96 protein-coding genes and 2 tRNA genes (1 of these 98 running past the window's edge) are annotated in these 94,810 nt (G+C 70.1%); 49 read left to right on the forward strand and 49 right to left on the reverse strand.

Annotated features, from left to right (window positions below; genetic code table 11):
* A protein-coding gene (locus tag BMZ18_RS14890; protein WP_068365031.1) for a WS/DGAT/MGAT family O-acyltransferase crosses the window boundary here: on the reverse strand, positions 1-1,156 show its 5' portion. 221 nt of this gene lie to the left of the window's left edge; the window shows 1,156 of its 1,377 coding nt (coding positions 1-1,156); it begins with the start codon at positions 1,154-1,156; its stop codon lies beyond the left edge, outside the window.
* A gap of 281 nt (positions 1,157-1,437) precedes the next feature.
* Between BMZ18_RS14890 and BMZ18_RS14895 the strand changes: the two genes are divergently transcribed.
* The gene (locus BMZ18_RS14895) at positions 1,438-2,529 is read left to right on the forward strand and encodes an alpha/beta hydrolase (protein WP_068365129.1); all 1,092 of its coding nucleotides are present in this window, start codon (positions 1,438-1,440) and stop codon (positions 2,527-2,529) included.
* Positions 2,530-2,568: 39 nt separating this feature from the next.
* Positions 2,569-2,997, forward strand: a complete 429-nt coding sequence (locus BMZ18_RS14900) for an SRPBCC family protein (RefSeq protein ID WP_068102648.1) — start codon at positions 2,569-2,571, stop codon at positions 2,995-2,997.
* A gap of 10 nt (positions 2,998-3,007) precedes the next feature.
* Here BMZ18_RS14900 and rsmI read toward each other — a convergent pair whose 3' ends face one another.
* Positions 3,008-3,826, reverse strand: a complete 819-nt coding sequence (gene rsmI / locus BMZ18_RS14905; protein WP_068365126.1) for a 16S rRNA (cytidine(1402)-2'-O)-methyltransferase — start codon at positions 3,824-3,826, stop codon at positions 3,008-3,010.
* A gap of 98 nt (positions 3,827-3,924) precedes the next feature.
* Here rsmI and BMZ18_RS14910 point away from each other — a divergent pair, with 98 nt between their 5' ends.
* Positions 3,925-5,484 carry a dolichyl-phosphate-mannose--protein mannosyltransferase gene (locus BMZ18_RS14910; protein WP_068365027.1) on the forward strand — a complete coding sequence of 520 codons (1,560 nt, stop codon included), beginning with the start codon at positions 3,925-3,927 and terminating at the stop codon, positions 5,482-5,484.
* 16 nt (positions 5,485-5,500) lie between these two features.
* Here the strand turns inward: BMZ18_RS14910 and BMZ18_RS14915 are convergent, their stop codons facing one another.
* Together BMZ18_RS14915 and BMZ18_RS14920 are read right to left on the reverse strand one after the other, a co-directional pair.
* Positions 5,501-5,926, reverse strand: coding sequence for a DoxX family protein (locus tag BMZ18_RS14915; RefSeq protein WP_068365024.1), 426 nt, complete (start codon positions 5,924-5,926; stop codon positions 5,501-5,503).
* A 93-nt stretch (positions 5,927-6,019) separates the two neighbouring features.
* On the reverse strand, positions 6,020-6,409 hold the full coding sequence (locus tag BMZ18_RS14920) for a GntR family transcriptional regulator (protein WP_235606294.1): 390 nt from the start codon (positions 6,407-6,409) through the stop codon (positions 6,020-6,022).
* Positions 6,410-6,467: 58 nt separating this feature from the next.
* Between BMZ18_RS14920 and arsC the strand changes: the two genes are divergently transcribed.
* Positions 6,468-6,809, forward strand: a complete 342-nt coding sequence (arsC, locus tag BMZ18_RS14925) for an arsenate reductase (glutaredoxin) (protein WP_068102654.1) — start codon at positions 6,468-6,470, stop codon at positions 6,807-6,809.
* A gap of 21 nt (positions 6,810-6,830) precedes the next feature.
* Here the strand turns inward: arsC and arcA are convergent, their stop codons facing one another.
* Together arcA and BMZ18_RS14935 are read right to left on the reverse strand one after the other, a co-directional pair.
* Positions 6,831-8,063 (reverse strand): arginine deiminase, encoded by a 1,233-nt coding sequence (arcA, locus tag BMZ18_RS14930; protein WP_068102656.1) that lies wholly within the window; start codon positions 8,061-8,063, stop codon positions 6,831-6,833.
* Positions 8,064-8,106: 43 nt separating this feature from the next.
* Positions 8,107-8,970: an SDR family oxidoreductase gene (locus tag BMZ18_RS14935; protein ID WP_068106145.1), complete on the reverse strand. Its 864-nt coding sequence runs from the start codon at positions 8,968-8,970 to the stop codon at positions 8,107-8,109.
* Between the two features lie 139 nt (positions 8,971-9,109).
* On the opposite strand from BMZ18_RS14935, the gene BMZ18_RS14940 reads away from it, so the two are divergent.
* Both BMZ18_RS14940 and BMZ18_RS14945 read left to right on the forward strand, forming a co-directional pair.
* Positions 9,110-9,709: a sulfite oxidase-like oxidoreductase gene (locus BMZ18_RS14940; protein ID WP_068365021.1), complete on the forward strand. Its 600-nt coding sequence runs from the start codon at positions 9,110-9,112 to the stop codon at positions 9,707-9,709.
* A gap of 7 nt (positions 9,710-9,716) precedes the next feature.
* Entirely contained in the window at positions 9,717-10,460 is a 744-nt protein-coding gene (locus tag BMZ18_RS14945; RefSeq protein ID WP_068102660.1) for a ferredoxin reductase, read from the forward strand.
* Positions 10,461-10,476: 16 nt separating this feature from the next.
* Here BMZ18_RS14945 and BMZ18_RS14950 read toward each other — a convergent pair whose 3' ends face one another.
* The 5 genes from BMZ18_RS14950 to BMZ18_RS14970 form a co-directional block, all read right to left on the reverse strand.
* A complete protein-coding gene (locus tag BMZ18_RS14950) occupies positions 10,477-10,656 on the reverse strand; it encodes a hypothetical protein (protein WP_068102662.1) in 180 nt (59 codons plus the stop codon).
* 80 nt (positions 10,657-10,736) lie between these two features.
* Positions 10,737-11,420 carry a TetR family transcriptional regulator gene (locus tag BMZ18_RS14955; RefSeq protein WP_068365020.1) on the reverse strand — a complete coding sequence of 228 codons (684 nt, stop codon included), beginning with the start codon at positions 11,418-11,420 and terminating at the stop codon, positions 10,737-10,739.
* A gap of 273 nt (positions 11,421-11,693) precedes the next feature.
* Positions 11,694-12,131, reverse strand: coding sequence for an effector binding domain-containing protein (locus tag BMZ18_RS14960; protein ID WP_082895135.1), 438 nt, complete (start codon positions 12,129-12,131; stop codon positions 11,694-11,696).
* Positions 12,131-12,580: a GyrI-like domain-containing protein gene (locus BMZ18_RS14965; RefSeq protein ID WP_068365015.1), complete on the reverse strand. Its 450-nt coding sequence runs from the start codon at positions 12,578-12,580 to the stop codon at positions 12,131-12,133. The genes BMZ18_RS14960 and BMZ18_RS14965 overlap by 1 nt, the downstream gene beginning before the upstream one ends.
* A 165-nt stretch (positions 12,581-12,745) precedes the next feature.
* Complete coding sequence (locus BMZ18_RS14970) at positions 12,746-13,690, reverse strand: EamA family transporter (RefSeq protein WP_068365012.1); 945 nt, start codon at positions 13,688-13,690, stop codon at positions 12,746-12,748.
* Positions 13,691-13,777: 87 nt separating this feature from the next.
* Between BMZ18_RS14970 and BMZ18_RS14975 the strand changes: the two genes are divergently transcribed.
* Both BMZ18_RS14975 and BMZ18_RS14980 read left to right on the forward strand, forming a co-directional pair.
* On the forward strand, positions 13,778-14,320 hold the full coding sequence (locus tag BMZ18_RS14975; protein WP_068365011.1) for a CGNR zinc finger domain-containing protein: 543 nt from the start codon (positions 13,778-13,780) through the stop codon (positions 14,318-14,320).
* 32 nt (positions 14,321-14,352) lie between these two features.
* On the forward strand, positions 14,353-15,114 hold the full coding sequence (locus BMZ18_RS14980) for an 8-oxoguanine DNA glycosylase OGG fold protein (protein ID WP_068365009.1): 762 nt from the start codon (positions 14,353-14,355) through the stop codon (positions 15,112-15,114).
* Between the two features lie 296 nt (positions 15,115-15,410).
* Here BMZ18_RS14980 and BMZ18_RS14985 read toward each other — a convergent pair.
* The 5 genes from BMZ18_RS14985 to BMZ18_RS15005 form a co-directional block, all read right to left on the reverse strand.
* Positions 15,411-15,486: transfer RNA gene (locus BMZ18_RS14985), tRNA-Ala, on the reverse strand.
* 71 nt (positions 15,487-15,557) lie between these two features.
* On the reverse strand, positions 15,558-16,340 hold the full coding sequence (sepX, locus tag BMZ18_RS14990; protein ID WP_068365120.1) for a divisome protein SepX/GlpR: 783 nt from the start codon (positions 16,338-16,340) through the stop codon (positions 15,558-15,560).
* A 144-nt stretch (positions 16,341-16,484) separates the two neighbouring features.
* A complete protein-coding gene (locus BMZ18_RS14995; RefSeq protein WP_068102674.1) occupies positions 16,485-17,135 on the reverse strand; it encodes a GNAT family N-acetyltransferase in 651 nt (216 codons plus the stop codon).
* A 17-nt stretch (positions 17,136-17,152) separates the two neighbouring features.
* Positions 17,153-18,409 (reverse strand): molybdotransferase-like divisome protein Glp, encoded by a 1,257-nt coding sequence (gene glp, locus BMZ18_RS15000; RefSeq protein WP_068102676.1) that lies wholly within the window; start codon positions 18,407-18,409, stop codon positions 17,153-17,155.
* A gap of 28 nt (positions 18,410-18,437) precedes the next feature.
* Positions 18,438-19,394: a UTP--glucose-1-phosphate uridylyltransferase gene (locus BMZ18_RS15005; protein WP_068102678.1), complete on the reverse strand. Its 957-nt coding sequence runs from the start codon at positions 19,392-19,394 to the stop codon at positions 18,438-18,440.
* A 75-nt stretch (positions 19,395-19,469) separates the two neighbouring features.
* Here BMZ18_RS15005 and BMZ18_RS15010 point away from each other — a divergent pair, with 75 nt between their 5' ends.
* The 4 genes from BMZ18_RS15010 to mscL all read left to right on the forward strand — a co-directional run bounded on the left by BMZ18_RS15010 (position 19,470) and on the right by mscL (position 21,794).
* Complete coding sequence (locus BMZ18_RS15010) at positions 19,470-20,063, forward strand: 5-formyltetrahydrofolate cyclo-ligase (protein WP_068365008.1); 594 nt, start codon at positions 19,470-19,472, stop codon at positions 20,061-20,063.
* 93 nt (positions 20,064-20,156) lie between these two features.
* Complete coding sequence (locus BMZ18_RS15015; protein WP_074922275.1) at positions 20,157-20,504, forward strand: FmdB family zinc ribbon protein; 348 nt, start codon at positions 20,157-20,159, stop codon at positions 20,502-20,504.
* A 90-nt stretch (positions 20,505-20,594) separates the two neighbouring features.
* The gene (locus tag BMZ18_RS15020) at positions 20,595-21,260 is read left to right on the forward strand and encodes an SAF domain-containing protein (RefSeq protein ID WP_082895133.1); all 666 of its coding nucleotides are present in this window, start codon (positions 20,595-20,597) and stop codon (positions 21,258-21,260) included.
* Positions 21,261-21,332: 72 nt separating this feature from the next.
* Positions 21,333-21,794, forward strand: coding sequence for a large-conductance mechanosensitive channel protein MscL (gene mscL / locus BMZ18_RS15025; protein WP_068364999.1), 462 nt, complete (start codon positions 21,333-21,335; stop codon positions 21,792-21,794).
* Between the two features lie 73 nt (positions 21,795-21,867).
* Here the strand turns inward: mscL and BMZ18_RS15030 are convergent, their stop codons facing one another.
* The 7 genes from BMZ18_RS15030 to BMZ18_RS15065 all read right to left on the reverse strand — a co-directional run bounded on the left by BMZ18_RS15030 (position 21,868) and on the right by BMZ18_RS15065 (position 29,588).
* On the reverse strand, positions 21,868-22,311 hold the full coding sequence (locus BMZ18_RS15030) for a hypothetical protein (protein ID WP_068364996.1): 444 nt from the start codon (positions 22,309-22,311) through the stop codon (positions 21,868-21,870).
* A gap of 253 nt (positions 22,312-22,564) precedes the next feature.
* Positions 22,565-23,314, reverse strand: a complete 750-nt coding sequence (locus BMZ18_RS15035; protein WP_082895132.1) for an MspA family porin — start codon at positions 23,312-23,314, stop codon at positions 22,565-22,567.
* Positions 23,315-24,085: 771 nt separating this feature from the next.
* A complete protein-coding gene (locus tag BMZ18_RS15045) occupies positions 24,086-24,580 on the reverse strand; it encodes a MogA/MoaB family molybdenum cofactor biosynthesis protein (protein WP_068364993.1) in 495 nt (164 codons plus the stop codon).
* Positions 24,581-24,690: 110 nt separating this feature from the next.
* Entirely contained in the window at positions 24,691-26,091 is a 1,401-nt protein-coding gene (locus BMZ18_RS15050) for a S1C family serine protease (protein WP_074922277.1), read from the reverse strand.
* A gap of 47 nt (positions 26,092-26,138) precedes the next feature.
* The gene (locus BMZ18_RS15055; protein ID WP_068365715.1) at positions 26,139-27,611 is read right to left on the reverse strand and encodes a HAMP domain-containing sensor histidine kinase; all 1,473 of its coding nucleotides are present in this window, start codon (positions 27,609-27,611) and stop codon (positions 26,139-26,141) included.
* 62 nt (positions 27,612-27,673) lie between these two features.
* Complete coding sequence (locus BMZ18_RS15060) at positions 27,674-28,360, reverse strand: response regulator transcription factor (protein ID WP_068102687.1); 687 nt, start codon at positions 28,358-28,360, stop codon at positions 27,674-27,676.
* Between the two features lie 79 nt (positions 28,361-28,439).
* Complete coding sequence (locus tag BMZ18_RS15065) at positions 28,440-29,588, reverse strand: lipase family protein (protein ID WP_068365708.1); 1,149 nt, start codon at positions 29,586-29,588, stop codon at positions 28,440-28,442.
* Between the two features lie 81 nt (positions 29,589-29,669).
* Between BMZ18_RS15065 and BMZ18_RS15070 the strand changes: the two genes are divergently transcribed.
* Entirely contained in the window at positions 29,670-29,900 is a 231-nt protein-coding gene (locus BMZ18_RS15070) for a hypothetical protein (protein ID WP_068365707.1), read from the forward strand.
* A gap of 291 nt (positions 29,901-30,191) precedes the next feature.
* Here the strand turns inward: BMZ18_RS15070 and BMZ18_RS15075 are convergent, their stop codons facing one another.
* Positions 30,192-31,316: a glycoside hydrolase 5 family protein gene (locus BMZ18_RS15075; protein WP_068365706.1), complete on the reverse strand. Its 1,125-nt coding sequence runs from the start codon at positions 31,314-31,316 to the stop codon at positions 30,192-30,194.
* A gap of 76 nt (positions 31,317-31,392) precedes the next feature.
* Here BMZ18_RS15075 and BMZ18_RS15080 point away from each other — a divergent pair, with 76 nt between their 5' ends.
* From BMZ18_RS15080 to BMZ18_RS15125, 10 genes are all read left to right on the forward strand, one after another.
* On the forward strand, positions 31,393-32,121 hold the full coding sequence (locus tag BMZ18_RS15080) for a GAF domain-containing protein (protein ID WP_068365705.1): 729 nt from the start codon (positions 31,393-31,395) through the stop codon (positions 32,119-32,121).
* Between the two features lie 88 nt (positions 32,122-32,209).
* Complete coding sequence (locus BMZ18_RS15085) at positions 32,210-33,763, forward strand: sugar transferase (protein ID WP_082895208.1); 1,554 nt, start codon at positions 32,210-32,212, stop codon at positions 33,761-33,763.
* 10 nt (positions 33,764-33,773) lie between these two features.
* Complete coding sequence (locus BMZ18_RS15090) at positions 33,774-35,147, forward strand: O-antigen ligase family protein (protein WP_082895206.1); 1,374 nt, start codon at positions 33,774-33,776, stop codon at positions 35,145-35,147.
* Entirely contained in the window at positions 35,057-36,112 is a 1,056-nt protein-coding gene (locus tag BMZ18_RS15095; RefSeq protein ID WP_068365704.1) for a glycosyltransferase family 4 protein, read from the forward strand. The genes BMZ18_RS15090 and BMZ18_RS15095 overlap by 91 nt, the downstream gene beginning before the upstream one ends.
* A gap of 10 nt (positions 36,113-36,122) precedes the next feature.
* A complete protein-coding gene (locus tag BMZ18_RS15100) occupies positions 36,123-37,613 on the forward strand; it encodes a flippase (protein ID WP_244516556.1) in 1,491 nt (496 codons plus the stop codon).
* The gene (locus tag BMZ18_RS15105; protein ID WP_068365703.1) at positions 37,610-38,722 is read left to right on the forward strand and encodes a glycosyltransferase family 4 protein; all 1,113 of its coding nucleotides are present in this window, start codon (positions 37,610-37,612) and stop codon (positions 38,720-38,722) included. The genes BMZ18_RS15100 and BMZ18_RS15105 overlap by 4 nt, the downstream gene beginning before the upstream one ends.
* 259 nt (positions 38,723-38,981) lie before the next feature.
* Positions 38,982-40,220 carry a YveK family protein gene (locus BMZ18_RS15110; RefSeq protein WP_068365702.1) on the forward strand — a complete coding sequence of 413 codons (1,239 nt, stop codon included), beginning with the start codon at positions 38,982-38,984 and terminating at the stop codon, positions 40,218-40,220.
* Positions 40,204-41,316: a glycosyltransferase gene (locus BMZ18_RS15115; protein ID WP_068365701.1), complete on the forward strand. Its 1,113-nt coding sequence runs from the start codon at positions 40,204-40,206 to the stop codon at positions 41,314-41,316. Before BMZ18_RS15110 ends, BMZ18_RS15115 begins: the two co-directional genes overlap by 17 nt.
* Positions 41,303-42,580 carry a hypothetical protein gene (locus tag BMZ18_RS15120; protein ID WP_082895205.1) on the forward strand — a complete coding sequence of 426 codons (1,278 nt, stop codon included), beginning with the start codon at positions 41,303-41,305 and terminating at the stop codon, positions 42,578-42,580. Before BMZ18_RS15115 ends, BMZ18_RS15120 begins: the two co-directional genes overlap by 14 nt.
* A 3-nt stretch (positions 42,581-42,583) precedes the next feature.
* Positions 42,584-43,774 (forward strand): lipase family protein, encoded by a 1,191-nt coding sequence (locus tag BMZ18_RS15125; protein ID WP_068365700.1) that lies wholly within the window; start codon positions 42,584-42,586, stop codon positions 43,772-43,774.
* A gap of 42 nt (positions 43,775-43,816) precedes the next feature.
* Here BMZ18_RS15125 and zwf read toward each other — a convergent pair whose 3' ends face one another.
* Positions 43,817-45,298 carry a glucose-6-phosphate dehydrogenase gene (zwf, locus tag BMZ18_RS15130; RefSeq protein WP_139203989.1) on the reverse strand — a complete coding sequence of 494 codons (1,482 nt, stop codon included), beginning with the start codon at positions 45,296-45,298 and terminating at the stop codon, positions 43,817-43,819.
* 159 nt (positions 45,299-45,457) lie between these two features.
* On the opposite strand from zwf, the gene BMZ18_RS15135 reads away from it, so the two are divergent.
* Both BMZ18_RS15135 and BMZ18_RS15140 read left to right on the forward strand, forming a co-directional pair.
* Complete coding sequence (locus BMZ18_RS15135) at positions 45,458-47,836, forward strand: ATP-binding protein (protein WP_068365699.1); 2,379 nt, start codon at positions 45,458-45,460, stop codon at positions 47,834-47,836.
* 13 nt (positions 47,837-47,849) lie between these two features.
* Positions 47,850-48,347, forward strand: a complete 498-nt coding sequence (locus BMZ18_RS15140) for a DnaJ family domain-containing protein (RefSeq protein WP_068365698.1) — start codon at positions 47,850-47,852, stop codon at positions 48,345-48,347.
* On the opposite strand, the gene BMZ18_RS15145 is transcribed toward BMZ18_RS15140, so the two are convergent.
* The 4 genes from BMZ18_RS15145 to mrf are packed head-to-tail and all read right to left on the reverse strand — an operon-like array spanning position 48,259 to position 51,430.
* Positions 48,259-49,437: a cation:proton antiporter gene (locus BMZ18_RS15145; protein ID WP_068102711.1), complete on the reverse strand. Its 1,179-nt coding sequence runs from the start codon at positions 49,435-49,437 to the stop codon at positions 48,259-48,261. The two genes, BMZ18_RS15140 and BMZ18_RS15145, sit on opposite strands and share 89 nt — an antisense overlap.
* Positions 49,438-49,439: 2 nt before the next feature.
* The gene (locus BMZ18_RS15150) at positions 49,440-49,919 is read right to left on the reverse strand and encodes a cation:proton antiporter regulatory subunit (RefSeq protein WP_068365697.1); all 480 of its coding nucleotides are present in this window, start codon (positions 49,917-49,919) and stop codon (positions 49,440-49,442) included.
* 9 nt (positions 49,920-49,928) lie between these two features.
* Positions 49,929-50,177 (reverse strand): type B 50S ribosomal protein L31, encoded by a 249-nt coding sequence (locus BMZ18_RS15155; RefSeq protein ID WP_068147374.1) that lies wholly within the window; start codon positions 50,175-50,177, stop codon positions 49,929-49,931.
* Complete coding sequence (mrf, locus tag BMZ18_RS15160) at positions 50,174-51,430, reverse strand: ribosome hibernation factor-recruiting GTPase MRF (RefSeq protein WP_068102720.1); 1,257 nt, start codon at positions 51,428-51,430, stop codon at positions 50,174-50,176. Before mrf ends, BMZ18_RS15155 begins: the two co-directional genes overlap by 4 nt.
* Before the next feature lie 93 nt (positions 51,431-51,523).
* On the opposite strand from mrf, the gene rpmB reads away from it, so the two are divergent.
* Genes rpmB through BMZ18_RS15190 form a run of 6 tightly spaced genes read left to right on the forward strand, consistent with a single transcriptional unit; the run spans position 51,524 to position 53,980 of the window.
* Positions 51,524-51,760, forward strand: a complete 237-nt coding sequence (gene rpmB / locus BMZ18_RS15165) for a 50S ribosomal protein L28 (RefSeq protein WP_068102722.1) — start codon at positions 51,524-51,526, stop codon at positions 51,758-51,760.
* 1 nt (position 51,761) lies between these two features.
* On the forward strand, positions 51,762-51,929 hold the full coding sequence (gene rpmG, locus BMZ18_RS15170; protein ID WP_068102723.1) for a 50S ribosomal protein L33: 168 nt from the start codon (positions 51,762-51,764) through the stop codon (positions 51,927-51,929).
* Positions 51,929-52,234, forward strand: coding sequence for a 30S ribosomal protein S14 (gene rpsN / locus BMZ18_RS15175; RefSeq protein WP_068102725.1), 306 nt, complete (start codon positions 51,929-51,931; stop codon positions 52,232-52,234). Before rpmG ends, rpsN begins: the two co-directional genes overlap by 1 nt.
* Before the next feature lie 41 nt (positions 52,235-52,275).
* Positions 52,276-52,530 carry a 30S ribosomal protein S18 gene (gene rpsR / locus BMZ18_RS15180; protein WP_068102727.1) on the forward strand — a complete coding sequence of 85 codons (255 nt, stop codon included), beginning with the start codon at positions 52,276-52,278 and terminating at the stop codon, positions 52,528-52,530.
* Positions 52,531-52,562: 32 nt separating this feature from the next.
* On the forward strand, positions 52,563-53,489 hold the full coding sequence (locus BMZ18_RS15185) for an AEC family transporter (protein WP_068365710.1): 927 nt from the start codon (positions 52,563-52,565) through the stop codon (positions 53,487-53,489).
* A 32-nt stretch (positions 53,490-53,521) separates the two neighbouring features.
* Complete coding sequence (locus BMZ18_RS15190; protein WP_068365709.1) at positions 53,522-53,980, forward strand: hypothetical protein; 459 nt, start codon at positions 53,522-53,524, stop codon at positions 53,978-53,980.
* 1 nt (position 53,981) lies between these two features.
* Here BMZ18_RS15190 and BMZ18_RS15195 read toward each other — a convergent pair whose 3' ends face one another.
* The 3 genes from BMZ18_RS15195 to BMZ18_RS15205 are packed head-to-tail and all read right to left on the reverse strand — an operon-like array spanning position 53,982 to position 57,722.
* Positions 53,982-55,967: a vWA domain-containing protein gene (locus BMZ18_RS15195; RefSeq protein WP_068365696.1), complete on the reverse strand. Its 1,986-nt coding sequence runs from the start codon at positions 55,965-55,967 to the stop codon at positions 53,982-53,984.
* A complete protein-coding gene (locus BMZ18_RS15200; RefSeq protein ID WP_068365695.1) occupies positions 55,967-57,352 on the reverse strand; it encodes a sigma 54-interacting transcriptional regulator in 1,386 nt (461 codons plus the stop codon). The genes BMZ18_RS15195 and BMZ18_RS15200 overlap by 1 nt, the downstream gene beginning before the upstream one ends.
* Before the next feature lie 43 nt (positions 57,353-57,395).
* The gene (locus BMZ18_RS15205) at positions 57,396-57,722 is read right to left on the reverse strand and encodes a hypothetical protein (protein ID WP_068147359.1); all 327 of its coding nucleotides are present in this window, start codon (positions 57,720-57,722) and stop codon (positions 57,396-57,398) included.
* A gap of 69 nt (positions 57,723-57,791) precedes the next feature.
* On the opposite strand from BMZ18_RS15205, the gene BMZ18_RS15210 reads away from it, so the two are divergent.
* The 3 genes from BMZ18_RS15210 (at position 57,792) to BMZ18_RS15220 (ending at position 60,580) form a co-directional block, all read left to right on the forward strand.
* The gene (locus BMZ18_RS15210) at positions 57,792-58,286 is read left to right on the forward strand and encodes a glutathione peroxidase (RefSeq protein ID WP_068365694.1); all 495 of its coding nucleotides are present in this window, start codon (positions 57,792-57,794) and stop codon (positions 58,284-58,286) included.
* Complete coding sequence (locus tag BMZ18_RS15215; protein ID WP_068365693.1) at positions 58,283-58,639, forward strand: hypothetical protein; 357 nt, start codon at positions 58,283-58,285, stop codon at positions 58,637-58,639. The genes BMZ18_RS15210 and BMZ18_RS15215 overlap by 4 nt, the downstream gene beginning before the upstream one ends.
* Before the next feature lie 63 nt (positions 58,640-58,702).
* Entirely contained in the window at positions 58,703-60,580 is a 1,878-nt protein-coding gene (locus tag BMZ18_RS15220; RefSeq protein ID WP_074922278.1) for a DUF222 domain-containing protein, read from the forward strand.
* A gap of 35 nt (positions 60,581-60,615) precedes the next feature.
* On the opposite strand, the gene purH is transcribed toward BMZ18_RS15220, so the two are convergent.
* The 10 genes from purH to BMZ18_RS19450 all read right to left on the reverse strand — a co-directional run bounded on the left by purH (position 60,616) and on the right by BMZ18_RS19450 (position 72,043).
* Positions 60,616-62,202: a bifunctional phosphoribosylaminoimidazolecarboxamide formyltransferase/IMP cyclohydrolase gene (gene purH / locus BMZ18_RS15225; protein WP_068360567.1), complete on the reverse strand. Its 1,587-nt coding sequence runs from the start codon at positions 62,200-62,202 to the stop codon at positions 60,616-60,618.
* Positions 62,171-62,746 carry a phosphoribosylglycinamide formyltransferase gene (gene purN, locus BMZ18_RS15230; protein ID WP_371828509.1) on the reverse strand — a complete coding sequence of 192 codons (576 nt, stop codon included), beginning with the start codon at positions 62,744-62,746 and terminating at the stop codon, positions 62,171-62,173. The genes purH and purN overlap by 32 nt, the downstream gene beginning before the upstream one ends.
* Before the next feature lie 97 nt (positions 62,747-62,843).
* Positions 62,844-64,283: a cell division protein PerM gene (locus BMZ18_RS15235; protein WP_139203990.1), complete on the reverse strand. Its 1,440-nt coding sequence runs from the start codon at positions 64,281-64,283 to the stop codon at positions 62,844-62,846.
* Positions 64,284-64,346: 63 nt separating this feature from the next.
* Entirely contained in the window at positions 64,347-65,546 is a 1,200-nt protein-coding gene (locus BMZ18_RS15240) for a DUF5336 domain-containing protein (protein ID WP_211267459.1), read from the reverse strand.
* Positions 65,547-65,628: 82 nt separating this feature from the next.
* Positions 65,629-66,753, reverse strand: a complete 1,125-nt coding sequence (sfnG, locus tag BMZ18_RS15245; protein ID WP_068360558.1) for a dimethylsulfone monooxygenase SfnG — start codon at positions 66,751-66,753, stop codon at positions 65,629-65,631.
* 64 nt (positions 66,754-66,817) lie between these two features.
* Entirely contained in the window at positions 66,818-68,053 is a 1,236-nt protein-coding gene (locus BMZ18_RS15250; RefSeq protein WP_068360554.1) for an acyl-CoA dehydrogenase family protein, read from the reverse strand.
* Between the two features lie 135 nt (positions 68,054-68,188).
* Positions 68,189-69,091, reverse strand: coding sequence for a succinate--CoA ligase subunit alpha (gene sucD, locus BMZ18_RS15255; protein WP_068102750.1), 903 nt, complete (start codon positions 69,089-69,091; stop codon positions 68,189-68,191).
* Positions 69,092-69,106: 15 nt separating this feature from the next.
* Positions 69,107-70,270: an ADP-forming succinate--CoA ligase subunit beta gene (sucC, locus tag BMZ18_RS15260; RefSeq protein WP_068360551.1), complete on the reverse strand. Its 1,164-nt coding sequence runs from the start codon at positions 70,268-70,270 to the stop codon at positions 69,107-69,109.
* Between the two features lie 136 nt (positions 70,271-70,406).
* Positions 70,407-70,742: a hypothetical protein gene (locus BMZ18_RS19175; protein WP_068360546.1), complete on the reverse strand. Its 336-nt coding sequence runs from the start codon at positions 70,740-70,742 to the stop codon at positions 70,407-70,409.
* On the reverse strand, positions 70,718-72,043 hold the full coding sequence (locus BMZ18_RS19450) for a hypothetical protein (RefSeq protein ID WP_068360543.1): 1,326 nt from the start codon (positions 72,041-72,043) through the stop codon (positions 70,718-70,720). Before BMZ18_RS19450 ends, BMZ18_RS19175 begins: the two co-directional genes overlap by 25 nt.
* Positions 72,044-72,258: 215 nt before the next feature.
* Here BMZ18_RS19450 and BMZ18_RS15275 point away from each other — a divergent pair, with 215 nt between their 5' ends.
* The gene (locus BMZ18_RS15275; protein ID WP_068360540.1) at positions 72,259-73,344 is read left to right on the forward strand and encodes a M23 family metallopeptidase; all 1,086 of its coding nucleotides are present in this window, start codon (positions 72,259-72,261) and stop codon (positions 73,342-73,344) included.
* Between the two features lie 21 nt (positions 73,345-73,365).
* Here the strand turns inward: BMZ18_RS15275 and pcrA are convergent, their stop codons facing one another.
* Complete coding sequence (pcrA, locus tag BMZ18_RS15280) at positions 73,366-75,801, reverse strand: DNA helicase PcrA (protein ID WP_068360537.1); 2,436 nt, start codon at positions 75,799-75,801, stop codon at positions 73,366-73,368.
* Between the two features lie 124 nt (positions 75,802-75,925).
* Here pcrA and BMZ18_RS15285 point away from each other — a divergent pair, with 124 nt between their 5' ends.
* A complete protein-coding gene (locus BMZ18_RS15285; RefSeq protein WP_068102759.1) occupies positions 75,926-76,216 on the forward strand; it encodes a chorismate mutase in 291 nt (96 codons plus the stop codon).
* Between the two features lie 14 nt (positions 76,217-76,230).
* Here the strand turns inward: BMZ18_RS15285 and BMZ18_RS15290 are convergent, their stop codons facing one another.
* Entirely contained in the window at positions 76,231-77,718 is a 1,488-nt protein-coding gene (locus BMZ18_RS15290) for an NAD-dependent succinate-semialdehyde dehydrogenase (RefSeq protein ID WP_244516558.1), read from the reverse strand.
* A gap of 102 nt (positions 77,719-77,820) precedes the next feature.
* On the opposite strand from BMZ18_RS15290, the gene pgi reads away from it, so the two are divergent.
* From pgi to BMZ18_RS15310, 4 genes are all read left to right on the forward strand, one after another.
* Positions 77,821-79,464, forward strand: coding sequence for a glucose-6-phosphate isomerase (pgi, locus tag BMZ18_RS15295; protein WP_068360532.1), 1,644 nt, complete (start codon positions 77,821-77,823; stop codon positions 79,462-79,464).
* Between the two features lie 166 nt (positions 79,465-79,630).
* Positions 79,631-80,392, forward strand: a complete 762-nt coding sequence (locus BMZ18_RS15300; RefSeq protein ID WP_068360529.1) for a crotonase/enoyl-CoA hydratase family protein — start codon at positions 79,631-79,633, stop codon at positions 80,390-80,392.
* Positions 80,389-81,696 (forward strand): serine/threonine-protein kinase, encoded by a 1,308-nt coding sequence (locus BMZ18_RS15305; RefSeq protein ID WP_082894869.1) that lies wholly within the window; start codon positions 80,389-80,391, stop codon positions 81,694-81,696. The genes BMZ18_RS15300 and BMZ18_RS15305 overlap by 4 nt, the downstream gene beginning before the upstream one ends.
* 38 nt (positions 81,697-81,734) lie before the next feature.
* Complete coding sequence (locus BMZ18_RS15310; RefSeq protein WP_068102768.1) at positions 81,735-81,980, forward strand: DUF2630 family protein; 246 nt, start codon at positions 81,735-81,737, stop codon at positions 81,978-81,980.
* 8 nt (positions 81,981-81,988) lie between these two features.
* Here the strand turns inward: BMZ18_RS15310 and BMZ18_RS15315 are convergent, their stop codons facing one another.
* Entirely contained in the window at positions 81,989-82,750 is a 762-nt protein-coding gene (locus tag BMZ18_RS15315; protein ID WP_068360526.1) for an SDR family oxidoreductase, read from the reverse strand.
* A 62-nt stretch (positions 82,751-82,812) separates the two neighbouring features.
* On the opposite strand from BMZ18_RS15315, the gene BMZ18_RS15320 reads away from it, so the two are divergent.
* The gene (locus BMZ18_RS15320) at positions 82,813-84,246 is read left to right on the forward strand and encodes a dihydrolipoyl dehydrogenase family protein (RefSeq protein WP_068360523.1); all 1,434 of its coding nucleotides are present in this window, start codon (positions 82,813-82,815) and stop codon (positions 84,244-84,246) included.
* A gap of 5 nt (positions 84,247-84,251) precedes the next feature.
* On the opposite strand, the gene BMZ18_RS15325 is transcribed toward BMZ18_RS15320, so the two are convergent.
* A complete protein-coding gene (locus BMZ18_RS15325; protein ID WP_068360518.1) occupies positions 84,252-84,833 on the reverse strand; it encodes a molybdenum cofactor biosysynthesis protein in 582 nt (193 codons plus the stop codon).
* Between the two features lie 40 nt (positions 84,834-84,873).
* Between BMZ18_RS15325 and BMZ18_RS15330 the strand changes: the two genes are divergently transcribed.
* On the forward strand, positions 84,874-86,436 hold the full coding sequence (locus tag BMZ18_RS15330) for a carboxylesterase/lipase family protein (protein ID WP_068360516.1): 1,563 nt from the start codon (positions 84,874-84,876) through the stop codon (positions 86,434-86,436).
* Here BMZ18_RS15330 and BMZ18_RS15335 read toward each other — a convergent pair whose 3' ends face one another.
* Both BMZ18_RS15335 and cobF read right to left on the reverse strand, forming a co-directional pair.
* Entirely contained in the window at positions 86,437-87,303 is an 867-nt protein-coding gene (locus BMZ18_RS15335) for an Fpg/Nei family DNA glycosylase (RefSeq protein ID WP_068102776.1), read from the reverse strand.
* A gap of 10 nt (positions 87,304-87,313) precedes the next feature.
* A complete protein-coding gene (cobF, locus tag BMZ18_RS15340) occupies positions 87,314-88,069 on the reverse strand; it encodes a precorrin-6A synthase (deacetylating) (protein WP_068360514.1) in 756 nt (251 codons plus the stop codon).
* Positions 88,070-88,125: 56 nt separating this feature from the next.
* On the opposite strand from cobF, the gene BMZ18_RS15345 reads away from it, so the two are divergent.
* From BMZ18_RS15345 to BMZ18_RS15355, 3 genes are read left to right on the forward strand one after another with little or no spacing between them, the layout of a single operon-like run.
* Positions 88,126-88,923: a thymidylate synthase gene (locus BMZ18_RS15345; RefSeq protein WP_068360510.1), complete on the forward strand. Its 798-nt coding sequence runs from the start codon at positions 88,126-88,128 to the stop codon at positions 88,921-88,923.
* A complete protein-coding gene (locus tag BMZ18_RS15350; RefSeq protein WP_068360507.1) occupies positions 88,920-89,405 on the forward strand; it encodes a dihydrofolate reductase in 486 nt (161 codons plus the stop codon). Before BMZ18_RS15345 ends, BMZ18_RS15350 begins: the two co-directional genes overlap by 4 nt.
* Positions 89,406-89,437: 32 nt before the next feature.
* Positions 89,438-89,764 (forward strand): cupin domain-containing protein, encoded by a 327-nt coding sequence (locus BMZ18_RS15355; protein WP_068102784.1) that lies wholly within the window; start codon positions 89,438-89,440, stop codon positions 89,762-89,764.
* A 13-nt stretch (positions 89,765-89,777) separates the two neighbouring features.
* On the opposite strand, the gene BMZ18_RS15360 is transcribed toward BMZ18_RS15355, so the two are convergent.
* On the reverse strand, positions 89,778-90,728 hold the full coding sequence (locus tag BMZ18_RS15360) for an acyl-ACP desaturase (protein ID WP_068102785.1): 951 nt from the start codon (positions 90,726-90,728) through the stop codon (positions 89,778-89,780).
* A 283-nt stretch (positions 90,729-91,011) separates the two neighbouring features.
* Between BMZ18_RS15360 and BMZ18_RS15365 the strand changes: the two genes are divergently transcribed.
* The 4 genes from BMZ18_RS15365 (at position 91,012) to BMZ18_RS15380 (ending at position 94,684) form a co-directional block, all read left to right on the forward strand.
* Positions 91,012-92,181 carry a PucR family transcriptional regulator gene (locus BMZ18_RS15365; protein WP_068102787.1) on the forward strand — a complete coding sequence of 390 codons (1,170 nt, stop codon included), beginning with the start codon at positions 91,012-91,014 and terminating at the stop codon, positions 92,179-92,181.
* A gap of 46 nt (positions 92,182-92,227) precedes the next feature.
* Positions 92,228-92,303 (forward strand) — tRNA-Arg (locus tag BMZ18_RS15370).
* Positions 92,304-92,658: 355 nt separating this feature from the next.
* The gene (locus tag BMZ18_RS15375) at positions 92,659-93,456 is read left to right on the forward strand and encodes a DUF3800 domain-containing protein (RefSeq protein ID WP_068360504.1); all 798 of its coding nucleotides are present in this window, start codon (positions 92,659-92,661) and stop codon (positions 93,454-93,456) included.
* A 331-nt stretch (positions 93,457-93,787) separates the two neighbouring features.
* A complete protein-coding gene (locus tag BMZ18_RS15380) occupies positions 93,788-94,684 on the forward strand; it encodes a DUF3089 domain-containing protein (protein WP_169817699.1) in 897 nt (298 codons plus the stop codon).
* The last annotated feature ends 126 nt before the right edge of the window (positions 94,685-94,810 follow it).

Here is a 94,810-nt window from a genome sequence, read left to right on the forward strand (position 1 = left end):
CGTTGGAGATGATGACGTTGAAGGGCGGCGGGGTGTTGCGCACGAAGCCCGGCACCGGCGTGAGCAGGAGCGGAGCCATCACCGCGGCACCGTATCCCAGCGCCTGCAGGGGGCTGAGGTTCCGCATCATCGCCTTCGAGTCGTTCATCGACCGTACGACGGCCGCGAGCCTGCGCTCGGGATCGGGCTGATCGGTCCCGAGATTGCAGAGCACGGTGGTCACCGCGTTGCCGCCGGAGGCGTCCGCGCCGGCCTCGCGCATCGACACGGGCACCATGGCCACGAGTGGCTGGTCGGGCAGCGCGTTGCGGTCGATGAGGTAGGACCGGAGCGCGCCCGCGCACATGGTGAGCACGACGTCGTTCAGCGTGACGCCCAGTGCCGAGGCGACGTCCGTCATGCGCGTCTTCGACCACTGCTGCGACGCGAAGCGCCGCGCACCGCCGATGGGAACGTTGAGCATGGTGTGCGGCGCGGTCAGCGGCAACACCATGTCGTTGCCGCGCAACTTGTTCCACCCGATGCGGGCCGCCGCCGGCCCCATCCCCGCGAGCTCACCGGCCGCTTTGACACCGGTCGAGACCGCCGCGAGGGCGCCGCCGCCCGTCGTCGCGACCGCCGAGCTCTTCTTCTTCCTGAACAGGGCGGGATCCCAGATGGGACCGCAGTCCCGACGGTCCGGATCCGGCGTCAGGGCCTTCTCGAACAACTTCAGGGCCGACACCCCGTCGACGAGGGAGTGGTGGATCTTGCTGTAGAGCGCCAGGCGACCGTCCGCCAACCCCTCGATGATGTGCAGCTCCCACATGGGGCGGTGCCGATCGAGGGGCGCGCCGTGTTCGGCGGAGACGTAGCGCAGCAGCTCGCGCACACGCCCGGGTCGGGGCAGCATGATGCGGCGAACGTGTTGTTCGAAGTCGAGATCGTCGTCGAAGATCCACCGCAGGGTGCCCATGACGTTGACCGGCGGGGCCGGACGTTTGCGGAACAACTCGTAGACGTCGGTGGCCGCTTCGAAGGTCTCGTAGACCTTCTGCCCGAACGTCTCCTCCTCGCCGTCCGGCGGCACGAAAAGTTGGAGCCCGCCCACGTGCATGGGGTGCTCTCGCGTCTCCGCCACCAGGAACATGGATTCGGTGACCGGCATGAACGGCATCGACGCACCCTCTCTAGGCCCGGCGGCACGGCGCGATCGCCCCGCTCACCTGCCCCTTCACCATGCTCTCCGCAGATAACGAACGCGCAACGGAACGGTCGACGCACGGTCACGGTGTGACCCCGATTACAACGGATGTCTCGAAACGTGTTTCATGGTGGCGTGCCGGTGCGATCCCCTCTGCAGAGAAGGACCAGAAGGATTCGACGGAGCACCCGGACGAGCACGCACCGGATGAGCAGACAACGGAGGGCCGCCAGATGAGCATCGCCTCGGCCGAGATGACCACGTCCCTGCGACGGAACGCCGGACGCGCGGCGTCGCACGGCTACGGGGTCACGCCCGTCGACCGGCAGGACTTCGTCGGCACCAGCGTGCAGGGCAGGGCCCTGGCCACGTATCTGCGCACCACCGTCCGTCCGTTCCTGGGCCTCTGGGCCCAGACCCACTCGCTTCCCTGGCCCACCGGGCTCGTCGATCAGGCCGGGCGCCTGCTCCCGCCGGTGGGAACCACCCGCTGCACCCCGGTGAAGCTCGACAACTGCCGCGCCGAATGGGTTCACAGCGACCGTCCTCGCCGCCTCGGTCCCACCGGTCGGTCCGAGACTCCCCGTCGCCGCGCCGATCGGGACCGCGTGATCCTCTACCTCCACGGCGGTGCGTTCGTCGTGTGCGGACTCAACAGCCATCGACGCCTGACGTCGCGCATCGCCCACACCACGGGCGCCGACGTCCTGTCGATCGACTACCGCATGATGCCGCGCAACCCCATCTCGCACGCCGTCGAGGACGGCGTCGACGGCTATCGCTACCTGCTCGACTCGGGGTATTTGCCGGAACAGATCTTCATCGCGGGCGACTCCGCCGGTGGCTACCTGTCCTTCATGGTCTCGCTCGCGCTCACCTCGCTGGGGCTGCCCCAGGCCGGCGGCATCATCGCCCTCTCCCCCCTGACGGACCTCGATCCGAGCCGGAAGATGGCCCACCCCAACGCCGCCCGCTGCCCGGTGTTCCCGGCCGGTGCGGTCCCCGCGCTGACCGCGCTGGCGGACAGCGTGGAGGCGCGCATCGTCGTCGAAGGAAAGCGCGGACCGCGTGTCTGTCCGGTGAACGCCGATCTGAGCGACATGCCGCCGGTGCTGTTGCAGGTCGGGTCGAACGAGATGGTCTACGCGGACTCCGAACTCATGGCCGATCGCCTGGCCGAGGCCGGTGTCGACTGTCGACTTCAGGTGTGGGAGAACCAGGTTCACGTCTTCCAGGCCGCCGATTTCGTCCCCGAGAGCGGACGGGCCATTCGTGAGATCGCCGCGTTCGTCGACGAGCGTGTCGCCTCGCGGGGACGGACGTCCGCCATCCGGCCGGGCGCATAAGCGCCCCGGTACGGGTCACCGTCGGTTACATTCACGCGCATGGCAGTCAGTGGCAGCAGAGAAGTCGACATCGAGGCTCCCCCGGCGGACGTGCTCGCCGTGATCGCCGATCTGGAGGGCCTCCCCGCCTGGTCCTCCATCCACAAGAAGGTCTCGGTCCGAGAGCGTGACGACGCCGGTCGCCCGCTCGTCGCGGAAATGACGGTGGCCGTCATGGGCATCACGGACGAGCAGGTGCTGGAGTTCGCCTGGACCGACACGTCCGTGTCGTGGAAGGTCGTGGAGTCGACCCAGCAGAAATCCCAGACCGCACGCTACGACCTCACCGAGACCGACCGCGGCACCCACCTGACCTTCGAGATCACGCTCGACCCGAAGATCCCGGTCCCCGGTTTCATCGTCAAGCGTGGCACCAAGACGGTACTCGAAACCGCGACCGACGGGTTGCGCCAGCAGGTCGTCGGCTGAGCGGCACCGACTACCGAGACCGGGCGGCCAGAACCGCTTCGTAGAGAGCGCGTTTCGACACCGTGCCCGTTCCCTCGGCCTGCTCCTCGGCCGCCACGCGTGCGCAGGCGTCCTTCAAACCCACCCCCTGGCTCACCCACTTCTCCACCGCGTCGACCAGGTCCTCCGGATCGGCCGCGGTGGGCGTCGCTCCGGCGAGCACCACGGTGATCTCGCCCCGCACCCCCTCCGCGGCCCACTCGGCCAGGTCTGCGAGGGTGCCGCGCCGGACCTCCTCGTAGGTTTTGGTCAGTTCGCGACAGACGGCGGCGAGGCGCTGGGGACCGAGAACCTCCACGGCGTCAGCCAGGGTGTCGGCCAGGCGGTGCGGCGCCTCGAAGAACGCGACCGCACGCTGTTCGGCGACCAGCGTGCGCAGCCACGCCTGACGCGGACCCCGCTTGCGCGGAGGAAACCCGTCGAAGCAGAACCGCTCGACGGGCAGACCCGAGAGCGCCAGCGCCGTGGTCACCGCCGACGGTCCGGGCAGGCACGTCACCGGCAGATTCGCCTGCGCGCAGGCCGCCACCAGGCGGTACCCGGGATCGCTGACGGACGGCATCCCGGCGTCCGTCACCAGCAGCACCCGCTGCCCGGCACGAATCTCGTCGAGCAGACCGGGGATCCGATCGGTCTCGACCTGGTCGTAGAAGCTGACGACCCTCCCGGTGATCTGCACGCCGAGGGCCGATGCCAACGCCTTGGTGCGGCGGGTGTCCTCCGCCGCGACGACGTCCGCGGTGGCGAGCGCCTCCCGCAGCCGCGGCGAAGCGTCGTTCGGATCGCCCATGGGGGTGGCACCGAGGATCAGCACGGCCGTCCTCTCTCGTCGTCCGGTCGACCGGTCGGGCCCGGCGACACTCGTCCTCCCTAGCCTACGATCGAACGGTGACCCTGCTGACCGCGCGCACCGATCCGGCGCCACGGTCGACCCCGGCGGCCGTCGCCCCCGGCCCCCTGACGCCCGTCGAGACGTTCGGTCCCACCGATCGTCTGCGCGGCTGGGTGGTGACCGTCGTCGTCACGGCGATCGCGGCGGTCACACGCCTGGTGATGCTGGGCTACCCCACCGACGCCGGCACCCCCGTCTTCGACGAGAAGCACTACGCACCGCAGGGGTACCAGGTGCTCACCGGAGGCGGGATCGAGGACAACCCCGGCTACGGGCTGGTGGTGCACCCGCCCGTCGGCAAGCAGTTGATCGCCGTCGGGGAGGCCGTCTTCGGCTACACCGGGTGGGGCTGGCGTCTGTCGTCGGCCGTGTTCGGCATTCTTCTCGTCCTGCTGGTGGTCCGCATCGTGCGACGGATGACGCGCTCGACCCTCCTGGGCGCGATCGCCGGCCTCCTGCTGATCGTCGACGGCGTCGCCTTCGTCTCGTCCCGCGTGGGGATGCTCGACATCTTCATGACCCTCTTCGTCGTCGGTGCGTTCGGGGCGCTCGTCCGCGACCGTGACGACGTGCGCGAGCGGCTGGCTCGCGTCGCCGCGCAGGGCCGCATCGAGGCCTCTGCGCTCGGGCCCCGCCTCGGCGTGCGCTGGTGGCGTTTCGGCGCGGGCGTCCTGCTCGGCCTCGCCTGCGGCACGAAGTGGTCCGGGCTGTACTTCGTCGCCTTCTTCGGCCTGCTGGGCGTGGCGTTCGACCTCGCGGCCCGGCGGCGGTACGGAGTGGTCCGGCCGTGGCGCGGCACTGCCGTCCGCGACGTCGGCCCGGCCCTGTACGCACTGGTGGCCGTTCCCGTCGTCGTCTACCTCGCCACCTACGCCGGGTGGTTCGCCAGCGAGACGGGTGTCGACCGGCACGCCGTGGGCACCGACGTCGGTGCGGGAGGGCCGTTCTCGTTCGTTCCCGACGCCCTGCGCTCGCTCTGGTACTACAGCGGCAACGTCCTCGAATTCCATGCGGGCCTGACCAATTCGGCCGGTAACCGTCATCCGTGGGAGTCCAAGCCGTGGACGTGGCCGATGGGGCTGCGGCCGATGTTGTACTACTACGCCGACGGTGACACCGTCTCCGGCTGCGGTACGCCGGGCAGCTGCGTCAAAGCGGTGATGCTGATCGGGACGCCGGCCCTGTGGTGGCTCGCGCTGCCGATGCTGGCGTGGGCGCTGTGGTGCACGGTCGCGCGACGGGACTGGCGCTACGCCGCCGTGCTGGTCGGCTACGGCGCCGGCATCCTGCCCTGGTTCCTCTCGCTGGACCGGCAGATGTACTTCTTCTACGCGACCGCGCTCTCGCCGTTCCTCGTCATGGGCCTGACGTTGGTGATCGGGGACGTGATCGGCCGCGCCCGAACGGGACGGCGACGCACCCTCGGCCTCGCCCTGGCCTCGGGGTACGTCGCCGTCGCGATCGCGAACTTCGTGTGGTTGTGGCCCGTTCTCACCGGCCTGCCGATCACCGAGACGCTGTGGCAGCAGCAGTTGTGGCTGCCCAGCTGGCGGTGACGCTTCTTCGATCCGATCAGGCGCGGGACCGGGACCGCCCGCGCCCGAACACTCCGTCGAGGCTGAAGGACCCGGCGCCGACGACGGCCAGCAGGAGCGCGCCCGCACCCAGTCCGACCACCAGTTCCCAGCCGCCGTCGGTGACGAAGACGCCCTTGTCGAGGTGAACGAACACCAGTGCGCCGATCATGTCGATCAGGAGGAGCAGTCCGACCACCGGAGTGAGCAGACCCACGATCAGCAGTCCGCCGCCGACGAGCTCGACGAAGGTGGCGAAGTACGCGGAGAACGTCGGGAACGGGATGCCCATGCCCTCGAACCCGGCGGTCGTGGCGTCCAGTCCGTTGGTGTTCAGCTTCTGCCAGCCGTGGGCCACGAAGATGACGCCGAGGGCGACACGGGCGACCAGGGCGGCGAGGTCTCTGACGACAGGACTGTTCACGGGAGTTCCTTCGGGATCGGGGATGCGAGCGGGTCCACCGTGGCACAGTTGAGTTGAAGCGTCAACTTCGACCGACCATCGCGTCGCCGGGGACTACTGCGCCGCGTCGAACGCCGTCCGCACCCACCGCACGGCCTCGTCGTCCTCCACCCCGGCTCGACGCGCAGCTCGCGCGTACTCCGTCGCCGCGGTCTGCACAGCGGCGACGGCGGGGTCGTCCCCTGCGGCCACGAACGTGCCCGACCGGCCCCGCGTGACGACGACGCCGTCCTGCTCCAGCTCGCGGTACGCCTTCGCGACGGTGTTGGGGGCCAACCCCAGATCGGCCGCGAGGGCCCGCACCGTGGGGAGCCGGGAACCGGAGATGAGTACGCCGGAGCGCACACCCCGGACGATGCCCGAGCGCACCTGCTCGAAGGGAGCCTCGTCCGTCGACAGGTCGATCGGCAGACTCGCCCCGTGCGGGGCCTCACGCTGGGTCACGACTCCTCCTGCTGCATCATCCCGGTCCGGCGTCCCGGCCCGGCGTCATACTGGTGCGGTGACCGTCACCGTCTACCACAATCCCCGCTGCTCCACCTCGCGCACGGTCCTCGCCACGGTGCGCGAGTCCGGCGTCGAGCCCACCGTCGTGAAGTATCTCGAGACGCCGCCGGACGAGGCCACCCTCCGGCGCCTGATCGACGATGCCGGGCTCACGCCGCGCACCGCTGTCCGCACGCGCGAGAAGCTCTACGCCGAGCTCGGTCTGGCCGACGCGGACGACGAGACCGTGCTGCGTGCGATGCTCGAGCACCCGATCCTCATCGAGCGCCCCTTCGTCGTCTCGGACACCGGAACCGTCCTGGCCCGGCCGGCCGCCACGGTGTCGACCGTGCTCTGAGTAGTTCTCTCTCCGGCGCCGTCAGCTCCGCAGGCTGTCCCTCGACACCGGGCACGACATGCAGCGCGGTCCACCGCGGCCGGAGCCCAGCTCCGATCCCGCGATGCGCAACACCTCGATGCCCGACGCCTCGAGGCGGGCATTGGTCTCGACGTTGCGCTCGTAGGCGACGACCACCCCGGGCGCGAGGGCAAGAGTGTTGTTGCCGTCGTCCCATTGCTCGCGCTCGGCGGTGACGCTGTCGAGCCCGGTGTCGATGACGCGGAGTTTCCCGATGCCCATGGCGTCGGCAGCCGCGCCGAGGAACGGGTCGGCACCGGTGATGCTGACGCCGTCGTCCTCGCGGCGAATGGTGAAGGCCGACAGGGAGTCTCGGATCGCGGGGTACATCACGACGGCGTCGGTGTCGACCATGGTGCACACCGTGTCCAGATGCATCGACGCGCGCTCCTGGGCGATGGGCACCACCAACACGGTGTGCGCGAGGTCGTCGTCGAAGAGGCTGCGCGCCAACGCTTCCGCGCCGGCGGGGGTGGTCCGCTCCCCCACCCCGACGGCCACCACTCCGGGCGCGAGCAGCAGGATGTCGCCGCCCTCGACGGGTGCGGTGTGGGACTCGTAGGCGCGGCGGACGCCGAGGAAACGCGGGTGGAACGCGTAGACGATGTCGGTCAGCGACGTCTCCCGTGACCGCGCCCGCAGCGCGAGCGACGTGATGGCCACCCGCGAGCCGATCCAGAAGGACGAGTCGCGAGTGAAGAGCAGATTGGGCAGCGGCTCGATGACGAAGTCGGCGCCGTGGTGCATCCGCCGCACCAGCGAGATGCCGGCGCCGTCCCCGACCGGCAACTCGTCGAAGGTCATGCCCGCCATGAGGACCGTCGCCAACTCCGCCGCCGGAAGTCCCCGCAGGTAGGTGGTGAGATCGCGGGCGAGCACGTGGCCGAGCCGTCGTGGATCGACCGCCGCCGCCACGCCCTGCACTCGGGCCGCGCCGCTGTGGTCGAGCGTCTCGGTGAGCAGGTCGCCGAGCAGCAGCACCTCCACGCCGCGCGAGGCGAGCAGTTCGGCGAAGGCGTCGTGCTCGTCGCGGGCGCGGTCCACCCACGGCAGCCCGTCGAAGAGCAGCTGATCGTTGTTCCGTGGGGTCAGGCGACGCAGCTCGTCGCCGGGTCGATGCAGCAGCACCGTCCGCAGCGTGCCCACCTCGGAATCCGCCCCCAGCGGGGCGCCCGGCCTGTCGGGTGCGGTCATGCACCGACGGTAGTCCGTCGGTGCCGCCCTCACACGGCGGACGTCACTTCAACAGGCGGGTGAAGTAGTCGTTGGCCGCCTGCATCGCGATCTCGTACGGCAGGGCGAACTTGCGCTGCACCCAGAACGCGAAGCGAATGTCGTTGCCGGAGTAGACCAGGAAGTGCCCCCGCTCCATGCCGCGGAGGATGGCCAGGGCCACGTCCTGCGGTTCGGCGGCCCGGTCGTGGAAGTGGTCCTCGAGTCGGCGCACCTTCGGATCGGCGCGATCGACACCGGCGATGCGCACGGTCTCGACCAGTGGAGTACGGACCGCGCCGGGGACCACCAGCGAGACCCCGATGCCGTGCCGAGCGAGATCGAAGCGGAGCACCTCGGAGACGCCGCGCAGCCCGAACTTGCTGGCGCTGTAGGCCGCGTGCCATGGGAACGCCAGCAGGCCGGCCGACGAGGAGACGTTGACCAGGTACCCGCCGCGCCCGGCCGCGATCATCGCGGGGACGAAGGTCTGGATGACGTGGATCGGGCCCATGAGGTTGACCTCGACCAGCTGGCGCCACTGCTCGTGCGGCATGGTCTCCACGGTCCCCCACGCCGAGATCCCCGCGACGTTCATCACGACGTCGACGGCACCGTGCGCCGCGTGGACGTCCCCAGCGAAGGCGGCGACATCGTCGTACTGCGAGATGTCCAGCGCGCGAGAGAAGTCGACGACGCCACCACTCGCCTCGACGTCGCGCACCGTGGCGGCCAGGCCGGCCTCGTCGATGTCGGTGAGGATCAGGCGACCGCCGCGCTGCGCCACCGCCTGCGCGGTGGCCCGCCCGATTCCGCTGGCGGCACCGGTAACGAGCACGCGGCGGCCGTTCACCGTGCGCCGCTTCCGCGTCGCGCCGCGACCTCGCAGCCTGCCCAGGACCACCACCGGTTCACCCCTCCTCGTCCACCGCCGCGCGTGCCGGCGGCCGCGTCGACCCTACCGAGCCGACGCGTCCCGGCGGGCCGACTTGTCAGACGCACCAAAGGGGGCGAAACTCGGACGCACCATGGCACTCGTCTCGAAAGGCTTCGTCGGGCGTCGACGCGACGACGACGGCCGTACCCCACCGGGTCAGTATCTGACCAAGGATTTCCCCGTGCTCGCGATCGGGCCGTCACCGTCCGTCGCGACCGACACGTGGACGTTCCAGATCACCACCGAACGCGGCGAGAGCCGCACGTGGACGTGGGACGAGATGGCCGCGTTGCCGCACGAGCGGCCCACCGTCGACATCCACTGCGTGACCAAGTGGTCCAAGCTCGACACCACGTGGACCGGCGTCTCCCTCGACGTGCTCCTCGGCGGGCTCGAGAGCGACGCACAGTACGTCGTCGTGCACGGGTTCGACGGGTACACCACCAACCTCCCCCTCGAGGACCTCCTGGGCGGAAAGGCATGGCTGGTCACGGAATTCGACGGCGCGCCCCTCGCCCGCGAGCACGGAGGACCCGCGCGTCTGCTGGTGCCGCACCTCTATTTCTGGAAGTCCGCCAAGTGGGTCTCGCGCATCGAACTCACCGAGCAGAACGAGCAGGGATTCTGGGAACGCGGCGGCTACCACGATTACGGCGACCCCTGGCGCGAGCAGCGCTACCAGGGCGACTGATCGCCCCATGGCCACTGCCCTCTCCGGCGCCAAGCCCTGGCTGGTCGCCACCGTGGTCGAACGGCGTGCGGAAACGCCCACCGCCGCCACCCTCGTCCTCGACGTCGACGGGTGGACCGGTCATCACGCCGGACAGCACCTCGACGTCAAACTCACCGCCGAGGACGGATACAGCGCGCAACGCAGCTACTCGATCGCCTCGGCGCCCGACGGCACGCCGCGCATCGAACTCACGGTGCAGACCGTCGGCGACGGCGAAGTCTCGCCCTATCTCACGTCGGCGCTCGAACCGGGCGACCGAGTCGAGGTCCGCGGGCCCATCGGGCGCTGGTTCGTGTGGCGTCCCGCGGCGCCCACCGGCCCACCGTCCCCGCCGGTGCTGCTGGTGGGCGGCGGATCGGGCATCGTCCCGCTGCGCGCGATGGTCCGAGCCCGCACGGCGGCGGTGCCGTTCCGGGTGCTCTACTCGGTCCGCGAACCGGCCGAGGTGTACTACGCCGACGAGTGGGCGCACCCGCGCCCTGGTGTGGACGTCACGCTGATCCACACCCGGCGCGCTCCGGTCGCGTCACGCCGACCCGTCGGCCGGATCCAACCGGCGGACCTCGACGCCCACGGGTGGCCGGCCGAGTTCGAGCCCGACTGCTACGTCTGCGGACCGACGAGCTTCGTCGACGCCGTCGCGGACATGCTCGTCGACCGCGGACACGCCCCCGGCCGAATCCGCACGGAACGCTTCGGACCGAGCTGACGGCTCACGTCCGGGCTCAGAGCCGGGTGGCCATCTCCTCACGGAACTCGTTCACCGTGGCCTCCATGCGGTCGGCGTCCTCGGTCTCACCGCGACGTCGTGCGTCGTCGGCGCGGGACTGCATGACGGCGATGGCCTTGCGCAACTCCGCATCCGACATCCGGTGCGTGCTGTTCGTGGTGGCGGTGGGGTTCACGACGACCTCCTGACGGCTGATCTGCGACCTGCCGTCCAGTGTCCTCCGTCACATCGCGCCGCGCCAGAGGCCGCGCCGGGTCAGCTGCGGACGTCGGCCTCCGCGCGCGCGTCCTCCTGGCGACGAACGAAGCTCGACAGGCTGCGCGAGGCGAACTCGCGGAAGTACGGCAGCTTCGCCGGCGGCACCAACGACGGCAGGATGGTGTGCCAGACCTGCTCCATACGGACGGCGGCGCCGTCCAGACGAGCCGTGCCCTCGGCGACCATGAGAACGCCGCTGAGCATCTCGGACACGAGGCACGACGCCGTCTCCGCATCCAGCGAGTCGATGACGTCGCCGTGCTCGATGGCCCGTTCGAAGAGGTGGGAGAAGATGTTCTGCCATGTGGCGAAGACGCTGCCGCGGCTGGGATCCGGCGCGTCCACCTCGAGTTGCAGGCGGTACATGATGCGGACCAGGTTGTCCGTGTTGGCCAGATCGAGCACCGAGTACGTGATGCCGATGACGGATTCGAGTGCGGGCGAACGGCTGTCGACCATGCCGGAGCACGCGGCGGTCACTCGCTCACGGCCCTCGTCCACCAGTGCACGCGCCAGTTCCTCCTTGGAGGCGAAGTGGAAGTACAGCGCGCCCTTGGTCACTCCCGATTCGGCCGAGACCTGGCTGAGCGTCGCTGTCGCGTGACCGACGCGGAGGAAGAGATCGGCTGCCGCTCGCAGCGCTGCCGACCGTGTCGCCTCTGCCCGAAGTTGCCTGACCATCGTCCGTCTCCCCACTCTGCTCGCGTCCATCACCAGAGCGATGCTCGCGTGAATCCCGGAGCGAACGTTCTGCTCGCGGCCCGACGCCGCGTTCGCATAGTTTAGGCACAACAGTCCGAGAATCACGGATCGTGAATGGAAGACTGGATGGCGTCACAACAGCTACCGCGTGAAAACAATCGTCGATACCGATTCGCGGCGAGATACCGGTCACGGCGTCGGAAATTGACTCTCGATTTGAATTCGGTGAGGTTTCGAGCGGGACAGCGACGGCTACCGTAACAGCACGGACACGAAGATCTCCACGTTGCCGTCCGCCGCCAGACACTCGAATTCCGGCCCGCCGGCGCGCGTCACCCCACCGTCCGCGACGGCCTCCTCGACCTGCGACCACGCGTCCTCCGTGCGGTCGGGCAGGGTCATCGAGGCCTCGAAGACCGCGAACGCACCGGCGGGGACAGTGATGAACACGTCGCCCACCGGCACGTCCTCCACCTCGGACCGCGGGACGCCGACCACCGCGTTCGAGACGCCGCGCTGGTCCGGCAGGTACACCGTCCAGATGTCGGTACCCGCGGGCTCGCGTTCGCGGATGCGCTCGCGGAGAAACGTCACCAGATCGCTCGCGCTGCTCTCCGGTCCGGGCTCGACCCCCGGCGCGACCAGGCCGGCGACGATCGTGGTCGGCCGCGCCACCAGACGGAACGCCATCACCGGCTCCCGGAGGTGTCGACGGGCACGAACATCTCGATCTTGTACGCGTGCGGATACACTTCGAATTCACCGGTGTACGCGCGTCGAAAAGAACGGCTTTCCTCGGCGTGGGAAATGTCCTTCCAAATGGTTGTCAGGACTCTCGGAAAATTGCCCACGGCCGAGAACTTGGCATAGGTCCCGGCGGGAATTCGGGCCACCACGTGTCCGTCGCGCACGTCCCCGGCCGCGGTGCGATAACCGACGATCTGAGTGCTGTAGGAACCGATCGCCGGGACGTAGTCGGTATAGATCGACCCAAGCGGTTCTCCGATGTCCTGGTTGAGGATTCCCGACCAGGCACGTTCGAGATTCGTGTCGTAGAGAGACCCCAGGGCGCGTTTCGGGCTCCGGACGGGGAGTCCCGCGACCCACGTCTCCTCCAGATCCACGAATTCGACTGACATGACGTACTCCCGGGGACGAGGTGGCAACGCGCGACGTGATCACCCGCTCCTGACGCTCGGTTCGCCTTTCGGCCCCGCGCGACGGGACGAACCGAGATCGTGGAATCACGACGCGCCCACACCATACCGCGCAGAGTCCCGACAGAAGGGACCGCCCGTTACGAATCAGGCCATTCTCGATGCCACCGGAACCAACTCCGGCGCCGGCGGCACCGAACGGCGCGACTGCACCACCGCGGCGCCCGCGAGAATGGCTGCGCCGCCCGCGATCTGGGTGAGCGAGACCGTCTGCCCGAGCAGCCACCACGCCGAGAGGACAGCGCAGACCACCTCGAGCAGAGCCACCACCGACGCCGTCGACGCACCGAGGCGACGCGTTCCCATGATGCCGAAGACGTAGGCGAGCACACCGCTCACGGCGGCCAGGATCGCGGCCGCCACCCACCAGGGAGCGACGTGGCCGCCGAGGGCGACGTCCGTCGTCGACGCGCGAAGAGGGACCAGACCGACCACCCCGGCCACGGCCACGACCACCGAGCCGACGACGAGGCCGCCCGCCGAGAGCACCAACGGGTCGACGGCGTCGTCCTGGCGCGCGGAGATCACGAAGTAGAAGGCCAGGCACACGGCGGCGCCGAGGCCCCACGCCACGCCGATCGGGTCGAGCACGGCGCCCTCGAACACATCGAGCACCACCAGGGCGCCGCCGAACGCCAGGGCGACCCCGACCAGCGTCGTCGGATGCGGCCGTCGACGCGTCGTGGCCCACAGCCAGCCGATCACGAGCACCGGGCCCAGGTACTCGAGCATGAGCGCGACCCCCACCGAAAGATGCTGGATCGCGTTGAAGTAGCAGACCTGGGCGCCGGCCACGGCGATGACGCCGTAGGTGACGACGACGGCCGGGGCACGTCGGATCGCCGCCAGGGCGCGGCGGCGAACCAGCAGGACGATCGGGACCAGGAGGAGCGCACCGCCCACGATGCGGGCGAGGACGGCGGACTCGGGCGACCAGCCGGCGTCGGTCAGACCCTTGGCGATCGGCCCCGACATCCCGAACGAGACGGCGGAGATCAGCGCGAAGGCGAGGCCCGAGCGAGAGGAGAGCATGCGACGACCTTTCGACCCCACGGGGCATGTCACGACCGAACCGGTAGATTGGTCATGACAGTACGGTCGACCCGAGTCAGGAGTCAAATGCTTTTTGCTCATGACACCCGTGCGGCGCTGGTCTGGGCCGCCGCGCTGGTCAACACGGCCGCGAACGGCGAGGAGGGCCTCCCGGACGTCGCGGCCCTCACGGCCGTGCTCGACGAACACGAGTGGACCGGTCGACGGGACGGCACCGACGCCGAACTCGTCGCCGTGCGCTCGGTGCGGCCCGCGTGGCGGGAGCTGTGGGCGGAAACCGACGCGGACACCTTGGCGCCGCGGGTGAACGACCTGCTCGAAAGCTCGCGGGCACGACCCCGGTTGACCCGTCACGGCGACTGGGGCTGGCACCTGCACGTCAGCGACGACGACGCCCCGCTCGCCGACCGCATGAACGCCGAGCTGGCCGTCGCGCTCGCCGAACTGATCCGTGCCGACGAGCTCGGTCGACTGCGATTCTGCGAGTCGCCGGACTGCGACGCGGTGTTCGTCGACCTCTCGCGCAATCGCTCGAAGCGGTACTGCGACACGGGAAATTGCGGCAACCGCGCGAACGTCGCGGCGTACCGGGCGCGGAAGCGGGGCTGAGTCTGTCGGTGGGGTCTGCTTCCCTGTCTCGCATGGTCACTCGGGGTGGGGAGCCGGCGTTGCCGGAGGCATGCATCAGGTGGTGCGGGTCGCGGTCGTACGAGGTCGACGTGCTGGACGACATGGCGCACGTCGACCTCGAGTGGTGGAACCGCCATCTGCGGCAGCACCGCATTCCGGTGCACCTTCCCGGCCGCACCGCGGACGGTGCCTGGACGAGCGAGGGCGACGCCCATCTCCCCCGACGCGACCTCCGCGCGTCGGCGTCGACGTTGCGTCGGTACGGCGATCCGGAGTTGGTGCGCCTCTACCTCTGCCTCGCGTGGTTGGCCGGAACGCGCGAAGTCCGCCGCGTCCGGCGTTTCGCCGACGTCCGCGCGCTCGGCGTGCCGTCGCCGCTCGCGCCGATTCGCGACGGGCTGGCCATGTTCCGGCGAGAACCGGCGCTGGTGGACGTCGGCCCGCACCGCACCTGGTCGGGGTGGCCGCAGACCCCGGGCGTGGGACCGGTGCCCATGTCGCTCTACGCCTGGGCCGTGTGCGACGACGGGACCGCCGGCTGCCCGCAGGTGGTCGCACAGGACGGACTCTCCGCGCTGGTCCGACACGGGTGGTCGGAGAAACCCTCCATCGAGGGACTCACCCTGACGCGCTACCACCGCTACTGCAGCGTGCTCGAGCGTTGGGCTCGACAGGCGGCAGTCCGGCCCGAGCTGGTCGAGCTGTGGTTGGTGCGGTCGTGGCAGGACAGGGCGCCGACCCTCCACGACTCGGTGCCGCGGTTGATGTTCTGAGAGCCGAAGGCGGACACTGTCGACGATGTCAGGAGGGCGCATGATGACCGGAGACCGACACGATTGGACACCCGAGGAACGTCGCCGCGTCGCCGCTGCCGCTGCACGCGCCTCGATCACCATGCGTGAGCGTGATGGAGAAGTTGTTACTCAGTGGCTCCGCGACGTCGTGGACGGAAAGCCGATTTCCAAGGCGGACGTACCTAGCTGATCCAGCCTGGCGGTTTCATCCGACAGAACGCGAAGCCCGGACAGAACGAGAGCCGCTGCCCGACTCGCGGACAGCGGCTCTGATCTGGTGGAGCTGAGGGGAATCGAACCCCTGACCTTCTCGATGCGAACGAGACGCGCTACCAACTGCGCCACAGCCCCTGGTACTTCTGCCCGGCGGACCGGACGAGAAGAACTCTAGCAGCCCGTCCGGGCCGCTTGTGAACGCGTCCCTACTCTCCGGCCGCCCGACGCATCCGGACGTCGAGGTGCTCGTCGCCCACCGCGTCGTCGTAGTGGTCCAGGTGGTCGAAGGCCGGGTCCTCGTCGTCGACCTCGAGCACCACGGCGCCGGGGCGACGCAGACGCTCGGGGGTGAGGCGCAGCTCCGGATCGGTGGCCGACTCGACGCCGAGGCGGGAGCGCTGCAGGCGCTGCATCCGTCGTCGACGAATGTCTTCCTCGATGCGCACCTGACGGCGGAGGTAGAACAGGTACGCCCCCAGCCCGACGACGGTGACGCCGAAGACCCACCAGAACAGCGGCGCCGCAAGGAAACCCAGCGCTGCGGACATGCCGATGACGAACACGGAACCGAGAACCGCCCGCTGACGGAACGAGTAGCGAGCAGCGCGGGCGATGGCGTCGGCCTCGGGGTCGAAGCCGCCGCGACCGCGACGCCGGGGCACGAAGTCGTCGGCGAAGTACTCGTCGTCGTGCTCGGCCTCGTGCTCGTCGGTCTGCATGGCTTCCTCCGGATCGGGCGAGTCGGTGGGGTCGTCCGAGATGCGGACATCGCTGGAGTGCGTGTCGGTGGGTTCCCAGTCCGGGTCATTGCGGTGACCGGCGGCGGGTCCGCGCTCCCCTCGCAGAACCGCCCCACCCCGGTGGAGGACGCGGGTGGCGAGCGCGACGTCGGTGGTGCGGCGGATTCGAGGCCGCGACTTCACCAGCATGGGCACCAGCACGAACAGCCAGATGGCGACGAGGCCGATCCAGATCACCGAATTGGGCACGTACACCACCTCCTGCCGCCGAATGACACTCGTGTGAGATTCGCTCGTCAGCGTAGTGGGGGTGCCGCGACACGCCACGCCGACGCGCCGGGTCCGAGTGCACTCATGTCACATCAGTCACAGGAAGGACAGGCCCGCGCAGACCTACCGTGGCCAGGACGCCCGACCGCTCCGCACGAGCACGTCGCACACCGTCCCCGGCACCTCACCGACGGTCATGGCGACCAGCAGGTGGTCCCGCCAGGCCCCGTCGACGTCGAGGTAGCGCTTCAGCAGCCCCTCCTGGCGAAAGCCGACGTTCCGCAGAACCGCTTGCGACGCTTGGTTCTCCGGCCGCACGGTCGCCTCGATGCGGTGCAGCTTCGCCGGCCCGAAGCAGTGGTCCAAACCCATCGCGAGGGCGGCGGTGGCCACTCCCCCGCCGCCGGCGTCGCGCGCCACCCAGTACCCGATCCATGCGGAGCGCAGCGCGCCGCGCACGATGTTGCCGACGGTCAACTGCCCGCAGAAGGCGCCGTCGAGCTCGATCGCGAACGGCATCATGGTGCCGCGCCGGGCCTCCGAGCGCAGCGACGAGTACAGCGGCGGCCACGACGACATCGCGTGCCGAATCTCCCAGGGCGCTTCCCCGGTCGGCTCCCAGGGTTCGAGGTGGGCGCGATTGTCGAGCCGTGTCCGCGACCAGGCCGACGCATCCCGCAGTCGGACGGGTCGCACCGTCACCGACCCGGCGGACACCACGAGGGGTCCCAGTTTCGCCGGCCACCCGGGGTGAGCCGACCACGATCGCGCCATGGACCGAAAGCTACCGCTCAGCCCCGCTGCGCGAGGAAGGCGACCTCGACTTCTTCGCCGGTGCGCACCTCGGTGACGTCGGCGTCGACCATCACCAGACAGTTGGCCTCGGCGAGGGTCGCGAGGAGGTGGGACGAGCTGCCGGGCGCCCCGCCGAGTGCCTGGACCAGGTATTCGCCCGTCCCCTCGTCGCGCATGAGCTGGCCGCGCAGGTACGCGCGACGCCCGGCGATCGACGTGATCGGTCCGACGGTGCGGGCGGTGACGATGCGTCGCATCGGTTGCCGGCGGCCGAGCGCGATGCGTACCAGCGGACGCACCATCACCTCGAACACCACCAGCGCGCTGACGGGGTTGGACGGCAGGAGGAACGTGGGGACCTCGTCCCGGCCAAGCTGGCCGAAGCCCTGCACCGATCCCGGATGCATGGCGACGCGGCCCACCTCGATGTCGCCGAAATCCTCGAGCGCGGCGCGGACCGTGTCCGACGCGGTGCCGCCGACGGCACCGGCGATGACGACGATCTCGGACCGAATGAGCTGGCCCTCCACCACTTCTCGCAGTCGAGTGGGGTCGGAGGAGACGATGCCGATGCGGTTGACGTCGGCACCCGCGTCCCGTGCCGCGGCGGCGAGAGCGTAGCTGTTGACGTCGTACACCTGCCCCTGACCAGGGGTGCGTTCGATGTCGACGAGTTCCCCGCCGAGCGAGATCACCGACAGCCGCGGGCGGGGATGCACCAGCACCTTGTCCCGGCCGACGGCGGCGAGCAGGCCCACCTGCGCCGCCCCGATGATGGTTCCGGAGCGCACGGCGACGTCACCGGGTTGCACGTCGTCGCCGATGCGCCGCACGTAATCGCCGGACCGGACGGGAGCGAGGACCTTGATGCGGCCGCGCACCAGTTCGGCGTGGTCGGTCGGGAGGACGGCGTCGGCGAGGGTGGGCAGCGGAGCGCCGGTGTCGACGCGGACCGCCTGGCGCGGCTGGAGCCGAATGGGTTGACGCGAGCCGGCGGCGACGTCGCCGACGACGGGCAACGTGATGTCCACCGGCTCGTCGTTCTCGTCGACGGCGGATCCGGCGGCCGCGATGTCGACGCTACGAACGGCGTACCCGTCGATGGCGGCCTGATCGAAGCCGGGCAGTGGGCGCTCGGTGACCACTTCCTCCGCGCAGAGCAGGCCCTGCGCCTCGGAGATGGCGACCCGCACCGGCCGGGGAGCTACCGCCGCAGCCGTCACTCTCGACTGCTGCTCTTCGACCGAGCGCATCCGCACCTTCCATCCGTCGACCGGCGCGTCACTCGTAGGTGGTGAGCTCCGGTGCCCAGCTGTCGCTCAAGCGCTCCTGGAGCCACTCGCGCAGTGCCGGGCCGTAATCCTCGCGTTCCAACGCGAAGTCAACCGCAGCACGAAGGTATCCCCCGGGATTTCCGAGGTCGTGTCTCACCCCACGGTGGACGACGACGTGGACCGGGTGGCCTTCCTCGATGAGGAGGGCGATGGCGTCGGTGAGCTGCAGTTCACCGCCGGCGCCGGGCTCGATGCGTCGCAACGCGTCGAAGATGGCCCGGTCCAACAGGTATCGGCCCGCGGCGGCGAAATTGGACGGCGCCTCCTCCTTCGCGGGCTTCTCCACCATGCCGTTGACCTTGAGCACGTTGGGGTTCGACGCGTCGGGCACGACCTCGGTATCGAAGACGCCGTACGACGAGACCGCGTCCTCGGGTACCTCGATGGCGCACAGCACCGAGCCGCCGCGCTTGGCGCGCACGCGGGACATGACGTCGAGCACGCCGCGCGGCATCACCAGATCGTCCGGCAAGAGCACGGCGATGGCGTCCTCGTCGTCGTCGAGCGCCTCCTCGGCGCACGCCACCGCGTGCCCGAGTCCCAGCGGCTTCTGCTGGACGACGGACTTCACGTCGAGCAGCTTGGGCGCGACGCGCACCTTCTCGAGCAGCTTGAGCTTGCCGCTCTCCTCGAGCTTGTTCTCGAGCACCAGGTCCTCGACGAAGTGGGCGACCACACCGTCCTTGCCGGGCGAGGTCACGATGACCAGCCGCGCGGCCCCACCTTCGGCGGCCTCGCCGGCGACCAGTTCGATACCGGGTGTGTCCACCACGGGCAGCAGTTCCTTCGGCACCGTCTTGGTGGCGGGCAGGAAGCGCGTGCCCATACCGGCGGCGGGCACGACGGCTGTCCGGAAGGGCGGATTCTTGCCGCCGGTCTCGGACCCACTGCCTGCTGCACTCATGCGCCTGTTTCCCATCCTTGTAGAACGCGAACTCCGTTCGCGAAGCCCGATCGCGAAGACCCTAGGGTTTCCCCCGTGACCGACGACGACAAACGCGCCTGGCGAGACCGCATCCGGGCCGCTCGACGGGGCCTGGACGACGGGTACCGCGCGGACGCGTCAGACGCACTCTCTCACGCCGTCGGGACTTTGGCCTCCCGTGTCCGCGAGCGTGGTGACGGAGCCCTGGCAGCGTACGTACCGATCGGTCGAGAGCCCGGGTCGACGGCCATGCTCGACGCCGCGATGCGCACGGGCGTCGCCGTGCTGCTGCCGATCGCGGGTGATCCGGGCCCGATGTCCTGGGCTCGCTACACCGGCCCGAACTCGCTGGTCCCCGCGCGCCACGGTCTGCTCGAGCCGTCGGGGCCGATCCTGCCGCCGGCCGCGATCGGCGATGCCGCGGTGATCCTGGTGCCGGCACTGGCGATGGATCGCCGAGGCGGACGACTCGGCCGCGGGGCGGGCTTCTACGACCGCACCTTGCACCTCGCGGCGCCCGATGCGTGGCTGGTGGGTGTGGTGTACGACGACGACCTGGTGGACCGGCTGCCCACCGAGGACCACGACGTGCGGATGACCCACGTCCTGACGCCGGGCGGCGGCCTGCGACGGCTGCCGCTGGAATGAGCGGAATGCATCGCCCCTGGTGAGCGTTGCTCGATTGCCGGGGTTGGCACTGTCGGCTGTAGAGTGCCAATCAGGTCCGACCACGGAGGAAACGTGCCTACCTACTCTTACGCCTGCACCGAGTGCGACAACCGGTTCGACATCGTCCAGTCGTTCAGCGACGACTCGTTGACCGTCTGCCCGCAGTGCTCCGGCAAGTTGCGCAAGCTGTTCAACACCGTCGGCATCGTCTTCAAGGGCAGCGGCTTCTACCGCAACGACAGCCGCGGCAGCTCCAGCAGCAGCGAGTCCGCCGGGTCCGACTCCAGCAGCAGCAAGGAGTCCTCGTCGAGCAGTGACAAGTCGTCGGGATCGTCGACGTCCTCCACCTCGAGCTCGACCGGCAGCACCGGCAGTTCGAGCAGCAGCTCCAGCACGAGCAGCACCGCCGCCGCAAGCTGATCCTCCGCACCCCGGGGACACGCCGTCGGTTGTCCCCGGGCACCTCGGCTCGGCCGCGTCGGGCTGCGGCCGTCTCCTAGCGTTCGGCGCGTGACGCCCCGCTCTCCGCTCTCGCCTCGCCTTCTCGATCGCCTCCCGGCCCTGTCCCCGCGGCTGACCTCGCCCGCGTCACGACGAGTGATCGCCAGTCTCCTCGTCGTCCTCGCTCTCGTCGCGGCGGTGCGCCCCGATCCCGACCGCCGGACGGTCACCGTGGTCACCGCGACCGTCGACCTGACGCCCGGCGTCGTCGTCACCGCCGATCAGGTGCAGATGACGGCCGTCGAGGACGACGGCGCACCGACCGCTCCCCTGACCGACCTCGCCGACGCGGTCGACCGCACCGTGGCCGGGCCGGTTCGCGCCGGAGAGATCCTCACCGACGTCCGACTGCTCGGCCGGGAGCTCGCCGCCGCGGGCACGACGGACGATGATGCCCGCATCGTCCCGGTGCGCCTCGCCGATCCTTCGGTGGCCGACGTCCTGCGGATCGGTGACGTCGTCGACGTCGTTCGGGGCGCCGGTGACGTGCCCGGCGTGAACTCGACCTCGGACCCCGAGGTGCTGGCCGACAACGCCCTCGTCGTGCTGGTCTCGGAGGCCGGCACCGGGACGTCCCGACGCGACCGGGTCGTACTGGTCGCCCTGCCCGCGGCCGCGGCCACCCGCGTCGCCGCCGCATCGTTGACCGACGCCCTCACCGTGGTGGTGCGCTAGGCTTCTCGCGCCGATCGGATCGGGTCCGAACCCCCGATCCCACAGACGCAGACTCAGCGAGGGGTGAGGTGCATGCTCAAAGGTTTCAAGGATTTCCTGCTCCGCGGAAACGTGGTGGACCTGGCGGTCGCCGTGGTGGTCGGCGCAGCGTTCACCGCGATCGTCACCGCGTTCACCAGCAACATCGTCAACCCCCTGATCTCGTCGATCGGGGCGAGCAGCGAACTCGGGTGGGGCTTCTTCATCCGGGCGGGCAACGACGCGACGTTCGTCAACCTCGGCGCCGTGATCACCGCGGTCATCAACTTCGTCATCATCGCCGCGGTCGTGTACTTCGTGCTGATCCTGCCGGTCAACACGGCCAAGAAGCGCTTCGCCTCCAAGAAGGAGAAGGTGCTCAGCGATCAGGACATCCTCATCCAGATCCGCGACCTGCTCGCCGAGGGGCGCGCCGACGGCGTCGCCACCACCAAGGACGGCGTCACCGGCCCGTCCGGGGGTGGCACGACGCCGGGCAGCACCCCCACCAGCTGACCCCGAGACGGACGAAGGCCCGGTCCCGCTGCGGCGGGATCGGGCCTTCGTGTGTTCGGGTCTCGGCTCGAGCTCAGTTGAAGCTCAGCAGCGGGAAGTCGTTGAGCTCAATCGGAGTTCCGTCTGCGGAGCAGGCGTCGGCCACCGCAGTCGAGTTGGCGACGAAGGCCTTGCCCGACTCGCTGTCCGGCTCACTCAGCTCCAGCGAGTCCTGCGGAAGGGCACCGATGAGCGTGCTCAGGGCGCCCTCGACGTTGCCGGTGGCGGTGTCGGCCAGCGGCTGGAACTTCTGCAGTTCCTCGGTCTTCGCGTCGGTCCACAGCTGCACGTCGGAGTCGGCGGGGCCGGCCTTCACGAGGGCCGTGAACTCGTTGTAGGTGGTCTCGAATTCGCTGCAGGCCGACGCGTTTTCGCTGTTACCGCCGGAACCGGAGTCACCGCCCCCACAGGCCGCCAGGCCCAGGACGGCGACCGAGGCGACGCTCGCGGTGAGAAGACGAGTGGACAGAGAAGTCATGTCCCCCATTGAACCTCACCGACTCGGGCCCGAAGACGGTGGGGCGGTGCAGGATCGGGCACCTCGTGACCACCGACGACGAGCGCCGCGCGCCGTTGTCGAGCGTCCTCGAGCGCCGGTCGGCCGGTCCCCGTCGACACAGCCCCGAACGCGACGAAGCCCCACCCGATGATTCGGATGGGGCTTCGTGCGGTGCTCGAGTTCTGCTGCAGCAGAGGACTACTCAGCAGCCGATCCGGCCGTCAGGGCTGGATCAGTTGAAGGTCCACACCGGGCCGTAGGCGACGGCCGTGTCACCGGTGGCGGACACGATCGAGGCGTAGGGGCGAACGCGGACGTTGCCCAGGATGCCGGTGGCGGTGCCGTGAACGTTGGCCAGCTGAATGGAGCCCGAAGAACCGGCTGCGTCCTGCTCGCCGCCGGTGATGTCGGCCTCTTCGTTCAGCACAGCGATGGCGCTCTCGGACTGCGTGATGCCGGGTCCGGGGGCAATCGTCACGTTGCCGGTCGCGACCGGGACGAGCTGGACCTGAGCGGAAAGACCGTTCGTCGCAGACTGAGTGCGGCTGGCGCCGGTCGGGTTGGTGTTGGTGATGTCAGCGGAATCCGTACCAACAACAGACGACGTGTCGAAGCCCGCAGTCACGGAGGGGGTGGCCCAGTCGATGCTCAGCGAGCCGCCGAGGCTGCCGGGGTAGCCGACCTGGTAGCCGACCTTGACGGTGCCCTCGAAGTCGTCGGCATCGGGGCCGGCGACGTTCCAGGTGACGCGACCGTTGCCGAACCACTCGCGCGTCAGCGGGTTCGCGTCGAGCGGGAAAACGCTGTTCACGAAGGTGTCTTCGAGGTTGATGGTGATGGCGTTGCCATCAGCGTCGACGACGGTGTTGGAGGCGTCGACTCCTGCGTTCGCCGTGCCGGTTCCCAGAACCAGGCCGACGACCGAGGCGCCTGCAACGACGGCAGCACCCAGGGACTTGCGCGTCTTCCGAATTTCGGTCATTGAATTCCTCATCATGTTCGTCCCGGCACGTGTGTGCGCCGGGTGCGCTGTCGGGCTCTCGGATCCTCCCGAACGGCCGCTGGCGAGCAGACCGTATCAGGCGGCGACGGCGAGTTCTTGACTCGCGCGTCGTGTCTGAGCAGGACCACGAATCCGACGCAGTCTCGTATCGATTCAGCGTCGGCCGATGAACCTGAACGGAACCTTAGAGGGCAGGCGGGGGGCTGACAACACCTACGACGCGACACGACGACGCGAAGTCACGCCCGTGTGTTTCGCCCTTGTGAACTCCCGACACAACGTCTTTCGTTGCGCAACGACGGGTGCTCGAACGCGGCCGATCGGAGAGAACATGAGGTCGTTTTCGGGTCACGGCGCGTGACATGGGACTTTTTTGGGTTACGAGTGAGCAGAAGTGCCGTCACGCTGCGGTCACGAGTCCCACGAGCCACTTCTACCCCCCGGTAGGTTGCACTCGCGGGCCCGGCCTCGGGAAAACATTCGGTGAACTCGGGTGGAATCGACGGGGTCGCTGTGACCGTCTACAGTGATGCAGATCACACTCGAACGGGTCATTCGTAGTGGGGCGGACGCTGCGAACGCCACCAGTCGTCGCCCCCGCGCGCCCGCTCGGACGCCTCCGGAGCGTCGTCGGACGTGGGCTCGGGAAGGACGTCGCCGAAGACGCGATCGAGCCGGGCCCGTCGTGCACGGGCCCGGCTCGCATCGTTCGTCCGGTCGCCGGTCTCGTCCGGCTCGTGATCGGGAATCTCAGCCGTCCAGGCTCGACAACTCACCGATGACGTGGGCGGCCAGAGGCGTGAGGGTGGCCATGCCGTCGCGAACCGCCGCGCGGCTCCCCGCAAGGTTGACCACGAGGGTGCTGCCGGAGACGCCGGCGAGGCCACGCGAGAGGCCCGCGTCGAGAGAGCCGGCCGCCAGACCGGAGGACCGCAGCGCCTCGCTGATGCCCAGCAGCTCGCGGTCGAGGACCTCCGCGGTGGCGTCGGGCGTGACGTCGCGCGGCGACGTCCCGGTTCCGCCGACGGAGACCACCAGGTCCACTCCGCCGATCACGGCCGTGTTGAGCGCGTTGCGCACGTCGACCTCGTCGTTGCTGACCACCACGACACCGTCGACCAGGAAGCCGGCCTCGGTGAGCAGTTCGGTCACCAGCGGTCCGGTCTGGTCCGCCTCGCCGTGTGCGGTGCGGTCGTCGACGACGACCACCAGAGCACGACCGGCGACGGGTGCATCCATGTTCATATCGCTCACCGTAATGCCCGGGCCGTCGGGCGCAGAACCCGAGACGAACTCTACGTGCCCGACTACCGGCGTCAGATGCCCGCTGTCACGGACGAAGCGCGGCCCCCGCATCAGTTGCCCCCGCTCGGAGCGGTCCCGAGGGTCACCGAGACGGTGTTCGAGCGACCGCCCTGCTCGTAGGTGACGGAGACCTGATCACCCGGCGCGTGGGAGCGCACGGCCGCGATGAGGGCGTCGCCGCTGGAGATGACGCGGTCGTCGACCTTGGTCACCACGGCACCGGTGGGAATCCCTGCCTGCGCCGCGGGCCCACCGTCGGTCACACCGAGCACGGTGGCTCCGTTGGCGTCGTCCCGACTGGGCACGCTGATGCCGATGATCGCCTGTGTCGCCTTGCCGCTCTGGACCAACTCGTCGGCGATGCGGCGCGCCTGGTCCACCGGGATCGCGAAGCCGAGGCCGATCGACCCGCTCTGCGACTCCGCCGAACTCGCGCCGGCGCCCAGGGTGGCGATGGCGCTGTTGATGCCGACGAGCTTGCCGCTCATGTCCACCAACGCGCCGCCGGAGTTACCGGGGTTGATGGCGGCGTCGGTCTGGATCGCGTCGATCACGGTCGTCTGGTCGGTCGACTGCCCGGACGTCGCGACGGGACGGTTCAGCGAGGAGATGATGCCGGACGTGACCGTGCCGGCGAGTCCGAGCGGCGAGCCGACGGCGACGACGCCCTGGCCCACCTGCAGGCCGTCCGACGTTCCGAGCTCGATGGGCTGCAGGTCGCTGCGACCCTGCGCCTTGATCACGGCGATGTCGGAGGACGGATCGGTGCCGACGACGGTGGCGCCGGCCGTGCTGCCGTCACTGAAGCTGACCTCGAGCCGAGCACCCGCGCCGGCGCCGGACACCACGTGATTGTTGGTGAGAATCAGTCCGTCGGAGGACAGGATCACGCCGGACCCCTCCCCCTCGCCGGTGCGTCCGGTCACCTGGATCTGCACGACGCTGGGAACGACCTTCGCCGCGACCGCCTGCACCGACCCGTCGGGGGCGTTGGCCGCCTGATTCGCTTGCGTGACGGGCTGATTCAGCGCGTTGGTCACGCCGCCGTTCGACGAGCCGGTCGCGAGCGCGCCCACCGCGCCGCCGACACCACCGCTCAGCAGAGCCAGTGCGACAGCACCGGCGACCAGCGCCGTGCGCCCCGGCTTGCGCTGGGACGGCTGGGGAGTCGTGGCCGGACCGGGCGCGCCGTAGTACTGCGGCGCCTGCTGGTACGGGCCGAACTGCTGGGTGGGGTGCTGCTGAGTGGGGTGCTGCTGACCGTAGGCCGAACCGCCGTACTGCTGGGTGCGGGGGTCGGAACCCCCGTAACCGCCCCACCCACCCTGCGGGTGCTGCTGCGGGGATCCCGTACCGGACGTCCGGTCGTCGGATCCACCCTGCGCGGGGTTCCCGGGGGCACCGGACGCGTTCTCGCGGTTGCCCTCACCGGTGTTGCGGTCGTCGCTCATGTCTCACTCCATCGTCCTACCGGCTGTCGTTCTTCGACGCGGGCCGGTCAGTTCACCTCGTCTGCAGTCGACGATGCCGGGTCGCCCTGAGAGGGGACTGAGCCCGCCCTGTCGGGGTCCTGTGAGTTCACGGCCCCGCCCGGTCGCCCCACGGTCGCTGATTCCCCGGGGAGCACGATCCGAATCAGCGTCCCGCCCCACCGGGAGTCCTCGACGGCGATGGTGCCGCCGTGCTTGAGCACCACCTGGCGGACGATCGCGAGACCCAGCCCGGACCCGGGCATCGACCGCGACGCGGTGGATCGGTAGAAGCGCTCGAAGACCAACTCGCGCTCGTCCGGTGCGATGCCGGGACCGGCGTCGGCGACGGTGAGTTCGAGCAGCCCGTCGTCACGCGCGAGCATCTGTAGATCGACGGTCGCCCCGGCCGGACTCCACTTGGCGGCGTTGTCGAGCACGTTCAGCACGGCGCGCGAGAGTCCCGCGCCGTCGCCGTAGAGGATCCAGGGCGTCACGACGGCGTCGAACGTGACCTCGTTGCGACGCCGACGGACGCGTTCGAGGCTGCGTTCCACCACGTCGGCCATGTCGACGCGTTCGAAGACGTCCTCGGGAGCGTCCTCGCGCGCGAGATCGACGAGGTCTCCGACCAGGGTCGACAGTTCCTCGATCTGGGCGACGACGTCGGCCCGCAGTTCGGCCATGTCCTGCTCGGGGATACGCGGCGCACCGGGCTGACCGGAGGCGATGAGCAGTTCCATGTTGGTGCGCAGCGACGTCAGCGGAGTGCGGAGTTCGTGGCCCGCGTCGGCGACCAGCCGGCTCTGCCGTGCCCGCGACTCGGCCAGTGCCCGCAGCATCGTGTTGAAACTCTCGGTGAGTCTGGCCAACTCGTCGTTGCCCGTCACCGGAATGGGGGTGAGGTCGTCGGTGCGGGCGACCCGCTCGGCGGCGGCGGTGAGACGGCCGATCGGCCGAAGTCCCGTGCGCCCCACCGTGGTTCCTGCGACGGCGGCGAGGCCGATGCCGCACCCACCGACGATGAACAGCACCCAGGCGAGGCGCTCGAGCACCTCCCCGGTCGGCTGGAGCCGCTGCGCGATGACGATGGTGCTGCCGTCCTGCGTGCGGTCCGCGAGCACCCGCGCGCCCGCGACGGTCCGGAGCGAGGTGTCGCTGCGGCCGAGGGCGACGTCCATCTCCGGCTCCCCGATGGGCACCGTCGATCCCGGCGGGGTGTACTTGGTCAGGTCCGAGAAGATCAGCGCGACACTGACATCGGTGCTGTAGAGCGTCGCCCCGGCGACGTAGCGAGGATCGAAGGCGACCAGATTGGTGTCGATCAGCGAGTCCGCGCGCGTCCGGAGTTGATTGTCGACGTCGTCGTACAGGGCGCGCGAGACCACCGCGTACGCGGCGAGGGCCATGACGGCCACGGCGACGGCGACCACGGAGGCCGCCAGCAGGGTGACGCGCCACCGCAACGAAACCGACCGGGTGAGCGGCATCGGCGGACGCATGTGCGGCGACACGGCGTCACCGCCGCGGCCTCGGGCGGACCGGCCGAACGGTGGGCGCAGGCTCACGGCGGCGTTTCGCGCAGCACGTACCCGACGCCGCGGACGGTGTGGATGAGTCGCGGCTCGCCGTCCGCCTCGGTCTTGCGGCGCAGATACCCGACGTAGACCTCGAGGGCGTTGCCCGACGTCGGGAAGTCGTATCCCCAGACCTCCTCGAGAATGCGGCTGCGCCCGAGCACCCGGCGGGGGTTCGCGAGCAGCATCTCGAGCAGCGAGAACTCGGTGCGAGTCAGGCTGATCGGCCGCTCGCCGCGGCGCACCTCACGGGTGACGGGATCCAACGAGAGGTCCGCGAAGGTCATGGTCTCGCTGTCCGGCCCCAACTCTCCCCCGGTCCGGCGCAGCAGCGCCCGCAAGCGAGCGAGCAGCTCCTCGAGGGCGAACGGCTTGGGCAGGTAGTCGTCCGCGCCGGCGTCGAGGCCCGCCACGCGCTCGGACACCGAGTCCCGCGCGGTGAGCACCAGGATCGGCAGGTCGTCGCCGGTGCTGCGCAAGCGGCGACACACCTCGAGACCGTCGAGACGCGGCATCATCACGTCGAGAACCAGTGCGTCGGGTCGGTCGGACGCCACCTTCTCCAATGCGTCGAGACCGTCGGACGCGAGTTCGACGGTGTAGCCGTTGAACGTCAGCGAGCGGCGCAGCGACTCGCGCACCGCACGATCGTCGTCGGTCACCAGAATGCGCATGGGATCAGTGTGGCCCGAGCGACTGAGACATCGCTGAGAGGGCCCCGCCCGAACACGACATCGCTGAGAGGGTTGGAGCTCAGGGTCGGGCCCGGCCGAAGAGTCCGTTCACGAAGGCGATGGCGTCGGGCTGCGAGTCCCGGAACGCGGCACTGTGGTCGCCGGGGTAGGTCCGGAACGTGAGCGGCTCTCCGTTGGCCGTCATCGCCGCGGCGAGCGAGAGCGCACTCGGCGCGGGGACGTCGACGTCTGCGAGGCCCTGACCGATGAACACCGGCCGGTCGTAGCCGGACGTCGGCACCCCCATGTAGCCGTTCAGGACTCCGTAGAGATCGGGAACCTGCGCGAGAGGCCGCAAGAACAGATCTCCGAGCCGTAGCCCGCGGACCTCCTCCTCGAACGGGACGGCGCACACCGTCTCCGCACGGTCGACCCACTCGCGTCCGAGCGGGGTCAGGTAGGAGTCGAGGTCGATGTCCGGGCGCGCGCTGCGCAGCCCGGCGAGGATGTAGAGGACGTACTCCGTCAGTCCGTCGGAGATCGCGACGGGCGGCACGCCGGGGCCCAGCGGCAGCAGGGCGAGCTCGATGTTCGCGGGTACGCCGGTGCCGACCGCGCCGCGGAAGTCGAGGTCCGGGGCCTGGAACTGCGTCGCGTAGCGCGCGGTGGTCACCGCGGCGCCGCCGCCCTGCGACTGGCCCACCACCGCCCAGCGGTTCGACAGCTCGGGATGCAGAGCGCGGGCCGCGGCGACACTGTCGACGACGCTGTGGGCCGAGGTCTTCCCGTCGAGATACGGATGGACACCCGGCGTGCCGAGGCCGACGTAGTCGGTGGCAACGATCGCGTACCCCTCGTCCAGCCACCGCTGCAGGTACGGGTAGTCCCGCTCGGGGAGGGTCGGACCGATGACGGACGGTGCGCAGTCGTCTCCGAGACCGGACGTGCCGTGCGCCCAGGCCAGCACCGGCCACCCGCCCTCGGGCGGGGTGCCGGCGGGCAGGTAGACGCCGCCCGTGCTCAGGGCCGGCCGGTCCTGCGGGCCGACGGTCCAGTAGGTGATGCGCCGCGCATCGGCGCTGCCCGGGATCGGCGCCGGGGACGGTGCCGACGCGACGAGCGTGCCGGGCGGTGCGGTCGGTTCGGCAGCAGCCACGGACACCGGGACGAGGGCGAGCGCCGCGGTCGCGGCGGTCACGAGCAGGGCTGATGCGACGCGGTTCGGCACGGCGTCACAGTATCGCGTCGGTGGCAGGGGCGGGCCGACAACGAACTAGAACATGTGTTCGATTGTCGGTACCCTGAGGACATGGACGTCGCAGCGCATCAGGTGGCAGTGAAGGTCGCGGAACTGCAGGCCGTCACGGCGGAACTCGGCGCGCTCGACGATCATCGGGTCGAGCTCGGCGCCCGCCTGGTGGACCTCGAACACTGGTTCCGCCGGGTGGGGTGCGCGGAACTGTCCGACTCCGCTCTGGAGGTCTTCACGCGGCGTTACGTGGGTCGCGCGTGCGAACTGGCCGACGGGCTGCGCGAGTAGACCGACCACAGGGGTAACCGTGACCGCGCGACACACCTATCGTGACGCGCGTCATGCCGACCGAGGCGGGGTGGAGTCGCCCTCAGTTCGATGAAAACCACCGCGCCGCGGGCAATCATGTGAGCAGAGCGGTGGCCGCCACGGCGCCGCCGACCCGCACACCAGGAGGCACCCATGATCGCATTCGCACTGTTCGGTGCGGCCGCGCTGGCCGTCGCCCTGCTGTCCGGTGGACGCGATCTCGATTTCGCCGGACGCCAGACAGCGGAGCAGTACCGTCGTCGCTGACAGTCACCGACCGGCGTTCGGTGGATACCGCCGGGTGAAATCCCGGACTTCGGCCAGCGCCGGTTTCGGCGTGTAATCGCGCCGCACGATGCCGAAATTGTCGTCGAGAACCGACTCGTCCGTTCCGTTGTCCCGAATTGCGTAGACGAACGACGGCCCCAGCCACGAATTCCCGACAGTCGCATTCAGCAGAATGCGGACGGTCGTCGCCTGCGCGTCCTCCGACACCGCGCCCTCGGCCGAGCCGGTCGGCGCTCCGACGGCCGTCATCCACACCGGCTTCGCGGCGTCGCCGCGGGCGACCATGACGTCGCGTATCGGCCACAGCACCATCGCCGAATTCCCTCCCGCGTCACCGGCGGCCGGCGCGTCGCTCGGCAGGCCGGGGAACGTGAACGGGTGCACGTTGAGCGCATCGGCGTACCGCACCGCCCCCAGCTCGTACAGCGCGAGAACGAACGCGACGGCCGGTATGCCACCGCCCGCGGCGGACCCGGGTGCCATCCCGCCCGACACCACCACGGCATCCGGATTCGCGCGCGTGATCGCGCGATGAGCCCCACGCAGCATCAAGGCGTAGACGACGGGATCCGGCGCCGGCTTGAAGTAGGTCGAGAGGTTGGGCTCGTTCCACACCTCCCACAACGAGATTCGGTCGCGGTAGCGCTCGGCGGCGGCCCCCGCGAACTCGGCGAAACGGCGGGGGTCCGCAGGACGCCCGTACTCCTCCTCGACGGCCGTGGCCACGCGCGCCCACTCCGGCGCATAGGTGACGATGCCCAGAACACACATGCCGCGCGCGGTGATCGCGTCGACCATGCGGTCGGGAACACCCCAATCACGGTCGCCACGAACCGGTTCGACCACCGACCAGTCGACGTCGATACGCACCGCGAACATGCCCGCGTCCCGCGCCAGCTCGAGTTCCCGCGCCAGATCCGCATCGGAGAGACCACCGAACAACGCTCCGGGTGATCCCCCCACCTGCGTGGACCCCGACGCCGTGGTGCAGTTCGTCGGAGCCTGCGCGGCCGCGAGGCCCGGGCGAAGCGGGGAGAGCGCCGCGAACGCAACCAGGAATGCCGTGAGGACGACGCAGACCCTCACGCGTCCACGCCGCGCTGTCACGTCGCCGATGCTACCGCGCCGTGTCACGGCAAATGTTCACCGCAGAATGCACGGAGTCTGCATTAGCATCGGAGCAATGACATCCGGAATGGCCGGCTTCGACGACCGCCTCAACGAGGTACTCGCCCAGCAAGCCGACAAGAGCGGTGAATCCGTGGACGCCTACGTGCGACGTGCCGTGGTCACGCGACTGGTCAAGGAACTGGCGGACGACGCCGATTCGGACCTCGGCCGCATGCTCCGCGCGATGCGGGACGCGCAGGACGCGGCGCCCACCGACGGCACCGACGCCGCCGGTGACACCGACGACGGTATTCCGTTCGACTCCGTCATCCGTGATTCCGCCCGCCTGCAGGCGCTGCGCGACACGGGCCTGCTGGACACCCCACCGGATCCGAAATACGACCGACTGGTCGCCATGGCGGCGGACGCGCTCGGGGTTCCCATCGCGGCCGTCTCTCTGGTGGACGACAAGCGCCAATTCTTCAAGGCCGCAGTCGGTCTCGGCGACAACGACGACCGGATCACCGAGATGCCCGTCGGGCGGTCGGTGTGCCGCTACGCGGTGGAGTCGGGCCAGCCGCTCGTGGTGGAGGATGCCCGCTCCGACGAGTTGTTCGCGGACCATCCGGGCGTTCTGGACAAGACCTGGGTGTCGTATCTGGGCATTCCCCTGCTCGACGACGGCGGTCATGCGCTTGGCACGCTCTGCGTATGGGACCAGCAGCCGCGGCAGTGGACCACCGGCCACATTCAGATCCTCAAGGATCTCGCGTGGATCGTTCGGGAACAGATCTTCGACTGACCGTCGTTCCCGACCCGAAGCCGATCATAAGCGGCTTTTTCTGTCTTCCGGTCCTTTTCTCGTAATGGCCTCGTGACCATTCATGGGCATGTCCCATCCTTTATGGGATAAGCTACAAATTGTTGTGAGGCCATCGACGAACCCGTACGGAGAAAAGCTGGTGTCCGACACACTGGAGTCGCGCGAAACGTTGTCAGACAACGGCTTTCCCACGACAGACCCGCGAATCCACTCCCTCGCGGACAGATTGCGAGCCGACCCCGCCTACACCGCGCTGTCGGTGGCCGGGGACGTCGTGGCCGCCATCCTCGCCATCCTCGTGGCGCGGAACTGGCCCGGCTCGGGCGGCATCGACTACGGCTGGGTGCCGTGGCTCTTCGTTCCGCTCCTGCTGCTCCTGCTCGCGTCCCGGTCGATGTACCGGCGAGGGCTACGGCGCAACTTCCTCGACGAGATCGGGCCGGTGCAGACGTCGGTCGCCCTGTCCGTTCTGTTGATCCTCGCCCTCCTCATCACCCTCGGCACCGAGTACCGCCCCGGCGTGTTCATGGTCCGGGTCTGGATCGCCGCCGCCGTCCTGGTCGCCCTGGCCCGCTTCCTCCGCACGACGATCCAGCGTTACCTGCGCGTCCGGGGCAAGTCCAAGGCGCCGACGTTGATCGTCGGCGGCGGACCGATCGTGCACCAGCTCGCCGCACGCATGAAGCAGTTCCCCGAGTACGGCCTCGACCCGGTCGGCGTCATGGACAAGGCGCCCGTCCACGGCGTCCCGTCCGATGCGCCGGCAGAGTTCACCGTGCCCTACCTCGGGCTGCCGAGCGACCTCGACGCCGCCGTGAAGGCAACGGGGGCAGAGGAACTCATCGTCGCCTTCGCCGACGTTCCGACCGAGCAGTTGGTCAAGACGATCAGGGCGGCGCATCGCAACAAGATGCGAGTCTGGGTGGTTCCCCGCCTCTTCGACACGGTGGGTGTGCGCACCCGCGTCGAGCACCTCGGCGGCCTCCCGCTCATGGTTCTTCCGCACGTCGACCCCAAGGGCTGGCAGTTCCTGGTCAAGGGCGCCATGGACCGCACGTTGGCGGGCCTCGGAGTCCTGGTGCTCTCCCCCGTCTTCCTCACCCTGGCGATCCTGGTCAAGCTCAGCTCGCCGGGCCCGATCTTCTTCTCCCAGGAGCGCATCGGCCGCGACGGAGTGCCGTTCGGCTGCTTGAAGTTCCGGTCGATGCGACCGCCCCGTGCGTCCGACGCCGACTTCCAGCTGACCGAGGGGGCCGCCCCCGGTGGCGTGGAGGGCGTGGATCGACGGACGAAGATCGGCAAGCTCATGCGTCAGACGTCCCTCGACGAGCTGCCCCAGCTGCTCAACGTGCTGCGAGGCGACATGTCCCTGGTGGGGCCGCGCCCGGAGCGACCTGCCTACGTCGACCTGTTCGAGATGCAGATCCGTCGCTACGGCGAGCGGCATCGCGTCAAGGCCGGGGTGACCGGGTGGGCGCAAGTGCACGGCCTGCGCGGGCAGACCTCGATCGCGGACCGCGCGGAGTGGGACAACTACTACATCGAGAACTGGTCGCTGGCGCTCGACATCAAGATCCTGTTCCTCACCGTCGCGGCCGTGTTGAAGAAGGCCGAGGACTGACGGTGATCCGGTGATCACCACGGCGATCGCCGTCCTCGCCGCCCTGCTCGTCGCGATCGCCGCCGTGTTCGTGGCCAGGGCGGTGTACTTCCGTCCGCAGCTCGGCGTCCTGCTGCTGGCGGCGTTCGTCCCGCTGAACGGACTCCTCGTGATCCTGCCGCTGCCGGGGATCGTGTCCGGGTGGAAGGAGGGCTTGCTCCTCTACACCTTGATCTGCGCCTGGCTCCGCCGCCGCCGTGTTCCGGCCGGCGAGGTGGTCGCCCCGACCATCCTGCTGCCCTGGTGGCCGGCCGCGGCGGTGTTCGTCGTCTTCGGCGTCGCCTCGGCGCTGATCTCGTTCGGCGTCATCGGATTCGTCGGTATCAAGGTCACGTTCTTCTACCTGCTGCTCGTCGTCGTGCTGTGGCTCGCGCCGTTCGACGCGCGGGACCGCGACCGTCTGGTGAGCGTCCTCATGGGCATGGGCGCCTTCACCTCGCTGGTCGGCATCGCCCAACTGCTCGCGGGACCGGCCTTCCTGGTCTCCCTCGGTTACGAGTACGGCACCCAGGTCCGCACGTCGGGCGGGTTGCTGCGCGTGTTCTCGACGTTCAACCTGCCCTTCCCCTTCGGCCTCTACGTGATGCTCTCGCTGCTCGTCGGTGGTGCGGTGGCGCTGGCGAATCCGTCACGACGACGGAACCTGCTGTTCCTGTGCTTCGCCCCGGTCATGGTGGTGGCCATGTCCACCGCGATCGTGCGCGCGGCCATCCTGGGACTCGCGGTCGGCGCGATCTACATGATCGTCATCCGCTTCCGGGCGCTCGCCGCCCCGGTGATCGCGGTCGCCGTGCTCATCGGGGCGATCCTGCCGTTCGTCCCCACGATCACGTCCGTCTTCTTCTCCTCGTCCAGCCTGAACGAACGGTCCGGGCGGTGGAACGAGGTGATCGAGAAGATTCGGACCCACCCGTTCGGGGAAGGCCTGGGGTCGAGCGGCGCTGCGGCGGACCGGATCTCGACAGCGCAGGGCACCGTCTTCTCCGGTCTGTCCACGAACTACCAACCGGACAACTACTACGTGAAGACGGCGCTCGAGCTGGGCCCGATCGGTCTGTGGGCCGTGATCGCCCTGCTGCTGTCCTCGCTGCTCTGGTGCACCCGACTGTCCCGGACCCTGCCGGGGCAGGACGGCGCGCTCACGCTGGGCGTCGGAGCGTCCATCGTGGCGTCGCTCTTCGCGTCCCTGGTGGCGACGTACTTCGAGATCTTCCCGATCGACGTGTATTTCTGGCTGTTGTTAGGAGTAGTGGGATGCGCCGCAGCACAACACGAATCGTCTACGGGGCGCTCGCCCTCCGACCGGGCGGCTCCGGTGTCCAGACCTACATTCGCGAGCTCCTGAACGAGCTGCCCGGCAAGCTGCCGGACGCCGAGCTCGCGGCGGTGGTGCAGAAGGACGCCGTCGGCGACCTGCCCGCCGGCATCGAGCCGCTGCCGCGGCCGGTGAGCGACGGCGTCGTTCGAGCCGCTCTGGGCGCGTTACCCGTCGGGGCGCACGACATCGTCCACGGTCTCGACGTCGACCTGCCGTTCGGCACCCGCGGCGCGACGGTGGCGACAGTGCACGACGTGTCCGTCATCGACATGCCGTCGGCGTCGTCCCGGCTGCGCGCCGCGGGCGAGCAGCGCCTGGTGCGTCGATCCCTGCGCCGAGCGGATCTGCTGATCGCGGTGTCCCAGTTCACCGCCGACCGCATCGAGGCGGTGTCCGGTCGTCGGGCCGCCGTCGTGGAGCTGGCTCCCGCGGCCTGGGCCACCCCGCCCGCGCCCGCCGCGGTCGAGGCGGTGCGGGCCAAGTACGGCCTCCCGGAGACTTTCGTGATGCAGGTCGGCACGGTCGAGCCCCGCAAGAACGTCCAGCTCGTGGCCGACGCCGCCGAGCGGCTCGGGGTGCCGTGCCTGCTGGCCGGGGCCGGGTCGACCGGGCCGTCGAAACCGCGATACGCGACGGGCCTGGGGTACGTCGACGTCGAGGACCTGCCCGCCCTCTACGCCGCGGCGACCGTCACCGCCTACGCCTCTCGGTACGAGGGCTTCGGGCTGCCGCCGGTGGAGGCCATGGCCTGCGGCGGCGCCGTCGTCGCCAGCGCGGTCGGCGCCTTGCCCGAGGTCGTCGGCAAGGGTGCGGTGTTGCTCGAGAACGAGCGGCCCAGCGCCTGGGCGGAAGCAATGGGGCCGTTGCTGTTCGACGAGACCGCCCGCGCCGACCTCGTGACCGAGGCGGGCCGGGCGATGGCCGACCTGACATGGGAGCGGACCGCCGAGCGCACCGTGCAGGCCTACCGCGACGCCGGTCTGATCGCGTAGGACGACGGCCGTGGACGAGAACCCCGATCAACTGCCACCGGACGTCACCGCCGAGGCGGAGCGCACGTCCCCGGACTACCGCGCGCTCGCCGCCGATCCGAAGGCCGCGGCCCGCGCCACCGCCGCGGTGCTGGCGTCGCGCGTGATCGTCGCCGGTCTGGGCTGGGCCGGCAGCGTCGTCGTCGCCCGATCGCTCGGCGCCGAGGAGTGGGGCCAGTTCAGCTTCGTCTTCGCTTTGCTGGGCCTGATGTCGGTGGTGACCGACCTCGGTGTCGGACGCGTGGTGCTGGCGAAGCTGATCGACGACGATCCCGACGAGATCGCCCGCACCGCATCGTCGTTCCTCGCGTTGCGGACCGTCCTCGGGCTCGTCGGCTACGTCCTGGCGGTCGGCTACGTCGTGGTGCTCGGCTACCCGGGCGAGGTGGTCCTGGCGACCGTGCTCGGTGGCCTGGTGGTGGTGTTCGCGACGCCGTCGCACGCACTGTCCGTGCTGTTCCAGGCACGCCACCGCATGCTGCTGGTGGCGGTGGCCGAATCGGCCGGTCAGGTACTCCAACTCGCCCTGACGGTGCTGGCCGCGGTGTTCGCCCCGACCCTGTTGATCTTCGTCCTCCCCGCGGTGGCCAACGAGGCGTTCCGCGTGGTCACCAAGGGCTTCGCCGTGCGGCGACGCTCGGTCGGACTGCGCCCGTCTCGGCACCTCGACGTCCACCGGTGGGGTCCCTATCTGCGCGAGGCGATTCCGCTCGCCATCGGCTTCGCGCTGACGATCGCGATGCTCAAGATCGACGTGCTCATGCTCAGTCTGCTGGACACGTTCGACGCCGTCGGTCTCTACGCCATCGGCTACAAGTTCTCCGACATGATGGACACCATCGCACTCGCCGCCGTGGCTCCCGTGAGCACCCTGCTGGTGGCCGCGTGGCCATCGGAACTGCCGACCTTCCGCAAGCGAACTCGCACGGCCGCACTGGCGTTCGCGACGTTCGGCGGGGTGGCGGTGGCCGCGTTCTGGCCGTCGGCGGATCCGCTGATCCGCCTGCTGTACGGTGATCGCTTCGTCCCCGGCGCCGACGCGGCGAGGTTGCTGGTGCTCGGCGCCGCGGTGATGAGCCTGATCCTGCTCGGCGTGTTCCTGCTCGCGTCGGCGTCGAAGCAGCGCCACTACCCGGCCGTGGCCCTCGCCGGACTGATTCTCAACGTGGTGCTCAACCTGATCCTCATCCCCCGCTACTCCTACACCGGGTCCGCCGTGGCGACGGTGGTGACGTTCGCCGTGACCGTAGTCGCGCTGTGGGTGGTCATCGGCCGGACGATGCCGGTGTCCGGGTTGCTGCCGGTCGGGTCGATCGGCGTCGTCGCCGTCGTCACCGCCGCGGTGGCGGCGCTCGGGTCCCTGCTCGAATCCGCCGCTCCCGCCTGGTGGTTCCCGATCTCGGTGGTGGGCGCCGCCGTCGTCGGCGGCACGGGATTCCTGCTGCTGCGGAGGCAGTCGTGACGGCGCCGGTGATCCTGGTGGCTCACACCGCCAACGTCTCGGGCGCGGAGAAGATGCTGCTCGCGGTGCTCGGGGAAGCCCGGCGAGCCGACCGTCCGGTGACCGTGCTGTGCCCGCCGGGCGCGCTCGCCGACGCCCTGCCCCCCGAGGTGCAGCACGTGTCGATTCCCGACCTCGGTCTCGGCGGCCAGGGCGGTGTCGCGCGCGTCGCCGCCGGCGGACGCATGCTCGCGCGGTGGGCAACCGCTGCGCGCGTCCTCCGGCGCACCGCGCGTCCGACCGCCGACGGCACTCGGCCCGTCGTGGTGGTCAACTCGCTCTTCGCCCTGCCCGCGGCGCGGCTGGCCGGCCGGGGCGGCGGGCTGCCCGGCGGGGTCTCCTGGCTGGTGCACGACGCGGTGCCCGGCGGTCGGCAGCGCGCGGTCGCGAGACTCGGTCTCCCCGGTATCGACCGCGTGGTGGCCTGCACGGAGGCCGCGGCGGCCCCCGTCCGCGCGTTGGGCGCCGACGTGCGGGTGGTCCCCTACGGGGTGCGGTGGCCGGTGGCGGACTTGCGCGGTGCGCGCCACCGTCCGCCGGTGGTGGGAATGCTGGCCCTGCTCACGCCGTGGAAGGGACACCGAGTTCTGCTCGACGCCGTCGCCCGGTTGGACGGCGTGATCGTGGAACTGGCCGGTGGCAGCTTCTCCGGCGACCAGGCGTACGTCGACGAATTGCGCTCGCGCGCAGAGCGACCGGACCTGGCCGGCCGCGTCCGCTTCCTCGGCCACGTCGATCCCGACACGGTGATGGCCGGGTGGGACGTGGTCGTGTCCTCCTCGGTCCTGCCGGAGGCCGGCCCGCTCTCGGTGCTCGAAGCCATGGCGCACGGCCTGCCCGTGGTGGCCTCCGCTCACGGCGGGCCGACCGAATTCCTCACCGACGGTGCGGGCGTGCTGGTTCCGCCGGGTGACGCCGACGCCCTCGCCCGGGAGATCGCGGCGCTTCTCGCCGACGACGAACGCCGGGCGACCATCGGCGGACGCGCTCGCGCCGCCGTCGCCGACCGTCACGACGTGGCGACGACACTTCCGCACCTGCTGGACGCCCTGACGGCGGTGAGCCGATGAGGACCGACGGCACGGCTCCCGAAATCGGTCGACTCGGCGGTTTCGCCGACCGTTTCCGACCGGCCGCCGACGGCGGGCCGACGGGGCGGTTCACCTACCGCGAAAGCCCTGTGCCCCTGCGTAGTATCGGCGTTGCACACGTGCTGTCCCGTGCGACACGAGACGACGCTGCGCGGCATCGTGCGACGCCCAGACCAGTGACGGACAACCCCGGGAGATTCGGTTGGCGCCCATAGACGATCCCGTTCACCGCGGTGACGTGCCGCCGCCGATCGACCTGGCCGGGCACATGAAGGAACTGGGTCGCGCCGTCGTGCCCGCCCTGCTGATCGCGCTGCTCGTCGGCGCCGGCGTCTACGGCCTGCGTGCGTTCGCCACCGAGAAGCAGTACGCCGCCACGGTCACCACCGAGATCGTGCCCTCGGGCGAGGTCATCCCCGGCGACGCGTTCATCGAGCAGCTCCGCGCGCCGTTCATCGGGCTCGCCGCCGACAACGACGTCCTGCAGCAGGTGGTCTCCCAGACCGACACCGGATGGACCGCAGCGGAACTGGCTTCCCACCTCGAGCTGGCGCCCGGGACGTCGCCGGCCCTGCTCGACTTCACCGTCACCGCCGACTCCCCCGAGCAGGCACTCGACGTCGCCCGCACCACGGTCACCACCGTGGCGCAGGCGGCCGGCGCCAACGCCGCCCGGGACTCGCAGAGCAGCCTCGAACAGGTCCAGGCCTCCATCGCGGCGGAGGAAGCGCGCATCGCCCAGCTCATCCCCGGCGACCCGTCGCGGACGGCCGCCGAGCAGTCCCTCTCCCAACTGCGCGACCAGGCGACGCAGTTGCAGACCACCGGGAGCGGCGACCGCCTGATGGTGCTCGCCGTGCCGGAACCCAGCGACACCCCGGTCTCGCCGCTGCCGGTCTCCGAGGCCTCCGTGGCCGCGATCGCCGCGTTCATCGTGGCGGCGGAACTGATCGTGCTGATCCGCAGCCGCATCGGGCGCAAGCCCCGCCGCGCCTGGGCGCGCCGCATCGCGCGCAAGTACCGCGCCCGCTTCGATCCCACCGTCCGCGAAGGCCTTCCGCCCGTCGTCGCCGCGGCCGTCGCCACGGCGGAACGAGGCAACGGCAGCGGCGCGCGCCACGCCCGGCACGGTTCGTCGCCCACCATTCTCGTTCTCGTCGGCGACGACGCCCGCTACCCCGCGCCGATGTCGACGGGCCCGGACGGGCACGCCCGCCACCCCGACGCCCTGGTGGGTGCCGACCTCACGGGTCAGTGGTGGACGTACGTCGACGCGAGCAGTGTCGACACCGCCGTGGTGCTCGTCTCGGAGGGCGGGTCGGACCGCAAGGCCGCCGAGGCCGCGCTGCGCCGCCTGTCCGAGTTCCAGATCCCCACCCATCTGGTGGTCCAACCCGCCGGCAGCGCGAGTCGGCCCGCTCCCGCGTCCGTGCGACGCCCCGACAGACAGGTCGAGGACAATGCCCAACGATCGTAGAATCGCCGTCGTCCACGAGCGGCTCACGGAGATCGCAGGCTCCGAGCACGTCGTCGAGCAGTTGTCGATCCAGTGGCCGCAGGCGCAGGTGTACGCGCCCATCGCGCGTCCGGAAGGCATTCCGGCCGGGCTGAGTTCGCCGCCCCACACCACGTGGCTCAACCGCATCTACGACGGGATCGGGCAGCGTTCCTACGCCCCGGTGCTGCCGCTCATGCCGCTCGCGTTCCGGCGTCTCCCGCTTCGCGACGTCGACGCCGTCGTGGTCAGCCACCACGCCTTCGCGACGCAGACCGTGCACGCCACGGACGCCCCGGTGATCGCGTACGTACACAGTCCGGCGCGGTGGGCCTGGGACAAGGAGTTGCGCGCCGGCGAGGGCGGCGGGAAGGCGGGTGCGGCCATCCTCACCGGCCTGTCCGCAGTGGCTCGCCGCTGCGAGATCGGCGCCGCGCCACGGCTGCGCACGGTGGTGGCGAACTCGTCGGCGGTCGCCGAGCGCATCGCGAACTGGTGGGGACGCGACGACGCGCTCGTCGTCCATCCGCCCGTCGACACCGAGGGCTTCACGCCGGATCCGTCCGTCGAGCGCGAGGACTTCTTTCTCCTCGCCGGCCGTCTGGTCCCCTACAAGCGCCCCGACATCGCCATCCGGGCGGCGGCGAAAGCCGGTGTGCGGCTGGTGGTTGCAGGCGACGGCCGGGCGATGGATCAGTGCCGTGCCCTCGCGGGCCCGGACACCGAGTTCCTCGGCCGGGTCTCGCACGAGACGCTGCTGCACCTGCATCGCAGTTGCCGCGCCCTGCTCATGCCGGGCATCGAGGACTTCGGCATCGTGCCGGTGGAATCGATGGCGACGGGCACGCCGGTGATCGCGCTCGGCGAGGGCGGCGCACTCGACTCCGTCCTCGACGGCCGGACCGGCATCCACGTGGCACCGGGCTCAGACGAGAAGATCGTCGACGGGTTCGCGGAGGCGATGCGGTCCTTCGACCCGTCGACGTTCGACCGGGCCGACATCAGGTCGTGGGCGGAAGGGTTCTCGCGGGCCGAGTTCCGTCGCAAGATGCAGGAGGTCGTCGATGCCGCGCTCTGATCGACCCCGGTACACCTCCACTCCCCTGGATCGCACCTTCGTGCCGGCGCGGTCCATCGCCGTGCTCGGTCCGATCTCGGGCGTCACCGCCGACGCCGTGCGCGGCGTTCTGACCGCGGCCCGGTCCGTGTCCCCGACCTCCCGCATCGCGCTCGATCCTCGTGCGGACCAACGCGTTTGGGCGTATCGCGACGACGTCGCCGGTGGGGTCGCCGTGACCGAACGGCCCGATCTGCCGACCGACGATCTCGGCGAGCTCATGAACCGCATCCGCGAGCGAGACGGCGCGCGACTGCCCGTCGAGGTGATCCTCTGCGGGGACTACACGGTGGTGGACTACTCCCACGGCGTCGGGGACGGGCAGTTCGGCACCCTGCTGATCGGAGTCGCCGCCGGCGATCCCGACGGCACTCTCGCCCCGACCCTCGCACCCGCGTTGCCGGCCGGCGCCACCCGGCGTGCCCTGTGGCGCCACTTCCGCGAGAACCCCCGCGCCGTCCGGGATCTGCGCCGCGTCCGCGCGGACCACGCCCGCCCCGACACCGCCGACGACGGGGTGCCCACCCGCACCGTCGACAACTGGGCGAAGACCAAGACCTGCCGTGCCGAGTTCATGACCCCCGAGGTCTCGGCCGCACTGGAGGCGTGGGCGCGCGAGCACGCCCCGGGCGCGACGGCGGCGTCCGTCACCGTCGCCCTGGTGAACGCGGCGCTGCGCGCCGAGCAGGTGGCGCTCGACGATCACGTGATGATCCTCTTCAACTGCCGGCGCTACCTCGCCGAAGCGGACCGGACGGGCCACGGCAACTTCGCCATCGGCATTCCCGTGCGCGTCGGCGCCGGTGCGACGCCGGGCCTCGTGGCCACCGTGATGAAGGACGTCATCGACTCCGGCTGGCCCCTGGCCGTTCTCGGGGCGTCGGAGGCCCGGAGCGCGCTCACCCGGCACCGGATCGCTCCGGTGGCGGACGACACCGGCACCGTCACCGTGCCGGACCGACTGCGCCTCGCGGTCAGCGACCTCGGCAACCTCACCGGCCTGTACCGCCACCTCGAATTCGCCGACGACGGACGCCCGGCGCAGATGACGGCGACGCTCGAACCCGACGGTCCGGACGGCATCACCGTCCTGGTCTCCCGGCTGAACAAGGGACGCACCCTCGCCGCGACCTTCTGCGCCGACATGATCGACCCGAACGTGGTCACGCGAGCGTTGCGGCGGGCGTGCCTCGATCCCGTCGCCCTGCTGCGTCACGGGGAGTGAGCCGTGGGGTCGCCGGTTCGGGTGCTCGCCGCAGTGGCGACGCTCGTGCTGGCGGCGTCCTGCACACCCGGCGGCGAGGTACAGCCACCGAGTTCGACCACCCTGTCACCGGCGGCCGCAGACCCCGGTGAGTTACTCGAACCGCCGGAGGACTTCGTCGGGTACGCCGCACTCGACGACCTGACCTCCGCGGCGGTCACCGTCCGTTATCGCTCGACCTCCGCGCGTGACGGCTCGCCGACGGCCGTGACCGGAGTGGTGTTCGTGCCCAACGGAATTCCGCCCGCCGGCGGGTGGCCGGTGGTCGCCGTCGGGCACGCCACATCGGGGACGGCGAGTCGATGCGCCCCGTCCACGCACACCGGCCTGCTGGGGTCGCTGCCGACGGTGTTGCCCTTCCTCGCCAACGGCTACCTCGTCACCATGACCGACTACGAGGGGCTCGGCACCTCCGACGAGCACCCTTACCTCGACGCCCGCACGGCCGGCTACAACGTGCTCGATTCGGTGCGTGCGGCGCGCGCCGTGACCGGCGACGCCGGGGCGCGCTGGGTGGGCTACGGGGTGTCCCAGGGCGGTCAGGCCGTCTGGGCCGCCAACGAAGCCGCGGCGAACTATGCCGGCGAGCTCTCTTTGCTGGGCACCATCAGCGCGTCGCCGGCCACCGACCTGTCCCCCATCGTCGACGAGATGACGGAGGGCACGCTCACCGAGGAACAGATCGTCGTCCTGCCCTCGCTGATTCGCGGACTGCAGGTGGTCCATCCCGACCTCGTCCGATCCGATTACCTCCGGGGGCAACTCGCGGATCGAGCCGACGTGTTCGCCGCGTGCGAGGGCGAGAACACGGCCCTGCAGGCCGACATCGCCGCACGCACGACGCCGGCCGACTACGCGCCCGTCGACGACGCTGCGGCCGACCGCCTACGGGATTGGCTACGCCAGGCCCGAGTGCCGACGTCGGCCGCGTCGGCGCCGATGTTCGTCGGCTACGGCGAGGAGGATCGACTGACGTTGCCGCAGTGGACCATCGACGCGGCGCGCGAGGCGTGCGAGCGGGGTTCGACGGTGTTGTTGCGGGGCGCGCCCGGCCAGGGACACGGCATCCTCGACTTCGGGGCGGCCCCGGCCGAGTGGCTCCGGGACCGCTACGCCGGGGCGCCCGCGCCGTCGTCGTGCGCCGAGATGCGCTGACTCGACTGTGTGGTCACTCCCGCCACCGCCCTGATGGTGTCGCTACTCGCGCCACTGCCGCTCGAACGGCAGGCGCCAGGTGTGCGGGGCGACCAGACCGTGAATCGCGTTGGGCCCCCACGACCCCGGCTGATACGTCCGCACCGGCGGCGGGTTCTCCACCAGCGGCGTGGAGACCTCCCACAGCCGTTCGATGCCCTCGGCCGTGGTGAACAGCGTGTGGTCGCCGAGCATCGCGTCGAGGATCAACCGCTCGTAGGCCTCGAGGGCGTCGTCGGCGGACTCGGTGTCCTCGAGGGCGAACTGCATGCTGGCCTTGTCCAGCCGCATGCCGGGGCCCGGGCGTTTGCCGTAGAAGGACAGCGAGACCTTCGAGTTGTCCGTCAGATCGAACGTCAGATGGTCGGGACCCTGTGCTCCCACACCGGAATTCGCCGGGAACATCGACTTCGGCGGTTCCCGGAACGCGATGGAGACGATGCGCTGGCCCTCCGCCAGCTTCTTTCCGGTCCGCAGGTAGAACGGCACGCCCGCCCAGCGCCAGTTGTCGATGTGCACTCGCAGGGCGACGAAGGTGTCGGTCTCGGAGTCCGGCGCCACGCCCTCCTCGTCGCGGTACCCGGCGTACTGCCCGCGCACCACGTCGGACGGCTCCACCGGCAGCATCGACCGGAAGACCTTGTTCTTCTCCTCGCGGATGGCGTCGGGTTCGAGTGCGGTGGGCGCCTCCATCGCCACAAACGCCAGAACCTGGAACAGGTGGGTGACCACCATGTCCTTGAACGCGCCGGTGGCCTCGTAGAACCCGATGCGACCGTCGAGACCCAGCGTCTCGGGCACGTCGATCTGCACGTGCTGAATGAACGTGCGGTTCCAGATGGGTTCGAAGAGGCCGTTGGCGAAGCGGAAGGCCAGGATGTTCTGCGCCGGCTCCTTGCCCAGGAAGTGGTCGATCCGGAAGATCTGGTCCTCGGCGAAGGTCTCGTGCACCGCCGCGTTGAGGTCGCGGGCGCTCGCGAGGTCGGTGCCGAACGGCTTCTCCATCACGATGCGGGACCGCTCGACCAACTCCGCCCGACCGAGCATCTCCACCACCGACAGCGCGGCCGCCGGCGGAACCGACAGGTAGTGCAGGCGCTCCACCCGCATGTCATTGTCGCCACCGTCCGCTCGCAGCGCCTCCTCGGCCCGCTCGACGGCCGCGGCGAGTGCCTCCGGCCCGTCCTGCTGCGAGACGTAGGTCAGGCGCTCCTCGAACCGGTCCCACTCTTCCTGCGACGGCGACCGCGCCGAGAACGTCTCCACGGCCGTTTCCGCCAACGCCCGGAACTCCTCGTCGGTCATCGATTCGAGCGAGGTGCCCACGATGCGCAGGCGGGGAGCGAGATCCGACAGAACCAGATGCATCATGCCCGACAGCAGCTTGCGTTTGGCCAGGTCACCGGTGGCTCCGAAGAGAACGACCACCTGCGGGCAGGGAGCGGACAGCGGTGGGGCGAACCGGGAGGACGTCACCGCCCACATGGTTCCACACACCCCGCGCCCGGGCCGGTCGTCGGATCGTCACCCGGGGGTCCGTGAACGCTTTACACTGTACGAGTAACCGATATCGGAAGGGAACGCACAGAATCATGGCCGGGATGTCCACACACCGGTCGCACCGCGCATGACGGTCGACGCAGCATGACGACCCGGGACGAGTTGTTCCCCGGTACCGATCCCACGGCGACCGCGCACCGCGAGTTCGACTGGTCCTCCACCTCGCTGGGGCCCGTCGAGCAGTGGCCCGCGGCCCTCGTCTCCGCCATCCGCACCGTGCTCCCGTCCGAGGTGGGCATGCTGCTGTGGTGGGGCGACGATCTGGTGCAGATCTTCAACCACGCCTACACGCCCATGGCCGGCGAGCTGTTCCCCAAGGCCGTCGGACAGCGCGCGCAGGACTGCTGGAACTTCGCGTGGGACGCCATCGGCCCGCTCGCGGACGAGGCGCTGAGCGGCACGGCCGTCCACCGGCGCCGGGAGAGGTTTCTCCTGAACCGCTTCGGCTACGTCGAGGAAACCTACTTCACGTTCTCCTACAGTCCCATCTTCGGTGACGACGGCGGCGTGAACGGAGTCTTCGTTGCGACGTCCGACGTCACCCAGGAGGTTCTGACCGAGCGTCGGCTCGCCACGCTCCGCGATCTGGGGACCGTGTCGGTCACCGCGGACGCCGGGGTGGCCAGCGTGTGTCGTGCTGCGGTGGCTCGGCTGTCCGAGAACCCGGACGACGTTCCCTACGCTGCTGCCTTCCTCGGCACCGACGACGGGCCGGCGCAGGTGGCGTCGTTCGACACCGCCGACGGGGTCCTGCGCACCGCGGACCTCCGCGAGGTGACGTCCCGCGTCGCCGCGTCGGGCGTCGCCGAGACCGTCGCCATCGGCCCGACCTCGGCGTTGGTGCAGCCTCTGCTGGCGTCGTCGGACGCGCCCACGGGCGTGCTCGTCACGGGAACCAGCGAACTCCGACGCGTCGACGACCAGTACCGCGTCTTCCTCGAACTCGTCGCCGCGCGCATCACCACCGCGCTCACGGACGCCCACTCCTACGCGGCCGAGCGGCGTCGTGCCGAGCAGCTCGAGGAGCTGGACGCGGACAAGACCCGCTTCTTCGAGAACGTCAGCCACGAGTTCCGCACCCCGCTCACCCTCATGCTGGGACCGCTCGACGCGGTGCTGTCCGACGCGTCCGGCCACCTCGACGACCGCCACGTCCAGGCCCTGCAGTCCGCCCGTCGGTCCGCCCTGCGCCTGCAGAAGCTGGTCGACACGCTGCTCGACGTGGCCCGCGCCGACGCCGGGGAGATGCGCCCCGATCCCGAGCCGACGGACGCCGCCGCATTGATCGGCGACGCCGTGGGCCTGTTCCGGGACAGCACCGACCGCGCCGGGCTGGAGTTGACGGTCGACACCGACACCGGGGGCGCCCTGCTGGACCTCGACCGCGCACCGTGGACGCACCTGGTGATGAACCTGGTGTCCAACGCGGTCAAGTTCACCACCGAGGGATCGATCCGCGTCACGCTTCGTTGCCCCGTGGCGGACGACGGATCACGACGACTCGTCCTCGAGGTCGCCGACACCGGACCCGGCGTCCCCGAGTCGGACCGACGGAGGATCTTCGAGCGCTTCTATCAGGTGTCCGGGGTCACCAGCCGCAGTCGCGAGGGATCCGGCGTCGGGCTGTCCCTGGTGTCGGACATCGTCACCGCCCTCGGCGGCACCGTCGAGGTCACCGAGAACGTCCCCCGCGGAACGGTCTTCACCGTCGCTGTTCCGGCGACGGTCGCCACCGCTGGGCCGGACGCCGTGACGCCGACGGATCTGGTCACCGAACTCGGTGCGCGCTACGTCGGCGAGGCCGAGCAGTGGCGGCCGGTCGGGTCGGACGAGGCGCGATCGACGCAGGCCCCGCCGACGGACGGACAACGACGGGTCCTTCTCGTCGAGGACAACGCCGACATGCGCCGGTACGTCACCGGCCTGCTCGAGGACCAGGGGTGGCACGTCACCGCGACCGACGAGGTCGACACCGCCCTCGCGACCGCGCGGGCGACTCCGCCCGACATCATCGTCAGCGACATCATGCTGCCGGGGCGCAGCGGACTGTCGCTCGTGGACGAGGCACGCTCGGACGGGCGGTTGGTCCGCGTGCCGATCGTGCTGGTGAGCGCCCGCACCGGGTCCGCGCAGGTGATCGAGGGTCTGCGCATCGGGGCCGACGACTACGTGGTCAAGCCGTTCCAGCCGGCCGAGTTCGTGGCCCGGGTGCGGGTGCATCTGGAGCTGGCGCGACTGCGCGAGCAGTTGCTGGGCGACGCGCAGCGCGAGATCTCGTCCCTGCGCATCGCGTTGGACAGTCGCAGCGTGCTGAGCCAGGCGGTGGGCCTGATCATGGCTCAGGAGAACGTGGGACCGGACCGCGCGTTCGAGATCATCGCCAAGCGCAGCCAGACCGACAACGTGAAGGCCCGCATCCTCGCCGCGCAGGTGGTGGACGACTTCGTGCGCGAACTGGCTTGACTCGGCAGGCGCGATGACCGACCGCAAACCCCACGACATCTCGATCGAGACCTGGGTCGACCGGCAGATCCGGTCGGCGCAGGAGGCGGGTGCGTTCGAGAACCTACCCGGGGCGGGCAAGCCGATCCCCGCGTCGAGTACCGACGAGTTGGCCTGGGTGCGGGGGTATCTGCGGCGGGAGAATCTGCCGTCCGACGCGCTGCTGCCCACCCCGCTGCGGCTGCGCAAGGAGATCGAGAACCTGCGGGACACGGTCGCGTGTCTGCGGACCGAGGACGCCGTACGGGCCGAGGTGCGCGAGCTGAACCGGCGCATCATGGACTACCTGCGCATCCCGGTCGGGCCGGTGATTCCGGTGTCGCGGGTCGACGTCGACGCCGTTGTCGCGCAGTGGCTTCGGGACCGGGACGCGCTGGTCCGCGCTAGGGCGGAGGCGCGGCGCGCGCAGCCAGCACCCGCTCCGTCACCGGCTCGACGACGCGGGCTGCGATGGGGCCGACGACGGCCATGATCAGCACGTAGGCGGTGGCGAGGGCGGCCAGATCGGGCGGGACCGCACCTGCCGCGACCGCGAGACCGGCGATGACGATGGAGAATTCGCCCCGCGCGATCAAGGCGGCTCCGGCACGCATCCGGCCGAGCGGACCGACGCCGAGACGACCGGCGGCCCAGGCACCGGTGACCATCTTGGTGATCGCGGTCAGCACGGCCAGGGCGGCCGCGTAGCCCAGCACGGGCGGGATCGCGCGAGGGTCGGTGTTGAACCCGAACACCACGAAGAAGACGGCCGCGAACAGATCCCGCAGCGGTTCCAGGACGCGGGTCGCCGCCTGCGCGGTGGTGCCGGACACCGCGATACCGAGCAGGAACGCCCCGACCGCGGCCGACACCTGCAGGGCGGACGCGAGTCCGGCGACGAGCAGCGCGGCCCCGAACACTTTCAGCAGCATCACTTCTCGGTCCGGGCCGGCGAGCAGCGCGGACACCACGCGTCCGTATCGCAGGGCCACGAGAAGCACCACGGAGACCACCAGCAGGGAGATCCCGACGGCCTCGGCACCGCCGAGGAGTGTCACCCCGCCGACGACGGCGGTGAGCACGGGAAGGTAGAGCGCCATGGTGAGGTCTTCGAAAACGAGGATCGACAACACCACCGGCGTTTCCCGGTTGCCGAGACGGCCGAGATCGGTGAGTACTTTCGCGACGATGCCCGACGACGAGATGTACGTGACGCCCGCGAGGACCAGGGCGCCGACCGGACCCCACCCGAGCATCAGTGCCACCACCGCGCCGGGGCCCGCGTTGAGGACGATGTCCACCACGCCCGCGATCCACGAGCGGCGCAGTCCCGTCACCAGTTCCGCCGCCGTGTACTCGAGACCGAGGAGCAGGAGCAGCAGGACCACGCCGATCTCGCTGGCCAGTTCGGTGAACTCGTCGATGCCGTCGAGGTCGACGATCCCGCCCTTGCCGAAGAACAGGCCCGCCACCAAGTAGAACGGGATCGGCGAGAGGCCGACGCGTGTGGCCAGACGCGCGAGCAGGCCGAGCGCGAAGAAGACCGCCCCGAGCTCGGTGAGCCCCAGCGCGGTCTCCCCCACGGTCAGCAGCCGAGGATCTTGGCGGCGTGATCGAGCCCTTCGGTGGTGCCGACGGCGACCAGCAGGTCACCGGCGACCAGGGTGAAGTCCGGAGCGGGCGACGGCTGCACCTGCCCGGCCCGCATGACCGCCACCACCGACACCCCCGTGCGGGTGCGCATCGCCGTGTCCCCGAGCGTCCGGCCGTCGAACCGCGAACCCTCCTGCACGGGAAGCTGCCGCGTCCGGATGCCGGGGAGCTCGCGGTGTTCCTCGCCGAGCTGCGCGACGAGCTGCGGCGCGCCGAGCAGGTTGCCCAGCGCCGCCGCTTCCTCGTTGCTCAGCGTGATCGATGCCTGCGTGGTGTCCGGATCGTCGCGCTTGGACACGATCAGCTCGTTGGTGCCGTCCTTGCGGGTGATCACCCCGATGCGCCGACCACCGGCCAGTGCGAAGTCCTTGCGCACCCCGATACCGGGCAGCAGGGTGACGTCGACGTTCATGCGGCGATGCTAGCGCCGCTTTCCGTAGCGCCGCTCGAACTTCTCCACGCGGCCCTGGGTGTCCATGACGCGCGCCGCACCCGTCCAGAACGGGTGCGACTCGTTGGTGACGTCGACGACCACCAGCGGGTAGGTGCGGCCGTCGGTGTACTCGACCGTGCGGTCGCTGGTCACGGTGGATCGAGTGAGGAACATCGAGCCGGTGCCCGAGTCCTGAAAGACCACCGGGTGGTAGTCGGGGTGGATGCCGTTCTTCATTCGCGTGCCTTTCCGGTGTTGCGCGGGAGAGTGGATTCGGTGGTGCTCGCGCGGGGCTCGTCGGTCTCGCACGGGTCCTCGTGGTACTGACCGAACGGGTCCTCCCAGGTGGTCCAGCTCCCCGGATCAGCCAGTTCGGCGTCCGTGAGCAGCGCGTCGGTGAGGACGCGATGCACGTGCTCGGGGTCGGCGCCGGCGAGCAGCACGACGAGCGACTGGGCGCGGTCGCCGTACTCGTCGTCCCACCCCAGCGCCGCCATCGCCCGTCGGGCGACGGACACGTCGTCGTACTCGGGGGCGTCCATCGCCGCGAGCCACCGCCCGGCGGCGGCGATGCGCAGACCGCCGCCGGCGGACTCGAGCCAGAGCACCGCGTCGGGCTGCGTGGCCACCCAGAGTCGGCCGCGGGCGTGGACGACGTCGTCGAGCAGGACGTCGACCGCCTCGTGCAGTCGGCCCGGATGGAACGGACGACGATCGGAGATCTCGAGTAACTGCACTCCGCAGTCCTCGGTGAGCGGCGGGGCGCCGTCGAGCAGCGGGGCGTGCGCGTCGTCCACCGCACCACGACGTGACGACGCCGGCACCGCGGCGAGCAGGTCGGCAGGCGTCTCGTTCACCGCGATCCACGTGGTGGCCGCCCGCGGCGCGAGGCGGGCGAGGACGGCGGTGAGCCGGGCCGCGGTCCAGCGATCCGGCGCGGTATCGGCGACCACCAGCACGTCGGCGTGACGCGCGTTGCCCACGGTCACCTGCGCGACGGTGCGGTCGTCGTACGCCGACATCGGCTCGTCGCCGGTCGCGTCACCGAGGAACGACGCCGCGTCGACGCATCCGACCACGGCCTCGATCCGGACGTCGTGACCCGCGGGGGCGTCCACCCGGCCGACCATGCCCGTGACGACGGTGTTCTCGATCGCCCAGCACAACGCCTCCGCTTCCAGCAGGGGGTCGAGGCGCACGACGATGCGGCGCACCGCGGCGTCGTCGGCGAGCGTGCGCAGCAGCGGCAGCAGGTCCATACGCAGCATGCAGTCGACGCAGCAGCCCGCGACGCCGAGAGCGACGTCGCGCACGCGGGCCTGGCCGTCGGCGTCGACGCGCGTGGTGCGCCGGGTGACGACGCCGGCCTCGACGCCGCTCAGATCGTGGTGGACGACGGCGGTGCCGGGCTCGGCAAGGGACGTGGTCACCGCCTCGAGCGGCCCGCGCGGTCCACAGACCAGCACGAGCGGGGTGCGATCGACCGTCATGGCATCCTTTCGACAACGATTGTCATTACCGACGGTTCAGCGTACAGTCCACCGACCGAAACGACAATCGTTGTCGACAAGGAAGGCTCGACCATGTCCGCGCACTGCGACGTCACCGGACGCGCACCCGGCTTCGGAAAGTCGGTGTCGCATTCTCACCACCGCACCTCACGACGCTGGAACCCCAACATCCAGAAGAAGACGTACTTCGTCCCCAGCCTCGGCCGCCGCGTCACCCTCACCGTGTCCGCCAAGGGCATCAAGACCATCGACCGCGACGGCATCGACGCCGTGATCGCCCGCCTGCGCGCCGACGGACGGAAGGTCTGACATGGCGAAGAGCACCGACATCCGGCCCGTCGTGAAACTGAAGTCCACCGCCGGGACCGGCTACACCTACGTCACCCGCAAGAACCGACGCAACGACCCCGACCGGTTGGTGCTGAAGAAGTACGACCCCGTCGTGCGTCGGCACGTCGATTTCCGCGAGGAGCGCTGATGGCCAAGAAATCCAAGATCGCCCGAAACGCTCAGCGCAGCGTCGTCGTCGAGCGGTGGGCCGAGCGTCGTCGCGAACTGAAGGAGACCATCCGGCGCCCCAGCACCTCGGACGCGGACCGCACCGCCGCCCTCGCCGCCCTGCAGCGTCTGCCGCGTGACGCGAGTCCGGTACGATTGCGCCGACGCGACGCTGTGGACGGACGCCCTCGCGGGCATCTTCGCCAGTTCGGACTGTCCCGCATTCGCGTTCGCGAGATGGCACACCGTGGAGAACTCCCCGGCGTCCACAAGAGCAGCTGGTGACAGCGCACGCACCGACACGAGCCGGGAAGTAGGAGCACCACATGGCAGTCAAGCGAGGCCCGTCCAAGAAGGACCGCGCCGAGGCGAACCGCAAGCCCAAGAAGAACCCGCTCATCGCGGCGGGCATCACCGAGGTCGATTACAAGGACGTGAACCTGCTCCGCCAGTTCATCTCCGATCGCGGCAAGATCCGTAGCCGCCGCGTCACCGGCCTCACCCCGCAGCAGCAGCGGCAGGTCGCCACCGCCGTGCGCAACGCCCGCGAGATGGCTCTGCTGCCGTTCACCACTCGGTGACACCGACGACGTAGGAGGGTGTGGCCGGCGACGTGTCGGGAGTAGTCGCCGGGTTCACCGTCATCTTCGTGGTGATCGCCGTGGGCTACGTCGTGGCCCGCACCGGGGTGCTCGGCGCCCACGGCGAGTTCGTCCTCGGCCGCACCGTCTTCTTCGTCGCCACCCCGGCGCTGCTGTTCGACACTCTGTCCACCTCCGACCTGTCGGTGGTCTTCTCGTCCACCCTGGCCATCACCGCGGTCAGCGCGTCGGCGATCGGTGTCCTCGCCTTCGTCGGCGCGCTCCTGCGGCGACGCCCGGCACCCGAGGCCACGGTCGCCGCCCTCTCCGCGTGCTACGTCAATGCGGCCAATCTCGGCATCCCCATCGCGGTCTTCGTCCTCGGTGACGCATCCTTCATCGCCCCGTTGCTGCTCTTCCAGATCATGGTGCTTTCCCCCGTCGCACTCGGCATCCTCGACGTCACGACGTCACCCGGGCGCGCCTCGGCCCTGTCGATCGTCGCCGCGCCGTTCACCAACCCCATCGTGCTCGCCGGGCTCGCCGGCCTCGCCCTCGCCGTCACCGGTGTCACCCTGCCCGCGCCGGTCGCGGAACCGTTCGCCCTTCTCGGCGCCGTCAGCGTCCCCGGCGCACTCCTGGCGTTCGGCATGTCGCTGCGCGGCGCACGCGTGCTCCAGCGCGGCGGCGACACCCCACGATCGGACGTCCTGCTGGCAGCCGGACTCAAGACCGTCGCCCTCCCCGTCCTCACCTACGTCCTGGCGCGATGGGTGTGGGGAGTCGACGGCAAGGAGCTCTTCGCCGTCGTCGTCATCGCCTCCCTCCCGACGGCGCAGAACGTGTTCGTCTACGCCTCCCGCTACGGCCGCGGCGTCGTCCTCGCCCGCGACACCGGCTTCGTCACCACCGTGCTCGCCATCCCCCTCATCGCCGCCGTGGCCGCCCTGCTCGCGTAGGGGCGCGAAAAATTTTCGCTACGGTGGAGGTCATGAAGGCGCTCGCGGTCGGACTACTGCTCTGTCTGACGCTCGCCGCCTGCAGTTCCGGCGCCGCCGAACCCGCCGACCCCGACGGCGCGGGAGCCAGCCCCACCGACATGGTTCCGGTACCCGGCGCCCCTCCCGTGCCGCACGAGGTACCGATCGACCAGTCCGGCACCGCGTTTCGCCCCGAGCCCGCCCTCGTCTTGGCGCAGTCGACACCGTTCGAGGCCTGGACCGCGCTGCCCGGCAATCGCATCGCGGTGCACTTCGTCACCGGCTCCCCCGAGTGCTACGGCGCCGACGCGACCGTCGCCGAGACCGAGCGTGACGTGACGATCACCGTCCGTACCGGCCGCCTCGCGTCCGCGCAGGACAAGACCTGCATCATGATCGCCGTCGTCGGCACCATGGAGCTCGACCTCTCCGCCCCGGTGGGCGACCGCACCGTGCGGAACGGAACCTGACCTACCTCCGCTTCCGCGACGACAGGTAGTCGCTGACCACCGCGGCACCCAGACCGTCGAGGTCCGGGGCGATCACGCGGCCGCCCACCCGGTGGGCCATGCGATCCACCACACGCGCCAACCCCGGATCGTCCCCGAGCCGGAAGATGGTGACCTGCGCGCCGATTCGGGCCACGGTGTCGAGTTCGCGCACCGTCAATCCCAGCGTGCGCGCACTCGGCGGATAGTCGAACACCGCGTTGCCGTCCGGCTCGAGGTGCGCCGTCGGTTCGCCGTCGGTCACGATCAGCACCACCGGCTGCGCGTTGGGGTGCCGGCGCAGGTGGCGCACCGCGAGCATCAACGCGTGGTGCAGGTTGGTGCCCTGGTCCCAGGCGCCGTCGAGTCCCGCCAGTTCCGACGGGGTCAACGTCTGCGCGTGTCGACCGAATCCGATCATCGTCAGCGCGTCGCCCCGGAACCTGGTGGACACCAAATGGTTCAGGGCCAGGGCCGTCTGCTTCATCGGCACCCACCGCCCCTCCATGACCATGGAGAACGAGGTGTCGACCAGCAGCGCGACCGCGGCCTGGGACCGCTGCTGGGTCTCGGTGATCTCGACGTCCGCCACCGCCAGCCGCACGCCGACCGCCCCCGTCTCGGACCGCGGTTCCGCCGCGGTGCGCAGGACGGCATTGGTGACCGTCCGCACCACGTCCCAGGGTTCGGTGTCGCCGAACTCCCACGCGCGGGACGCGCCCGTGGGCTCGCCCATCGCACCCGCCCTCCGGGTGTCGCGCTCGCCGCGTCGCGACGCGAGGGACCCGGCCACGTCGCGCAGGGCGGCTTGACCCAACTGCCGCATGGCTTTCGGGGACAGACGCCACTGACCGTCGGCGCCCTTGTCGAGGAACCCTTCCTGCTGCAGCGCCTCCTCCAGGTCGGCCAGCATGCGCGCGTCGGCGGCCGCCTCGGGCCCGAGTTGCCGTAAAAGCGCGTCGGCGTCGATGTCGTCCAACGCCGCACCGTTGTACTGCTGGGAGAGTTGATCTCCCAACTCCTCGAGCTCGGCGATGTCCTGCAGCATGCCGGTCCCGTCGCCGAGCCCCATGCCCTGCTGCCCCCGGAAGTTCTGCGACCCGTCCCAGTCCTCACCGGGCCGGGCGGACTGCAGATTGGCGTCCAGTCGAGCCAGCTGATCCATCAGGTCCGGGCTGCCGAAGGCCTGCTGCGCCAACGCATCCAGCTCGGCACGCTGATCCGCCGAGAGGGAGTTGCGGAGCCGCTGCGCCGCCGCCGACCGCTGGGCGAGAGCGTCGATCAGCTCGTCCACGCTCTGCGGGTTCTCCGGGAAGAACTCGCCGTGATCGGCCATGAAGTCACGGAACTGCTGGTCGGTGTCCTCCCCGCGCGCGTGGGCGTCGAGCAGATCGTTGAGGTCCGAGAGCATCTGCTGCACCCGGGCGCGGTCCTCCTCCGTGGCGCCCTCGAGCGCTTGCTTCATGCCCTGGAAGCGTTGGTCGAGCACCTCGCGGCCGAGCAGATCCTTGATCTTCTCGTAGTTCTCACGGGCCTCGGAGCTGCGCCAGTCGTAGTCGGTGAGCTCCTGCACGGCCTGCGCGGTCGACGGCGGCAGCTCGGCGAGCTGCATCTCCGCGAATCGGGCGTCGTCGTCCAACGCCCTCGCCAACGCCTTGCGCTCCTCGAGCACCGCCTTGTCGAGCAGCTCGCGGACCTCCTGGAGGGTGCCGTCGAGGTTGCGGTTCTTCAACAGTTCCCGGCGCTTCCGGTTCGCGCGCGCCGCGAGATCGTCGAGCCCCCGCATCGATCGTGTTCCGCGGCGGAGCATCTCCTGCAGAGCCCGCCGCGGCGACGAGCCCTCGAGCACGTCGCGGCCGATGGTCTCGAGCGCTTCGCGCAGATCCACCGGCGGCGCAAGAGGATCCGGACCGTCGACGTACGGGCCGTATCGGGTCGACCGAATCGGACGGTCGGGTGAGCGGGCCATCAGCTGTACACCGTCTGCCCGTCGTCGGCGGTGTCCTTGCCGATACGCCGCGCGAGATACAGACCCTCCAGAGCCAGTTCGAGGGCGGACGCCCGCTCCCCCACCGAGGTCGCGCCGAGCCGCTGGGCGACCTCGTCGACCACCGGGAGGTCGGGAAGCGCGTCGAGCAACGCCTTCGCCGTCACGCGGGCGCCGGTGACCACCGGCTCGCCCTGGTCGATCGCATTCACCAGCGGGCCGAGATCGATGCCGCCCAACGACTCTCGCGCCGTGTCCGCGGTGGCACGACGCAGCAGGTGAGTCAGCACCTCGATCTCGCGACCTTCCTCGCCGGATTCGAACTCGACCTTGCCGCGTAGGACGTCGACGACCGTCGTCGTGTCCACCGGCCGTGCCACGGGGTCGTCCTCCCCCAGCACGGCGGCGCGGTGAATCGCGGCCGCGCCCACCGTCTCCGCCGCGGCGACGGCGAATCGCGCCGAGACGCCGGAACGCTGGTCCACCGAGGGCGATTCGCGCAGCAGCCTCGTGAAACGGGCCAGGACCTCGAGAACGTGCGGCGGCACGTCGGCGGACAGGTCCGCCTCCTGCTCGATCACCGAGATCTCGTCGGTGAGCAGAAGCGGGTAGTGCGTGCGGATCTCCGCACCGAACCGGTCCTTGAGGGGGGTGATGATGCGGCCGCGGTTGGTGTAGTCCTCGGGGTTCGCGCTGGCCACCAACAGCACGTCGAGCGGCAGCCGCACGGTGTAGCCGCGGATCTGGATGTCCCGCTCCTCCATGACGTTCAGCAACGACACCTGGATGCGTTCGGCGAGATCGGGAAGCTCGTTGATGGCGACGATGCCCCGGTGCGTGCGCGGCACCAGGCCGTAGTGGATGGTCTCGGGGTCGCCGAGGCTGCGGCCCTCGGCCACCTTGACCGGGTCCACGTCGCCGACGAGGTCGGCGACCGAGGTGTCCGGCGTCGCCAACTTCTCGGAGTACCGCTCGCTGCGGTGACGCCAGGCGACAGGAAGGTCGTCGCCGAGTTCCGCGGCGCGGCGGATCGACGCGGGCGTGATCGGCTCGTACGGGTGCTCGCCGAGCTCGGATCCGTCGATGACGGGAGTCCACTCGTCGAGCAGGGTCACGAGGGTGCGGAGAAGTCGGGTCTTGCCCTGGCCGCGCTCGCCGAGCAGCACGACGTCGTGCTGCGCGAGCAGGGCGCGTTCGAGTTGCGGGAGGACGGTGTCCTCGAAGCCCAGGATGCCGGGCCAGGCGTCATGCCCGTCGCGGAGGGCGGCGAGCAGGTTCTCACGAAGTTCGGTCTTCACGGATTTCTGGACATGGCCCGACGCGCGGAGTTCACCGAGTGTGGTCGGACGGTCGATGCTCGAGGTCACTTCTCCAACGTACGAGCCGGACGGCGATCCGGCACGCCCGCGCTCAGTGACCGGTCTGATCCATCAGGTCCTTGCCCTCCGCGTTCTTCACGCGCTTGCGTTCGAGCAGGACGAGGGCGAGGCCGGCCGCCCAGAGGACGACGGTCGCCGGAAAGAGGATCATCGCCCACCCCGAGAAGCCGTAGCCGGCCGCCACCAGAGCGGATCCCAGCGCCCCCAGACCCAGGGCGATGAGGAAGTATCCCGGCCAGTTCCGCGCGTCGGCGATCGCCTCGCCCGCGTGGGCGCGCATGGTCCGTTCGTCGTCCCGCGGTTCGCGCTCCTCGCTTCCCTCGGCCTCGCCGTCGGGCGCCACTCGGTCCGGAGTCATGCGCCGCGTCTACCCTGGCGAAAACCGGACCAAACCCCCTGCGACGGTTCTTCGGTAGCGTCGTCGGATGTGACCACGACCAGTGCCTACGACTTCACCGCCACCACCATCGACGGCGAGCCCGTCGACCTCGCGGACTACCGCGGGAAGCCGCTGTTGATCGTCAACACCGCCTCGCAGTGCGGGTTCACGCCGCAGTACGAAGGTCTCGAAGCGCTGCACCGCACCTACGGCCCGCGCGGGCTCGTGGTGCTGGGGTTCCCGTGCGATCAGTTCGGCCATCAGGAGCCGGGTGATGCCGAGGAAATCAAGAACTTCTGCTCGCTGCGGTACGACGTGACCTTCCCCCTCCACGAGAAGATCGATGTGAACGGCGACGAGGCTCACCCGCTCTATCAGTGGCTGCGGAAGCAGAAGTCCGGCGTGCTGGGCAACCGCATCAAGTGGAATTTCACCAAGTTCCTGGTGGACGCCGACGGTCGAGTGGTGGACCGCTTCGGCCCCACCACCAAGCCCGAGAAGCTCGCCGACCCGATCGAGAAGGTGTTGACGGACCGAGCATGACCGCACCCGATCCGACGATGGAGGCGATCACCGCGGCCGTCGTCCGCGGTCGCGGTGGTGATGTCGCCGGGGCGCGGTCCGACCTCGAGGCCCTGTGGTCCGAGATCGGGGTGGGCGGTGACCCGTTCCATCGGTGCACGCTGGCGCACTACCTCGCCGATCTGAACCTCGCCGACAACCTCCGGCGATCGGGGTCCTTTCCGGCCGCCGACCACCTCGATCGCGCCGAGGAGCGTCTGTCGGCACTACCCGACGACGCGTACGGCGACATGATTCGCTCCGCCCTCACCGAGCTGCGCCGGGCGGTGGCCGAGCTTCGCACCGAACGCCTGTCGACTGCGCCTGATTCCTGATCCCGTCCCGGATTCCGGTCGATCGAGCGGCGGGTGTCGGTGGGGGTCTTTACAATCGAACACATGAGCGATCGGGGGGTCGGAGCGGTGGGGGATGCGCAGGTGGGGGGCGTTGCCTGGGGTGCGCGTGACCATGCTGCCGTGGGCTTGCCCGTGTCCTTCGACCTGCCCGTCGGTGGGCACCTCGACGCCCTGGCCGACCTGGCTGCGGGGGCGGCGTACCTGGAATGGCGCCGATATCAGCATGCCGCCGCCTTGCACACCGACCTCGTCGTCCCCGAGGAGGACTGCGACGAGCGGGCAGTCGATGCGTTCGCCCAGTGCGCCGCCCGCCTCGCCACCACCCTGTCGGTGTCGCAGTACGTCGCCGAACGACTCCTCGACAACGCCGTCGCCCTCCGCGACCGCCTCCCTCGGGTGGCGGAATGCCTACGCGACGGGGTGGTCTCCCCGACTTTCATTCGCACCATCGTCTCCCGCACCGAACTCATCCACGGTCGCCCGTACCAGGAGCAGGTGGACGCCGACATCGCCGCCGCCCTGCGGAAGCCGGGGTCGTGGTCGACAGCCCGAGTGCGGGATCTGTGCGATCAGATGGTCTACCGCCGCGACCCCGACGCCGTCCGCGAACGCCGAGACGACGCACTGAAGGGGCGGTGCTTCTTTACCGAGGCCGGACTCGACGGCATGGCGACGGTGGGGGCGACGATGTCCGCCGAACGCGCCGCGGTCATCGCTCGTGTCGTCGAACGCCTCGCCGCACAAGTGTGCCGGCACGACAGTCGCACGAAGACCGCGCGGGCGTCGGATGCGTTGTTCGCGTTGGTCAAGCACGCCCCGTTCGGGTGCGACTGCGCACGCCCGGAGTGCGCGTTCGCGGTGGTCGATGCGGACGAGGTCGCGGCGAACGCGGCGCGCATCGTCATTCACGTGGTCACCGACACCACCACCCTCACCGGACCCGTACCTGCAACCACCACCCCTGCCGAGGCTGCGGCAGAGCCGGCAGCGCGGGCACAGACTCGGGGCGCCGACACGACCGCGGTTGCCGCAGAGGGAGTTGCGGTCGAGGAGGTCGTGGTCGAGGAGCGTACGGGCGATGACGTTGCGGCCGAGGAGACTCCGGCCGAAGCTGTTGCCGCCGAGACGGTCTCGACCGACGAGGGCGCGGCCAACGACGGTGCAGCCGAGGAAGCGACGGATGAGGTTGCCGTCGAGGCGGCAGCGGTCGAGGCCGGTCCCGAGTCCGAGCACGCGCCGGAGCTGGTGGACGGTGTCGGCTACATCGCCGGACTGGGCATCGTCTCCGGCGCCCACGTCCGCGACCTCGCCGCCGACCCCGCCACCCTCATCCGCCCCCTCGGCGACGGCACCGACACCCCACTCCCCGCGACCCAACCGGCGGACCCCTACCGGCCGTCCGCGGCGCTGAACACCTACATCCGCGCCCGAGACCGGTACTGCACCTGGCCCGGCTGCACCCGACCCGCCTGGGACGGCGACCTCGACCACATCACCGAATACGACCACCGCAACCCCGAGCGAGGCGGGCAGACCTCCGCCTGCGGGCTCGGCGCGAAATGCCGATTCCACCACCTGCTGAAAACGTTCGGCGACTTCGTCGACGACCAGTACCCTGACCCCGAGAACCCCGGGCGGGTCATCCGCACGTTCACCATCCCCGAGGGCCGCACCGTCCTCGGCCCCGCCTACACCGGGTTCGACACCCACCCGGGCCTGGACATGATCGTCTTCGGCGACCCACCCGCGACCGGCAAGAACCACCCGCCGGCACCGGGCGAACCCGAGCCCACTCGCCCCGCCCCCCGCACCGAGCAGAAACACGCCCGCCGACGGCAGGAACGCAATCGAAACCGTTTGCGCAACAACCTGAACGGGGTCCGGCCACCCGAACCGGACGACGCACCACCCCCGTTCTGACGCGCCGCTCGGCGGCGCGTCGGAACCGGCGTCGGCTAGTGCGCGAAGTGGCGGGAGCCGGTGAGGTACATCGTGACGCCCGCATCACGCGCGGCAGCAATGACCTCGTCGTCGCGAATGGATCCACCCGGCTGCACCACCGCGGTGACGCCGGCCGCAGCGAGGATCTGGAATCCGTCGGGGAAGGGGAAGAACGCATCGGACGCTGCCACCGCACCGCGGGCGCGATCACCGGCCCGACGCACGGCGAGTTCCGCCGAGTCGACCCGGTTCACCTGCCCCATACCCACACCGACGGACGCCCCACCCGAGGCGAGGAGGATCGCATTGGACTTCACTGCTCGGCAGGCGCGCCACGCGAACTGCAGGTCGGCGAGTTGCGCCTCGTCCGCGGGCTCGCCGACCGCGAGGGTCCACCCCGACGGGTCGTCGCCGTCGGCGTCGAGGAGGTCGCGGTCCTGCACCAGCAGTCCGCCCGAGATTTGCCGGGTCTCCGGAACGGCGGCCGGTGGCTCGGCGATCAACACGCGGATGTTCTTCTTGCGCTGCAGAACCGGCAGCGCACCGTCGGCGTAGGACGGCGCAATGATCACCTCGGTGAAGATCTCGGCGACCTGCTCGGCCATCTCGACGGTGACTTCGCGGTTGGCAGCGATGACGCCGCCGTAGGCACTCACCGGGTCGCAGGCGTGCGCGTTGCGGTGCGCCTCGGCGATGGATCCGCTGTGCGAGACGGCGATGCCGCACGGGTTGGCGTGCTTGATGATCGCGACCGCGGGCGCATCGTGGTCGAACGCCGCACGCCACGCGGCGTCACCGTCGGTGTAGTTGTTGTACGACATCTCCTTGCCGTGCACCTGCTCGGCCTGCGCGATGCCGGAACCGGACGTCGCGTCCACGTACAGCGCCCCGCCCTGATGCGGGTTCTCGCCGTAACGCAGCACCGAGGCGCGCTCGTAGGTGGCGCCGGTCCACGTCGGGAACGCCTCGTCGGCGGCCGAGTACTCCGTCATCCAGGACGCGACGGCCACGTCGTACGCGGCGGTGTGCTGAAAAGCCTGCGCCGCGAGCCGGATTCGCTGCTCCAGGGTGAAGCCGCCCGTCGTCACCGCGGTGAGGACGTCATCGTACCGAGCGGGGTCGACCACCACCGCCACCGACGGATGGTTCTTCGCCGCGGCGCGCACCATCGACGGTCCGCCGATGTCGATCTGCTCGATGCACTCGTCCGCCGACGCACCCGACGCCACGGTGTCGGTGAACGGATACAGGTTCACCACGACGAGCTCGAACGCAGCGACACCCAGGTCCTCGAGCTGCGCTACGTGCTCGTCGCGACGCGTGTCGGCGAGGATGCCCGCGTGCACCCGCGGGTGCAGGGTCTTGACCCGACCGTCGAGGGTCTCGGGGAACCCGGTGAGTTCCTCGACCGGCGTCACCGGCACCCCGGCGTCGGCGATGCGCTTGGCGGTCGATCCGGTGGACACGATCTCGACGCCCGCAGCGTGCAGGCCCGCGGCCAGCTCGTCGAGGCCGCTCTTGTCGTACACGCTGACCAGAGCGCGCCGGACGGCTCTGCGGTTCACGGGGCTAGTCACTGGGAATCTGGGCCTTTCGTCCATCGATGATGACTCCGCGGGCGGCGACGGCGGCGACCACCTCGATCAGTAGACGCCGCTCGACGATCTTGATGCGCTCGTGCAGCGACGACTCGTCGTCACCCACGAACACCGGAACGGCTTCCTGGGCGAGGATGGGGCCGGTGTCGACCCCCTCGTCCACCAGGTGCACGGTGGTGCCGCTGACCCGCACCCCGGCGGCCAGCGCGTCGCGCACGGCGCACGCCCCGGGAAACGACGGCAGCAGCGCCGGATGCGTGTTCAACACGCGACCACCGAAGCGGGCCAGGAAGTGCGGACCGAGGATGCGCATGAACCCGGCGCTCACGACGTAGTCGGGATCGAACTGCGCCACGGCGGCGGTGATCGCGTGGTCCCATTCGGCGCGGTCGGCGTGATCGCACGGGCGCACCCGCGTCGCCCCGATCACGGACTCGGCGGGACACTCGCGATCCACCACGACACCGACCACGTCGGCGGGGAAATCCGGGGCCGACGCGGCCTCGACCAGCGAACGAAGCAGCGAACCGGCTCCCGACGCCAGCACCACCACCCGAGCCGCGCGGGCTCGGGGGGACGTCGCGGGCGGAGCAGACAGCGCGCTTCTCCTCGGCTTCGAACGACGGGCGGGGGCGAGGAGAAGCCTAGACGCCCTTCGTTCCCGGCTCGTCGGGGAGGTCGACCACCTCGGCATCGACGACGTCGGCAGAGACGACGTCGTCGGTCGTCGCGTCGGAGTCCACCGTGTCGGTCTCCACCGCATCGGCCTCGGTCTCGGTGGGCTCGGCGGCGTCGGCGGGTTCTCCGCTCTCCGGCTGCTCGACGGCCGGGCCGGCAGGCAGCCCGGCGATCGCGTCGCGGGGTTCCGACGCACGGTCGGCGTCGGACGCCTCGTCGGCCGGGTCGTCCCACCCGTGCACGTCGTGCCGACGCAGGAGGTACGCCGCGACGCCCGCGGCGACGACGCCCACCACGAGGCACCAGGTGAAGGCCGTGACGGCGAACAATGCGACATCCGCACCGAACCGGCCGAAGGTTCCGACGACGCCCCCGGACACCGCCGACACCGCCGCGCACCCCAGCGCCACCAGAACAGCGGCCAGAGAGGCTGCGCGGAGCGCGTCCGGGAGGGTCGCGGTCGCACGTGCGGCCGCCCGTCCGAGCACGATCGCGGCCACCGCGGGGATCACGAGCAGAACCGGCCACCAGATCTGGGCCGACGATTCCGGCAACGCCGCCAGCACGGGCACCGCGGGGAGCTCACCTCCGGTGGTCTCGAACACGCTGACCGACGCGGCACCCGCGGCCGCCGACGCCCCGCTCACGACGGACGCCGCGGCGACGACGACGTTCGGCAGATAGAGAACGGACAGCGCGGTCAGTCCGAGCGCTCCGCCGACACCGCCTCCGGCCTCCAGGACGGCACCCATGGTGGACATCGACAGCGCGAGCGACACGACCACCGTCACAGCGCCGCCCGCGACCAGAACCGCTCCGGCACGAGCCGCCGGGCCCGCGGCCGCGAGCGCCCAGGCCGGGAGATCGAGGCGGTGCACCGGCGTCGGCCACGTCCCGCGTACACATCCCAGAGCGGCGCCCAGGCCGTGGACCAGCAGGACCCACCCGACCGTGGCCAGGAAGCCGGGGGTGCTCATCGCGATCACGGTGGACGCGTCGCCGATCATCGCCAGCATCACCACCGCCATCGCGAGCGGTCCGCCGAGCGCGGCGGCGACCACCCACACCACGTCGCGGCGTGACGACGACGGCGTCACCGCACGCGCCACCTGGCGCGCCACGCCGCGGATCAGCAGTGCGGTGGGGAGAATCGGCAGCAACGACAACGTGGCGCCCGCGATGCCCAGCGGCACCTGATGGACGGCCAACCAGGTCCCCGCGAGCGCGCCGAACGTGCCCGTCAGATCGCTGCCCGCCAGGACCAGCGTCAACACCACGACCACCGACACCACGGCCAACAACACGCCCGACGGCCGGAACGCGACCCCCAGGAGCATGCGGGCATCGTCGGGCGACGGCATCAGACGGGTGCGCGCAGAGGCGTCACGATCGAGTAGCGAAGTCATCGCGGACCAGAATCCCACCGACGGCGGCCCGGGTGGTCCAGGCGCGCCGTCGGTGGTCGAGCGTCAGGGGCGGTCGCGGTCCTCGACCGGATCGAACGCCCGAGTGGAGTCCGAGGACGGGCCATCGGACGGCCCGGCCGAACCCGACTCCGGCGGGCGGGGTGCGTACCCCGGCTGGCCGTAACTCTGCGGCCGGCCGTAGCTGCCGGACGGCTGGTCGTAGCCGCCCTGCGGTTGCCCGTAGCCCTGCGGCTGCCCGTAACCACCCTGCGGCTGTCCGTAGCCCGGCGGTTGGCCGTAGCCACCCTGTGGCTGACCGTAGCCCTGCGGCTGGCCGTAGCCACCCTGCGGCTGGCCGTAGCCACCCTGTGGCTGACCGTAGCCCTGCGGCTGGCCGTAGCCACCCTGCGGCTGCCCGTAGCCCTGCGGCTGCCCGTAACCACCCTGCGGCTGCCAGTAGCCCTGCGGCTGACCGTAGCCACCCTGCGGTTGGCCGTAACCCTGCGGCTGACCGTAACCCTGCGGCTGGTACCCCTGCGACCGATCGAACGCCGACCCACCGCCGAACGGAGACTGCTTCGGCGTCCGCTTGTTCGGCAGGCTCACCACGCCGGCGTCGAGAAGCACCAGGGCCACCGACGACGCCGCCTGCACCAGGCCGAGGATCAGCACGAGGATCGCGCCGATGCCCACCCCCACCTCGATGGTGGTGAACGGCGTCTCGATCGAGCCGGCATTGAACAGCTGAAAGACCAGGGTGAACACGCCCGCCACCGACAGGCCGGCGACGACCGGCCACGGTGCGACCTGCTTGGGCAGGAGCGACAGACCCACCACGACCGCCGCGGCAAGGAACAGGGCGACCGATGTCGCATCACCGACACTGCGCTCGAAGAAGTTGCTCGACTCGCCCTCGAGCGTGAACTGGGCGGCGAGCCCGAGCACGAACGCGAGCACGCCGGTCCCGAGCACCGCGAACGAGGCGATCCGCCGCACGGACCGCAGGGCCGCGTCCTTTCTTTCGGCGGTCGACGCGTCGTCGTCCGCGCTGCTTGCGCCGTCGGTCCCGCCGTCGTGACGCTCGGATGACGACGCACCGGCGTCGCCGTGATCGGCACGGCCCGGGTCCGTGGTGGGCACCGAGGACGTCGGCACCGACGCGGTGGGCACCGACACCGTCGGCTCGGAGCCGACCGGGGGCTGCGTCGAGCCGGTCGGCTCGTCCCCCGGTCGGCGGTCCGATTCACCTGGCTGAAGACTCATCCGAGTTCGTCCTCCTGTTCGTGGGGCGGCCCCGTGATCGGGAAATGTCGTCCGCCACCCTACGGATTATTCGGAGGCGAGGTCAGGCCGCGCCGACTCGCTCGCGATCGGTCGACCGGGCTGCCTCGATCTCCCTGACCAGCGGCAACACCTTCTCGCCGAAGTACTCGATCTCCTCCTGGAAGTGCAGGAATCCGCCCAGGATCAGGTCGACACCACGGTCCCGGTAATCGACGATGCGTTCCGCGACCTGCTCGGGCGTTCCGATCAGCTGCGTCTTGAAGCCGTCGTTGTACTGCACCAGGTCCTCGAAGGACGAGTCAGCCCACATGCCCTTCTTGTCGCCGGTGGAGTTGCCGGCCTGCTGGACGGCGCCGCGGAATCCCTCCACCGCAGGGCGATTGGCCTTCTCCACGATCTCCCGGAGCACGTCGCGCGCCTCCTTCTCCGAGTCGCGCGCGATGATGAAGCCGTTCAGCCCGAACCTGACCTCTCGATCGTGCGCCCGAGCCACTTCCCGGACGTCGTCGATCTGTTCCGTGATGCCGTCGAAATCCTTGCCGTTGGAGAAGTACCAATCGGAGTACCGACCGGCGTTCTGCCGTGCGGCCGTGGAGTTTCCGCCCTGGAACAGCTCGGGGTTCGGCCGCTCGGGCGTGTTGAGCGGCTTGGGCTTGAGCGTGAAGTCGTGGATTCGGTAGAAGTCACCGCGGAAGTCCACGTCGTCCTCCGTCCAGATCTTGCGCAGGACCTGGAGGAACTCGGCGCTGCGGCGGTACCGCTCGTCGTGCTCGAGCCACGGCTCGCCGAGGTGGGTGAACTCGTCCTTGAACCAGCCGCTGACCACGTTGACCGCGAACCGCCCGCCGGACAGGTGATCCGCCGTCGCACCGAGCTTGGCCAGCACGGCCGGCTGCCACAGGCCGGGGTGAACGGCCGCAATCACTTTGAGCCGCTCGGTTGCCAACAACAGGGCGAGACTGAAGCTGGTGGACTCGTGCTGGTACTCGGCGCCGTAGCTCGCCTCGTACCGCACCTGGCTGAGGGCGTACTCGAAGCCGTTGTTCTCCGCGGTCTGCGCGAGCTTCTTGTTGTACTCGAACTCCCAGCTGGTGCGCTGTTCGATGTCGCTCGTAACCAGACCCCCGCTGACGTTGGGGACCCAGTACGCGAACTTCACGGCGTCGGCGATGTTCTCGGTGCTCATGTCTCTCGTTCTTGTCGGTGATGAAAGATGTCGTCGGTGATGAAAGTCGTTACGGGACAGACGCTCAGGAGTACCAGGTGGGTGTCGGCAGTTCGCCGGTGAGCACGTGGCGGCCCACCTCCCGGCGCTTGTAGAACACCGGATCGTGCAGCGTGTGCGTCCGCACGTTGCGCCAGAACCGGTCGAATCCGTGACTGGAGGCGGTCGCTCGCGCGCCCAGGGCCTCGAAGATGCCGGCGGTGATCTCGAGGGCGACCTCCGTCGCGCGCGCCTTGGCCGCCGCGACGCGGACCTCGTGCTCCCCGCGCTCGGCCTCCGTGACCGAGTCGGCGCGGTCGTGGAGCTGTTGCTGTTCCGCCGCAACGGCATCCGCCAGCGCCTCGACTGCCCACAGCTTGGCGGTGTAATCGCCGTAGAGGTCGACGATGTAGGGCTCGTCGAGAGCGTTGTCGACCGTCGAGTGCAACCACGCCCGCGTGGTGGTGTGGGTGTACTCGGCGGCGCTGTCGAGGGCGCCGCGCGCGATGCCCAGGTAGAAGTTGACGAAGACCAGCTGAATGATCGGCACGTTCAGCGTGTTGTAGACGCGCGGCTGGAACACCTTGTCGACGAAGCCCGCCGCCGAACTCCAGTCCGTGCGTACGTTATCGATGGTGACGCTGCCGCTCTCGGTGCGCCGCTGACCGATGTTGTCCCAGTCGTCGTGGAAGGTCAGACCCTCGGAGTTCGACGGCACGATCGCGAAGATGTGGGTGTCCGTGCCGGACAGGACGCCCTCGAGAACCGTGACGTCGGAGACGCGGCTGCCCGTGGCGAACGTCTTGGCACCGTGGTAAACGAGGGTGTCGCCCTCGTCCGCGATCTCGACGTCGTTGTCGCGCGGATTGACCGCGCCGCCGAAGAACCACCGGCTCTCTGTAGCGGCCTGCTCGACCGCGGCGATCTGCTCGGGCGTGCCCACCAGTCGGGCCGCCCAGAACCACAGCAGGTGGTAGCCGTACAGCTGGCCGATCGAGCCGTCGGCCGTCGCCACCTCGCGGATGAGGCGGTATGCCGTCTCCCAGGTCTGGCCGCCCCCGCCGAACTCCACCGGCCCCAGCACCGTGGCCAGTCCGGAATCCTTGAGCAGCGCCACCTCGGCAAGCGGTGGTTCCGTGCCGCGGTCGCGGGCGACGGCATCCTCCGCCAGGATCGTCGCCACGTCGCGTGCGCGGTCGATCCACTCCTCGGGTGTGGTCGGTGTGGTGGTCCAGTGCCCCCCGGCACCGGTCCCGCTCGGTCGGTTCTCGGTGATCGTCATGCCCGGCAGTACACCGGGAAACGGCCGCCCGGCGACAGCATTGCGATCGGGGTGATTCGTACTGTTCGCCAGAGCGCCGAAGGCCGGTCCCCCTGTGGGAAACCGGCCTTCGGGCGTCGCAGACGGTGGAGCTGCTTACTTCTTCTCGAGGATCTCCCGCGCCAGAGCGGCGGTCTCGGACGGCGTCTTGCCGACCTTGACGCCGGCCGCCTCGAGGGCGTCCTTCTTGGCCTGGGCGGTGCCCGACGAGCCGGAGACGATGGCACCGGCGTGGCCCATGGTCTTGCCCTCCGGTGCGGTGAAGCCGGCGACGTAGCCGACGACCGGCTTGGTCACGTTGGCCTTGATGTAATCGGCCGCACGCTCTTCCGCGTCGCCACCGATCTCGCCGATCATGACGATGATCTCGGTCTCGGGGTCCTTCTCGAACGCCTCGATGGCGTCGATGTGGGTGGTGCCGATGACCGGGTCGCCGCCGATGCCGATGGCGGTGGAGAAACCGAAGTCACGGAGCTCGAACATCATCTGGTAGGTCAGGGTGCCCGACTTCGAGACCAGGCCGATGGGGCCCTTGCCCGCGATGTTGGCCGGGGTGATGCCGACCAGCGCCTCGCCGGGAGTGATGATGCCGGGGCAGTTCGGCCCGATGATGCGGGTCTTCTCGCCCTTCTCCACGTTGTAGGCCCACGCGTAGGCGCTGTCCTGCACCGGGATTCCCTCGGTGATGACGACGAGCAGCGGGATCTCGGCGTCGATGGCCTCGACGATGGCGTCCTTGGAGAACGCCGGCGGCACGAACGCGATGGAGACGTCGGCGCCGGTCTTCTCCATGGCCTCGGCGACGGAGCCGAAGACGGGGAGCTCGACGTCGGAACCGTCGGCTGCCTTGTGCGACACGGTGGTTCCGGCCTTGCGGGCGTTGACGCCGCCCACGACCTGCGTACCGGCCTTGAGCATGAGGGCGGTGTGCTTGGTGCCCTCGCCGCCCGTGATGCCCTGGACGATGACCTTGTTGTTCTTGTTCAGGAAGATCGACATTGTGTGTTCAGCCCTCTACTTCGCAGCCAGCTCGGCGGCCTTGTCGGCGCCCTCGTCCATGGTCTCGGCGAGCGTCACCAGCGGGTGCGCGGCGTCGGCGAGAATCTTGCGGCCTTCCTCGACCTTGTTGCCGTCGAGGCGAACCACCAGCGGCTTGTTGGCGTCGTCGCCCAGCTTCTTCAGCGCACCGACGATGCCGTTGGCGACGGCGTCGCACGCGGTGATGCCGCCGAAGACGTTGACGAACACGCTCTTGACCTGGTCGTCGCCGAGGATGACGTCGAGACCGTTGGCCATGACCTCGGCCGAGGCGCCGCCACCGATGTCGAGGAAGTTGGCGGGCTTGACGCCGCCATGGGCCTCACCGGCGTACGCGACGACGTCGAGGGTCGACATGACCAGCCCGGCGCCGTTGCCGATGATACCGACCTGTCCGTCGAGCTTGACGTAGTTCAGGTCGTTCGCCTTGGCCTTCGCCTCGAGCGGGTCGGCCGCGTCGGCGTCCTCGAACTCGACGTGGGCCTTCTGGCGGAAGTCCGCGTTGGCGTCCAGGGTGACCTTGCCGTCGAGGGCGAGGATCTGATCGTCCGGCGTGCGCACGAGGGGGTTGACCTCGACGAGGAGGGCGTCTTCCTTGATGAAGACTTCCCACAGCTTCTGGATGGTGTTGGCGGCGGCGTCCAGCACCTCGGCGGGCAGCTTGCCGGCCTCGGCGATCTGTCGCGCGAACGCCAGATCGACACCCTTGACGGCGTCGACGGGGATGCGAGCGAGGGCGTCCGGGTTTTCCTCGGCCGTCACCTCGATCTCGACGCCACCCTCGACGGAGCACATCGCCAGGTAGGTGCGGTTGGTGCGGTCGAGCAGGAAGGAGATGTAGTACTCCTCCGCGATGTCGCTCGCCTCGGCGACGAGGAGCTTCTTGACGACGTGGCCCTTGATGTCCAGGCCCAGGATCGCCTCGGCGTTGGCTTCCGCCTCCGCGACGTCCTTCGAGTACTTGACGCCGCCGGCCTTGCCGCGGCCACCGACCTTGACCTGCGCCTTGACCATGACCGGCTTGCCGATTTCCTCGGCGATCGCGCGGGCACCGGCCACCGTGTCGGTGACACGTCCGGCCGACGTCGGAACTTCGTGCTTGGCGAAGAGTTCCTTCGCCTGGTATTCGAAGAGATCCATCAGCTCACCATCTCGTCTGCGTTGACGCCCGCTCGAGGGGTAGGAGCGGGTCCGACCAACGACAATAACGACCGGCCCGGAGGCCCGGACAACACCCCGTGTCCGTTGTGCTCCATCTCACCGACCAGCGCGAATGCTACTCGTCGGTACTAGTGAGCAGGCCGCTGAGCAGCGCCGACACGATTGCACCGACGCCCGTGATCGCGGCGCCGACCGCAGCGCCGTCCACGATCGCCGCGAGGGCGAGGCCGCCCGCTCCCACCGTCGTACCGACGGCCGCCGCCACGGCGCGAGAACGCCGCGCGCGCAGCAGGATCGCCGCCGTCGTCACCACGACGGCCGCGAACACGACGCGGCCCCACACGTCCCATCCCCACGGCCACGTCCCGATCCAGCCGCCGAGCCGTCCGTCGACCGACCGCGCCGGCAGCAGCGACCCGACGACGATCAGGACGGCCGACGTCCAGGCCACCGAGCGGACGAGCAGTGGCCGCTCGGCGGCATCGGAGTCGACCGGATCGGAGCCCCCCGCGGCGGCGAGTGCCGGCGCAGCCACGACGGCGGCGAGTACGGAGAGCCCGAGGAGCCATCCACCGAGCCCGGGCCGCACCCCGTCGACGCCGACGCCGAGCACCACCGCCTGCAGCACCACCGCCACGAGAGCGACGTGTGCCGCCAGGATCGGTGCCGATGCCGGGCGGACCGACGGGGCGAACTCCGACAGACACAGCAGCACCCCCACCGTGGCCACGACGACGCCCGACACGGCCACCGCGCCCAGCCCCGCGATGCGCGGAATCGGCCCGCTCGCGGCCAGGACCGGCAGCACGGACCCGGCCCCCGCCGCGGCCGCCGAGAGCAGGAGGAGTGAGCCGGCGACCAGGCGCGGGCGTTCGGTGCTCGTCGCGGCCGCTCGGCTGCCCGTCGACGCTCCCCCGCCGCGTCGGTGCGATTCGGCCGAGCGGCGGTGCGATCCGGGCGAGCCGCGGCGAGGAGGAGCGCCGCCCCGACGAGCCCGAGCCAGGTCCCCGGTCCGACGTCGATGCGATCGCCGGCCGTGGCGGCCGCCGGGACACGCGGGACGACGACGAGGAGCACCGACAGCGCGACGCCCACCAGCGCTCCACGGGTGACGTCCCGTCGTGGCGACGTGGCCGCCAGGGCGACGACCACGAGCACCGCGAGCGCGGCGAGGACGTACCCCAGGGCGAGCGAGAGCGGCGCACCCAGAACGGACGGCGCCAGGAAGACGGAGTCGGTGCTGACATTGGCCGGCGACACCACGGCCGCGGCCGCACCCGCCGCACCGAGAAGGACGAGCACCCCGCGCCGGGGTGCGTCGTCGACCGCGACGGACGGACGACGGGCCAGGGCGACCGCGGCCAGAACGCCGGCCACCACGTACGCGGCGTGGCCGGCGAGGAGCGCCACCGAACCGAACGTCGGGGACGGCGCCGCGGCCGCCGTCGGCCGGTAGAGGTCCAGTCGGTCCGCGTCGAGGGCTCGGGCGAACAGTTGCAGATCGGTCACGGCGAGGCCGAGAGCGACGGCTCCGACGGCGGCCGTCGCGGCGAGGCCGAGATCGGGCCTTGACCGACGGCTCCCGAGCACCAGCGCGACCACCAGCGCCTGACCGACGACGATCGCAACGGTCGAGCCGATCACCGGCCCGGCGAGGACGGGTGACGCGACGCCGACGACGGACGCGGCGGTCACCGCGACGGCGCCGACCAGGACGAGGGCGGCGGACCACGGTTCGAGCGGCTTCGTCACGATCGACGACGGTATCGGTGACCCGATCGCTTCGGTCGTTCTCTCGAGTTACGCCAGGTAGCCTTGTGAGCCACCTCACATATTCCGGCGGGACAGCGGATCGGCTTGCGCAGCCTGCGACCGTTTCGTTACCGTCGCCGAGGCTCACATCACGAGCAGGTCACGGCTTACCGCCGCGACATTCCACGGGTTCACGATCAGGAGGACGGCAGCTCTTGCAGCACCACCGCACTCCGTTCACACCCAGCCGCTTCGTCGGCGACAACGCCTCCGGCGTCACGAGCGTTCCCGATCTCTCCCCCGTCGACACCTCCAGTCCGTGGGACCGCGATCACGAAGGCGACGACTACGACGCCACGACCCCCGCCTGGTCCGCGGCCACCCGGCTCGACGACGCACCGCGTCGCCGCCGGTCCGTCCCCGCCACCCAGTTCCTCGTGGCGGCCACCGACCCCGACACCGTCGACGAGGTCGCCCCGCGTCGTACCGGCGCCCACCGCATTCCCGCTCCGCCGACCGCCCTCAAGGGCCGGGTCGCCGTCGTGGCCGTCGCCGCCGGCGCCGTGGTCTCCGCCGGGCAGGCCGCCGTGGCCGGGAACCAGCCCGCCGAGCGCAGCGACGTCTCCGAGTACGCCCTCGCCGCCGGTCAGGCTCCGGCCGCCGCAGCCGGGGTGGTCGACGCCGGCGCTCCTGCGATCCTCGACACCGCAGCGCCCACGTCGGACAGCCTGCCCACCGCCACGTCGACCGGAGCGCCCATCTCGGCGCCGTCGAAGTCCGCGGCACCGCAGATCCTCAACGTCGCCGCACCCGTGGATCTGAGCCAGTTCGATCAGCTTCTGGCCAAGGGGCAGCGTTTCCTGGCCGAGCGCGAGGCGCGCGAGGCCGCCGCCCGGCGCCCGCTCTTCGCTCTCCCGGCCCTCGGTACCTACACGTCCGGCTTCGGCGCCCGCTGGGGCACCCTGCACGCCGGCGTGGACATCGCCAACGCCATCGGTACCCCCGTCTACGCGGTGGCCGACGGCACCGTGATCGATTCCGGCCCGGCGGCGGGCTTCGGACTGTGGATTCGCCTGCAGCACGCCGACGGCACCATCACCGTCTACGGCCACATCGACTCGTCCGAGGTCCAGGTGGGTCAGACGGTCATGGCGGGCGACGAGATCGCGAAGATGGGCAACCGCGGCCAGTCCACCGGCCCGCACCTGCACTTCGAGGTGCACCTGCCGGGCGAGAACAAGATCGACCCGCTCCCCTGGCTGGCCACCCGCGGCATCAGCCTGGGCCCGGCCGGCGACTGATCGCCGGCCCGCTCCCCTCGTCTACAGCTTGACCATCGGCACGCCGCCGATCAGCATCATCTTCACCCGACCGGCCGTGCCGAAGTCGATGAGCACCATCGCCCGCTGACCGGTTCCCTCGGATTCCACCACCGTGCCCAACCCGTACTTGTCGTGGCTCACGCGATCGCCGACGGCCAACGACAGCACGGTGTTCGACGCGCGCGCCTTGCCGAAGCCGGGAGTCGGCGTCGAGGACGGCGACGAACCACCCGACCAGCCCCCGCGGGGATCGGCCGTCCAGTCGCGCTGACGGCCAGAGCCGAAACCGCCGCGCATTCCACCACCACCGACGCCGGGATCCTCCCGCTTCCAGTCGATCAGGTGCTGCGGAACCTCTTGCAGGAAGCGTGATTCCGGGTTCTGGATGGGCTGCCCCCACGCCGACCGCATGATCGCGCGAGTCAGGTACAGCCGATGGCGAGCGCGGGTGATGCCCACGTAGGCCAATCGGCGTTCCTCCGACAGCTCGGCCGGGTCGCCGAGCGCGCGCATGTGCGGGAACTGGCCGTCCTCCCACCCGGTGACGAAGACGACGGGGAACTCGAGCCCCTTGGCCGTGTGCAGCGTCATGAGGGTGACCACGCCGTCCCCGTTGTCGGGGATCTGGTCGGTGTCCGCCACCAGCGACACCCGCTCGAGGAACGCCGCCAAGGACCCCGGCTCGGCCTCACCCTCGGTGTCGCGGTCGGAGTCCGTCTCGGCGTCCAGGTCCTCGAGACCCTCGGCGTTGCGCGCGTCCGCGCTGAATTCCCGCGCAACGGAGACGAGTTCGTTGAGGTTGTCGAGCCGCGCCCCGTCCTGCGGATCGGAGCTGGCCTCGAGCTCCGCCCGGTAGCGCGTGCGATCCAACACGGCTTCGACCACGTCGCCGATGTCGGCGACGTCGTTGCCGTCGGCGTCGACCTGGTTCATGGTCGACCGCAGTTCCTCGATCATCTCGACGAACGAGCCGATGGCGTTCTGAGCGCGGGTGCCCAGCAACGAGACCTGTCCCGCCGCCGCGTCGAGCAACGCCTGGTTGAAGCTGATGTTCTTCCGCTCGGCGTGCACGGCGACGCAGGCCTCGGCTCGATCACCGATACCGCGACGCGGGGTGTTGAGGATGCGGCGCATGCTCACGGTGTCGTCCGGATTGGCGAGCACCCGCAGGTAGGCCACGATGTCGCGGACCTCCTTGCGCTCGTAGAACCGCACCCCGCCGACCACCTTGTACGGCAAGCCGAGCCGCACGAAGATCTCTTCGAGCGCACGCGAGTTGTTGTTGGTCCGGTAGAAGACGGCGACGTCGGAGTACTTGAGGTCGGTGCCGTCGACCAGACGGTCGATCTCCGATGCGACGAACCGCGCCTCGTCGTGCTCGTTGTCGGCGACGTACCCGACGATCTGCTCGCCCTCGCCGGTGTCGGTCCACAGCCGCTTCTCGCGCCGACCGGTGTTGCGCGCGATGACCGCGTTGGCCGCGGACAGGATGGTCTGGGTGGAGCGATAGTTCTGCTCGAGCAGGATGGTCCGGGCGTCCGGGTAGTCGCGCTCGAACTCCTCGATGTTGCGGATGGTGGCGCCGCGGAACGCGTAGATCGACTGGTCCGCGTCACCGACCACGCAGAGCTCGCTCGGCGGCACACCCTCGCTCGACTCGCCGTCCGTTCCCACCAGTTCCCGCACCAACATGTACTGCGCGTGGTTGGTGTCCTGGTACTCGTCGACCAGGACGTGCCGGAACCGCCGGCGGTAGTACTCCGCCACGTCCGGATGCGTCTGCAGCAGCGCGACGGTCTCGCCGATCAGATCGTCGAAGTCGAACGCGTTGGCCGCCCGGAGCCGCTGTTGGTAATGCGTGTAGACCTTCGCCACGATCGCGGGCAGCTCCGCCGTGTCCTGCTGGGCGTCCGCGACGGCGCGATCCGGATCGATCAACTCGTTCTTGAGGTTGGAGATCTGCGTGGCCAGCAGACGGGCCGAGGTCTTCTTCGGGTCCAGCTCGAGATCCTTGCCGATCATCGTGAGCAGGCGACGCGAATCGTCGGCGTCGTAGATGGAGAAGTTGCTGTTGACGCCGGGAAGCAGCGCCGCCTGCGCACGCAGGATGCGCACACAGCTCGAGTGGAAGGTGCTCACCCACATGTAGTGCGCGCGCGGACCCACCAGCTGCGCCACCCGCTCGCGCATCTCCGCGGCGGCCTTGTTGGTGAACGTGATGGCCAGGACCTGACCGGGAGCGACGTCCCGCTCCCCCAGCAGATAGGCGATGCGCCGTGTGAGCACCGCCGTCTTGCCCGACCCGGCGCCGGCCACGATGAGCAGCGGCGACCCGGTGTGCACCACCGCCTCGCGCTGCTGCGGATTGAGGCCCTCGAGAAGGTGCTCGGAGGACGGGGCCGACCGGTGGGTGCGCGCAGGAGACGTCGTGTTCATCGTGCGTCCAGGCTACCGCCGCCCACCGACACCCCGATCCCGCCCGTGCGAGGGGCATACTGGTCGAGGCTCGGTAACGGAGTCACCGAGACGCGCGACACACGTCGTGACAGGAGGAATCGACATGAGTACTTCGCACACCACCCACGACACCGGCGTCGACGTTCCCACCACCGAGGCCGAGATCACCGAGCTGCGCAAGGAGATCGACCGCCTCGACGCGGAGATCCTCGCCGCCGTCAAGCGCCGGTCGGAGGTTTCCCAGATCATCGGACGCACCCGCATGGCGCAGGGCGGACCCCGCCTGGTCCACACCCGCGAGATGGCCGTGCTGCAGCGCTTCAGCGACCTCGGCCAGGAGGGCCACACCCTCGCGATGCTGCTGTTGCGCCTCGGCCGAGGTCGCCTGGGCTGAGCGCCCGGCGCTGCCTAGGGCAGCGCAATGTATTTGGTCTCCAGGTATTCCTCGATGCCCTCGCTGCCGCCCTCCCGGCCGAAGCCGGAGGCCTTGATGCCGCCGAACGGCGCGGCCGCGTCGGAGATGACGCCGCGGTTGACGCCCACCATGCCGGTCTCGACCGCCTCCGCCACCCGCAGCGCACGGTCGAGGCTTTCGGTGTAGATGTACGACGCCAGGCCGAACTCGGTGTCGTTGGCCGCGGCGATGCCGTCGTCCTCGGTCTCGAAGCCCTGTACCGCGAGGACGGGTCCGAAGACCTCCTCGGCGAGGATGCGCGCGTCGCCCGGAACGTCGGTGATCACGGTGGCCGGATAGAACCAGCCCGGGCCGTCGGGGACGGACCCGCCGAGCGCGACCGTCGCCCCCTTCGACGCCGCGTCGTCGACCAGCTCCGCGACCGTGTCGCGCTGGTCGGAGTTGATCAGCGGGCCGAGCTTGGTGTCCGGATCGCTGCCGCGCCCCAGCGTCATCGCCTTCATCTTCTCGGTGACCTTCGCGACGAACTCCTCGCGCACCGAGTTCTGGACGTGGAAGCGGTTGGCGGCCGTGCAGGCCTCGCCGCCGTTGCGCATCTTCGCCAGCATCGCGCCCTCGACGGCCGCGTCCAGATCGGCGTCGTCGAACACCACGAACGGCGCGTTCCCGCCGAGTTCCATCGACGTCCGCAGCAGGTTCGCCGACGACTTCTCCACCAGCATCCGGCCCACCTCGGTGGATCCGGTGAACGTCAGCTTCCGCAGCCGCGGGTCCTCGAGCAGCGGCCCGGTGACCGCCGAGGACTTCGACGTGGGCAGGACCGACAGCACGCCGGTGGGCAGACCCGCGTCCTGGATCAGCTTCGCCAGATAGAGCATGGTGAGCGGGGTCTCGGAGGCGGGCTTGACCAGAATCGTGCAGCCGGCGGCGAGAGCGGGACCGATCTTGCGCGTGCCCATCGCCAGCGGGAAGTTCCACGGCGTGATCGCGAGCACCGGGCCGACGGGCTGCTTGGTCACCAGGATGCGACCGTTCCCGGCGGGCGCCGGGGTGTACCGCCCCGCGATCCGGACGGCCTCCTCGGAGAACCACCGGAAGAACTCGCCGCCGTACTTCACCTCGGCCTTGCTCTCGGCCAACGCCTTGCCCATCTCGAGCGTCATCAGAAGAGCGATGTCCTCCGCGTGCGCCGAGATGGACTCGAAGACGGCACGCAGGATCTCGCCGCGCTCGCGAGCGGGCGTCGCGGCCCACCCCTTCTGCGCGGCGACCGCGGCGTCGAGCGCCCGAGCGGCATCGGCGGGACTCGCGTCGGCCACCGAGGTGAGCACCTCGCCCGTCGACGGGTCGCGCACCTCGAACGTCGCACCGTTCTCGGCGTCGACCTGCTCGCCCCCCACCCACAGCCTGGTCGGCACCGACGCGATCAACTCGCGCTCCCGCCGGCTCTGCTCCTCGGTCACCTCGGCCGTTGCTGACACACCGTCTCCTCACGTCGTGCAGGTGGGCACCGCGTTCGCACACCACCCTCGTCCCGCAGTCATACCCCGACCGCTCGCGGCGAACACGATTAGGGTCGAGTCATGAGCGCCGACACCCCCACCGATGCCGTCCGGGCCCGACTCGCCGACCACCACACCGCGCTGGCCGACCGCCATCTCCGGGACCTCTTCGCGGACGATCCCACGCGCGGCACCGACCTCACCGTCACCGTGGGCGATCTCTTCGTCGACTACAGCAAGCATCGCGTCGACCGCGAAACCCTTTCTGCCCTGGTCGATCTCGCGCGGGCCGCCGACGTGCCCGGTCGTCGCGACGCCATGTTCGCCGGTGAGCACATCAACGTCTCCGAGGACCGCGCGGTCCTGCACACCGCGCTGCGGCTGCCGCGCGAGGCGACCCTCGAGGTGGACGGCCAGGACGTCGTCGCCGACGTCCACGAGGTGCTGGACCGGATGAGCGACTTCGCCGATCGAGTGCGCCGCGGCGAGTGGACCGGCGCGACGGGCGAGCGCATCCGCACCGTGGTCAACATCGGCATCGGTGGGTCGGACCTCGGTCCCGTGATGGTCTACGCCGCGCTGCGCCACTACGTCGACGCGGGCATCACCGCACGCTTCGTCTCCAACATCGACCCGGCCGATCTCGTCGGCACCCTCGCCGATCTCGACCCGGCGACGACGCTGTTCGTCGTCGCCTCCAAGACGTTCGGCACCCTCGAGACGCTCACCAACGCGACGGCGGCGCGGCGGTGGCTGACCGACGCGCTCGGTGACGACGCCGTGGCGCAGCACTTCGTCGCCGTGTCCACCAACGCCGAGAAGGTCGGGAACTTCGGCATCGACACCGCGAACATGTTCGGCTTCTGGGATTGGGTCGGCGGGCGCTACTCCGTGGACTCCGCGATCGGGCTGTCGGTGATGATCGCCGTGGGACCCGACCGGTTCCGGGAGTTCCTGGACGGCTTTCACCGCGTCGACACGCACTTCCGCGAGGCCCCGCTCGAGGAGAACGCGCCGCTGATCCTGGGCATGCTCGGCGTCTGGTACTCCGAATTCTTCGGCGCGCAGTCGCGGGCGGTGCTGCCGTATTCCGACGACCTCGCCCGCTTCCCCGCCTACCTCCAGCAGCTCACCATGGAGTCCAACGGCAAGTCCGTGCGGCTCGACGGGTCCCCGGTGGTCGGCGACACCGGCGAGATCTTCTGGGGCGAGCCCGGCACCAACGGCCAGCACGCGTTCTACCAACTGCTGCACCAGGGCACCCGGCTGGTTCCCACCGATTTCCTCGGATTCGCCGAACCCACCGACGACCTCCCGACGGCCGACGGCACCGGAAGCATGCACGACCTGTTGATGAGCAACTTCTTCGCGCAGACGAAGGTGCTCGCGTTCGGGAAGACGGCGGAGGAGATCGCCGCCGAGGGCACCCCGGCCGAGCTGGTGCCGCACAAGGTGATGCCCGGCAACCGGCCGTCGACGTCGATCCTCGCGCCGCGCCTCACGCCGTCCGTGGTCGGCCAGCTCATCGCGCTGTACGAGCACCAGGTGTTCGTCGAGGGCGTGATCTTCGGGATCGACTCGTTCGACCAGTGGGGCGTCGAGCTGGGCAAGACGCAGGCGCAGGAACTCACGCCCGTCCTGACCGACGAGGCGGGGCCGGGCGACGATCTCGATTCCTCGACCGCGTCGCTGGTCCGGTGGTACCGGGCGGCCCGCGGGCGCTGAACGAGACGAGACCGCGCCGGTCCGTCGGGTCGGGGGTCTGACGGACCGGCACGGTCTCGCTCACCATGTCGTCACGGCGTGGCCCCGCGTTACACCCGGCGGCGAACTCGTCGGAAACCGTTCGTGAACAGTCACGTTGGATGGCGGTCGGCGGTACGGTCGTGTCATGAACGTGACCGTCGAACGCCGTGGCCCGGTGGTCACGGTCATCCTGGATCGTCCCGATGCCCGGAACGCCGTCGACGGGCCCACCGCGGCGGAACTGGTCGCCGCGTTCGAGGACTTCGACGCCGACCCCACCGCCGCCGTCGCCGTCCTCCACGGTGCGGGTGGCACCTTCTGCGCGGGCGCCGATCTCAAGGCGCTGGGGACCGACCGATCGAATGTCGCCACCGAGCACGGTGACGGACCGATGGGACCGACCCGGATGGAGCTGTCCAAGCCGGTGATCGCCGCGGTCGCCGGCCACGCCGTCGCCGGCGGTCTGGAACTGGCGCTGTGGTGCGACCTGCGGGTGGTCGAGGAGGACGCCGTCTTCGGGGTCTACTGCCGTCGGTGGGGGGTGCCGCTGATCGATGGCGGCACGGTCCGGCTCCCGCGGCTCATCGGCGAGTCGCGCGCGATGGACATGATCCTCACGGGCCGCTCGGTGGACGCCGCCGAGGCATTGTCGTTCGGGCTGGCCAACCGCGTGGTCCCGACGGGCACCGCGCGCGCCGCGGCCGAGGAACTCGCGGAGCAGCTCGCCGCCCTCCCCCAGACGTGCCTGCGTCGTGACCGCTTGTCGGTGCTCGAGCAGAACGGACTGAGCACCGCCGACGCGATCGTCGCCGAGTTCCGGCACGGGGCGATCTCGCTGGCCGACGCCGCCGCCGGCGTGCAGCGATTCACCGCCGGGGCCGGTCGGCACGGAGCGCCCGCCGAGTGACCCGACTGTCCGTCGTCGACGAGATTTTCCTGCGCACCCACCGCGGATACGGCATACCCGTTGCCATGCAGGGCATCTGGGTGTTCGACGAGCCCATCGACCGTGCGGCGCTCGACCGGGCCGACCTCGAGCTCGGCCAGGGCGCGCTCGGAGTGCGCATCGTGCGCCCCCGGATTCCCGGCGCGCGGCGGCGCTGGGTGCGCGCGACCGACCCGGCCGGGGTGACGTGGAGCGACCCGATCACCGACGTCGCGGCCTGGGCGGACCACTGCGCCGACGTGCCGCTCGACCCGGAGTTCGGTCCGGGGTGGCGACTGTCGGCCGCGCCCCACGGCACCGGGACGGCGGTGTCCGTGGTCTGCTCCCACGTGGTCGCCGACGCCCGCGGTCTTATCGCGGCCGCCACGGCGGCCGTCTCCGACGCCCGTCCCGAGCCGAGCCACCTGGTCGACGACGAGCACTCCGACGAGACCGGAGCCGCTGATCTCCGGGACGCCGCGACCGTGCTCGGGCGGGTGATCGGGCGGACCGCCGCGGCGTCGGCATCGTTGGGGGTCGATCCCGACCGCCGTGCTGACCTGCGCCGATACCTGGCCGCGTCGCGCAGCACCCCTGGCGCCGCCGGTCGGAGTGTCCCCCGCACGCCGCCGGTGGGCTGGGCGCCCGTCTCCGTCGTCGCGGACGTGCCGGCGGCCGATTTCGAGGCGCGGGCACAGGGCGACGGCGGCACCCCCAACGTGCTGTTCCTCTCGATCGTCGCCGGGGTGGTGGACCTGCTGCGGCGCGGACACGGTGCGCCCGTCACGCTCGGGGTGCCGATGCGGGTCGAGGCCGGCGGCGCCAACGCCCTGTCCGTCACCGCCGTCCGCGCGGCGCCGGACACCCCGCTGCCGGACGTGCGCGCTGCGGCCCGCACGGCCTACCGGCACCCGCTGACGGCCCCCGCCGGATTTCCCGACGAGTTGCTCCACGTCGTCCCCGATCGGTGGGCCGCGGCGTTGGCGCCGTCCACCGGTCGTCGGGATGCGTTGTGCTCGAACATCGGCGACCTCCCGGACGCGGTGCGGCACATCGGTGGGATCACCGCCCAGCGGGTGGCCACTCGGGCGATCCACCCGGGGCTGCGCTGGGACCAGGCCGCAGCGTCGCCGACGGTGCTCTCCGCATACGTCAGCCGATGCGCGGGTACGTACACGGTGTCGGTGGTGGTCACCGACCCCACGGCGGCACACACCTCGGCCGCCGTACGCGAGGCCGTCACCGCTGCCGCCGCGCGGCACCAGTTGACGCCACGGTTCTGGTGAGCGGACCGTCCGCTCACTCTCGACGGAAGGACCCCCTCATGGCCGAGCAGGATCTGCACGCCCGGATCACCGAGCTGATCGACACCGAGCATCGGCTCCGCGCACGCGCGGAATCCGGGGAGATCGACCCGGCCGAGGAGCGCGCGGAGCTGCAGCGTATCGAGGAGTCGCTGGATCAGTGCTGGGACCTGCTGCGTCGGCGGCGCGCTCGCCGCGACGCCGGGCTCGCGCCGGAGGACGCGGAGGCGCAACCGGTCACGCAGGTGGAGAACTACCTGCAGTGACGGCTCGGTCAGGCGGATCCGACCAGGCGATCCGTCAGACGCCGGGGCAGCACCCGCAGGACGACGTCCACCGCCCGCCAGGTGAGTCCCGGCAACGCCGCCCGCGTGACTTCCTTCTCGATGGCGTCGACCATCGCGGACACCCCGGCGTCGAGCGTCGACATCATCCGGCCCGTGTCGCCGGCGCGCGCCGACATGTCGGTCGCGACGTACCCGGGCAGCAGAGTGGTGACGCGGATCGGCGTGCCGCGCAGTTCGGCGACCAGCGCTTCGCCCAGGGCCGAGACCCCGGCCTTCGACGCCGAGTACACCGCCTTCGAGCCCGGGAGCCCGCGGTCGGCACTGATGGACGAGACCAGGACCAGGTGACCGGCGTTCTGCTCCCGGAACACCGCCAGCGCCGCCTCGATCTGGGAGATGGCGCCGACGAAGTTCGTGCGTGCGGTCTCGAGGTTCGCGTCCGCGCCTCCCGTGCCCAGGCGCGCGCCCTTGCCCAGCCCGGCGTTCACGATGACCCGGTCGATGCCGCCCAGCTCCCGGCGGAGCGCGGCGAAGCCGTCGACCACCGAGGCGTGGTCGGTGACGTCCACGGCCGCCACCGCGACGGTGATGCCGGGGTGAGCGCGGACGAGCTCGTCCCGCAGCGCGTCCAGCCGATCCAGGCGCCGAGCGCACAGCCCCAGGTCACGGCCCTCGGCGGCGAACCGCCGGGCCATCCCTTCGCCCAGTCCCGAACTCGCTCCCGTGATCACGATTCGCGTTCTCCCCATCGGGCGAACCTATACCGACGCCCGATCCACCATTCGCCCGATCGACCCGGAGGACCCCTGAGATGACCGACATCTACGACGTGATCGTGCTCGGTGGCGGGCCGGTGGGCGAGAACGCCGCCCAGTACGCCGTCGCGAATTCCGATCGCACCGCGGTGATCGTCGAGCACGAACTGGTGGGCGGCGAGTGTTCCTACTGGGCATGCATGCCGAGCAAGGCGCTGCTGCTGCCGGGGTCGGTGCTGGACCAGGCACGCAACATGCCGGGGGTGGCTTCGCTGGTCGGGGACCGCACGCTCGACGCGGACGCGGTGCTCGCACGCCGCGACTCCTACACGCACGGTCTGGACGACTCGTCCCAGGTGGAGTGGGCGGAGAGCGCCGGCATCGACGTGGTCCGCGGGCACGGCCGGCTGGCCGGCGAGAAGACGGTGACCGTGGGTGACCGCACGCTGACCGCGCGTCACGCGGTGGTGCTGGCCACCGGTACCACCGCCGCCGTGCCCCCGATTCCGGGTCTGCGGGAGGCGCGTCCGTGGACCTCGCGTGACTCCACCAACCTGCACGAGGTGCCGGACCGGGTGCTGATCCTCGGTGGCGGCGTCGTCGCCTGCGAGTCGGCCACGTGGCTGCTGGCGCTGGGCGCACGGGTGACGATGGTGGTGCGCAGCGGACTGCTCGGGACCGCGGAACCGTTCGCCGGGACCGCGGTGGCCGACGCGCTGACCGCGGCGGGCGCCGACATCCGCACCGGAGCCACGATCGGGCGAGTCGACCGACCCGACGCACGCGACACCGGCTACGGCCGTGTCCACGGCGGGCCGGCCACGGTGACGATCGAGTCCGATGCCGGCACCGAGACCGTGGAGGTCGACGAGATCCTCGTGGCCGCCGGACGTCGTCCGGCGACCGACGATCTCGGACTCGACACCGTCGGGCTGACCCCGGGCGAGTCCGTGCCGGTGGACGACGCGTTGACCGCCGTCGGGGACTGGCTGTACGCCGCGGGGGACGTCAACGGACGTGCGCTGCTCACCCACATGGGCAAGTACCAGGCCCGCGTCTGCGGCGACGTGATCGCCGCCCGCGCGGACGGCCGCCCCACCGACTCCCGTCGGCACCGGGCGACTGCCGACCACGGCCAGGTTCCGCAGGTGGTGTTCACGACGCCGGAGGTGGCGTCGGTGGGGCCGACGGAAGCGGCCGCACGGGAGGCGGGACGGGACGTACGGACCGTCGAGACCGACATCGCCGTGGCCGGCTCCTCGCTTCGGCAGGACAACTTCTCGGGTCACGCGAAATTGGTGATCGACCGGGCGTCGGACACTCTGCTCGGTGCGACGTTCGTCGGGCAGGGGGTGGCCGAGATCCTGCATTCGGCCACCGTCGCCGTCGTGGGCACGGTTGCGCTGGACGTGCTGTGGCACGCGGTTCCGTCCTACCCGACGACGAGCGAGATCTGGTTGCGGCTCCTCGAGGAGGCGCGCGAGCAGTAGACCGGCTAGTGCCCCAGCGGCTGCGCACGCCGCACCGAGTCCGCGGCGCGAGCGGCGTCGAGCGGCACGGGCGAGTGCACGACGCCCGGACCGACGCGGAGAACGCCGGATCCGAGGACGCCGGCGCGCAGTCCGCCCCGGCCGATCAGGGCCTTGCGGGTGCCGTCGACGACCATGCGGTCCATCCACGCGCAGGGGTGCGCCGGGCGTCCGCCGCGGAACCGCACCGGACCGTCGCCGGTGTCGACGGCAAAGTCCTCGCCGCGGAGCGGATCCAGCTCGAGCCCACGCGTGACGATGTTGCGTCGGGCCACCGACACAGCGCCGTGCTCGCCCTCCCGGGGCGCGCCGTTCGCCGCGGCGGTGGCCGCCTCCCACGCCTCGATCGCCAGGAAACTGACGGCCGCCTCGGTGTGCGCACGCACCCCGAAGAACCGGTCGCCCCGGATGCCCTTGCCCTCGACGACCTCGACGGACTCCGGGAACAGGGTGGGGACGTCGGCGGGCCCGTCCGCGCTGCGTCCGAAATAGGCATGTGACGGCGCCACGAGCAGCTGCACGATCTCGAGCGGATAGGTGAACGTCATCGTCGGTGAATGTAACGCAGCATCACGTACAGTCGGCCGAATGGGGCAGGGAGACACCGAGACCATCGTGACCACCGCCGACGGGCCGATCCGCGGACTCACCCGCGGGTCGCTCTCGCTCTTTCGCGGTATTCCGTACGCCGCGCCGCCGGTGGGACCGCTGCGATTCCGTGCGCCCCGGCCCGTGGAGCCGTGGACGGAGGTGCGCGACGCCACCCGGTACGGCGACGCGTCGATCCAGGACACCGCGCGCTCCCCGGTCGGCCCGGTGCGCGGGCAGAAGGCCAGCGAGGACTGCCTCACCCTCAACGTCACGGCACCGACGACGCGCTCCACCACGCCGCGACCGGTGATGGTCTTCGTGCACGGCGGCGCGTACCTGGTGGGGACCTCCGCGACGTCGCTGTACGACGGCTCGTCGCTGGTGCGGCGGGGCAACGTCGTCTACGTCTCGATGAACTACCGCCTCGGCGCCCTCGGATACCTGAACTTCGGGCAGTTCTCGACGCCCGAGCGTCCGTTCGAGGGCAACCTGGGTCTGCGCGATCAGATCGCCGCGCTCGAGTGGGTGCAGCGCAACATCGCCGCGTTCGGCGGCGATCCGGACAACGTCACCCTCTTCGGCGAGTCCGCCGGCGGCAACGCCGTCACCACGCTGGTGGCCACCCCGTCGGCGCGCGGTCTCTTCCACCGCGCGATCTCGCAGAGTTCCGCGCCCGGCATGGTCGCCACCCGCGAGCGCAGCGAGGGCTGGGCCCGTGACTTCGTCCGCCTGCTCGGCGGGACCGAGGAGACCGCGGTCGGCGTGCTGCAGAACGCGTCGAGCAAGGATCTCGTGGACGCGTCGCGTCGCCTCAACGCGAAGGTCCTGAAAGAGACGCCGGGACTGATCCCGTTCGGCCCCAACGTCGACGGCGACGTGGTGCCCACCGCCCCGCTCGAGGCGTACCGGTCCGGCGCGGCGCACGACGTTCCGATGATCATCGGCAGCAACGAACACGAGGGCACTCTCTTCTCGCGCTTCCTCGACGCGCTGCTCACCAAGGCTCCCCGGATCGACGCCTTCTTCGCCGCCACCGATCCGTCGGCGAAGGACCGCATCCTCGCGCAGTACCCCGGATACCCGAAGGGCTTGTCCGCCATCGACTTCGGCGGTGACATCACGTTCTGGCGACCGTCGCTCGAACTCGCGGACGCGCACTCCGAGCACGCACCGACGTGGGTGTATCGCTACGACTACGCGCCCCGGCTGTTCGACCTGCTGAAGCTGCACGCCACTCACGGGTCCGAACTCCTCGCCGTGTTCGGCGCGTATCGGTCGCGGTTCGGCAAGCTGATGACGATTCTCGGCGACTGGGGCAGTGCCCGCCGCATCACCGACGAGGTGCAGCGTCAGTGGCTCGCGTTCGCCGCCACCGGCGAGCCGGGGGCGGAGTGGACCCGGTACGAGGTGCCCCAGCGCGCCACTCGCATCCTCGACACGACCTCGCGGATGGAAAACGATCCGCTCGGGGAGCGCCGTGCGGCGTGGGAGGGCTTCGACGGCTGGGACGCGGCGTCCGACGAGTCGTCCCAGGACTTCCGGTCCAGTTCCGCCGGGTAGCTACTTGACCAGGCGGGAGAGCCGGCGGTCGGCCAGGATGCGGCCGCCGGTCTGACACGTCGGGCAGTACTGGAACGAGCGGTCGACGTAGGACACCTCGCGCACGGTGTCGCCGCACACCGGGCACGCCTCGCCGGTGCGGGCGTGCACGGCCATACCAGACCGCTTCTCGCCCTTGAGCCGGGCGGCGTCCTGACCCACCGATCGCGCGACCGCGTCGAGCAGGATCCGCCGCATGGTCTCGTACAGCTCGTGCACGGCCTCGTCGGTCAGGGATCCGGTCGTGGCGAACGGCGACAGCCGCGCCGCGTGCAGGATCTCGTCGCTGTAGGCGTTGCCGATCCCGGCCAGCACCTGCTGGTCGACCAGCACGGTCTTGAGCCGAGAGCTCTTCGCGCGCAGCAGATCCGCGAACTGCGGCTCGCCCACCGCGAGCGCGTCGGGACCGAGGCGGGCGATGCCCGGCACCTCGTTCGGATCACGCACCACCCACACGGCCAACCGCTTCCGGGTCCCCGCCTCCGTCAGGTCGAACGCCGGCGTCGACCCCTCGGGAGTGAACAGGTGCACGCGCAGCGCCAGCGGCCCTTTCCCCGGCTTGGGTGCGGCCGACGACGGGTTGTCGGTCCAGCGCAGCCACCCGCCGCGCGAGAGGTGGGTGATCATCCACAGGCCACCGGCCTGCACCCCGAGGTGCTTGCCGAACCGGGCGGCGTCGGTCACGTCCTGCCCCTGCATCGCGGTCAGTGGCGGATCGAACGTCTTGAGGACGCTGAGAGCGGCGACGTCGATGCGTCCGATCACGGCTCCGAGGGCGTGGTCGCGCAGGAAGCTCGCGAGGGCCTCCACTTCGGGTAATTCCGGCACCGACCCGAGGTTAACGACCGAGCGGCCGCCTGACCAGGTACGTGTCCATGACCCACCCCGCGCGTCGCCGCAGGTCCGCGCGCACCCGCACGATCTCTTCGCCGACGTCCGACACCCGGCCGGCCAGCACGACGGCGTCCGGCGTGCCGAGGTTCGCTCCCCAGTGGACGTGCCAGTCCGGCAGTGCCAGGAATCCGCAGTCCGAGTCGAGCATCACGACGACGGCGTCGACACCGTCCGGCACGCCGTCCTCGCGTAGCCGCCGCCCGGTGGTGGTGAGCACCGGCTCACCGACGCGATTGAGGACCGTGCCGTGGGCGGCGGCGAGGGCGGACGGACTGGTCACCCCCGGGGTGACGCGGACCTCGAACGGATCGTCCAGCCGGGCACGGACCCGGTCGACGACGCGCAGGGTGCTGTCGTAGAGCGACGGGTCACCCCACACGAGCATGCCGCCGACGGCATCGTCGGGCTCCGCGTCGAGGAGGTCGCCGAGGGCCCGCGCCCGCGCGTCGTGCCAGGTGTCGACGGCGGCGTCGTAGTCCCGCGGCGTGCGGTCCCGCGGCGGGTCGACGAACTCCACCACCCGATGAGGACGACGCATGTGCTCGTCGAGGATGCGGGTGCGGACGTCGACCAATTCCTGCTTGGCCGAGCCCTTGTCGATCAGCACGAAGACGTCGACTTCGTTCATCGCCTTCACGGCCGCCACCGTCACCTGGTCCGGATCGCCGGCGCCGATGCCGATGACGTGCAGGAGCCTCATTCGGGCCAGCCTAGGGTGCGCGCCTGGTCCGGTGGCTGCGCGCCTAGTCTGGTCGCATGGCCGCCACGCCCTACGAGGATCTGCTCCGCCACGTTCTCGACCACGGCACCCCGAAGTCCGACCGCACGGGAACCGGCACGCGCAGTGTCTTCGGTCATCAGATGCGGTTCGACCTCGCCGAGGGGTTCCCGCTGGTGACCACCAAGCGGGTGCACCTCAAGTCCATCGTGCACGAGCTGCTGTGGTTCCTGCGGGGCGAGTCGAACGTGGCGTACCTCCGTGAGCACGGTGTGAGCATCTGGGACGAGTGGGCCGACGCCGACGGCGATCTCGGCCCCGTCTACGGGGTGCAGTGGCGCAGTTGGCCCACCCCGTCGGGCGAGCACATCGATCAAATCTCGCAGGTGATCGACACGATCCGAAGTGATCCCGATTCCCGACGCATGGTCGTCTCGGCGTGGAACGTCGCGGACATCCCGCGGATGGCGTTGGCGCCGTGCCATGCGTTCTTCCAGTTCTACGTCGCCGACGGCAAACTCTCCTGCCAGCTCTACCAGCGCAGCGCCGACATGTTCCTCGGGGTGCCGTTCAACATCGCGAGCTACGCGCTGCTCACCCACATGGTCGCGGCGCAGACATCGCTCGAGGTGGGCGAGTTCGTGTGGACCGGCGGGGACTGCCACATCTACGACAACCACGTCGAGCAGGTGCGCGAGCAGCTCACCCGGGCGGCGTACCCGCTCCCGACGCTCCGGCTGGCGCCGCGGGACTCGATCTTCGACTACACGTACGAGGACGTCGACGTACTGGACTACCGGCACCATCCCGCCATCAAGGCACCGGTGGCGGTGTGACCGTCGGGCTGATCTGGGCGCAGGATCGCCACGGCGTGATCGGCCGGGACGGCGGCATCCCCTGGCGTGTGCCGGAGGACATGGCGCACTTCCGCGAGGTGACCGCCGGCGGCCGCGTCGTCATGGGCAGACGCACGTGGGACTCGCTGCCCGACCGCTTCCGACCCCTGCCCGGCCGCACCAACATCGTGCTCAGTCGGGACGCGTCGTGGGCCGCCGAGGGCGCGGCCCGAGCGGCGTCGCTCGACGAGGCGCTCCTCGGCGGCACCGACACCTGGATCATCGGCGGCGCCGAGATCTACGCCCTCGCCCTCCCGCACGCCGACGTGCTCGAGGTGACCGAGCTGGATCTGGAGGTCGACGGCGGCGACGCGGTCGCTCCCGAAATTCCGGACGAGTTCGTCGCCGACGCAGGCGACAGTCAGGAGAGCACGTCGGGCGTCGGGTATCGATTCGTGCGCTACCACCGTCGTTCTCGCTGATTGCGGCGCGCCGTCCGTGATACTCGGACGGTATGGACAAGAAATCGTTGACCGCCGTGGCGCGGCAGCAGCTGAAGCTCGCGCAGTCCGCCACGAGTGGCCGCAGTTCGCAGACGGTGTACGGCGGCCACCAGCGCAGCCTGCGTCAGACCGTGGTGGGACTGTCCGCCGGGCAGTCGCTCGCCGAGCACGATCTCAACGGCGAGTCGACCGTCCTGGTGCTCAGCGGTCAGCTGCAGCTCCGCAGCGGTGACAAGTCGTGGAAGGGTTCGGCCGGCGACCTCCTCGTCGTCCCCGACGCGCGGCACAGCGTCGAGGCCGTCGAGGACGTCGCCTTCCTGTTGACCGTCGCGATGTAGGTCGCGAACCGGCTCAGACCGACAGCACCTCGCCGCGTTCGCGCTCGCGGGCGAGCGCGCGGTCGCGGGACTCCTCGAACTTCACCGCCTGCTTCTCGAGGTCGGCCAGGAAGTCCGCGACCACCTCGCGCAGACGCTCGCCCTCGGGCCCGAAGTCGGTGCGCTCGAACAGCTTCCACTTCCGCAGCACGGGCATGATGACCTCGTCGAGGTGCTGGCGCAGGTCGTAGATGCCGTACTTGGCGATCAGCACCGCGTTACGGCGGAAGTCCGGCTGGTTCAGTCCCGGCATCTGGAAGTTCATGACCACGTCCGCGATCGCCTTCATCGTCTGATCGGGCGCGAGCTCGATCGCCGACGCGCACATGTTCCGGTAGAAGATCATGTGCAAGTTCTCGTCGGCGGCGATGCGCGCCAGCAGTGCGTCGGCGATCGGGTCGTTGCAGGCCTTGCCGGTGTTGCGGTGGCTCACCCGCGTCGCCAACTCCTGGAACGTCACGTAGGCGACGCCGTGGAGCAGGTTCGCGCCCTCCATCGGCGAATCGATGCCGACCGTCATGTGCTCCATACGGGCCTGCTCCAGAGCCACGGGATCGACGCTGCGGGTCACCACCAGGTAGTCGCGCATGGCGATGCCGTGGCGGTTCTCCTCCGCGGTCCAGCGCCCCACCCACGTGCCCCAGGCGCCGTCCATCGAGAAGTTCTCGGCCAGGCCGCGGTGGTAGGACGGCAGATTGTCCTCGGTCAGCAGGTTGGTCACCATCGCCGCCTTGGCCACCTTGGACAGGGTGGACTGCTCCGGAGACCAGTCGTCCCCACCCAGCATGGCGAAGTTCCGGCCGTCGCTCCACGGGATGTAGTCGTGCGGGTTCCACGGCTTGGCCAGGTCCAGGTGGCGCTCGAGATTCGCCTCGGCCACCGGCTCGAGCTCGCGCAGCAGTTCGATCTGAGACAGCGGTCGCATGTCGTCTCCCCCCGGATTGTCGTCAGCGCCGAGAACAGGCGCCGGCACTCGACGCTAGGAGCGGGTGACGACGCGCATCGAGACCTTGCGGTGATGTTGGGAAACATCGCAGCACGCGCGCAAGGCCGCTGGACGCCATCACAGCCACCCCGTCAATCGGACGTTAACCACTTTACGTCCCGGTATTACCCCTACAATCTGAACCAACGCCCCGTTTCAGGCCGTCGGGACCGCCTCCGGTCCCGGATGCCGATGATCCCGGTCGACGGAAGGAACCCTGCACGTGAGTGTCGACAACACGCTGGACAACGCCCCTCGCCGCACCGCCGCGCCCGCACCCGCCTCTCGGGGCACCTCGGCCGGCGTGTCGCTGCGGGCCGACGTGACCGAGTTGACCGCCGCGTGTCTATCGCTGGCCGTAGGGGCCGCCGACAGCACCGCACCGACCGACCAGGACATCGCGGAGCTCGGTGCGCGCGCCGCCCAGTGGGCGCGTGAGGGCGTCCCGCTAAGGGCGGTACTCGCGGCGTACCACGAGGGCGTCCAGATGGGGTGGGATCTGGTGGCCGAGCGGGCGGCGAACAACGGCACCGCGCAGCTGGCCAAGGCGGCCAAGGCCTTCGTCGGGCTGTTCGATCGCATCTCCACCGCGGCGTCCGCCGCGTACGTCGACGAGCTGCAGGCCGTGGCCAGCGAGCACCACACGGCAGCCCACACCGTCGTCACCGCACTCCTCAGCGGCCACAACGCACGCTCGGTCGCCCGCCAGTCCGGTATCGAGCTGGCCGATTGCTACACCGTGCTCGCGGTCTCGATCGGCGCGCACGCGGACGAGTCCAACCCCTCGCTCCCGCGGCCCATCGTCGCGCGTCGCAAGCTGCGCCGCGTTCAGGCGGAGTTGGCGACGGCCTGCGAGCGCTCGCCGTTGTCGATGCTCAGCTCCGAGGGCGGCACCATCCTCATCCCCGGCGAACACGACGACGAGTGGGTGTCCTCCCTGGTCTCCCGCCTGTCCGCCGCCGCGGACGCGCCCGTGACCGCGACCGTCGCCGTCAGCGCGGCCAACGACGTGCCCACCAGCTCCGACCAGGTCCACGAGCTCCTCGATCTCGCCCAGCAGCTGCGCCGGCCGCCCGGCGTCTACCGCATGACCGACCTGGTGCTCGAGTACCAGCTCACCCGCCCCGGACCGGGCCGGGCGTACCTCTCGCGGGTGCTGACGCCGCTCGACAACTCCCCCGAACTGCTCGAGACCCTCGAGATCCACATCCACCACGACCTCAACCGCCAGCGGTCGGCGCGGCAGTTGCACCTGCACACCAACACGGTCGACTACCGGCTCAAGCGCATCGCTCACCTCACCGGTTTCGATCCCACCCGCCCGTCCGGCATGCGCCACCTGCAGGCGGCATTGGTGGCACGGAAGCTGGAAGCCATCGCGCCCAGCGCATGATCGAGGCTGCGCCGACCCGGTAGAGTGCGATGCGCACGCCGGGTCGGCCCTCGTAGCTCAGGGGATAGAGCAACCCTCTCCTAAAGGGTAGGTCGCAGGTTCGAATCCTGCCGAGGGCACCATCCAGTGGCACGAGTCACCGGTCGGATGGCTCGACCGAAACAACTCGTGTGCCGCGATGCTGCGGCCCGTTCCCGAGTTGCTGAGCGTTCCCTCACGCCTCGCCCGGGGCCGATGAGAAAACCCTCGCTCTTGCCTCATCATCGTCGCCGGCCACGCTATCCCGCTTCCGGTGTTGCCCGTCTGGTACAAATCCTTGAATTCGATCGAGATCCCCTCGGAACGCACACCCGACCGGGCCACCGAGGCAGTTGAGACATGAGTGCACCACGCCGCGCGAGGGGAAGAGCCGATCACAACCACCGGGGATCGAATTCGCCCGAGGTCGCTCGATACCAGCATGACCAAGGAGAATCGATGACCCTGACGTCACCATCCGAACAGTCTCCGAACCTCACCGTCCCAGCTCGTTCGCCGACGGTCGAGTTCGCATACATCGACGAGTCCGGCGATGTCGGAATGGATAAAGGGTCACCGACTTTCACCCTCGCGTGTGTACTCGTCCCGATCGACGAATGGGACGACCGCTTGCAGTACCTCGTTGGGATGCGTCGAGCCATTCGCGACACATACAGGGTGCCGATGCGGCAGGAAGCCAAAGCCAACCACATTGTGGGTGTGAAGAAGATTTATCGCGAACTGGGCCTAGGTGACGGCCAGATGCGAGACATCTACCAGAGACACCTGCGTGCGGTGACACGACTGTCATCCGGAACGTTTGCGATAGTCATTCAGAAAGAAAAGCTTCTGAACCGGGACACCGATGTTCTGGACATGGCGTGGCGGTACTTGCTGGAACGCCTTCGTAAGCGTTCGGAAGCCACCCGAGCTCCCATTGTAATAGTGCACGATCAGGGCCAAGACGACGACATCAGGAAGCTCGTTCGCAAGTTCCGGCGAGTGACATGGACCGCCTCGGGCAAGAGGGTGTCCGCGCCGCTTCTAGTAGAAGACCCCACACCACGCGATTCTCAACAGTCTTACTTCATCCAGCTCGCTGATATCGTCGCTTACGCCGCGGCGGCAAAGGTATATCCTAGGTCGGGTAGGACAACCAAGATTTGCGACGCGTCGGCCTGGGATTCCCTGGGTGAAGTCCGGATGCAGGCCGTTTCGGCTGAGCGTAGGGACGGTCTGTATGTGTTCCCGAAGTGAAGAGGACACCCCCTTTCGGGGGTGCCCCTTGACGGCTAACCTACCCCAGCCATGCGGCTGGATCAGCTAGCGAATACATTCAAGCACAATCTGACGCGCACCGCCGTGTCATTGCATAGCGGGAACCAGGTCATGGCGGTCGTCGACTGACTGCGCGACCGAACAGGTGCGGTCGAGGCGACCAGTCGCCGTGCGCAAACTGGCGGCAAAACCCGTGGTAAGCGGTTAGGCGAAAGTCGACAAAGGCGCGGCGTCCTCCGGCAGTGACACCAGATGCCCGAAGGCCGCGCGAACGATGTTCTTCGGCGTTCTTCGCCGCTACGATGCGGCGGTGACGCGACTCGCCGCTCTCCTTGCCTCCCTCGCCGTCCTGCTCGGTCTGTGTACCGCCGTCGCGTCCGCCGAGCCGGCGACCACGACGTGGCTCTGTCGGCCCGGCGACACCGGACCGTGCGCCGGGGGCAGCGACGAGCCGGTCGACTGCTTCTACGTCTACCCCACCGCCTCACTGCAGCAATCGGTCAACGCCGATCGCGCGCCGTCGCCCGAACTGGCTGCCGTGGCCGCTGTCCAGGCGCGGCCCTTCGGCGACGTGTGCAACGTCTGGGCACCCACCTACCGCCAACTGACGCTACGCAGCCTGGCAACGCTCGACGGTCCGTCTCGCGATGCCGCGCTCGCCCTGGCGTACAGCGACATTCGAGCGGCGTGGGACGAGTACCTGGCGATCCGTGGCGACGATCGGCCCGTCGTCCTGGTGGGCCATTCGCAGGGAACCAGGATGCTGCGAAATCTGGTGCAGGACATCGAGTCCACCCCCGCACGAGACGATCTCGTGTCGGCACTGCTCATCGGCGCGACGATCACCCCTGACGACTTCCGCACCGTCGCACCGTGTTCCGCGCCCGGGGACACCGGATGCTTCGTGGCCTACTCCACCTACAACCGCCCGCGTCCCGCCGACGCACGCTACGGCGGACCGACGGCCGTGTGCACCAACCCGGCTGCGCTCGGCTCCACCGCCCCCACGGCACTGCGTGGCCCGATTCCCGGCATCACAGCGCGGTGCGACGCGGACAACGTCCTGCGCGTGGAGGGTGGAGTCAGCGGAGGTCTCCCGACCGTGCCCGACGCGACGTGGGGACTGCATATACTCGACATCACTCTCGCGCAGGACAGCCTGGTCGACCTGGTGCGGACGCAGAGCGCGGCGTTCCTCGCACGGTAGGCAGCTCGACGAAGTTTTCGTGTCGGACCCCTGTGTCATGGTGTCGGTGACACGAATTCGGGGGGATTCACGTGGACCAACTGCTTGCCGGTGACGGGTTGTCGCCGAACGACATTCGACGGTTCC

The sequence above is a fragment of the Rhodococcoides kroppenstedtii genome, from assembly GCF_900111805.1.
In the GTDB taxonomy this organism is placed as follows: Bacteria; Actinomycetota; Actinomycetes; order Mycobacteriales; family Mycobacteriaceae; genus Rhodococcoides; species Rhodococcoides kroppenstedtii.

What these genes read in the sequence shown, in the direction of transcription:
- BMZ18_RS14895 (WP_068365129.1), top strand. Translation starts at nt 1,438, where the DNA reads ATGACCACGTCCCTGCGACGGAACGCCGGACGCGCGGCGTCGCACGGC.
- BMZ18_RS14900 (WP_068102648.1), top strand. Translation starts at nt 2,569, where the DNA reads ATGGCAGTCAGTGGCAGCAGAGAAGTCGACATCGAGGCTCCCCCGGCG.
- rsmI (WP_068365126.1), bottom strand. Translation starts at nt 3,826, where the DNA reads ATGGGCGATCCGAACGACGCTTCGCCGCGGCTGCGGGAGGCGCTCGCC.
- arcA (WP_068102656.1), bottom strand. Translation starts at nt 8,063, where the DNA reads ATGACCGCACCCGACAGGCCGGGCGCCCCGCTGGGGGCGGATTCCGAG.
- BMZ18_RS14940 (WP_068365021.1), top strand. Translation starts at nt 9,110, where the DNA reads ATGGCACTCGTCTCGAAAGGCTTCGTCGGGCGTCGACGCGACGACGAC.
- BMZ18_RS14945 (WP_068102660.1), top strand. Translation starts at nt 9,717, where the DNA reads ATGGCCACTGCCCTCTCCGGCGCCAAGCCCTGGCTGGTCGCCACCGTG.
- BMZ18_RS14955 (WP_068365020.1), bottom strand. Translation starts at nt 11,420, where the DNA reads ATGGTCAGGCAACTTCGGGCAGAGGCGACACGGTCGGCAGCGCTGCGA.
- BMZ18_RS14960 (WP_082895135.1), bottom strand. Translation starts at nt 12,131, where the DNA reads ATGGCGTTCCGTCTGGTGGCGCGGCCGACCACGATCGTCGCCGGCCTG.
- BMZ18_RS14965 (WP_068365015.1), bottom strand. Translation starts at nt 12,580, where the DNA reads ATGTCAGTCGAATTCGTGGATCTGGAGGAGACGTGGGTCGCGGGACTC.
- BMZ18_RS14970 (WP_068365012.1), bottom strand. Translation starts at nt 13,690, where the DNA reads ATGCTCTCCTCTCGCTCGGGCCTCGCCTTCGCGCTGATCTCCGCCGTC.
- BMZ18_RS14975 (WP_068365011.1), top strand. Translation starts at nt 13,778, where the DNA reads ATGCTTTTTGCTCATGACACCCGTGCGGCGCTGGTCTGGGCCGCCGCG.
- BMZ18_RS14980 (WP_068365009.1), top strand. Translation starts at nt 14,353, where the DNA reads ATGGTCACTCGGGGTGGGGAGCCGGCGTTGCCGGAGGCATGCATCAGG.
- BMZ18_RS14995 (WP_068102674.1), bottom strand. Translation starts at nt 17,135, where the DNA reads ATGGCGCGATCGTGGTCGGCTCACCCCGGGTGGCCGGCGAAACTGGGA.
- glp (WP_068102676.1), bottom strand. Translation starts at nt 18,409, where the DNA reads ATGCGCTCGGTCGAAGAGCAGCAGTCGAGAGTGACGGCTGCGGCGGTA.
- BMZ18_RS15005 (WP_068102678.1), bottom strand. Translation starts at nt 19,394, where the DNA reads ATGAGTGCAGCAGGCAGTGGGTCCGAGACCGGCGGCAAGAATCCGCCC.
- mscL (WP_068364999.1), top strand. Translation starts at nt 21,333, where the DNA reads ATGCTCAAAGGTTTCAAGGATTTCCTGCTCCGCGGAAACGTGGTGGAC.
- BMZ18_RS15030 (WP_068364996.1), bottom strand. Translation starts at nt 22,311, where the DNA reads ATGACTTCTCTGTCCACTCGTCTTCTCACCGCGAGCGTCGCCTCGGTC.
- BMZ18_RS15035 (WP_082895132.1), bottom strand. Translation starts at nt 23,314, where the DNA reads ATGACCGAAATTCGGAAGACGCGCAAGTCCCTGGGTGCTGCCGTCGTT.
- BMZ18_RS15045 (WP_068364993.1), bottom strand. Translation starts at nt 24,580, where the DNA reads ATGAACATGGATGCACCCGTCGCCGGTCGTGCTCTGGTGGTCGTCGTC.
- BMZ18_RS15050 (WP_074922277.1), bottom strand. Translation starts at nt 26,091, where the DNA reads ATGAGCGACGACCGCAACACCGGTGAGGGCAACCGCGAGAACGCGTCC.
- BMZ18_RS15055 (WP_068365715.1), bottom strand. Translation starts at nt 27,611, where the DNA reads ATGCGTCCGCCGATGCCGCTCACCCGGTCGGTTTCGTTGCGGTGGCGC.
- BMZ18_RS15060 (WP_068102687.1), bottom strand. Translation starts at nt 28,360, where the DNA reads ATGCGCATTCTGGTGACCGACGACGATCGTGCGGTGCGCGAGTCGCTG.
- BMZ18_RS15070 (WP_068365707.1), top strand. Translation starts at nt 29,670, where the DNA reads ATGGACGTCGCAGCGCATCAGGTGGCAGTGAAGGTCGCGGAACTGCAG.
- BMZ18_RS15080 (WP_068365705.1), top strand. Translation starts at nt 31,393, where the DNA reads ATGACATCCGGAATGGCCGGCTTCGACGACCGCCTCAACGAGGTACTC.
- BMZ18_RS15085 (WP_082895208.1), top strand. Translation starts at nt 32,210, where the DNA reads ATGTCCCATCCTTTATGGGATAAGCTACAAATTGTTGTGAGGCCATCG.
- BMZ18_RS15095 (WP_068365704.1), top strand. Translation starts at nt 35,057, where the DNA reads ATGCGCCGCAGCACAACACGAATCGTCTACGGGGCGCTCGCCCTCCGA.
- BMZ18_RS15115 (WP_068365701.1), top strand. Translation starts at nt 40,204, where the DNA reads ATGCCCAACGATCGTAGAATCGCCGTCGTCCACGAGCGGCTCACGGAG.
- BMZ18_RS15120 (WP_082895205.1), top strand. Translation starts at nt 41,303, where the DNA reads ATGCCGCGCTCTGATCGACCCCGGTACACCTCCACTCCCCTGGATCGC.
- zwf (WP_139203989.1), bottom strand. Translation starts at nt 45,298, where the DNA reads ATGTGGGCGGTGACGTCCTCCCGGTTCGCCCCACCGCTGTCCGCTCCC.
- BMZ18_RS15135 (WP_068365699.1), top strand. Translation starts at nt 45,458, where the DNA reads ATGACGACCCGGGACGAGTTGTTCCCCGGTACCGATCCCACGGCGACC.
- BMZ18_RS15140 (WP_068365698.1), top strand. Translation starts at nt 47,850, where the DNA reads ATGACCGACCGCAAACCCCACGACATCTCGATCGAGACCTGGGTCGAC.
- BMZ18_RS15150 (WP_068365697.1), bottom strand. Translation starts at nt 49,919, where the DNA reads ATGAACGTCGACGTCACCCTGCTGCCCGGTATCGGGGTGCGCAAGGAC.
- BMZ18_RS15155 (WP_068147374.1), bottom strand. Translation starts at nt 50,177, where the DNA reads ATGAAGAACGGCATCCACCCCGACTACCACCCGGTGGTCTTTCAGGAC.
- mrf (WP_068102720.1), bottom strand. Translation starts at nt 51,430, where the DNA reads ATGACGGTCGATCGCACCCCGCTCGTGCTGGTCTGTGGACCGCGCGGG.
- rpmB (WP_068102722.1), top strand. Translation starts at nt 51,524, where the DNA reads ATGTCCGCGCACTGCGACGTCACCGGACGCGCACCCGGCTTCGGAAAG.
- rpmG (WP_068102723.1), top strand. Translation starts at nt 51,762, where the DNA reads ATGGCGAAGAGCACCGACATCCGGCCCGTCGTGAAACTGAAGTCCACC.
- rpsN (WP_068102725.1), top strand. Translation starts at nt 51,929, where the DNA reads ATGGCCAAGAAATCCAAGATCGCCCGAAACGCTCAGCGCAGCGTCGTC.
- rpsR (WP_068102727.1), top strand. Translation starts at nt 52,276, where the DNA reads ATGGCAGTCAAGCGAGGCCCGTCCAAGAAGGACCGCGCCGAGGCGAAC.
- BMZ18_RS15190 (WP_068365709.1), top strand. Translation starts at nt 53,522, where the DNA reads ATGAAGGCGCTCGCGGTCGGACTACTGCTCTGTCTGACGCTCGCCGCC.
- BMZ18_RS15195 (WP_068365696.1), bottom strand. Translation starts at nt 55,967, where the DNA reads ATGGCCCGCTCACCCGACCGTCCGATTCGGTCGACCCGATACGGCCCG.
- BMZ18_RS15205 (WP_068147359.1), bottom strand. Translation starts at nt 57,722, where the DNA reads ATGACTCCGGACCGAGTGGCGCCCGACGGCGAGGCCGAGGGAAGCGAG.
- BMZ18_RS15215 (WP_068365693.1), top strand. Translation starts at nt 58,283, where the DNA reads ATGACCGCACCCGATCCGACGATGGAGGCGATCACCGCGGCCGTCGTC.
- BMZ18_RS15220 (WP_074922278.1), top strand. Translation starts at nt 58,703, where the DNA reads ATGAGCGATCGGGGGGTCGGAGCGGTGGGGGATGCGCAGGTGGGGGGC.
- purH (WP_068360567.1), bottom strand. Translation starts at nt 62,202, where the DNA reads ATGGACGAAAGGCCCAGATTCCCAGTGACTAGCCCCGTGAACCGCAGA.
- BMZ18_RS15235 (WP_139203990.1), bottom strand. Translation starts at nt 64,283, where the DNA reads ATGACTTCGCTACTCGATCGTGACGCCTCTGCGCGCACCCGTCTGATG.
- BMZ18_RS15240 (WP_211267459.1), bottom strand. Translation starts at nt 65,546, where the DNA reads ATGAGTCTTCAGCCAGGTGAATCGGACCGCCGACCGGGGGACGAGCCG.
- sfnG (WP_068360558.1), bottom strand. Translation starts at nt 66,753, where the DNA reads ATGAGCACCGAGAACATCGCCGACGCCGTGAAGTTCGCGTACTGGGTC.
- BMZ18_RS15250 (WP_068360554.1), bottom strand. Translation starts at nt 68,053, where the DNA reads ATGACGATCACCGAGAACCGACCGAGCGGGACCGGTGCCGGGGGGCAC.
- sucD (WP_068102750.1), bottom strand. Translation starts at nt 69,091, where the DNA reads ATGTCGATCTTCCTGAACAAGAACAACAAGGTCATCGTCCAGGGCATC.
- sucC (WP_068360551.1), bottom strand. Translation starts at nt 70,270, where the DNA reads ATGGATCTCTTCGAATACCAGGCGAAGGAACTCTTCGCCAAGCACGAA.
- pcrA (WP_068360537.1), bottom strand. Translation starts at nt 75,801, where the DNA reads ATGAACACGACGTCTCCTGCGCGCACCCACCGGTCGGCCCCGTCCTCC.
- BMZ18_RS15285 (WP_068102759.1), top strand. Translation starts at nt 75,926, where the DNA reads ATGAGTACTTCGCACACCACCCACGACACCGGCGTCGACGTTCCCACC.
- pgi (WP_068360532.1), top strand. Translation starts at nt 77,821, where the DNA reads ATGAGCGCCGACACCCCCACCGATGCCGTCCGGGCCCGACTCGCCGAC.
- BMZ18_RS15300 (WP_068360529.1), top strand. Translation starts at nt 79,631, where the DNA reads ATGAACGTGACCGTCGAACGCCGTGGCCCGGTGGTCACGGTCATCCTG.
- BMZ18_RS15310 (WP_068102768.1), top strand. Translation starts at nt 81,735, where the DNA reads ATGGCCGAGCAGGATCTGCACGCCCGGATCACCGAGCTGATCGACACC.
- BMZ18_RS15315 (WP_068360526.1), bottom strand. Translation starts at nt 82,750, where the DNA reads ATGGGGAGAACGCGAATCGTGATCACGGGAGCGAGTTCGGGACTGGGC.
- BMZ18_RS15320 (WP_068360523.1), top strand. Translation starts at nt 82,813, where the DNA reads ATGACCGACATCTACGACGTGATCGTGCTCGGTGGCGGGCCGGTGGGC.
- BMZ18_RS15325 (WP_068360518.1), bottom strand. Translation starts at nt 84,833, where the DNA reads ATGACGTTCACCTATCCGCTCGAGATCGTGCAGCTGCTCGTGGCGCCG.
- BMZ18_RS15330 (WP_068360516.1), top strand. Translation starts at nt 84,874, where the DNA reads ATGGGGCAGGGAGACACCGAGACCATCGTGACCACCGCCGACGGGCCG.
- cobF (WP_068360514.1), bottom strand. Translation starts at nt 88,069, where the DNA reads ATGAGGCTCCTGCACGTCATCGGCATCGGCGCCGGCGATCCGGACCAG.
- BMZ18_RS15345 (WP_068360510.1), top strand. Translation starts at nt 88,126, where the DNA reads ATGGCCGCCACGCCCTACGAGGATCTGCTCCGCCACGTTCTCGACCAC.
- BMZ18_RS15355 (WP_068102784.1), top strand. Translation starts at nt 89,438, where the DNA reads ATGGACAAGAAATCGTTGACCGCCGTGGCGCGGCAGCAGCTGAAGCTC.
- BMZ18_RS15360 (WP_068102785.1), bottom strand. Translation starts at nt 90,728, where the DNA reads ATGCGACCGCTGTCTCAGATCGAACTGCTGCGCGAGCTCGAGCCGGTG.
- BMZ18_RS15375 (WP_068360504.1), top strand. Translation starts at nt 92,659, where the DNA reads ATGACCCTGACGTCACCATCCGAACAGTCTCCGAACCTCACCGTCCCA.